The 97,529-nt window shown below is 67.1% G+C and carries 81 protein-coding genes, 4 tRNA genes and 1 pseudogene; 45 read left to right on the forward strand and 41 right to left on the reverse strand.

Annotated elements, in window-relative coordinates:
• A partial coding sequence (locus RA210_RS10105) for a cbb3-type cytochrome c oxidase subunit I (RefSeq protein ID WP_201486356.1) occupies positions 1-691 on the reverse strand: 691 nt, incomplete at its 3' end.
• Between the two features lie 117 nt (positions 692-808).
• On the opposite strand from RA210_RS10105, the gene RA210_RS10110 reads away from it, so the two are divergent.
• On the forward strand, positions 809-1,462 hold the full coding sequence (locus RA210_RS10110) for an alpha/beta family hydrolase (RefSeq protein WP_236574698.1): 654 nt from the start codon (positions 809-811) through the stop codon (positions 1,460-1,462).
• Positions 1,463-1,477: 15 nt separating this feature from the next.
• On the opposite strand, the gene acnA is transcribed toward RA210_RS10110, so the two are convergent.
• Positions 1,478-4,150, reverse strand: a complete 2,673-nt coding sequence (gene acnA, locus RA210_RS10115; protein WP_201486358.1) for an aconitate hydratase AcnA — start codon at positions 4,148-4,150, stop codon at positions 1,478-1,480.
• A gap of 145 nt (positions 4,151-4,295) precedes the next feature.
• Between acnA and tusA the strand changes: the two genes are divergently transcribed.
• A complete protein-coding gene (gene tusA / locus RA210_RS10120; protein WP_136490118.1) occupies positions 4,296-4,535 on the forward strand; it encodes a sulfurtransferase TusA in 240 nt (79 codons plus the stop codon).
• Positions 4,536-4,541: 6 nt separating this feature from the next.
• On the opposite strand, the gene RA210_RS10125 is transcribed toward tusA, so the two are convergent.
• Entirely contained in the window at positions 4,542-5,927 is a 1,386-nt protein-coding gene (locus tag RA210_RS10125) for an MATE family efflux transporter (protein WP_201486359.1), read from the reverse strand.
• Positions 5,928-6,047: 120 nt separating this feature from the next.
• Between RA210_RS10125 and pdxB the strand changes: the two genes are divergently transcribed.
• Positions 6,048-7,190, forward strand: a complete 1,143-nt coding sequence (gene pdxB, locus RA210_RS10130; RefSeq protein ID WP_201486360.1) for a 4-phosphoerythronate dehydrogenase PdxB — start codon at positions 6,048-6,050, stop codon at positions 7,188-7,190.
• Here pdxB and RA210_RS10135 read toward each other — a convergent pair whose 3' ends face one another.
• Together RA210_RS10135 and RA210_RS10140 are read right to left on the reverse strand one after the other, a co-directional pair.
• Positions 7,191-7,370, reverse strand: coding sequence for a PA1571 family protein (locus tag RA210_RS10135; RefSeq protein ID WP_201486361.1), 180 nt, complete (start codon positions 7,368-7,370; stop codon positions 7,191-7,193).
• Between the two features lie 126 nt (positions 7,371-7,496).
• The gene (locus tag RA210_RS10140) at positions 7,497-8,231 is read right to left on the reverse strand and encodes a phosphoadenylyl-sulfate reductase (RefSeq protein WP_201486362.1); all 735 of its coding nucleotides are present in this window, start codon (positions 8,229-8,231) and stop codon (positions 7,497-7,499) included.
• 223 nt (positions 8,232-8,454) lie between these two features.
• Between RA210_RS10140 and thrH the strand changes: the two genes are divergently transcribed.
• A complete protein-coding gene (thrH, locus tag RA210_RS10145; RefSeq protein WP_136490113.1) occupies positions 8,455-9,072 on the forward strand; it encodes a bifunctional phosphoserine phosphatase/homoserine phosphotransferase ThrH in 618 nt (205 codons plus the stop codon).
• Positions 9,073-9,144: 72 nt separating this feature from the next.
• Here thrH and RA210_RS10150 read toward each other — a convergent pair whose 3' ends face one another.
• The 4 genes from RA210_RS10150 to RA210_RS10165 are packed head-to-tail and all read right to left on the reverse strand — an operon-like array spanning position 9,145 to position 15,492.
• Positions 9,145-9,975 (reverse strand): DUF7281 domain-containing protein, encoded by an 831-nt coding sequence (locus RA210_RS10150; protein WP_236574699.1) that lies wholly within the window; start codon positions 9,973-9,975, stop codon positions 9,145-9,147.
• Positions 9,963-11,180, reverse strand: a complete 1,218-nt coding sequence (locus tag RA210_RS10155; RefSeq protein WP_201486363.1) for a phosphoenolpyruvate carboxylase — start codon at positions 11,178-11,180, stop codon at positions 9,963-9,965. Before RA210_RS10155 ends, RA210_RS10150 begins: the two co-directional genes overlap by 13 nt.
• Positions 11,177-11,818, reverse strand: coding sequence for a hypothetical protein (locus RA210_RS10160; RefSeq protein ID WP_136490099.1), 642 nt, complete (start codon positions 11,816-11,818; stop codon positions 11,177-11,179). Before RA210_RS10160 ends, RA210_RS10155 begins: the two co-directional genes overlap by 4 nt.
• Entirely contained in the window at positions 11,818-15,492 is a 3,675-nt protein-coding gene (locus RA210_RS10165; RefSeq protein ID WP_201486364.1) for an ATP-binding protein, read from the reverse strand. The genes RA210_RS10160 and RA210_RS10165 overlap by 1 nt, the downstream gene beginning before the upstream one ends.
• 160 nt (positions 15,493-15,652) lie before the next feature.
• Between RA210_RS10165 and msrP the strand changes: the two genes are divergently transcribed.
• Together msrP and msrQ are read left to right on the forward strand one after the other, a co-directional pair.
• Complete coding sequence (gene msrP, locus RA210_RS10170; protein ID WP_201486365.1) at positions 15,653-16,660, forward strand: protein-methionine-sulfoxide reductase catalytic subunit MsrP; 1,008 nt, start codon at positions 15,653-15,655, stop codon at positions 16,658-16,660.
• A 2-nt stretch (positions 16,661-16,662) separates the two neighbouring features.
• Positions 16,663-17,262 carry a protein-methionine-sulfoxide reductase heme-binding subunit MsrQ gene (msrQ, locus tag RA210_RS10175; protein WP_201486366.1) on the forward strand — a complete coding sequence of 200 codons (600 nt, stop codon included), beginning with the start codon at positions 16,663-16,665 and terminating at the stop codon, positions 17,260-17,262.
• On the opposite strand, the gene pabB is transcribed toward msrQ, so the two are convergent.
• Together pabB and RA210_RS10185 are read right to left on the reverse strand one after the other, a co-directional pair.
• Complete coding sequence (pabB, locus tag RA210_RS10180; RefSeq protein WP_201486367.1) at positions 17,246-18,595, reverse strand: aminodeoxychorismate synthase component I; 1,350 nt, start codon at positions 18,593-18,595, stop codon at positions 17,246-17,248. The two genes, msrQ and pabB, sit on opposite strands and share 17 nt — an antisense overlap.
• A 59-nt stretch (positions 18,596-18,654) precedes the next feature.
• Positions 18,655-19,560: a LysR family transcriptional regulator gene (locus RA210_RS10185; RefSeq protein WP_136490094.1), complete on the reverse strand. Its 906-nt coding sequence runs from the start codon at positions 19,558-19,560 to the stop codon at positions 18,655-18,657.
• Positions 19,561-19,707: 147 nt separating this feature from the next.
• Between RA210_RS10185 and RA210_RS10190 the strand changes: the two genes are divergently transcribed.
• Both RA210_RS10190 and RA210_RS10195 read left to right on the forward strand, forming a co-directional pair.
• Positions 19,708-20,427 carry a pirin family protein gene (locus RA210_RS10190; RefSeq protein ID WP_201486368.1) on the forward strand — a complete coding sequence of 240 codons (720 nt, stop codon included), beginning with the start codon at positions 19,708-19,710 and terminating at the stop codon, positions 20,425-20,427.
• Positions 20,428-20,447: 20 nt separating this feature from the next.
• Complete coding sequence (locus RA210_RS10195) at positions 20,448-21,047, forward strand: FMN-dependent NADH-azoreductase (protein ID WP_136490092.1); 600 nt, start codon at positions 20,448-20,450, stop codon at positions 21,045-21,047.
• A 179-nt stretch (positions 21,048-21,226) separates the two neighbouring features.
• On the opposite strand, the gene RA210_RS10200 is transcribed toward RA210_RS10195, so the two are convergent.
• From RA210_RS10200 to rloA, 3 genes are read right to left on the reverse strand one after another with little or no spacing between them, the layout of a single operon-like run.
• On the reverse strand, positions 21,227-22,213 hold the full coding sequence (locus RA210_RS10200) for an alpha-L-glutamate ligase-like protein (protein ID WP_201486369.1): 987 nt from the start codon (positions 22,211-22,213) through the stop codon (positions 21,227-21,229).
• 4 nt (positions 22,214-22,217) lie between these two features.
• Positions 22,218-23,744, reverse strand: coding sequence for an osmotic stress tolerance membrane protein RloB (gene rloB / locus RA210_RS10205; RefSeq protein ID WP_201486370.1), 1,527 nt, complete (start codon positions 23,742-23,744; stop codon positions 22,218-22,220).
• A 5-nt stretch (positions 23,745-23,749) separates the two neighbouring features.
• Positions 23,750-24,286 (reverse strand): retropepsin-like aspartic peptidase RloA, encoded by a 537-nt coding sequence (gene rloA / locus RA210_RS10210; RefSeq protein ID WP_136490089.1) that lies wholly within the window; start codon positions 24,284-24,286, stop codon positions 23,750-23,752.
• A 290-nt stretch (positions 24,287-24,576) separates the two neighbouring features.
• Between rloA and RA210_RS10215 the strand changes: the two genes are divergently transcribed.
• The 5 genes from RA210_RS10215 (at position 24,577) to prpF (ending at position 31,392) form a co-directional block, all read left to right on the forward strand.
• A complete protein-coding gene (locus RA210_RS10215) occupies positions 24,577-25,299 on the forward strand; it encodes a GntR family transcriptional regulator (protein ID WP_136490088.1) in 723 nt (240 codons plus the stop codon).
• Entirely contained in the window at positions 25,296-26,204 is a 909-nt protein-coding gene (prpB, locus tag RA210_RS10220; RefSeq protein ID WP_136490087.1) for a methylisocitrate lyase, read from the forward strand. The genes RA210_RS10215 and prpB overlap by 4 nt, the downstream gene beginning before the upstream one ends.
• Positions 26,205-26,297: 93 nt before the next feature.
• On the forward strand, positions 26,298-27,425 hold the full coding sequence (gene prpC / locus RA210_RS10225; RefSeq protein ID WP_201486371.1) for a bifunctional 2-methylcitrate synthase/citrate synthase: 1,128 nt from the start codon (positions 26,298-26,300) through the stop codon (positions 27,423-27,425).
• A gap of 78 nt (positions 27,426-27,503) precedes the next feature.
• The gene (gene acnD, locus RA210_RS10230) at positions 27,504-30,107 is read left to right on the forward strand and encodes a Fe/S-dependent 2-methylisocitrate dehydratase AcnD (RefSeq protein ID WP_201486372.1); all 2,604 of its coding nucleotides are present in this window, start codon (positions 27,504-27,506) and stop codon (positions 30,105-30,107) included.
• A 106-nt stretch (positions 30,108-30,213) separates the two neighbouring features.
• Positions 30,214-31,392, forward strand: a complete 1,179-nt coding sequence (prpF, locus tag RA210_RS10235) for a 2-methylaconitate cis-trans isomerase PrpF (protein ID WP_201486373.1) — start codon at positions 30,214-30,216, stop codon at positions 31,390-31,392.
• A 78-nt stretch (positions 31,393-31,470) separates the two neighbouring features.
• Here the strand turns inward: prpF and ppsR are convergent, their stop codons facing one another.
• Positions 31,471-32,289 (reverse strand): posphoenolpyruvate synthetase regulatory kinase/phosphorylase PpsR, encoded by an 819-nt coding sequence (gene ppsR, locus RA210_RS10240; protein WP_136488952.1) that lies wholly within the window; start codon positions 32,287-32,289, stop codon positions 31,471-31,473.
• A 166-nt stretch (positions 32,290-32,455) separates the two neighbouring features.
• Here ppsR and ppsA point away from each other — a divergent pair, with 166 nt between their 5' ends.
• From ppsA to RA210_RS10280, 8 genes are all read left to right on the forward strand, one after another.
• Complete coding sequence (gene ppsA / locus RA210_RS10245; protein WP_136488951.1) at positions 32,456-34,822, forward strand: phosphoenolpyruvate synthase; 2,367 nt, start codon at positions 32,456-32,458, stop codon at positions 34,820-34,822.
• A 71-nt stretch (positions 34,823-34,893) separates the two neighbouring features.
• On the forward strand, positions 34,894-35,877 hold the full coding sequence (locus RA210_RS10250; RefSeq protein ID WP_201486374.1) for an alpha/beta fold hydrolase: 984 nt from the start codon (positions 34,894-34,896) through the stop codon (positions 35,875-35,877).
• Positions 35,878-36,056: 179 nt separating this feature from the next.
• Positions 36,057-36,542, forward strand: coding sequence for a ribonuclease E activity regulator RraA (gene rraA / locus RA210_RS10255; protein WP_136488949.1), 486 nt, complete (start codon positions 36,057-36,059; stop codon positions 36,540-36,542).
• 62 nt (positions 36,543-36,604) lie between these two features.
• Complete coding sequence (locus tag RA210_RS10260; protein WP_136488948.1) at positions 36,605-37,603, forward strand: zinc transporter ZntB; 999 nt, start codon at positions 36,605-36,607, stop codon at positions 37,601-37,603.
• Between the two features lie 54 nt (positions 37,604-37,657).
• The gene (locus RA210_RS10265; RefSeq protein WP_136488947.1) at positions 37,658-37,906 is read left to right on the forward strand and encodes a CrfX protein; all 249 of its coding nucleotides are present in this window, start codon (positions 37,658-37,660) and stop codon (positions 37,904-37,906) included.
• A 3-nt stretch (positions 37,907-37,909) separates the two neighbouring features.
• The gene (locus RA210_RS10270) at positions 37,910-38,734 is read left to right on the forward strand and encodes a mechanosensitive ion channel family protein (protein ID WP_136488946.1); all 825 of its coding nucleotides are present in this window, start codon (positions 37,910-37,912) and stop codon (positions 38,732-38,734) included.
• A 101-nt stretch (positions 38,735-38,835) separates the two neighbouring features.
• Positions 38,836-39,426, forward strand: a complete 591-nt coding sequence (gene sigX / locus RA210_RS10275) for an RNA polymerase sigma factor SigX (protein ID WP_136488945.1) — start codon at positions 38,836-38,838, stop codon at positions 39,424-39,426.
• Between the two features lie 103 nt (positions 39,427-39,529).
• Positions 39,530-40,498 carry an OmpA family protein gene (locus RA210_RS10280; protein ID WP_136488944.1) on the forward strand — a complete coding sequence of 323 codons (969 nt, stop codon included), beginning with the start codon at positions 39,530-39,532 and terminating at the stop codon, positions 40,496-40,498.
• Between the two features lie 106 nt (positions 40,499-40,604).
• Here the strand turns inward: RA210_RS10280 and folD are convergent, their stop codons facing one another.
• Positions 40,605-41,459: a bifunctional methylenetetrahydrofolate dehydrogenase/methenyltetrahydrofolate cyclohydrolase FolD gene (gene folD, locus RA210_RS10285; protein ID WP_201486375.1), complete on the reverse strand. Its 855-nt coding sequence runs from the start codon at positions 41,457-41,459 to the stop codon at positions 40,605-40,607.
• A gap of 285 nt (positions 41,460-41,744) precedes the next feature.
• On the opposite strand from folD, the gene RA210_RS10290 reads away from it, so the two are divergent.
• The 10 genes from RA210_RS10290 (at position 41,745) to RA210_RS10335 (ending at position 50,759) form a co-directional block, all read left to right on the forward strand.
• A tRNA-Arg gene (locus RA210_RS10290) sits at positions 41,745-41,821 on the forward strand.
• Positions 41,822-41,851: 30 nt separating this feature from the next.
• Positions 41,852-41,927, forward strand: a tRNA-His gene (locus tag RA210_RS10295).
• Between the two features lie 51 nt (positions 41,928-41,978).
• Positions 41,979-42,063: transfer RNA gene (locus RA210_RS10300), tRNA-Leu, on the forward strand.
• Positions 42,064-42,271: 208 nt separating this feature from the next.
• Positions 42,272-43,582: a trigger factor gene (gene tig / locus RA210_RS10305; RefSeq protein WP_168772477.1), complete on the forward strand. Its 1,311-nt coding sequence runs from the start codon at positions 42,272-42,274 to the stop codon at positions 43,580-43,582.
• An 88-nt stretch (positions 43,583-43,670) separates the two neighbouring features.
• Positions 43,671-44,309 carry an ATP-dependent Clp endopeptidase proteolytic subunit ClpP gene (gene clpP / locus RA210_RS10310; protein WP_136488941.1) on the forward strand — a complete coding sequence of 213 codons (639 nt, stop codon included), beginning with the start codon at positions 43,671-43,673 and terminating at the stop codon, positions 44,307-44,309.
• A gap of 108 nt (positions 44,310-44,417) precedes the next feature.
• On the forward strand, positions 44,418-45,698 hold the full coding sequence (clpX, locus tag RA210_RS10315) for an ATP-dependent Clp protease ATP-binding subunit ClpX (RefSeq protein WP_201486376.1): 1,281 nt from the start codon (positions 44,418-44,420) through the stop codon (positions 45,696-45,698).
• A gap of 140 nt (positions 45,699-45,838) precedes the next feature.
• A complete protein-coding gene (lon, locus tag RA210_RS10320) occupies positions 45,839-48,235 on the forward strand; it encodes an endopeptidase La (RefSeq protein WP_136488939.1) in 2,397 nt (798 codons plus the stop codon).
• Between the two features lie 144 nt (positions 48,236-48,379).
• On the forward strand, positions 48,380-48,652 hold the full coding sequence (gene hupB, locus RA210_RS10325) for a nucleoid-associated protein HU-beta (RefSeq protein WP_090215941.1): 273 nt from the start codon (positions 48,380-48,382) through the stop codon (positions 48,650-48,652).
• Between the two features lie 50 nt (positions 48,653-48,702).
• Positions 48,703-48,779 (forward strand) — tRNA-Asp (locus tag RA210_RS10330).
• A gap of 105 nt (positions 48,780-48,884) precedes the next feature.
• Positions 48,885-50,759 (forward strand): SurA N-terminal domain-containing protein, encoded by a 1,875-nt coding sequence (locus tag RA210_RS10335; RefSeq protein WP_201486377.1) that lies wholly within the window; start codon positions 48,885-48,887, stop codon positions 50,757-50,759.
• A 221-nt stretch (positions 50,760-50,980) separates the two neighbouring features.
• Here the strand turns inward: RA210_RS10335 and fabI are convergent, their stop codons facing one another.
• The 8 genes from fabI to gloB form a co-directional block, all read right to left on the reverse strand.
• Positions 50,981-51,775, reverse strand: a complete 795-nt coding sequence (gene fabI, locus RA210_RS10340) for an enoyl-ACP reductase FabI (RefSeq protein WP_136488937.1) — start codon at positions 51,773-51,775, stop codon at positions 50,981-50,983.
• Positions 51,776-51,795: 20 nt separating this feature from the next.
• A complete protein-coding gene (locus RA210_RS10345; protein ID WP_201486378.1) occupies positions 51,796-53,400 on the reverse strand; it encodes an ABC transporter ATP-binding protein in 1,605 nt (534 codons plus the stop codon).
• A 4-nt stretch (positions 53,401-53,404) separates the two neighbouring features.
• Entirely contained in the window at positions 53,405-54,424 is a 1,020-nt protein-coding gene (locus RA210_RS10350; protein ID WP_201486379.1) for an ABC transporter permease, read from the reverse strand.
• Between the two features lie 3 nt (positions 54,425-54,427).
• Positions 54,428-55,513 (reverse strand): microcin C ABC transporter permease YejB, encoded by a 1,086-nt coding sequence (locus RA210_RS10355; RefSeq protein WP_136488934.1) that lies wholly within the window; start codon positions 55,511-55,513, stop codon positions 54,428-54,430.
• Positions 55,514-55,519: 6 nt separating this feature from the next.
• Positions 55,520-57,352, reverse strand: coding sequence for an extracellular solute-binding protein (locus tag RA210_RS10360; RefSeq protein ID WP_136488933.1), 1,833 nt, complete (start codon positions 57,350-57,352; stop codon positions 55,520-55,522).
• Positions 57,349-59,178 (reverse strand): extracellular solute-binding protein, encoded by a 1,830-nt coding sequence (locus RA210_RS10365; protein ID WP_201486380.1) that lies wholly within the window; start codon positions 59,176-59,178, stop codon positions 57,349-57,351. Before RA210_RS10365 ends, RA210_RS10360 begins: the two co-directional genes overlap by 4 nt.
• Positions 59,179-59,283: 105 nt before the next feature.
• The gene (locus RA210_RS10370) at positions 59,284-60,870 is read right to left on the reverse strand and encodes a lytic transglycosylase (RefSeq protein ID WP_201486381.1); all 1,587 of its coding nucleotides are present in this window, start codon (positions 60,868-60,870) and stop codon (positions 59,284-59,286) included.
• An 85-nt stretch (positions 60,871-60,955) separates the two neighbouring features.
• A complete protein-coding gene (gene gloB, locus RA210_RS10375) occupies positions 60,956-61,738 on the reverse strand; it encodes a hydroxyacylglutathione hydrolase (RefSeq protein ID WP_201486382.1) in 783 nt (260 codons plus the stop codon).
• A gap of 77 nt (positions 61,739-61,815) precedes the next feature.
• Here gloB and RA210_RS10380 point away from each other — a divergent pair, with 77 nt between their 5' ends.
• The 6 genes from RA210_RS10380 to nudC all read left to right on the forward strand — a co-directional run bounded on the left by RA210_RS10380 (position 61,816) and on the right by nudC (position 68,970).
• Entirely contained in the window at positions 61,816-62,586 is a 771-nt protein-coding gene (locus RA210_RS10380; RefSeq protein ID WP_136488929.1) for a class I SAM-dependent methyltransferase, read from the forward strand.
• Positions 62,579-63,034 carry a ribonuclease HI gene (gene rnhA, locus RA210_RS10385; protein ID WP_201486383.1) on the forward strand — a complete coding sequence of 152 codons (456 nt, stop codon included), beginning with the start codon at positions 62,579-62,581 and terminating at the stop codon, positions 63,032-63,034. The genes RA210_RS10380 and rnhA overlap by 8 nt, the downstream gene beginning before the upstream one ends.
• A 42-nt stretch (positions 63,035-63,076) precedes the next feature.
• A complete protein-coding gene (gene dnaQ / locus RA210_RS10390; protein ID WP_201486384.1) occupies positions 63,077-63,835 on the forward strand; it encodes a DNA polymerase III subunit epsilon in 759 nt (252 codons plus the stop codon).
• 80 nt (positions 63,836-63,915) lie between these two features.
• Positions 63,916-66,174, forward strand: coding sequence for an Orn/Lys/Arg decarboxylase N-terminal domain-containing protein (locus RA210_RS10395; protein ID WP_201486385.1), 2,259 nt, complete (start codon positions 63,916-63,918; stop codon positions 66,172-66,174).
• Between the two features lie 268 nt (positions 66,175-66,442).
• Positions 66,443-68,131, forward strand: a complete 1,689-nt coding sequence (locus RA210_RS10400; RefSeq protein WP_136488925.1) for a ferrous iron transporter B — start codon at positions 66,443-66,445, stop codon at positions 68,129-68,131.
• Positions 68,131-68,970 carry an NAD(+) diphosphatase gene (nudC, locus tag RA210_RS10405; protein WP_201486386.1) on the forward strand — a complete coding sequence of 280 codons (840 nt, stop codon included), beginning with the start codon at positions 68,131-68,133 and terminating at the stop codon, positions 68,968-68,970. The genes RA210_RS10400 and nudC overlap by 1 nt, the downstream gene beginning before the upstream one ends.
• Here the strand turns inward: nudC and RA210_RS10410 are convergent.
• Entirely contained in the window at positions 68,938-69,714 is a 777-nt protein-coding gene (locus RA210_RS10410; RefSeq protein WP_136488923.1) for a TSUP family transporter, read from the reverse strand. The genes nudC and RA210_RS10410 overlap by 33 nt on opposite strands.
• Positions 69,715-69,816: 102 nt before the next feature.
• Between RA210_RS10410 and RA210_RS10415 the strand changes: the two genes are divergently transcribed.
• On the forward strand, positions 69,817-70,467 hold the full coding sequence (locus RA210_RS10415) for a hypothetical protein (protein ID WP_136488922.1): 651 nt from the start codon (positions 69,817-69,819) through the stop codon (positions 70,465-70,467).
• A gap of 86 nt (positions 70,468-70,553) precedes the next feature.
• On the opposite strand, the gene RA210_RS10420 is transcribed toward RA210_RS10415, so the two are convergent.
• From RA210_RS10420 to cspD, 12 genes and pseudogenes are all read right to left on the reverse strand, one after another.
• The gene (locus tag RA210_RS10420; protein WP_201486387.1) at positions 70,554-72,146 is read right to left on the reverse strand and encodes an isocitrate lyase; all 1,593 of its coding nucleotides are present in this window, start codon (positions 72,144-72,146) and stop codon (positions 70,554-70,556) included.
• 427 nt (positions 72,147-72,573) lie between these two features.
• Complete coding sequence (locus tag RA210_RS10425) at positions 72,574-73,386, reverse strand: secretin N-terminal domain-containing protein (protein WP_201486388.1); 813 nt, start codon at positions 73,384-73,386, stop codon at positions 72,574-72,576.
• Complete coding sequence (locus tag RA210_RS10430) at positions 73,383-74,015, reverse strand: DUF7931 domain-containing protein (protein WP_201486389.1); 633 nt, start codon at positions 74,013-74,015, stop codon at positions 73,383-73,385. The genes RA210_RS10425 and RA210_RS10430 overlap by 4 nt, the downstream gene beginning before the upstream one ends.
• A gap of 11 nt (positions 74,016-74,026) precedes the next feature.
• Complete coding sequence (locus tag RA210_RS10435) at positions 74,027-74,452, reverse strand: GNAT family N-acetyltransferase (RefSeq protein ID WP_136488918.1); 426 nt, start codon at positions 74,450-74,452, stop codon at positions 74,027-74,029.
• Positions 74,445-75,614, reverse strand: coding sequence for a ribosomal protein uL16 3-hydroxylase (locus tag RA210_RS10440; RefSeq protein WP_136488917.1), 1,170 nt, complete (start codon positions 75,612-75,614; stop codon positions 74,445-74,447). The genes RA210_RS10435 and RA210_RS10440 overlap by 8 nt, the downstream gene beginning before the upstream one ends.
• A gap of 91 nt (positions 75,615-75,705) precedes the next feature.
• Positions 75,706-77,076, reverse strand: coding sequence for an adenylosuccinate lyase (purB, locus tag RA210_RS10445; RefSeq protein ID WP_201486390.1), 1,371 nt, complete (start codon positions 77,074-77,076; stop codon positions 75,706-75,708).
• 72 nt (positions 77,077-77,148) lie between these two features.
• Positions 77,149-78,027, reverse strand: coding sequence for a DMT family transporter (locus RA210_RS10450; protein WP_236574700.1), 879 nt, complete (start codon positions 78,025-78,027; stop codon positions 77,149-77,151).
• A gap of 3 nt (positions 78,028-78,030) precedes the next feature.
• The gene (gene hflD / locus RA210_RS10455; protein ID WP_136488915.1) at positions 78,031-78,651 is read right to left on the reverse strand and encodes a high frequency lysogenization protein HflD; all 621 of its coding nucleotides are present in this window, start codon (positions 78,649-78,651) and stop codon (positions 78,031-78,033) included.
• Positions 78,648-79,769 carry a tRNA 2-thiouridine(34) synthase MnmA gene (mnmA, locus tag RA210_RS10460; protein WP_201486399.1) on the reverse strand — a complete coding sequence of 374 codons (1,122 nt, stop codon included), beginning with the start codon at positions 79,767-79,769 and terminating at the stop codon, positions 78,648-78,650. Before mnmA ends, hflD begins: the two co-directional genes overlap by 4 nt.
• A gap of 81 nt (positions 79,770-79,850) precedes the next feature.
• Positions 79,851-80,318 (reverse strand): NUDIX hydrolase, encoded by a 468-nt coding sequence (locus RA210_RS10465; protein WP_136488914.1) that lies wholly within the window; start codon positions 80,316-80,318, stop codon positions 79,851-79,853.
• Between the two features lie 116 nt (positions 80,319-80,434).
• Positions 80,435-82,660 (reverse strand): NADP-dependent isocitrate dehydrogenase, encoded by a 2,226-nt coding sequence (locus RA210_RS10470; RefSeq protein WP_201486391.1) that lies wholly within the window; start codon positions 82,658-82,660, stop codon positions 80,435-80,437.
• A 240-nt stretch (positions 82,661-82,900) separates the two neighbouring features.
• Positions 82,901-83,279 (reverse strand): annotated as a pseudogene (gene cspD / locus RA210_RS22200) (cold shock domain-containing protein CspD).
• Between the two features lie 226 nt (positions 83,280-83,505).
• Here cspD and clpS point away from each other — a divergent pair.
• Positions 83,506-83,868 carry an ATP-dependent Clp protease adapter ClpS gene (clpS, locus tag RA210_RS10480; protein ID WP_136488911.1) on the forward strand — a complete coding sequence of 121 codons (363 nt, stop codon included), beginning with the start codon at positions 83,506-83,508 and terminating at the stop codon, positions 83,866-83,868.
• Between the two features lie 42 nt (positions 83,869-83,910).
• Positions 83,911-86,181 (forward strand): ATP-dependent Clp protease ATP-binding subunit ClpA, encoded by a 2,271-nt coding sequence (clpA, locus tag RA210_RS10485; protein WP_136488910.1) that lies wholly within the window; start codon positions 83,911-83,913, stop codon positions 86,179-86,181.
• A 73-nt stretch (positions 86,182-86,254) separates the two neighbouring features.
• Here clpA and infA read toward each other — a convergent pair whose 3' ends face one another.
• From infA to trxB, 4 genes are all read right to left on the reverse strand, one after another.
• Complete coding sequence (infA, locus tag RA210_RS10490) at positions 86,255-86,473, reverse strand: translation initiation factor IF-1 (protein ID WP_016492441.1); 219 nt, start codon at positions 86,471-86,473, stop codon at positions 86,255-86,257.
• A 100-nt stretch (positions 86,474-86,573) separates the two neighbouring features.
• The gene (locus RA210_RS10495) at positions 86,574-87,326 is read right to left on the reverse strand and encodes an arginyltransferase (RefSeq protein ID WP_256658991.1); all 753 of its coding nucleotides are present in this window, start codon (positions 87,324-87,326) and stop codon (positions 86,574-86,576) included.
• Between the two features lie 7 nt (positions 87,327-87,333).
• Positions 87,334-88,026, reverse strand: coding sequence for a leucyl/phenylalanyl-tRNA--protein transferase (gene aat, locus RA210_RS10500; protein ID WP_136488908.1), 693 nt, complete (start codon positions 88,024-88,026; stop codon positions 87,334-87,336).
• A 31-nt stretch (positions 88,027-88,057) separates the two neighbouring features.
• Positions 88,058-89,005 carry a thioredoxin-disulfide reductase gene (gene trxB, locus RA210_RS10505; RefSeq protein WP_201486393.1) on the reverse strand — a complete coding sequence of 316 codons (948 nt, stop codon included), beginning with the start codon at positions 89,003-89,005 and terminating at the stop codon, positions 88,058-88,060.
• Between the two features lie 257 nt (positions 89,006-89,262).
• Here trxB and RA210_RS10510 point away from each other — a divergent pair, with 257 nt between their 5' ends.
• The 5 genes from RA210_RS10510 to cysG all read left to right on the forward strand — a co-directional run bounded on the left by RA210_RS10510 (position 89,263) and on the right by cysG (position 96,946).
• A complete protein-coding gene (locus RA210_RS10510) occupies positions 89,263-91,878 on the forward strand; it encodes a DNA translocase FtsK (protein ID WP_201486394.1) in 2,616 nt (871 codons plus the stop codon).
• Positions 91,879-91,888: 10 nt separating this feature from the next.
• Positions 91,889-92,521, forward strand: a complete 633-nt coding sequence (lolA, locus tag RA210_RS10515) for an outer membrane lipoprotein chaperone LolA (RefSeq protein ID WP_201486395.1) — start codon at positions 91,889-91,891, stop codon at positions 92,519-92,521.
• Positions 92,522-92,530: 9 nt separating this feature from the next.
• Complete coding sequence (locus RA210_RS10520) at positions 92,531-93,856, forward strand: replication-associated recombination protein A (RefSeq protein ID WP_201486396.1); 1,326 nt, start codon at positions 92,531-92,533, stop codon at positions 93,854-93,856.
• Between the two features lie 293 nt (positions 93,857-94,149).
• Positions 94,150-95,430 carry a serine--tRNA ligase gene (gene serS / locus RA210_RS10525; protein WP_136488903.1) on the forward strand — a complete coding sequence of 427 codons (1,281 nt, stop codon included), beginning with the start codon at positions 94,150-94,152 and terminating at the stop codon, positions 95,428-95,430.
• A gap of 124 nt (positions 95,431-95,554) precedes the next feature.
• Positions 95,555-96,946, forward strand: a complete 1,392-nt coding sequence (gene cysG, locus RA210_RS10530; protein ID WP_201486397.1) for a siroheme synthase CysG — start codon at positions 95,555-95,557, stop codon at positions 96,944-96,946.
• The last annotated feature ends 583 nt before the right edge of the window (positions 96,947-97,529 follow it).

A 97,529-nucleotide genomic window follows, 5' to 3' on the forward strand; every position in this document is an offset into this window, starting at 1 on the left:
CCTGCTTGGGCACGAAGTAGTACATCATGCCGAGGAAGCCGGTGGTCAGGAAGAAGCCCACGGCGTTGTGGCCGTACCACCACTGCACCATGGCGTCGGTGGCGCCGCTGTACAGCGAGTAGGACTTCAGCAGGCCGACCGGCAGCTCCAGGTTGTTGACGATGTGCAGCATCGCCGTCACCAGGATGAAGGCGCCGAAGAACCAGTTGCCCACGTAGATGTGCTTGGTCTTGCGCTGCATGACGGTGCCGAAGAACACCACCGCGTAGGCGACCCACACCACGGCGATCAGGATGTCGATCGGCCACTCCAGCTCGGCGTACTCCTTGGAGGAGGTGTAGCCCAGCGGCAGGGTGATGGCTGCGAGCAGAATCACCAGCTGCCAGCCCCAGAACACGAAGCTGGCCAGCGGACCACCGAACAGGCGGGTCTGGCAGGTGCGCTGCACCGAATAGAACGAGGTGGCGAACAGGGCGCAACCGCCGAACGCGAAGATCACCGCGTTGGTGTGCAACGGTCGCAGGCGACCGAAGCTGGTCCACGGCAGGTCGAAGTTCAGACCCGGCCAGACCAGTTGCGCGGCGATGAAGACGCCAGCCGCCATGCCGACGATCCCCCAGATCACCGTCATGACGGCGAACTGGCGGACCACCTTGTAGTTATAAGCAGTCCTTGTGTTTTCTGTGCTCATTTTCGAGGTTCCACGACTAATGGGCTTGATCGGAAAAAGATCAGCATCAGCATGGATAAACTGCCTCGGATAGATGTTGATACAAATCAAGGCCCTAGGGGGCGTGAGGTCTTTTGCATGGAAAATTCCGAACTTTTGTGCTCCGGCCCGGTCACCGGCGCCCTTGGGCACCTGATCCTGGCCCATGGCGCGGGGGCGCCGATGGACAGTCCGTTCATGCACGAGATGGCCGCGCGCCTGGGCGAGCTGGGCGTGCGCGTGGTGCGCTTCGAGTTCCCCTACATGGCCAGCCGCCGCCAGGGCGGCGGCAAGCGCCCGCCCAATCCGCAGGCCCAACTGCTCGACTGCTGGCGCGCGGTCTGGCGTGCGGTGAACGCACGCGAACCGGGCGCCTGGGCGATCGGCGGCAAGTCGATGGGCGGGCGCATGGCCAGCCTGCTGGCCGACGAACTGGGGGCGGCCGGGCTGGTCTGCCTGGGCTACCCCTTCCATGCCGCCGGCAAGCCGGAGCGGCCGCGGGTCGAGCACCTGGCCGGCCTGCGGACGCTGACCCTGATCGTGCAGGGCGAACGCGACGCCCTGGGCAACCGCGAGCGGGTGGCCGGCTATGCGCTGGCGCCGGCCATCCGCCTGCTCTGGCTGGAGGCGGCCGATCACGACCTCAAGCCGCTCAAGGCCTCCGGCTTCAGCCACGCGCAGCACCTGCAGCGCGCCGCGGAGGCGGTCGCCGCTTTCCTGGCCGCGCAGGGCGGAGCGGGCGGCAGCTCGTAGACCCGCCGCCGAGGTTCAGTCCGCCAGCAGGTGCCGTAGCACGTGGTGGAGGATGCCGCCGGCCTTGAAGTAGTCGACCTCCAGGGCGGTGTCGACGCGGCACAGCGCCTCGATGCGCTCCTCGGTGCCGTCGCTGCGGCGGATCTCCACGATCAGCTTCTGCCGCGGCCTGAGGCCGCCGGCCAGACCGCGGATGGCCAGCCGCTCGCTGCCGTTGAGGGCCAGGCTCTGGCGGTTCTGCCCGGGCAGGAACTGCAGCGGCAGCACGCCCATGCCGACCAGGTTGGTGCGGTGGATGCGCTCGAAGCTCTCGGCGATCACCGCGCGGATGCCCAGCAGGCGGGTGCCCTTGGCCGCCCAGTCGCGCGAGGAGCCGGTGCCGTACTCCTTGCCGGCGATCACCACCAGCGGCACGCCTTCGCCCTGGTAGCGCATGGCGGCGTCGTAGATCGACAGCCTGTCGCCGGAGGGCTGGTGCAGGGTGTTGCCGCCCTCCTCGCCGCCGAGCATCTCGTTCCTGATGCGGATGTTGGCGAAGGTGCCGCGCATCATCACCTCGTGGTTGCCGCGTCGCGCGCCGTAGGAGTTGAAGTCGGCCGGCGCCACGCCGAGCCCCTGCAGGTACAGGCCGGCCGGCGAGCTGGGCTTGATGCTGCCGGCCGGCGAGATGTGGTCGGTGGTGATCGAGTCGCCGAACAGGGCGAGGATGCGCGCCTGCTCGATGTCGGCCAGCGCGGCCGGCGGCTGGTCGATGCCGGCGAAGAACGGCGGGTGCTTGATGTAGGTGGAGACCGGGTCCCAGGCATAGGTGGCGCCGCCGCTCACCGCGATCGCCTGCCAGGCGGTGTCGCCGCCGAACACGTCGGCATAGCGGTTGCGGAACATGCCGCCGTCCACCGCGGCGACCGCCGCCGCCACCGCGGCGTCGCTCGGCCAGATGTCCCTGAGGTACACCGGCTGGCCGTCGCTGCCGCTGCCCAGCGGCTCGCGGGTCAGGTCGATGCGCGTGGTGCCGGCCAGGGCGAAGGCCACCACCAGCGGCGGCGAGGCCAGCCAGTTGGCCTTGACCTGCGGATGCACGCGGCCCTCGAAGTTGCGGTTGCCGGACAGCACCGAGCTGACGATCAGGTCGTTGGCGTTGACGCAGTCGGCGATGGCCGGCGGCAGCGGCCCCGAGTTGCCGATGCAGGTGGTGCAGCCGTAGCCGACCAGGTTGAAGCCCAGCTGATCCAGGTAAGGCGTCAGGCCGGCCTTGGCCAGGTAGTCGGTGACCACCTTGGAGCCCGGCGCCAGCGACGACTTGACCCAGGGGCGGCGACTCAGGCCGCGCTCCACCGCGTTCCTGGCCAGCAGCCCGGCGGCCATCAGCACGCTGGGGTTGGAGGTGTTGGTGCAGGAGGTGATGGCGGCGATCACCACGTCGCCGTGGTGCAGGGCGTAGGGTTCGCCGGCGACCGCGAAGTCGCTGTCCAGCTCGGCCTGGCGTCCGCCGAGCTCGAGCAGCAGGTCGAACTGGGCGCGGATGTCCTCCAGGGCGACGCGGTCCTGTGGCCGCTTCGGCCCGGCCAGCGAAGGCTGCACGCTGGCGAGATTCAGCGCCAGGCTGTCGCTGAAGGTCGGTTCGTCACCGGCCTGGCGCCACAGGCCCTGGGCCTTGCAGTAGGCCTCGACCAGGGCGATGCGCGCCGGATCGCGGCCGGACAGGTGCAGGTAGTCGAGGGTGATCGCATCGACGGGGAAGAAGCCGCAGGTGGCGCCGTACTCCGGGGCCATGTTGGCGATGGTGGCGCGGTCGGCCAGTGGCAGGTGGTCGAGGCCGGGGCCGTAGAACTCGACGAACTTGCCCACCACGCCGCGCTTTCTCAGCTGTTCGGTGACGGTCAGCACCAGGTCGGTGGCGGTCACCCCCTCGCGCAGCTTGCCGGACAGGCGCACGCCGACCACCTCGGGGATCAGCATCGACAGCGGCTGGCCGAGCATCACCGCCTCGGCCTCGATGCCGCCGACGCCCCAGCCGAGCACGCCCAGGCCGTTGATCATGGTGGTGTGCGAGTCGGTGCCGACTAGGGTGTCGGGGTAGGCCAGGGTTTCGCCGCCCTCGTCGCTGCTCCACACCACCTGGGCCAGGTACTCGAGGTTGACCTGGTGGCAGATGCCGGTGCCCGGCGGCACCACGCGGAAGTTGGCGAAGGCCTGCTGCCCCCAGCGCAGGAAGGCGTAGCGCTCGTGGTTGCGCTGCATCTCGATGGCCACGTTGTCGGCGAAGGCGCTGGGATCGGCGAAGCGGTCGACCATCACCGAGTGGTCGATCACCAGGTCCACCGGGGCCAGCGGGTTGATCTTCTGCGGATCGCCGCCGGCGCCGGCCATGGCGTCACGCATGGCGGCCAGGTCGACCACGCCCGGCACGCCGGTGAAGTCCTGCATCAGCACCCGCGCCGGGCGGAACTGGATCTCCCGCTCCGAGCTGCGCCTCTTCAGCCACTCCACCACCGCCCGGCAGTCGGCGGCGCTGACGCTGCGGCCGTCTTCGCTGCGCAGCAGGTTCTCCAGCAGTACCTTGAGCGATATGGGCAGCTGGCGCAGGTCGCCGAGCTGACGGGCCGCCTCGGGCAGGCTGTAATAGTGGTAGGTGCGGCCGTCGACCTCGAGCTGACGGCGGCAGGCGAAACTGTCCGGATGGGGCATGGCGGTGTCCTCCAGTCGGGCCGGGCGGCGGGAAGCCGACGCGGGACTCGATCCACAAGCCTAGACCGCCCGCCGCCAGGCTGCTGCGCGGTTGGCCGCGGAGCCGCTTTGCGCGACAATGCCGGCCTGTCCAGCGGAGTCCCCCATGTCCCAGCAACCCGACGCCATCCTCGACGCCACCGGTCTGAGCTGCCCCGAGCCGGTGATGCTGCTGCACAACAAGGTGCGCGACCTGCCCGCCGGCGGCCTGCTCAAGGTGATCGCCACCGATCCCTCGACCTGGCGCGACATCCCCAAGTTCTGCCTGTTCCTCGGCCATGAGCTGCTCGAGCAGCAGCAGGACGCCGGCACCTACCTGTACTGGATCCGCAAGAAGCTCGACTGAGGGAGGCTATGCCCGCACGGCGCGCCGGCCGATGCGCTGCAGGCGTACGCCGAGCAGCACGGCGGCGCAGGTCAGTCCCACCACCAGCCCCTGCCACAGGCCCTGCGGCCCGCTGGGTACACCCAGCCAGTCGCTGAGTCCGAGGCCGTAGCCGATCGGCAGGCCGATGCCCCAGTAGGCCAGCAGGGTGATCAGCATGGTCGCCCGGGTGTCCTGGTAGCCGCGCAGGGCACCGGCGGCGGTGACCTGGATGGCGTCGGAGAACTGGAACAGCGCCGAATACACCAGCAGCGCGCTGGCCACCGCCAGCACCTCGGCATCCGGGGTGTACAGGCGGGCGATGTCCTCGCGCAGCAGCAGCATCAGGCTGGCCGAGACGCAGGCGTAGGCCAGCGCGGTGGCCATCGCCACCCCCGCCGAGAAGCGCGCCGCGCGCGGCGCACCGCGGCCCAGCGCCTGGCCGACCCGCACCGTGGCGGCCATCGCCAGCGAGTAGGGGATCATGAACACCATCGAGGAGAAGTTCAGGGCGATCTGGTGGCCGGCCACCACGCTGGCGCCGAGGCTGCCGATCAGCAGGGCGATCACCGAGAAGATGCTTGCCTCGGCGAAGATGGCGATGCCGATCGGCAGGCCGATGGCCAGCAGGTCGCGAATCGCCGGCCACTGCGGCGCCTCGAGGTGCGCGAACAGCCGGCTCGAGCGGTACACCGGCGCCCAGCGCACCCACCACAGCATCGCGCCGAGCATGAACCACATGACCAGCGCGGTGGCCCAGCCGCAGCCGACGCCGCCCATGGTCGGCAGGCCGAGCTTGCCGTGGATGAAGATGTAGTTGGCCGGAATGTTCAGCAGCAGGCCGAGGATGCCGATCACCATGCTCGGCCGGGTGCTGCCCAGGCCGTCGCTGAAGCCGCGCAGCACCTGATACAGCGCCAGCGCCGGGAAGCCGACCGCCACCGCCTGCAGGTAGCCCATGGCAGTGGCGCGCAGGGAGTCCTCCACCCCCATCCGCGCCAGCACCGGCTCGGCGCCGAACAGCAGCAGGGTGGCGAGCAGGCCGATGCCCAGCGCCAGCCACAGGGCCTGGCGCACCAGCGGGCCGATCAGCGCATGGCTGCCGGCACCGACCTTGCGCGCCACCTTGGCGGTGGTGGCCATCAGGATGCCGTTCATCAGCAGCAGCACCGGAATCCAGATCGAGTTGCCCAGCGCCACCGCGGCCAGGTCGCGCGGGCTGACCCGCCCGGCCATCAGGGTATCGACGAAGCCCATGGCGGTGTTGGCCAGCTGGGCGATGATGATCGGCCCGGCGAGGGCGAGCAGGGCCTTGACTTCGTGGAGGGTACGGCGGGCAGGGGAGAGCGCGGGGGGAGCGGGCAGGGCGGACATGACGGGCCTCGAAAAGCAGGCGGCCAGTCTAGGCCATGCACCGCAATGGGGCCAGCGCGCGGCTGCCGCCGGCCGGGCCATCTGCGCTAAAGTTGGACAAATTTCCTGACGGACACCCCCATGCGCCTGCTGGCCGACGAAAACATCCCCCTGCTCGACCCCTTCTTCGCGTCCTTCGGCGAGATCCGCCGCCTGCCGGGGCGCGGCATCGACCGTGCCGCCGTCATGGACGCCGACGCGCTGCTGGTGCGCTCGGTGACCCGTGTCGACCGCGCACTGCTGGAGGGCAGCCCGGTCAGGTTCGTCGGCACCTGCACCATCGGCACCGACCATCTGGACCTGGCGTACTTCGCCGAGGCGGGCATCGCCTGGTCCAGCGCCCCGGGCTGCAACGCCCGCGGCGTGGTGGAGTACGTGCTCGGCGCGCTGCTGGCGCTGGCCGAGCGCCACGGCGCCGAGCTGGCCGCGCGCACCTATGGCGTGGTCGGCGCCGGCCAGGTCGGCGGCCGGCTGGTCGAGCTGCTGCGCGGCCTGGGCTGGCAGGTGCTGGTCTGCGACCCACCGCGCCAGGCCGCCGAGGGCGGCGACTTCGTCGCGCTGGAGGAGATCATCCGCCGCTGCGACGTGATCAGCCTGCACACCCCGCTGACCCGCGAGGGCGGCGATGCCACCTGGCACCTGCTGGATGGCGCACGCCTCAACAGCCTCAAGCCCGGCTGCTGGCTGATCAACGCCAGCCGCGGCGCGGTGGTCGACAACGCCGCGCTCAAGGCGCACCTCGCCGGCGGCGTCGATCTGGAGGTGGTGCTGGATGTCTGGGAGGGCGAGCCGCTGGTGGATGCCGAGCTGGCGCCGCTGTGCCGGCTGGCCACCCCGCACATCGCCGGCTACAGCCTGGACGGCAAGCTGCGCGGCACCGAGCAGATCTACCAGGCGTTCTGCGCCTGGCGCGGCGAGCCGGCGAGCGTGCGCCTGGCCGAGCTGCTGCCGACGCCCTGGCTGGGCGAGATGGTGCTGCACGAGTCGGCCGATCCGGCCTGGGCGCTGGCCACCCTGTGTCGCGCGGTGTACGACCCGCGCCGCGACGATGCCGATTTCCGCCGCAGCCTCCTCGGCGTTGCCGAGGCGAGGCGCGCCGGCTTCGATGCGCTGCGCAAGCACTACCCGATGCGCCGCGAGCTGCCCGAGCTGCGGGTGCGGGTGGAAGGGGAGGGGCAGGAACTGCGCCGCCAGCTGGCGGCGCTGGGCGTGCAGCTGGTCTGATCAGCCGAACAGGCGGCGACGTGGCTGGCTGTCCTTCTCCAGCTGGCGGCAGGCCTGCAGGATCATCTGCTCGGTGATCGGGATCTCGCGGCCCTGGGCGTCGATGATCGCGCCCAGGTGCAGGTGGCGCAGCTTCCGTGCGGTCTGGATGGGGTTGGCTTGCGGTTGTTCGCGATGCATGGCGGTCTCTCCTGATCTGCCGATGCCCGGCAGTCTAGAGCGCCCAGGTTAACGCCGGGTTACAGCGGCCCGGAAACGCCAAGGCCCGGACGCAGCGCGTCCGGGCCTTGTTGATTGCACCCTGACTCAGTTCCTGGCGATCAGGTTGCCGGCGTGCAGGCCGCATTCCTTGTGGGTGGCTTCCTCCCACCACCAGCGCCCCTCGCGCTCGTGCTGGTTGGGCAGCACCGGGCGGGTGCAGGGCTCGCAGCCGATGCTGATGTAGCCCTGCTCGTGCAGCGGGTTGTAGGGGATCTCCAGCATGCGGATGTAGCCCCACACTTCCTCGCTGCTCATGTTGGCCAGCGGGTTGAACTTGTACAGCGGCTTGTCGGGCGTGGAGAAGGCGCCGTCCAGCTCGAGCACCGCCACCTGGCTGCGGGTGCCGGGACTCTGGTCGCGGCGCTGGCCGGTGGCCCAGGCGCTGACGCCGGCCAGCTTGCGCTTGAGCGGCTCGATCTTGCGGATGCCGCAGCACTCGCCGTGGCCGTCCTTGTAGAAGCTGAACAGGCCCTTCTCGCGTACCAGCGGCTCGAGCAGGCGCGGATCGGGGGAGAGCACCTCGATCTTGATGCCGTAGTGCTCGCGGACCTGCTCGATGAAGCGGTAGGTCTGCGCGTGCAGGCGGCCGGTATCCAGGCTGAACACCCTGACGTTCTTGTTCAGCTTCCAGGCCATGTCCACCAGCACCACGTCCTCGGCGCCACTGAAGGAGATCCACAGGTCGTCGCCGAAGTGCTCGAAGGCGAGCTTGAGCACCTCCTGCGGGGATTTGTCGGCGTAGGCGGCCGCCAGGGCGGCAACATCGAGGGTCTGGCTCATCGGGATGTCCGGTAGATTCGTGGGTAAGGCGTGGCAGCGATGGTACCAGCAAGCTGTTTATGCGATGAAATAACCAAATGCCGCTATTCACCTAACCATGTGGAATATGTGGCGCCGGTTCGGGCGAATTTCTGTCGCGCGCCTCCCTGCGCCGCGTTGCGCCCCGCCGGGCAAGCGGCTAGAGTGCCGCCTCAATTTCTGTCTGTTCATCGAGGAGTCTGCTGTGGAAATCGCCTGCCTTGATCTCGAGGGCGTACTGGTCCCGGAAATCTGGATCGCCTTCGCCGAAAAAACCGGAATCGACGCGCTCAAGGCGACTACCCGCGACATTCCCGACTACGACGTGCTGATGAAGCAGCGCCTGCGCATCCTCGACGAGCACGGCCTCAAGCTGCGCGACATCCAGGAAGTGATCGCCACCCTCAAGCCGCTGGACGGCGCGGTGGAGTTCGTCGACTGGCTGCGCGAGCGCTTCCAGGTGATCATCCTCTCCGACACCTTCTACGAGTTCTCCCAGCCGCTGATGCGCCAGCTCGGCTTCCCGACCCTGCTGTGCCACAAGCTGGTCACCGACGAGACCGACCGCGTGGTGGACTACCAGCTGCGCCAGAAGGATCCCAAGCGCCAGTCGGTGATCGCCCTGAAGAGCCTGTACTACCGCGTGATCGCCGCCGGCGACTCCTACAACGACACCACCATGCTCAGCGAGGCCCACGCCGGCATCCTGTTCCATGCCCCGGACAACGTGATCCGCGAGTTCCCGCAGTTCCCGGCGGTGCACACCTACGAGGACCTCAAGCAGGAGTTCCTCAAGGCGTCCAGCCGCAAGCTCAGCCTGTAAGCGCTGCGTCGAACGTCAAAGCGAGGCCCGCCCAGTGCGGGCCTCGCTGTTTCCGGGGGAGGGAAGCGGCGCTCAGGCCCGCAGCGGCACCAGGCGCAGGTGCGCACCCAGCGCCAGCATGTGCTGCTGCTTGATGCTGACCCGCTGCCCCTTCATTTCCTCCCATACGGCCCGCCAGCCGCCCAGCTCGGCTTCCTCCAGCTGGCGTGCCTGGCGGAACTGGCGGTCGAAGTGGGCTCGGCTGCCGCAAGCCAGCAGTGCCTCGTCCAGCTCAGGCAACAGCAGTGCATCGGCGCGCGGCAGGCTGGCGGCGATGGCCAGGCCGGCCGGGTCGTAGTCGGGGAAGACCACCACCGGCGTGGCCGCCGGCAGCCGTTCCAGCAACTGGCGGGCGCCGCGGGCCAGGCCGCGGTGGCCGCGGTAGACGATCAGGCTGCCGGCCAGTTCGGCCGCTGCCGGGTAGTCCTCCCAGTCGTCGAAGCTGTCGAGGTTCTCGATCAGCACCAGCCGGGCGATGGCCGCGGTGTCCAGTTGCGGCAGCGCCACGCGCAGGCTGAGGCCGCGGGCGAGGGCCGGCAGCGGCGCGGGCAGGGCGCCCTTGACCAGCACGAAGTCGTCGTCGGGGCGGCGGCGGGCGATCTTCTCGTCGACGGCGCGCGCGGCGACCTCGCGGCGGCTGCCGTCCGGTACGCCCTCCAGCGGATCGAAGCCCCACTCGTCCCGCGCCAGGCGCTGCAGCAGCCGGCGCGTCTCGACGTCGAAGTGCAGCCACTTGCCCGAGGGGCGGCCCAGCTCGAAATGGACGTGCAGCTGCTGCCAGGTACGGTTGAACTCCACCCGTTCCAGACGCTCGCGCAGCAGGCGGTGCACGGCGTTGTGGTGGCTGCGGCTCAGGCCAGCCACAGCGAGAGGTCCCGCACGATGAAGTTGCCGGAAAACACCGGGTGCGGCTCGCCGTCGGGGGCGAGCTGGAAGCAGGCGCGCTGCTCGTCGGGCAGCGCCTCGTAGCCGCCGATCACCTGGTACAGCCAGCTCTCGGGATCGCAGGACAGCTCGTGCTCGCGCCACCAGGTCAGCGCCGACACCGGCTGGCCGCTCTCGATCACCGCGCAGAGGTACTCCTGCACGGCGAGCTGGATGGGGCTCGGCTGCACCTCGAAGCTTTCCACCTCGCCCAGGGTCAGCTCGCCGGCCTCGGCCAGCGGCGCGGCCGGGCGTTCCTCGCGCTGGGCGCGGATCTGCGCGGCGAGGGCGAGCAGCTCGGCCTCCTGGCTGCCGTCGTGAAGGTTGGCCGTCGCCGGGGCGATCAGCGCCTCGGCGAGGTTGAGCAGCTGCGGCATCTCCGGGCGCGCGGTGTGGCTGCCCGGGCGGTAGTCGGGCTGCTGTTCGGCGTGCAGCAGCCAGCCGCGCAGCAGGCGGGTGCGGCCCTGGATCTTGCGGAAGCGGCCGAGCAGTTCGAGCAGGCGAGCCTGCACCACGCCCAGCTCCTGGCAGCAGCCGCTGACCTGGCGCTGCAGGCGGGTGACCAGCAGGCGGCGCAGCTCGCGCAGTTCGCCGGCGGTTTCCGCCAGTTCGCTGAAGTCGATCAGCTCCAGGCCGGCCAGCAGCTCGCTGACCTGGGCCTGGGCCAGCTCGTTCTCGCGGATCTTGGCGCCGAGGCTGCCGACGTAGCCGAACTCGTTGTTGATCCGCCCCCACAGCACGCGGACGCTGTGGCCGAGGCCCTCGCAGAAGCTGTAGACGTGCTCGCGCAGGTCGGCCAGGTAGGCGTCGGCGGCGGCGAAGTCGCCCTGGTGGCGCGCCTCCTTGTAGTGGGCGGCGAGGGTCTTGAAGGTGGCCAGGGTGCTGCCGGTGTTGGCGTCGATCTGCCGGTTGCGGTCGTCGCGCAGGGCCTCCTCGAGCAGGGCGCGCACCACCCGGCGCAGGTGCAGGTCGGCGCCCGGCTCCGGGCGGTAGAGCACGCCGTCCTTGACCAGCCGCTCCTGCACGCCGGGCTCGAGGGCGTCGTCGCCGACCGCACCGGCCAGGTAGGCGTCCATGATGGTCTCGGCGTGGCGGCCCAGCTGGCGCAGGAAACGCACCCCGGCCTGGTGCAGGTTGCCGCTCACAGCAGGCTCCCCTGGCTGGCCAGCTCGGCGCGCTCCTCGAGCGCGAGGCCCTCGGCCTCGTCGATGAAGCGGATCACCTCGTACAGGTAGTCCAGCTTGCCGGTGCCGAGGTAGATCTGCTTCTCCGGGTTGGGGCGCAGCAGGTAGCCGAGTTCGCACAGGCGCTTGAACACCTGCTTGATCTGCGCGTCGACGCTGGAACTGGTCGAGCCGAACAGCCGGTAGTGGCTGATGCGCGCCAGCTGCTCGCGGAACGCCGGGGTGTCCTCGACGATGCTCTGCAGCTCGTTGAGGCGGATCGGGCTGCCCTCGGTGAGCGGCGCGTCCTGGGCGCCGGCCTGCTGGACCAGCAGCAGCCACTCGACCAGCGGAGTGAGGGCGTTGCAGACGTCGCGGAACTGCTGGCCGACCACCCGCCGCTCGGCCTCGCCGAGCTGGCGATAGGCGCAGTAGAACACCTCGGCCTCGCTGCCGGCGCCGACTGCGGCCACGCTGCGGTTGAGGGTGGCCAGGTAGTCGTCGACCTGCTCGCGGTTGGCCGGATTCTTCAAAAAGCGCCAGCCTTCCTCGTCGCTGGTGCGGCAGATGAAGGCGCCCTGCAGCAGGCGCTCGATGACCTTGCCCTTGTTCGACAGCATCAGACGGTTTCCTCGCTCAGGCGGGCTTTCAGGCGTTCGCCGATCACGTCCAGGCGCGGCTTGACCACCTGCAGCCGGCGGCTCTGCTTGTCGACGATGTAGCGGTTCTTGAACAGCGCCAGTACCTCGGAATCCGGGTTGGGGAAGGCACCGAGGATGCGGATGGCGTTGCTGGCGCAGGCGTCGAAGATCTTCTTCACGTTGCTGTGGTGCAGGGTGCCCAGCTCGTCGATCGGCCAGTGGATGGTCGCCGGGGCGCGGCCGCGCAGCAGGCGGGTGAAGGCGAGCAGGAACTTGCAGAGGATCAGGTAGGCCATGCCGTGGCTGGACGACTCGTTGAGCTGGCGGTCGGTGCGGATCACCAGGTCGCTGTTGCCCTCGCGCAGGCGCAGCTCGATCTCCAAGAGGCCGGCGATGCCGCTGGTCAGCGCCGAGCGGCCGAGCACCTCGAGGGCGCGGCGCATGCTGCCGGTGTAGTCCTCGCCGGGCAGATCACTGAAGCCGCTGTCCTCCCATTCGCGGTAGGCGGCGACGAAGGCGCGCAGCTCCGGCCAGAACTCCAGTTCGGTGATCTTCGAGCGGATGGTCACCGCCGAGTTGGACACGCCGTCGAGGAACAGCTCCTCGCCGACCTCGCGGGTGATCCGCGCGCTCTGGCTGGCGATGCGCTGGTCGATGTCGGCCAGCACGGCGAAGTAGTCGAACAGGTCCTTGCCGAAGATCCGCCCCTGCTCGCGCAGCGCGGTGATGCTCTGCGGCACCAGCACGTTGAGCAGCTGGGCCAGCGCTGGCACCAGGCGGCGGTAGTCGAGGGTCGGCACGCCGCGCTCGCTGACCAGGCTGCACTCCTCGCGGCTGCGCTCCCAGGTCTCGGTCAGGCTGGAGCCGGCCTTGCCGGCGATCAGGCTGTCGAAGCGCTCGACGTGCTGCCGGATGGCGGCGAGCAGGTTCTCGCGGCCGTGCAGCAGCTCCTGGGCCAGGCGCAGGCGTTCGTCCAGCTCGCCGGCCGGCGTCTGGCCGTCGCGTGGCAGCTTGAGTTCGCCGAGGCGCTTGATCAGCCCCTTGAGGCTGTCGAGCTGCTCGCCGAGCCGGCCCTGGGCCTGCAGGGCCTCGCGGCGCTGCTGCTCCAGTGCGTCGCGGCGGCTCTTGAAGGCCTGGGTGGCGGTGTCCAGGCGCAGTTTGAGGTCGGTCGCTTCGCGCCTGTGCTCGATCAGATCCTCCTGCAGCTGCGGCTTGCGCTTGAGCCAGGTGAGCGCGTACCACTCATCAAAGCGGTGCACCTCGGCACGCCGCGCCTCGGTGTCGCGGATGCGCTGCTCGCGTTCGCGGATGCCGCTCTTCAGCTGGATCAGCTGCGCCTCGTCGACGCCGCGCGACTTCAGTTCGTTGCGGTACCAGCTCTCGCAGGCGGCCAGCTCGGCTTTGCCCTGGGCGCGCTGCTCCTCCAGCTGGCCGCGCAGCTGGGCCAGGCGCTGCTCCAGGTCGCCGATCACCTGCTGCCAGTGCGCGCTGGTGTCCAGGCGCGCCTCGCGGTGCTGGCTGTCCAGCTCCTCCAGCAGGCTGGCGTGCTCCAGCTTGAGCTGGGCGAGGGCGGCATCCAGGCCGGCGAGCTGCTGGCGCGCGCTCTGGCGGCGCTCGGCCAGCGCGGCGTCGAGGCGCTCCTTGAGCGCAGCGCGTTCCTCCCTGAGGCGCTGGCGGTTGTCCTTGGCGGTCTGCACAGCGGTGCGCGCCAGCACCAGGCGGGTGTTCAGCTCTTCCAGCGCGGCGCCGTGTTCGCCCAGCTGGCTCTCCACCTGCTCCTGCTGGTTGCGGGCGTCCTGCAGGTTGTCGCCGGCCAGTTGCACGCGATGGCGCAGTTCGGCCTCGCCGGCGGCGTGCTCCGGGGTGGCCAGCGCGGCGAGATCGAGCTGCACGCCGTACAGGCTGTCGGCCGGCGCCTCGCTGAGGGCCGGCTTGAGGTCGCTGCGCTGCAGCAGGCTCGGCTCGATCACCTTGCCGAGCTGCTGCTCCCAGCCCGGCTGCTCGCGGCGCAGGAACTCCAGCAGGCTGTGCTGGCCGGGGTAGAGCAGGCGCTCGGCGTCGTCCAGCTCGCGCTGGCGTTCGCCGACCCGGCGGCTGGCCTGGGCGAGCTGCCGGGCAGCCTCCTCGCGCTGGCGCAGCAGCAGGCGCTCCTGCTGCTGCAGGGCGTCGAGCTGCTGGGCGGCGGCGTCGCGCTGCTCCTCGGCCTCCTCCTGGCGGCGGTCGAGAATCTCCAGGCTCAGCGCTTCCTCCTCGCTGTAGGCGAAGCTGGCGATCAGCTGTTCCTGGCGGCTCTTCTCCAGTTCGAGGGCGTGGCGTCGCTCGCGGCTGGCGCTTTCCGCCTCCTGACGGCGGTTGGCGAAGGCGCGGTCGAGCTGGGCGAGGGCCTCGTGTTTGTGCTGGGTGCGCTCGGCCAGTTCGTCGCGCACCCGGCTTTCCTGCTCGTGCAGGCGGTCGACGGCTTCCTGCTGGCGCTCCTGGACGATCTGCTTGCGCTCCAGGTAGGCGTTCTGCACGTCGGCGTGCTGTTCGGTGAGCAGGCGCAGGCGTTCCTTGTGGTTGTCCAGCTCCAGGCGCCAGCCGTCGAGCTTCTCCAGGTCGGCCTTGGCCTGGTCGATGTCGGCGTCGAGGTGCTGCTGGTACTGCTCCTCGATGTGCTGCAGCTGGGTTTCCGCGCTGTCGATGCGTGCCTGTACCTGCGACAGCTCGAGGCTGAGGGCATCGCGCTGGTCCTTCCAGTCGTCCTCCAGCAGCTTGAGTTCGAAGCCGCTCTGCTCGAGTGCCAGGCGCAGCTGCTCCTGGCGGGCGAACAGCAGCGGCTGGTCGGTCTGGAAGGCCTGCAGCAGGCCGGCCAGGCGCGTCTCGCCGGCCTGCAGCTCGGCGAAGTCGTGCTCCAGGCGGGCGAACTGCGGGCGCAGCGCGGCGAAGCCCTGGATCAGTTGGCTGTCGCGGATCCAGTCCTCGACCCGCTGCGGGCTGAGCCCGGTGGTCGGCGGCGCCACGCCGTCCTCCTCGAGGATGGCGGCGACCATCGACTTGACCGTCTCCATCTTGCCCTCGCGCGAGTGCACGGCGCGCACCAGCTTCTCGATGTGGCGCAGGCTGTGCTCGCCGGCGCACAGCGAGAACTGCCGGGCCAGCTGGCGCAGCTCGCCGCGCTGGCTGTCGGCGGCCAGCAGGCTGCGGTCGTTCTGGATGATCGCCCGGTACTGGCGGGTGTTCAGCTGGTTGCTGACCGCCACGCCGCTCTGGCGGAAGTGGCGGCCCAGCTCGGCCATGCTGCGGCAGACCACGACATCGCCCTGGCGGCTCCTGATGTAGTCGTCCAGCTCGAAGGCCTTGTGCGCCAGGCGGTAGTCGACGCCGCGGCCGTCGCTGCTGGCGGCGAGGATGGTCTGGCAGGCCTCGCCGTCCATGCGCTGGTATTCGTAGACGATGAAGCTCTGCTCGGTCGGCAGGTACCAGCGCTCGAAGCTGTCGCGGGTGGCCGGCACCACGCGGCTCGGGTATTCGCCGTAGAACACCGGCACCAGGCGCTGCAGGGTGGTCTTGCCGGAGGCGTTGGTACCGCAGATGTTGGTGTGGTCGTCGACCAGCAGCTCGACCACGCCGGCGAGGTGGGTGTTGATCAGGATGATGCGGTTGAGGCTGGGCATGCAGCTCCCTTGCTGGGCGGCAAAAGCACTGATTTTAGGCATCCGCCGGCGCGGGGGGAATGCTGTTCGTCTCATCGCCGTGATTCGCGGCGGCGGATGCGCGGCCGGGTGGGCTTGGCTACCATCGGCCGGTGATTCTTACTGTTCTTCGGAGTGCCGCATGCTGATCAGACGAAGTTCCCGCGCGGACTGCAAATCCTCGGAAATCACCCCGGAAGCCGTCTACCGCGAGCGGCGGCGCTTCATGGCCGCCAGCGGCGTGCTGCTCGCCGGCAGCCTGCTGCCGGACTGGCTGCTGGCCGGCACGGCGCGCTACGGGCAGGTGCCGGAAGCCGCGGCGCCGGACTGGTTCGCCCGCCAGCTGCAGGGCGTGCGCTGGCAGGACGCGCCGCAAGACGAGGCGCTGACGCCCTGGTCGGCGGCCACCGGCTACAACAACTTCTACGAATTCGGCCCGGACAAGGGCGATCCGGCGGCCAATGCCGGACGGATGTCGACGGCCGACTGGACGGTGCAGGTCGACGGCGAGGTGGCCAGGCCGGGGCGCTATGGCCTGGAGGAGCTGTTCTCCGAACAGACGCTGGAGGAGCGCATCTACCGCCTGCGCTGCGTCGAGGCCTGGTCGATGGTGATCCCCTGGCTGGGCTTTCCGCTGGCCGCGTTGCTGAAGAAGGTGGAGCCGACCGCCAATGCGCGTTACGTGCGCTTCGAGTCGCTGGTCGACGAGCGGGTGATGCCCGGGGTGACCTCCAACTTCGCGCGAATCGACTGGCCCTACGTCGAAGGGTTGCGCCTGGATGAGGCGATGCATCCGCTGACCATCCTGGCGGTCGGCATGTACGGGCGCATCCTGCCCAACCAGAACGGCGCGCCGCTGCGCCTGGTGGTGCCCTGGAAGTACGGCTTCAAGAGCATCAAGTCGATCGTGCGGATCAGCCTGGTGGCCGAGCAACCGGTTACCACCTGGCAGAGCATGGCGCCGCAGGAGTACGGCTTTTACGCCAACGTCAATCCGCAGGTCGACCATCCGCGCTGGAGCCAGGCGCGGGAGCGGCGCCTGCCGAACAGTCTGTTCAGCCCTAACCTGCGGCCGACGCTGATGTTCAACGGCTATGCCGAGGAGGTCGCCGACCTCTACGCCGGCATGGACCTGCGCCGGGAGTACTGAGCATGCTGCTGGCCGTGCGTCTTGCGGTGTTCGCCGCCGCCTTGGCGGTGCCGGGGTTCTGGCTGTATCAGGCGCTGGGCGGGCTGCTCGGTCCCGATCCGGGCAAGGTGCTGCTGGAGCGACTGGGGCAGGGCGCCCTGTGCCTGCTGCTGCTGACCCTGGCGCTGTCGCCGCTGCGCCGCTTGAGCGGCTGGCCCGGCTGGCTGCGCCTGCGGCGCCAGCTCGGCCTGTGGTGCTTCGCCTATGCCTGCCTGCACCTGCTCGCCTGGCTGGCGTTCCTGCTCGGTTTCGACCCGGGCGCGCTGGGCACGGAGCTGGCCGAGCGGCCCTACATCCTGGTCGGCTTCGCCGCCTGGGCGCTGCTCCTGCCGCTGGCGCTGACCTCCAACCGCACCAGCATGCGCCGCCTCGGCGCTGGCTGGCAGCGCCTGCACCGGCTGGTCTACCTGGCCCTCGTGCTGGCCCTGCTGCATTTTCTCTGGGTGGTGCGCTCGGACCTCGGCGAGTGGCTGGTCTATGCGGCGGTGGCGGCGCTGCTGCTGACGCTGCGCTGGCCCTGGCTGCTGGCGCGCCTGAGCGGCGTGTTCAGGCGGGCAGGGTAGCCTGCAGGGTTTCCAGCAGCACGCGGACCTTGGTCTGCGACTCCTCGTACTCGGCCTGCCAGTCGGAGTCGAGGACGATGCCGCCGCCGCCCCAGCAGCTGGCGCGGCCGCCGCGGACCAGCAGGGTGCGGATGCAGATCGAGCTGTCCATCTCGCCGCGGCAGTCGACGTACAGCAGCGAGCCGCAGTAGATCGCGCGGCGGGTCGGCTCCAGCTCGTCGATGATCTGCATGGCGCGGATCTTCGGCGCGCCGGTGATCGAGCCGCCGGGGAAGCCGCCGGCCAGCAGGTCGAAGGCGTCGAGGCCCGCGGCCAGCTCGCCGGTCACGCTGCTCACCAGGTGGTGGACGTTGGGGTAGCTCTCCAGGGCGAACAGCTCGGGCACCTTCACCGAGCCGATTCGGCAGCTGCGCCCCAGGTCGTTGCGCAGCAGGTCGACGATCATCAGGTTCTCGGCGCGGTCCTTGGTGCTGGCCTGCAGCTGCGCCGCCAGCAGCCGGTCCTCCGCTTCGTCGCGTCCGCGCGGGCGGGTGCCCTTGATCGGCCGGGTTTCCACCTGTCCCTGGTGCACGCTGAGAAAGCGCTCCGGCGACAGGCTGACCACGGCGCCGTCGTCCAGCGCCAGGTAGCCGGCGAATGGGGTCGGGCAGGCGTCGCGCAGGCGGGTATAGGCGAGCCACGGGTCGCCCTGGCAGGGCGCCTGGAAGCGCTGGGTGAAGTTGACCTGGTAGCAGTCGCCGGCGCGGATGTAGTCCTGCACCTTGCCGATGGCGGCGCGGTACTGCGCGGCATCGATGGCCGCGGCGAACGGAGCCAGCAGGCGGAAGTCGCCGGCCGGGCCGGCCGCATCGGCCTCGAACAGGGCGATCAGCTCCGCGCGCCGTTCGGCGGCGAGGCTCGGGTGGAACACCAGCTGCGAGGTCCGCCGCACGTGGTCGCTGACCAGCGCCCAGGCGTACAGGCCGAGGGCGGCATCGGGCAGGGCGAGGTCGTCCTCGGCCTGTTCGGGCAGGCGCTCCAGGCGCCGGCCGAAGTCGTAGGCCAGATAGCCGAGCAGCCCGCCGGTGAACGGCAGGTCGATGCCCGCCGGTGCCTCGGCGCGGCCCAGCTGCGCCAGCGCCTCCCGGCAGCGGCCGAGGAAGGCACGGCCGTCCTCGTCGCGGGCGGGGCCGAGGGTCCGTTCGGGCCAGGCGCTGAGCAGGTCGAAGCGGCTGCGCTGGCTGGTCGGCCGGCCGCCGTCGAACAGGCAGGCACCGGGTGCGGCGTGCACGCGGGCGAAACGCGGGCGCGGGTCGGCGTGATAGGGCAGGGGATGGATGACGCAGGTGGGCATGGTGTGGCTCGGAAGAACGCAGGCCGGCGCAATTCTACCCCAGGCCGGGCGTCGGCGGCTCAGCCGCCGGCCGCGGCCGGGGCATCCGCCAGCCGGCTGGACAGGAAGTCGATCAGCACCCGCACGCGGTGGGGCAGGTAGCGGTTGCTCGGCAGCACCGCGTAGATGCCCAGCGGCGGCGGGGCGTAGTCGTCCAGCAGGGTGACCAGCCTTCCCGCGGCGAGCGGCTCGGCGACGATGAAGTCCGGCTGCATGCTGATGCCCAGTCCCTCCACGGCGGCCGCGGCCAGGGCATCGCCGTTGTTGGCCTGCAGACGGAAGGGGAGGTAGAAGGACTCCGGGCGGCCTTCCACCTGGAAGGTCCATGGCCGGTTGTTGGCCTGCGGCGAGTACCCCAGGCAGGCATGGCCGGCGAGCTCGCCGGGGTGCTGCGGCCGGCCATGTTCGGCCAGGTACTGCGGGGCGGCAACGGTGAGCAGGCGGCTGCTGCCGAGCCGGCGCACGATCTCCCCCGGGGCGAGCTGGCCGGTGATGCGGATCGACAGGTCGATGCCTTCCTCGATCAGGTTCAGCTGGCGGTCGCTGAAGTCCATCGCCAGGCGGATCGCCGGGTAGCTGCGGGTGAACTCCAGCAGCAGCGGCGCCAGCCGGCGCAGGCCGAAGCTCAGCGGCAGGCTGATGCGCAACTGGCCGCTGGGCGTCAGGCGCTCCTCCATCACGCCGGCTTCGGCTTCCTCCACCAGGGCGAGAATCGTCCGGCATTTCTCCAGGTAGGCGCTGCCCGCCGAGGTCAGCGACAGGCGCCGGGTGCTGCGCACCATCAGCTTGGCGCCCAGGTGCTCTTCCAGCGCGGCGATCTGGCGGGTGACCACCGAGCGCGCCACGCCGAGCTGGCTGGCCGCCGCGGTGAAGCTGCCCAGCTCGGCCACCCGCGCGAACAGGCTCATGGCCTCGAGTCGGTTCATTGTTGATTCCAATGGCAACAGAGTGTTCTTGATTGTCCTCTATTTGGCATCAGTGTGCGCAGGTAGAGTGACTCCATCGCCAATGACGCAGCGCCAGGCCCCGAAGCTCGGCGCGGCGCGTATCGAACCGATACAGAGGAGATCGACATGCTGGACATCAGACCTGCCGCGGAGCGCGGCCTCGCCAACTTCGGCTGGTTGCACTCCCAGCACAGCTTTTCCTTCGGCAGCTACTACGACCCGGAGCACATGGGGTTTTCCGACCTGCTGGTGATCAACGACGACCGCGTGCGGCCGGGACGCGGTTTCGGCAGCCATCCCCATCGCGACATGGAGATCTTCTCCTATGTGCTGGACGGGGCGCTGGAGCACAAGGACTCGATGGGCAACGGCTCGGTGATCCGTCCCGGCGACGTGCAGGTGATGAGCGCCGGCACCGGCGTGCGGCACAGCGAGTTCAACGCCTCGCGGGAGGAGCCGGTGCACTTCCTGCAGATCTGGATCGTGCCCAGCCGGCGCGGCGTCGCCCCGCGCTATCAGCAGCGCCACTTCGCCGCCGCGGAGAAGCGCGGCCGGCTGCGCCTGATCATCTCGCCGGACGGTGCCCAGGGCTCGCTGTCGATCCACCAGGACGCGCGCGTCTACGCCGGGCTGTTCGACGGCGCCGAGGCGCAGCGCTTCGAGCTGCCGGCCGGCCGCCACGCCTACGTGCAGGTCGCCCGCGGCGCGCTGACCGTCAACGGCCGGCGCCTGGCGGCCGGCGATGGCGCCCGCCTGCGCGATGTCCGCGCGATCGATTTCGGCGCCGGCGAGAACGCCGAGGTGCTGCTGTTCGACCTGCGTCCCCACGAATTGCCGATGTACTGAACCCCCGAGGAGAAATGACCATGAAAATCCTGCAGATCAACGCCAGCGCCCGCTCCGCCGGCGCCAACTCCACCCGCCTGGCCGATGCGATTGTCGCGCGCCTGCTGGCGCAGCACCCGGCCGCCGTGGTCGAGTTGCGCGACCTGGCCAGCGAGCCGCACCCCGTCCTCGACGAGGCCGCGCTGGGCGCGCTGTTCACGCCCGCCGAGCAGCGTGACGCCGCGCAGGCCGCCCGCGTGGCCCTCGACGACGCGCTGATCGCCCAGGTGCAGGCCGCCGACGTCGTGGTGCTCGGCGTGCCGATGTACAACTTCGGCGTGCCGGTGCAGCTGAAGGCCTGGTTCGATGCCATCGCCCGCGCCGGGGTGACCTTCCGCTACACCGAGAACGGCCCGGAAGGCCTGCTCAAGGGCAAGCGCGTCTACGTCGCCCTGGCCCGCGGCGGCATCTACCGCGACACCCCGGCCGATTCCCAGGTGCCGTACCTGAAGACGATGCTGGGCTTCCTCGGCATGACCGAAGTCGAGTTCGTCTATGCCGAAGGCCTGTCCATGGGAGCGGTCGGTGTCGACAAGGCCTTCGCCGCGGCGCAGGAGCAGATCGAGGCACTGATCGCCTGACCGCCACCGCAGAAGGAAAGGCGCCCGTGAGGCGCCTTTTGCCGTCGGCAGGCCTGCCGGAGCTCCGGCCGCTGTGGCGTGTGCGGTTTGCACAGGAGGGGTCGCAGGGCGGTGCCGGGGCTGGCGCCCGGCAACGGGGGATGGCAGGCGGGTGGCCCGGAGGCTACCCGCCTGGCAGGTCAGAGTTCGACCGGCTTGACGTGGCCGAACACTTCCTGGGAGAAGCGCACGCGCTGTTCCGGGGTTTCCTTGATGCCCTTGGCCTTGAGCTCCTCCAGACGCGCTTCCACGGCGTGGGCGCGATGGGTCAGGCCGCAGTCGTTGGCGATCTGGATGTTCAGGCCGGGGCGGGCGTTGAGCTCGAGGATCAGCGGGCCCTTGTCGACGTCGAGCACCATGTCCACGCCGATGTAGCCGAGGCCACACAGCTCGTAGCAGCCGGCGGCCAGCTTCATGAAGCCGTCCCAGTTGGGCAGCTGCACGCCGTCCACCGCATTGGCGGTGTCCGGGTGCTTGGTGATCCGGTTGTTCAGCCAGGTGCCGCGCAGGGTGAGGCCGCTGGCCAGGTCGACACCGACGCCGATGGCGCCCTGGTGCAGGTTGGCCTTGCCGTTGGACTGGCGGGTCGGCAGGCGCAGCATGGCCATCACCGGGTAGCCCATCAGCACGATGATGCGGATGTCCGGCACGCCCTCGTAGCTGATGCTCTTGAAGATCGGGTCCGGGGTCACCCGGTACTCGATCAGCGCGCGGTCGCGGCCGCCGCCCAGCGAGTACAGGCCGGAGAGGATGCTGGACAGCTGCTGCTCGATCTCGTCGCGGCTGACGATCTTGCCGGAGACGGTCTTGAAGCGCCCCTCGAAGCGGTCGGCGATCACCAGGATGCCGTCACCGCCGGCGCCCTGCGCCGGCTTGATCACGAAATCGTTGTGCTCGCCGATGATCTTGTCGAGGTTCTCGATCTCCTTCTCCGTGGAGATGATGCCGTACATCTCCGGCACGTGGATGCCGGCGGCGATGGCGCGCTCCTTGGTGAGGATCTTGTCGTCCACCACCGGGTACAGACTGCGCTTGTTGTACTTCAGCACGTAGTCCGCGTTGCGCCGGTTGATGCCCATGATGCCCTTGGCACTCAGGGCCTTCCAGGTTTTGATCAGGCCGAACATGGCATCAGTCCTTGAGGAAGGCTTTGAAGCGGAACAGTTCGGTCAGGCGGTAGCCGCGGTAGCGACCCATCGCCAGCATGAAGCCCACCAGGATCAGCAGCACCGCCGGGAAGGTGAACACGAAGTAGGTCAGCTCCGGGATGCTCATCAGCAGGTGCGCCAGGGTGGCGGCGATCAGGGTGCCGACGGCGACCTTGAAGGCATGGCTGCCGCCGCGCTCTTCCCAGGTGATCGACAGGCGTTCGATGGTCATGGTCAGGATCACCATCGGGAACAGCGCCACCGACAGGCCGCGCTCGAGGCCGAGCTTGTGGCTGAACAGGCTGATCACCGCGATCAGCACCACCACGAAGGTCAGCACCACCGACAGGCGCGGCAGCATCTGCAGCTTGAGGTGCTCGAGGTAGGAGCGCAGCGACAGGCCCAGCGCGGTGATGATGGTGAACAGCACGATGCCGAAGCCCAGCTGGGTCTCGCGGAAGGCCAGGGCGATCAGTACCGGGGTGAAGGTGCCGAGCGTCTGCAGGCCGCCGAGGTTGCGCAGGATCAGGATCACCAGCACGCCGATCGGGATCATGATCATGATCTGGTAGGTCTGCTGGGTCTGCAGCGGCAGGCCGTACAGCGAGTACTCGAGGAAGCCGGCGTCGGCCGACTCGTCGGACTGCTTGGCCAGGCGGATGGCGTTCAGCTCGCTGGTGTTGAGGGTGAAGCTGACCTGCGCCTGCTTGCCGCCGTCGATGCTGAGCAGCGGGGCATCGCCCAGCCACCAGATCAGGCGGTCGCGCGGCAGGCCCTGCTGGCCATTGGCCGGGTTGAAGTACAGCCAGTTCTCGCCGTTGAAGCTGCGCAGCCACAGCTCCGGGGTCTGCGCCTGGTTCTCGATCAGGCGGATGGTGCGGACCTGCTCCAGCGGCACGTGGGCGATGGACAGCAGCAGGTCGATCACGCGGGCGCGCTTCTCGATGGAGGTGTCGCCGGCCAGCAGCAGCTTGACGTTGTCGTCATTCAGGTTGTTGACGCGCTTGATGGTCTCGGTGACGAAGGTCTCGACGTCGGCCGAGTGCTGGCGGATGGGTGCCAGCAGGGCTTCGGCAGCGATCTGCTCGGGGCCGGCGATCGGCAGGCTTTCGCGGTAGATCGGCCCGGTTTCCTTGGGCTTTTCCGTGCTGTAGCGCTGGGTCAGCACCATGCGGTAGTACAGGGTCTGCGGGCCGCTGGCGCGGCGTGCCGACCAGGTCACCCGGCGGTTGCCGTCGACGTTGTTGACGCTGACGCCGTAGTTGTTGGAGATGAAGCTCTCGTTGAGGCTGACGAAGTCCTGGCCCAGCGGCGGCACGAACATCTGCACCTTGACCGGGTTGCGCGGGTTGGCCTGGAATTCCACCTTGGCGTCGATGTTCCAGACATTGTCGGTTTCCGCCTCGGTCACCGGGATGCCGAGAACGAAAATCTGGTAGGCGGTGATCGCCACGCCCAGGCTCACCAATATGGCGATGAGGACTTTCAGGTGCAGTGTGAGAGAGCGCATCGAGTTTACTCGTTCGAGTGTGCAACGTTGGAACAGGCGGGCTTGCCGGCTGCGTACTTGAGGCTGGGGTCTACCAGGGCGCCGAAGCGCTTGAGCGCCTCGGAGCCGATCAGTAGCGGGTATTGGAAGGCGCTGCGGTCGGTCAGGTTCACTTCGATGGTGCGTAGCGTGTTGCCCATGCAGACATCCAGTTCGATCACAGGCCTTGCCGTGTAGGTCTTGCCCTCGTCGGGATCGAAGTCGCCGGCGCGGCGCTTGATCTTGCTGATGCGGGCCAGGGGTTTCTCGAGCGGCGCCGCGCTGTCCTCGTCGGTGCCGAGGTTGAAGCGTACCCAAGCCTCGCCGTTGCGTTTGAAACGCTTGATGTTGCGCGCGCTGAGCGAGGCGGTCTTGGCGCCGGTGTCGAGTTTGGCAGCCAGAACGCTGCCGAGTTCCGGCAGCTGGGCATATTCGTTGAGACCGTAGACGGTCTTTTCGGCAGCCAGGCTAAGGCTGCAGGGCATCAGCAGGCTGAGTAGCAAGACGAGGGGCTTGAGTCTCATAGGTCCTGTGCGATGGCGCGTGATGGGGCCGAAGGGCGGGGCGGCAGCGGGCGGCGATGCTCGGCCGGCTGCCGCGCGGGCGGGCTGCATTCTAGCACGCGGGTCTGGGGTGGGCGACAGCCGGTACCGGCTGGCTGCCCACTCTGGCACGGCCTGTGACAGGGGCACGCAAGAATCGTGACGGGATGGGCGCTCATCACCCAATTGTCGACAATCGTCTAAGTGGGTTTGACATGAAATGGGGTTTGCCCTAGTTTTTGGTCATCCGAATCGTTGATATGTCGACAATCATGAGCGAAGCCCTTGCCGAAAGTCTGCTGGCGGACGAGGAGTCCGGAACTCTCTCCGACCACGTGTTCCGCTGCATCCAGTCGGCCATCGTGCGCGGCGAGATCGCCCCGGGCAGCAAGATTTCCGAGCCGGAGCTGGCGCGCGCCTACGGCATCAGTCGCGGACCGCTGCGCGAAGCGATCCGCCGCCTGGAAGGCCAGCGCCTGCTGGTGCGCGTGCCGCATGCCGGTGCGCGGGTGGTGTCGCTGAGCCCGGCCGAGCTGCTCGAGCTGTATGAGATCCGCGAGTCGCTGGAGGGCATGGCCTGCCGCCTGGCCGCCGAGCGCATGAGCGAGGCGGAGATCGACGAGCTGCGCCGGGTGCTCGACACCCACGAGCGCGACGAGGCGTTCCAGGCGGGCCGCGGCTACTACCAGCAGGAAGGCGATTTCGACTTCCACTACCGGATCATCCAGGGCAGCGGCAACCGCACCCTGGCCAATCTGCTGTGCAACGAGCTGTACCAGCTGGTGCGCATGTACCGCATCCAGTTCTCCACCATGCCGAACCGGCCGCGCCAGGCCTTCGCCGAGCACCATCGCATTCTCGACGCCATCGCCGAGCGTGACGGCGAGCTGGCCGAGCTGCTGATGCGCCGGCACATCGCGGCATCCAAGCGCAACGTCGAGCGTCACTTCCAGGACGCTTCCCCCAAGAACGCCAAGCAACGAGGTAAGTCATGACCAAGAAGACTCCCGGCCAGAAGTTCCGCGACGCCGTCGCCAGCGAGAACCCGCTGCAGATCGTCGGTGCCATCACCGCCTACGCCGGGCGCATGGCCGAGGCCACCGGCTTCAAGGCGCTGTACATCTCCGGGGGCGGTGTGGCCGCCAACTCGCTGGGCATTCCCGATCTCGGCATCAGCACCATGGAAGACGTGCTGACCGACGCCCGCCGCCTGACCGATGCCACCACCCTGCCGGTGCTGGTCGACATCGACACCGGCTGGGGCGGCGCCTTCAACATCGCCCGCACCATCCGCTCGTTCGAGAAGGTCGGCGTGGCCGCCGTGCACATCGAGGACCAGGTCGGCACCAAGCGCTGCGGCCATCGTCCGGGCAAGGAAGTGGTGAGCACCGAGGAGATGGTCGACCGCATCAAGGCCGCCGTCGACGCCCGTCAGGACGACAGCTTCGTGATCATGGCGCGTACCGACGCGCTGGCCGGCGAGGGCCTGCAGGCCGCCATCGACCGCGCCTGCGCCTACGTCGAGGCCGGCGCCGACATGATCTTCCCCGAGGCGATGACCGAGCTGCCGATGTACAAGCAGTTCCGCGCCGCGGTGAACGTGCCGATCCTCGCCAACATCACCGAGTTCGGCCACACCCCGCTGTTCACCTGCGACGAGCTGGCCTCGGTCGACGTGGACATGGTGCTGTACTGCTGCGGCGCCTACCGGGCGATGAACGCCGCGGCGCTGAAGGTCTACCAGGCGATCCGCGAGCAGGGCACCCAGAAGAACGTGGTCGAGATCATGCAGACCCGTGCCGATCTGTACAAATACCTCGGCTACCACGCCTACGAGGACAAGCTCGACGAGCTGTTCGCCCAGAAGAAGCAGGAAAAGATCCAACCGCGGGAATGCTAACTAAAGCAGCATGGAAGGATTCGAGTCTCCCGATTGAGACTCCTGTTGTTGGTTGCTGTATCCGTCTAAAAATTCGAAAAGAGGAACAACGCAATGGCTGAAGCAAAAGTACTGAGTGGCGCTGGTCTGCGTGGTCAGATCGCCGGACAGACTGCCCTGTCCACCGTCGGCAAGGAAGGTGCCGGCCTGACCTACCGCGGCTATGACGTGCGCGAGCTGGCCAAGGACTGCCTGTTCGAGGAAGTCGCCCACCTGCTGTTCTACGGCGAACTGCCCACCCAGGCCCAGCTGGACGCCTACCTGACCCAGTTGCAGACCCAGCGCGATCTGCCCCAGGCCCTCAAGGAAGTGCTCGAGCGCATTCCGGCCAGCGCCCACCCGATGGACGTCATGCGCACCGGCTGCTCGATGCTCGGCAACCTGGAGCCGGAAGAGAGCTTCGCGCAGCAGCTGGAGAAGGCCAACCGCCTGATGGCCGCCTTCCCGGCGATCATGTGCTACTGGTACCGCTTCAGCCACGAAGGCGTGCGCATCGACTGCACCAGCGACGCGCCGGATCTGGGCAGCCACTTCCTGACCCTGCTGCACGGCAAGGCTCCGAGCGAGCTGCACCGCAAGGTGATGAACGTGTCGCTGATCCTCTACGCCGAGCACGAGTTCAACGCCTCGACCTTTACCGCCCGCGTCTGCGCCTCGACCCTGTCCGACCTGTTCTCCTGCATCACCGGCGCCATCGGCTCGCTGCGCGGCCCGCTGCACGGCGGCGCCAACGAGGCGGCGATGGAGATGATCGAGAAGTTCGCCACTCCGGAAGAGGCCACCGAAGGCACCCTGGCCATGCTGGCGCGCAAGGACAAGATCATGGGCTTCGGTCACGCCATCTACAGCGTCTCCGATCCGCGTAACGAGGTGATCAAGGGCTGGTCCAAGCTGCTCGCCGAGGAAGTCGGTGACACCGTGCTGTTCCCGGTTTCCGAAGCCATCGACAAGGTCATGTGGGAGCAGAAGAAGCTGTTCCCCAACGCCGACTTCTACCATGCGTCTGCCTACAACTTCATGGGCATCCCGACCAAGCTGTTCACCCCGATCTTCGTCTGCTCGCGGGTCACCGGCTGGGCGTCCCACGTGTTCGAGCAGCGTTCCAACAACCGCATCATCCGTCCGAGCGCCGAGTACATCGGCGTCGAGCCGCGCGCCGTGCCGCCGCTGGCGCAGCGCTGATCTGGAACGGGGGAGTCCCTACGAGGGGCTCCCCTGCCGGTTCCACAAACGATCGTTAACCGATTGAGTCTCCGCCCAATGAATACTGAATATCGCAAGCAACTGGCCGGCACCAGCCTGGACTATTTCGACACCCGTGCGGCCGTCGAAGCCATCCAGCCGGGTGCCTACGACAAGCTGCCGTACACCTCGCGTGTGCTGGCCGAGCAACTGGTGCGCCGCTGCGAGCCGGCCATGCTGACCGACTCGCTGAAGCAGATCATCGAGCGCAAGCGTGACCTGGACTTCCCGTGGTACCCGGCCCGCGTGGTCTGCCACGACATCCTCGGTCAGACCGCGCTGGTCGACCTGGCCGGTCTGCGCGATGCGATTGCCGAACAGGGCGGCGACCCCTCCAAGGTCAATCCGGTGGTGCCGACCCAACTGATCGTCGACCACTCGCTGGCCGTGGAAGCCCCGGGCTTCGATCCGGACGCCTTCGCCAAGAACCGCGCCATCGAAGACCGCCGCAACGAAGACCGTTTCCACTTCATCGAGTGGACCAAGACCGCATTCAAGAACGTCGACGTGATCCCGGCCGGCAACGGCATCATGCACCAGATCAACCTGGAGAAGATGTCGCCGGTGATCCAGGCCCGCGAAGGCGTGGCCTTCCCGGATACCTGCGTCGGTACCGACTCGCACACCCCGCACGTCGACGCCCTCGGCGTGATCGCCATCGGCGTCGGCGGCCTGGAAGCCGAGACCGTGATGCTCGGCCATCCGTCGATGATGCGCCTGCCCGACATCGTCGGCGTCAAGCTGACCGGCAAGCACCAGCCCGGCATCACCTGCACCGACATCGTCCTGGCGCTGACCGAGTTCCTGCGCAAGGAGCGCGTGGTGGGTGCCTACGTCGAGTTCTTCGGCGAGGGCGCCGACAGCCTGTCGATCGGCGACCGCGCCACCATCTCCAACATGTGCCCGGAGTACGGCGCCACCGCGGCGATGTTCTACATCGACCAGCAGACCATCGACTACCTCAAGCTGACCGGTCGTGAGCCGGAGCAGGTCGCCCTGGTCGAGCAGTACGCCAAGGAGACCGGCCTGTGGGCCTCCGCGCTGACCGGCGCCGAATACGAGCGCGTGCTCGAGTTCGACCTGTCCAGCGTGGTACGCAACATGGCTGGCCCGTCCAACCCGCACCGTCGCCTGCCGACCTCGGCCCTGCACGAGCGCGGCATCGCCGACGAGGCCAAGCTGGCCGCCGCCCGCGCCGAAGAGGCCGAGGGCCTGCTGCCGGACGGCGCGGTGATCATCGCCGCCATCACCAGCTGCACCAACACCTCCAACCCGCGCAACGTGGTCGCCGCCGGCCTGCTGGCCAAGAAGGCCAACGAGCTGGGTCTGGTGCGCAAGCCGTGGGTCAAGACTTCCTTCGCCCCGGGCTCCAAGGTCGCCAGGCTGTACCTGGAAGAGGCCGGCCTGCTGCCGGAGCTGGAGAAGCTCGGCTTCGGCATCGTCGGCTATGCCTGCACCACCTGCAACGGCATGTCCGGCGCCCTGGATCCGCAGATCCAGCAGGAAATCATCGACCGCGACCTGTACGCCACCGCCGTATTGAGCGGCAACCGCAACTTCGACGGCCGTATCCACCCGTACGCCAAGCAGGCCTTCCTGGCCTCGCCGCCGCTGGTGGTCGCCTACGCCCTCGCCGGTACCGTGCGCTTCGACATCGAGAAGGACGCGCTGGGCTTTGATGCGAACGGCAACCCGATCACCCTGAAGGACCTGTGGCCGTCCGACGAGGAGATCGACGCCATCGTCGCCGCCTCGGTGAAGCCGGAGCAGTTCAAGCAGGTCTACATCCCGATGTTCGACCTGGGCAGCATCGAGGAAGCCAAGAGCCCGCTGTACGACTGGCGCCCGATGTCCACCTACATCCGCCGTCCGCCGTACTGGGAAGGTGCGCTGGCCGGCGAGCGTACCCTCAAGGGCATGCGTCCGCTGGCGATCCTGCCGGACAACATCACCACCGACCACCTGTCGCCGTCCAACGCCATTCTGGCCAGCTCGGCGGCCGGCGAGTACCTGGCCAAGATGGGCCTGCCGGAGGAGGACTTCAACTCCTACGCCACCCACCGCGGCGACCACCTGACCGCCCAGCGCGCCACCTTCGCCAACCCGCAGCTGGTCAACGAGATGTGCGTGGTCGACGGCCAGGTGAAGAAGGGCTCGCTGGCCCGCGTCGAGCCGGAAGGCCAGGTCATGCGCATGTGGGAAGCCATCGAAACCTACATGAACCGCAAGCAGAACCTGATCATCGTCGCCGGTGCCGACTACGGTCAGGGTTCCTCGCGCGACTGGGCGGCCAAGGGCGTGCGCCTGGCCGGCGTGGAAGTGATCGTCGCCGAAGGCTTCGAGCGCATCCACCGTACCAACCTGGTCGGCATGGGCGTGTTGCCGGTCGAGTTCAAGCCGGGCACCACCCGCCTGACCCTCGGCCTCGACGGCACCGAGACCTACGACATCGAGGGCGAGCTGTCGCCGCGCTGCGACCTGACCCTGGTCATTCACCACAAGAACGGTGAAGCGACCCGCGTGCCGGTGACCTGCCGCCTCGACACCGCCGCCGAAGTCAGCGTGTACCAGGCCGGCGGCGTGCTGCAGCGTTTCGCCAAGGACTTCCTCGGCCAGGCCTGATCGCTTCTGCCGGTCCGGTCCGCGCACGGCGGCCGGGCCGGCAGTCCGCGCACTTCCATCCCCGCGCCGCCGTCCGGCGGCGCGGTCTCATGAGGACGAGATTCCCATGGCGCATGTACCCCAGATTCGCGTTCCTGCCACCTATATCCGTGGTGGCACCAGCAAGGGTGTGTTCTTCCGTCTGCAGGACCTGCCGCAGGCCTGTCAGGTGCCGGGCGAGGCCCGCGACAAGCTGCTGCTGCGGGTGATCGGCAGCCCCGATCCGTACGGCCAGCAGATCGACGGCATGGGTGGCGCGACCTCCAGCACCTCCAAGACCGTGATCGTCGCCAGGAGCGAGCAGCCGGAGCATGACGTCGACTACCTGTTCGGTCAGGTGGCGATCAACAAGGCGTTCGTCGACTGGTCCGGCAACTGCGGCAACCTGACCGCGGCGGTCGGCGCCTTCGCCATCGCCGGCGGTCTGGTCGATGCTGCGCGTATCCCGCAGAACGGCATCTGCACCGTGCGCATCTGGCAGAAGAACATCGGCAAGACCATCATTGCCCACGTGCCGATCACCGACGGCCAGGTGCAGGAAACCGGCGACTTCGAACTGGACGGCGTGACCTTCCCGGCCGCCGAGGTGGTCATCGAGTTCATGGATCCGGCCGACGGCGAAGGTTCGATGTTCCCCACCGGCAACGTGGTGGACGACCTGGAAGTGCCGGGCGTCGGCACCTTCAAGGCCACCATGATCAACTCCGGCATCCCGACCATCTTCGTCAACGCCGCCGACATCGGCTACACCGGCACCGAGCTGCAGAAGGACATCAACGCCGACGCCGAGGCGCTGGCCCGCTTCGAGACCATGCGTGCCTACGGCGCGCTGAAGATGGGCCTGATCGCCGACATCGCCGAAGCGGCTGCCCGCCAGCACACGCCGAAGATCGCCTTCGTCGCGCCGGCCACCGACTACGTCGCCTCCAGCGGCAAGACCGTGGCCGCCGGCGAGATCGACTGCTGCGTGCGCGCGCTGTCGATGGGCAAGCTGCACCACGCCATGATGGGCACCGCCTCGGTCGCCATCGCCACCGCCGCGGCGGTGCCGGGCACCCTGGTCAACCTGGCGGCCGGTGGCGGCCAGCGCGACGCGGTCACCTTCGGCCATCCGTCCGGCACCCTGCGCGTCGGCGCGGCGGCCGAGATCGTGGGCGGCGAGTGGACCGCCACCAAGGCGGTGATGAGCCGCAGCGCCCGCGTGCTGATGGAAGGCTTCGTCCGCGTGCCGGGCGACGTCTTCTAAGCGACGCACCTGCGCTGCAAAAAAGGAAAAGGCCCGGGTTTCGGGCCTTTTCCTTCGGTGCCGTCGAACCTGCCGGAGTTACTTGAGGCGGCGTTCGACGCCCTTTTCCACCAGGATCTTGGCGGCGATTTCCTCCACCGAGAAGTGCGTGGAATTGATGAACGGGATGTTCTCGCGGCGGAACAGGCTCTCCACCTCGCGGACCTCGAACTCGCACTGGGCGTAGCTGGCGTAGCGGCTGTTGGGCTTGCGCTCGTTGCGGATCGCCGCCAGGCGGTCGGGATCGATGGTCAGGCCGAACAGCTTGCCCTTGTGCTCCTTGAGGGCGGCAGGCAGCTGCAGGCGCTCCATGTCGTCCTCGGTCAGCGGGTAGTTGGCGGCGCGGATGCCGTACTGCAGGGCCATGTACAGGCAGGTGGGGGTCTTGCCGCAGCGCGACACGCCGACCAGGATCAGGTCGGCCTTGCCGTAGTAGTGGGTGCGGGCGCCGTCGTCGTTGTCGAGGGCGAAGTGCACCGAGTCGATGCGCTCCATGTAGTTGGGGTTGTGCGCGATCGAGTGCGACTTGCCCACCGAGTAGGAGGAGTGCGAGGCCAGTTCCTGCTCCAGCGGCGAGAGGAAGGTCGAGAAGATGTCGACCATGAAGCCGTTGCAGTGCGACAGCACCTCGCGGATGTCGCGGTTGACGATGGTGTCGAAGATGATCGGCCGCACGCCGTCCGCCTCGGCAGCGGCGTTGATTTGTTGTACCATCGCACGGGCTTTTTCCACGGTATCGATGTACGGCCGGGTCAGTTTGTGGAAGTTGATGTTCTCGAACTGCGCCAGCAGACTCTGGCCGAGTGTTTCGGCGGTGATGCCGGTGCCGTCGGAGATGAAGAAAGCGGTGCGTTTCATGGGCGCCTGGCCTTGCGATGGGAGTTGTCCCGGCTGGATCCACGGACGCGCAGGAGCGCCCGGTGTGCCGTACGGCGGCATTGTCACTTATTTTCCGGGGCTCGGCCACAAGCAGGGCCCGACCAGAATGCGGTTTGCGCATACACCACATAGGGGAGAGGTCACCTTGGTAGAGTACGTAGTTTCCCTCGATAAGCTCGGCGTCCACGATGTAGAGCACGTAGGGGGCAAGAATGCCTCGCTGGGCGAGATGATCAGCAACCTCGCCGGCGCGGGCGTTTCCGTACCTGGCGGTTTCGCCACCACGGCCCAGGCCTACCGCGACTTCCTCGAGCAGAGCGGCCTCAACGAACGCATCCATGCCGCGCTCGACGCGCTGGACGTGGACGACGTCAACGCCCTGGCCAAGACCGGTGCGCAGATCCGCCAGTGGGTGATGGACGCCGAGTTCCCCGCCCAGCTGGATGCCGACATCCGCAAGGCCTTCGCCGAGATGGCCGCCGGCAACGACAACATGGCCGTGGCCGTGCGCTCCTCCGCCACCGCCGAGGACCTGCCGGACGCCTCCTTCGCCGGCCAGCAGGAAACCTTCCTCAACATCCGCGGCGTCGACAACGTGATCCGCGCCGCCAAGGAAGTGTTCGCCTCCCTGTTCAACGACCGCGCCATCGCCTACCGCGTGCACCAGGGCTTCGACCACAAGCTGGTCGCCCTGTCCGCCGGCGTGCAGCGCATGGTGCGCTCGGAGACCGGCACCGCCGGGGTGATGTTCACCCTCGACACCGAATCCGGCTTCCGCGACGTGGTGTTCATCACCGGCGCCTACGGCCTCGGCGAGACCGTGGTGCAGGGCGCGGTGAACCCCGACGAGTTCTACGTGCACAAGCCGACCCTCGAGGCCGGCCGTCCCGCCATCCTGCGCCGCAACCTGGGCAGCAAGGCGATCAAGATGGTCTACGGCGACGAAGCCAAGGCCGGCCGTTCGGTCAAGGTGGTCGACGTCGACCGCGCCGACCGCGCGCGCTTCGCCCTCACCGACGCCGAGGTCACCGAGCTGGCCAAGCAGGCGCTGATCATCGAGAAGCACTACGGCCGCCCGATGGACATCGAGTGGGCGAAGGACGGCGACGACGGCAAGCTGTACATCGTCCAGGCCCGTCCGGAAACCGTGAAGAGCCGCGCCAACAACGTGATGGAGCGCTACCTGCTCAAGGAGAAGGGCAAGGTGCTGGTCGAAGGCCGCGCCATCGGTCAGCGCATCGGTTCCGGCAAGGTGGTGGTGATCCACGACATCGCCGAGATGGACAAGGTGCAGCCGGGCGACGTGCTGGTTTCCGACATGACCGACCCGGACTGGGAGCCGATCATGAAGCGCGCCAGCGCCATCGTCACCAACCGCGGCGGACGCACCTGCCACGCGGCGATCATCGCCCGCGAGCTGGGCATCCCGGCGGTGGTCGGCTGCGGCAACGCCACCAGCGTGCTGAAGGACGGCCAGGAAGTGACCGTGTCCTGCGCCGAAGGCGACACCGGCCTGATCTACGAGGGCGCGCTGGGCTTCGACATCCGCCAGAACTCGGTGGACGCCATGCCCGAGCTGCCGTTCAAGATCATGATGAACGTCGGCAACCCGGACCGCGCCTTCGACTTCGCCCAGCTGCCCAACGCCGGTGTCGGCCTGGCGCGTCTGGAGTTCATCATCAACCGCATGATCGGCGTGCACCCCAAGGCGCTGCTCAACTTCGCCAGCCTGCCGGCGGAGATCAAGGACAGCGTCGAGAAGCGCATCGCCGGCTACGACGATCCGGTCGGCTTCTACGTCGAGAAGCTGGTCGAGGGCATCAGCACCCTGGCCGCGGCCTTCTGGCCGAAGAAGGTCATCGTGCGCATGTCCGACTTCAAGTCCAACGAGTACGCCAACCTGATCGGCGGCAAGCTCTACGAGCCGGAAGAAGAGAACCCGATGCTCGGCTTCCGCGGCGCCTCGCGCTACATCAGCGAGAGCTTCCGCGACTGCTTCGAGCTCGAGTGCCGGGCGATGAAGAAGGTCCGCAACGAGATGGGCCTGACCAACGTCGAGATCATGATCCCGTTCGTGCGCACCGTCGGCGAGGCTTCGCAGGTCATCGACCTGCTCGCCAGCCACGGTCTCAAGCGTGGCGAAAACGGCCTGCGCGTGATCATGATGTGCGAGCTGCCGTCCAACGCGCTGCTGGCCGAGGAGTTCCTTGAGCACTTCGACGGCTTCTCCATCGGCTCCAACGACCTGACCCAGCTGACCCTGGGCCTGGACCGCGACTCCGGCATCATCGCCCACCTGTTCGACGAGCGGAATCCGGCAGTGAAGAAACTGCTGTCCAGCGCCATCCAGGCCTGCCGCAAGGCCGACAAGTACATCGGCATCTGCGGCCAGGGCCCGTCCGACCACCCGGATCTGGCCAAGTGGCTGATGGAGCAGGGCATCGACAGCGTGTCGCTGAACCCGGACTCGGTGCTCGATACCTGGTTCTTCCTCGCCGAAGGCCAGGCCTGAGCAAGGTCCTGAAGCGGTAGGAAAAGGGCGGGGCAATCCCGCCCTTTTCGTGCGTACAGAAAAAGAATGGCATGCAGAGCAGCAGCAAACTCTTTCCCGTCGCCCTGGTCAGCGCCGAGCTGCGTGGCGACCTCACCGAAGACGTCTATCTCCTCAAGCCCGGCAACAGCCCCGACGGCTCTGTCGCGCTGGCGCTGACCCGTCTCGGTCACGCGGCCGCCGCGCGGCGCGGTGAGCCACTGGTGCTGCTGCATGGCGCCTTCGCCAACCGACGCTGCTGGTACACGGCCCATGGCCATGGCCTGGGCGCCTGGCTGGCGCGGGCCGGCTTCGACGTCTGGCTGGCGGAAATGCGCGGCCACGGTCTGTCGCCGCGCAATCGCCTGTATCGGAGCAACCGCGTGGCGGATTACGCGCGCTTCGATCTGCCGGCCATCGCCGCTTTCGTCGACGAGCAGTGCGCGCAACCGGCGCACTGGCTGGGCCACTCGCTGGGCGGCCTGAGCATCGCCGCCGCCCTGGCCGGTGCGCACCTGGCGGCGATGCGGGTGGCCTCGCTGGTGTTGCTGGGTTGCCAGATCCGTCACCTGCACTGGTCGCTCAAGCTGCCGCCGCTGAGCTGGGGGGCGCGCCTGTGGCTGCGCCGCCGCGAACAGGTGGGCGGTGGCTGGCTTGGCCTCGGTCCCGAGGACGAGCCGGCCGGCATCGCCTGCGACGCCCTGCGCTGGTACGGTCCGTTCGGTCGCTTCGCCGACGGGCGCCAGGACTGGGTGGCAGCGCTGGCTGCAGTGGAGGTACCGGTGCTGGCGCTGGCCGGGGCGGGCGATCACACCGATCCGGCACAGGCCTGCCGGCAGTTGCTCGAGTGCTTCGGCTCCTCGCGGCGCGCCTACCTGCGCCTGGGGCGGGCCGAAGGTTTCGCCGAGGACTATGGGCATGCCGGGCTGCTGGCAGGGCGCCATGCCGCGCGCGAGATCTGGCCGCTGCTCGAGCACTGGCTGCGTCACCGGCAGCTGCCGCAGACGATGGGCGAGGAATCCCATACGTTTGCCTAGTTCCCTGCTGGCGCCGTTGTGGCTAGGATCGTCGGCAGGAATGGTGCTGTGTCCGGGCAGGCGAGGTTGTGCTGGCCAGGGCTTGTGCCATCAATGCTGTCTGTTCGCCGCTGCCGCGGTTGCCGCCGCTCCATGATGGCAGTCGCAGTGGCGTCGATCTCTAACGCAAGGAACCTGACATGCAATACGTGACCCCCGATCTGTGCGATGCCTACCCCTACGTCGACGTGGTCGAACCGATGTTCAGCAACTTCGGCGGCCGTGATTCCTTCGGTGGCCAGATCGTCACCATCAAGTGCTTCGAGGACAACTCGCTGGTCAAGGAGCAGGTCGAGCAGGATGGTCGCGGCAAGGTGCTGGTGGTCGACGGCGGCGGCTCGCTGCGTCGCGCCCTGCTCGGCGACATGCTGGCCGAGAAGGCGGCGAAGAACGGCTGGGAAGGCATCGTGGTGTACGGCTGCATCCGTGATGTCGACGTGATCGCACAGACCGATCTCGGCGTGCAGGCGCTGGCCGCCCACCCGATGAAGACCGAGAAGCGCGGCATCGGCGACCTCAACGTCGAGGTCACCTTCGGTGGCGTCACCTTCACCCCGGGCCACTACATCTACGCCGACAACAACGGCATCATCGTGTCCCACGAAGAGCTGAAGATGCCCGAATAAGCGGGCAGGGCTCCGCCAGCCCGGGCTGACCCGGCCTGGCGGCTGCAGCCGCTGGAGAGACGATGCAGTCCTTCGAGGGTGACGACGAGCGCGGGCTGGTCTACGGCTTCGTGCTGGACGGCGAGGGCGGTGCGCAGCGGATCCGTCGCAACGAGCTGACGGTGCTCGATCTGCGCCCCCAGGAAAGCCTCTGGCTGCACTGGGATCGCAGCGTGCCTGCGGCGCAGCGCTGGCTGCGCGCGTCCGGCGGCCTCGGCGAATTCGCCTGCGACCTGCTGCTGGAAGAGGCGACGCGCCCGCGCCTGGTGCTGCTGGGGGGGGAGCGCCTGCTGCTGTTCCTGCGCGGGGTCAATCTCAATCCCGGTGCTGCGCCGGAAGACATGGTGGCGCTGCGCATCTATGCCGATGCCCGCCAGGTGATCTCCCTGCGCATGCGGCCGGTCAAGGCGGCTGGCGCGTTGTGCGACGCCTTCGAGCGCAGCGACGGGCCGAAGACGGCCTCGGAGGCCATGCTGTTTCTCGCCCATGCGCTGACCGACGGGGTGGATGTGCTGGTCGCGGGCATCGCCGAGCAGCTCGACGAACTCGAGGAAACCCTCGAGCAGAACGAGAAGGGGGTGCCCGACCGTCATCTGCTGCTGGCCCTGCGGCGGCGGGCTGCCAGCCTGCGCCGTTACCTGGCGCCGCAGCGCGAGATCTATGCCCAGCTGGCGCGCAACCCGCTGTCCTGGTTCGCGGACAGCGATACCGCCTACTGGAACGAGCTGCACAACCGCTTGACCCGCCACCTCGAGGAACTCGAGCTGGTGCGCGAACGGGTCAGCCTGCTGCAGGAGGCCGAGCATCGGCGGGTGACCGAGCGGATGAACCGCACCATGTATCTGCTCGGCATCATCACCGGCTTCTTCATGCCGATGACCTTCGTCACTGGCCTGCTCGGCATCAACGTCGGCGGGGTGCCCGGCGCCGAGCATCCCTACGGCTTCCTGCTGGTCTGCCTGCTGATGGCTGGCATCGCCCTGTTCCAGGGCTGGCTGTTTCGCCGCATGCGCTGGCTCTGATGTGACCCGGCTCACGCCTGTGACGTCTTGTGCTGAGACACCGTGGAGGTCGGTATGCACGATCCCTTCGAAGAATCACTGCGCGACCTGCTGCGTGGCGCTCCGGCCGAGTCGGCCGACAGCGCCCGGCTGGATCGCGTGCTCAAGGCCGCCAACCGCCAGGTCGGTGCGGGCGACCTGTTCAAGCTGCTGGGGCACTGGTTCGAGGCACTGATGATCGGCCTCGAGAGTGGCACGGTCCGCAAGGTGCCGGCGACCCGGCGACTGCATCCTGCCGCGCGTGCGGCGCATAAGGCTGAGTGACGCATGGAATTCGATATCTGGACCCAGAGTCTGCTGAGTGCGATGAGCACCCTGTGGAGCAAGCTGGCGGGCTTCATCCCCAATCTGCTCGGCGCGCTGGTGGTGGTGCTGCTCGGCTTCATCGTTGCCAAGCTGCTCGACACCCTGTTCTCCAAGCTGCTGGCCAAGCTCGGTCTCGACCGCCTGATGGCAGGCGCGGGGCTGACCAAGCTGCTGGCCCGCGGCGGCATCCAGGCCGCGGTGTCGACCCTGGTCGGCAAGGTGGTCTACTGGTTCGTGCTGCTGGTGTTCCTCGTCTCGGCCGCCGAGTCGCTGGGGTTGCAGCGGGTCTCGGCGACCCTCGACCTGTTCGCCCTCTACCTGCCCAAGGTGTTCGGCGCCGCCATGGTGCTGCTGGCTGGCGTGCTGCTGGCTCAGCTGGCCGGGCGTCTGGTGCGCGGCGCCGCCGACGGCGTGGGGCTCGAGTACGGCGGCAGCCTGGGGCGTCTGGCCCAGGGGTTGGTGATCATCATCAGCATCTCGGTGGCCATCGGTCAGCTCGAGGTGAAGACCGATCTGCTCAACCTGGTCATCGCCATCGTGCTGTCGGCGGTCGCCCTGGCCCTGGCCCTGGCCCTGGGCTTGGGCAGCCGCGAGGTGGTCGGACAGATCATCGCCGGGATCTACCTGCGCGAACTCTACGAGGTGGGGCAGCGGATCCGCGTCGGCGACGTCGAAGGCGTGATCGAGGAGATCGGCACGGTCAAGACCATCCTGCATACCGGCGATGGCGAGCTGGTCACGCTGTGCAACCGGCTGCTGCTGTCGCGGCGGGTCGTCAGTCGCTGAGGCGCGGCGGTGCCGGCCCTTTTCTGCTAAATTAGGCGACCATCCCGGCAGATCTGTCTCGTGCAGGCTGCCTTTTCCGAATCGCGGCCGGTCTGCCTCGCTTGAACAAGCCCCACTCCCTGTCTCCGCGCTACGACCCGCACCAGCTCACCGACGAGGAGCTGGTGCAGCGGGCGCATGGCGAGCTGTTCCACGTCACCCGTGCCTACGAGGAGCTGATGCGCCGCTACCAGCGCACTCTGTTCAATGTCTGTGCGCGCTACCTGGGCAACGAGCGGGATGCCGACGATGTCTGCCAGGAGGTCATGCTGAAGGTTCTCTACGGCCTGAAGAACTTCGAGGGCAAGTCGAAGTTCAAGACCTGGCTGTACAGCATCACCTACAACGAGTGCATCACCCAGTACCGCAAGGAGCGCCGCAAGCGCCGCCTGCTGGATGCGCTCAGTCTCGATCCTCAGGAGGAGGCCTCCGAGGAGCGTGCGCCGAAGGCCGAGGAGCGGGGTGGGCTGGACCGCTGGCTGGTGCATGTCAATCCGATCGACCGGGAAATCCTGGTGCTGCGCTTCGTCGCCGAGCTGGAGTTCCAGGAAATCGCCGACATCATGCACATGGGGCTGAGTGCCACCAAGATGCGCTACAAGCGGGCGCTGGATCGTCTGCGCGAGAAATTTGCCGATCCTGCCGCAGAGTGATTGTCGCGAGAAATTTCGACTGGATTGATGTCGTGCTAAACTTTTCGCTTGGCTGCCTGTCGAAATCATGCAGCTATAATTTTTCCTGCTGGGGATTTAACGGATGAAACTGAAAAACACCTTGAGCGTAGTCATCGGCTCCCTGATTGCCGCTTCTTCCATTGGCGCAATGGCCCAGGGCCAGGGCGCGGTAGAAGTGGACGCGTTCGCCAAGTACTACGAGCCCGATACTCAGACCGGCCTTGATGAGGGTGCGCTCTACGGTGCCGGTATCGGTTACTTCCTGACCGACGATGTCTCCCTGAACCTGTCGCATGGCGTCTACGATGGTGTGGGCGCGGTTAGCGGCAGCAAGAACATCGAAGGCGAGCTGACTTCTCTCGATGCGGCCTACCACTTCGGTACCCCGGGTGTGGGTCTGCGCCCCTACGTTTCCGCCGGTGCTGCCCACCAGAGCATCGGTCAGCCGGATCGCAGCGGTCGTGACACCAGCACCTTCGCCAACCTCGGCGCTGGTGTGAAGTACTACTTCACCGAGAACCTGTTCGCCAAGGCCGGTGTCGACGGCATGCACAACATCGATCAGGGCAATTCCGAGTGGATGGCCGGCGTCGGCGTCGGCATGAACTTCGGTGGCGGCTCCGCCCCGGCACCGGCTCCGGTCGCTGCCGCTCCGGTGGCTGAAGAGCCGGCCCCGGTCGCCGAACCGGTTCCGGAAGTGGTGCGTGTCGAGCTGGATGTGAAGTTCGACTTCGACAAGGCCAAGGTCAAGCCGGAAAGCTATGCCGACATCCAGAACCTGGCCGACTTCATGAACCAGTACCCGCAGACCTCCACCACCGTGGAAGGTCACACCGACTCCGTGGGTACCGACGCCTACAACCAGAAGCTGTCCGAGCGTCGCGCCGCTGCCGTGCGCGAGGTGCTGGTCAACCAGTATGGCGTGTCCTCCTCTCGCGTGAGCTCCGTGGGTTACGGCGAGTCCCGTCCGGTGGCTGACAACGCCACCGATGCCGGTCGCGCCATCAACCGTCGCGTGGAAGCGGAAGTGGAAGCGCAGGTCCAGCAGTAATCCCTGCGGACCGCTCATGAAAAAACCCGGCCTTGGCCGGGTTTTTTCTTTTCCGGGATGTGTGGCGCGAGGCATGCGTCCCGGCGCCACGCACGCGCGGCGCGGCTCAGTCGTGCAGTTGCTCCGCGGCGTAGAGGGTGTTCTCCAGCAGGCAGGCGCGGGTCATCGGTCCCACGCCGCCCGGCACGGGGGTGATCCAGCTGGCGCGGGCAGCGGCGGCCTCGAAGTCGACGTCGCCGACCAGGCGGCCATCGGCCAGGCGGTTGATGCCGACATCGATGACGATGGCTCCTTCCTTGATCCACTCGCCCTTGACCAGGCCCGGCTTGCCGACAGCGACCACCACGATGTCCGCCTGGCGCACATGGCTGGCGAGGTCGCGAGTGAAACGGTGGGTCACGGTAGTGGTGCAGCCGGCCAGCAGCAGCTCGAGAGCCATCGGACGGCCGACGATGTTGGAGGCGCCGACGACCACTGCGTGCTGGCCGTGCAGGTCGACGCCGGTGCTCTTCAGCAGGGTCATGATGCCTTTCGGCGTGCACGGCTGCAGCACGGGCATGCGCTGGGCCAGGCGGCCGATGTTGAACGGATGGAAGCCGTCGACGTCCTTGTCCGGGTGGATGCGTTCGAGCAGCTGGGACGCATCGAGATGGCGCGGCAGCGGCAGCTGGACCAGGATGCCATCGACCGCCGGGTCTGCGTTCAGCGTGTCGATCAGCTGCAGCAGGTCCTCCTGCGAGGTGCTGGCATCCAGATCATAGGCGCGGGAGATGAAGCCTACTTCCTCGCAGTCCTTGCGCTTGTGGGCGACGTACACCTGGGAGGCCGGGTCGCTGCCGACCAGGATGACGGCCAGTCCCGGGATGCGCAGGTCTTGCTGGCGGCGCTCGGCTACGCGCTGGGCGATCTGTTGGCGGAGGCGGGCGGCGATGGCTTTGCCGTCGATCAGTTGTGCGGTCATGACGCTGGGAGAACCGTGAGAGTCAGTGAAGAAGGTGGAGTATTCTCGCACGCGGCGGCGGTCGGGCAAAGGCAGCTGGTGTGCCAAACCCGTCGGGTGGAGCTATGTGTTTGAAAATTTTCAAAAAAACCGTTGACGACAGGTGGCGGTCTCTATAACATGTGCCTCGCTTAACAAGCACAGCCCCTCAGCAAAACAAAGCTGGTGGCTGGTCCGGTGGTGAGACACCTCGAGGAGAATCGCAGGATTTTCTTCGGATCCGGCTAGAGGGTTGCCGCCACAAACGCGCCCGTAGCTCAGCTGGATAGAGCATCCGCCTTCTAAGCGGATGGTCGCAGGTTCGAGTCCTGCCGGGCGCGCCAGTCGGTGCTTGATGTAAGTGATGCAATATGGTGGGCGTAGCTCAGTTGGTAGAGCACAGGATTGTGGCTCCTGGTGTCGTGGGTTCGATTCCCATCGTCCACCCCATATTCCGAATCGCCAGGCCTAGCCTGGCGTTTTCGTTTCTGCTCCCGTCGCGCGGACGTGGTGAAATTGGTAGACACGCTGGATTTAGGTTCCAGTGCCGCAAGGTGTGCGAGTTCGAGTCTCGCCGTCCGCACCATCTCTCGTCAGGATGTCTGCTCTTTCGATGGTTCCGTTCCGTGGCTGGCAGTCCTTCTGCAGCGCGGTCGGCATTCCTCCACCTGACGCTTTTGCCCTGTGCCTTTTCTGTCGGCCACCGGGTGACTTCTGCGAAATCACCTAATAGAATGCATGCCCTATTTATGGGGCCGGTAGGGCCGGCTTTGTCTGTGCAACGAGGATTATCCATGCAAGTTTCTGTTGAAGCCACCTCCGCTCTCGAGCGTCGCATGACCGTTGGTGTGCCTGCCGAGCGCATCGAGACCGAAGTCAACAAGCGTCTGCAGCAGACCGCCCGTCGCGCCAAGATTCCTGGCTTCCGTCCCGGCAAGGTGCCGATGAGCATCATCCGCCAGCGCTACGAGGACTCCGCCCGCCAGGAAGCGCTGGGCGACCTGATCCAGGCCACCTTCTATGAGGCCGTGGTGCAGGAGAAGCTGAATCCGGCAGGTGCGCCGTCCGTCGAGCCCAAGGTCTTCGAAAAAGGCCAGGCGCTGGAGTACGTCGCCACCTTCGAAGTGTTCCCCGAGTTCCAGGCCGCCGGCTTCGAGTCCATCGCCGTCGAGCGTCTGCAGGCGGAAGTGGGCGATGCCGATGTCGACAACATGCTCGAGATCCTGCGCAAGCAGAACACCCGCTTCGAGGCGGTCGAGCGCGAAGCGCAGAATGGCGACCAGCTGAACATCGATTTCGTCGGCAAGGTCGACGGCGAAGTGTTCGCCGGCGGCAGCGCCAAGGGCACCCTGCTGGTGCTGGGCTCCGGTCGCATGATTCCGGGCTTCGAGGATGGCCTGGTCGGCGCCAAGGCCGGTGAAGAGCGCGTGCTGAACGTGACCTTCCCCGAGGACTACCAGAACCTCGACCTGGCTGGCAAGGCCGCCGAGTTCTCCGTGACCGTCAACGCGGTCGCCGAGCCGAAGCTGCCTGAGCTGAACGAGGAGTTCTTCGCCCTGTTCGGCGTCAAGGAAGGTGGCGTCGACGGCTTCCGTGCCGAGGTGCGCAAGAACATGGAGCGCGAACTGCGTCAGGCCATCAAGTCCAAGGTCAAGAACCAGGTGATGGAGGGGCTGCTGGCCGTCAATCCGGTCGAGGTGCCGAAGGCGCTGATCGGCAACGAAGTGAACCGTCTGCGTGTGCAGGCCGTCCAGCAGTTCGGTGGCAGCATCGATCCGCAGCAGCTGCCGGCAGAGCTCTTCGAGGAGCAGGCCAAGCGTCGTGTCGCTCTGGGGCTGATCGTCGCCGAGGTGGTCAAGCAGTTCGAGATCAAGCCGGACGAGGCTCGTGTCCGTGAGCTGATCGAGGAAATGGCGTCCGCCTATCAGGAGCCGGAGCAGGTGGTGGCCTGGTACTACAAGAACGCCCAGCAGCTGGACGAGGTCCGCTCGGTTGTTCTGGAAGAACAAGTCGTGGATACTGTCCTGCAAAAGGCCAATGTCACTGACAAGCAGGTCTCCTACGAGGAAGCGGTCAAGCCGGCGGAAGCTCCGAAGGCCGAATAAAGACCTCTGCAATTGTTAGAGTCCTACATAAGCCAGCCTCGCGCTGGCTTATGTGTCTATGGACATATCTGATAGGGAGTGACCGGGAATGTTCCGCAATTCATTTGATACGCAGCTCGACGTGCAGGCCGCTGGCGGCCTGGTGCCCATGGTGATCGAGCAGTCGGCCCGTGGCGAGCGCGCCTACGACATCTACTCGCGCCTCCTGAAGGAGCGAGTGATCTTCCTGGTCGGTCCGGTCGAGGACTACATGGCCAACCTGGTGGTGGCCCAACTGCTGTTCCTCGAGGCGGAGAACCCGGACAAGGACATCCACCTGTACATCAACTCGCCGGGCGGCTCGGTGACCGCCGGCATGTCGATCTACGACACCATGCAGTTCATCAAGCCGGACGTGTCGACCATCTGCATCGGTCAGGCCTGCAGCATGGGCGCACTGCTGCTGGCCGGCGGTGCCGCCGGCAAGCGCTACTGCCTGCCGCATTCGCGGATGATGATCCACCAGCCGCTGGGCGGCTTCCAGGGCCAGGCCTCGGACATCGAGATCCATGCCCGCGAGATTCTCACCATCCGCGAGCGTCTCAACCGCATCCTGGCGGCGCATACCGGCCAGCCGATCGACGTGATCGCCCGCGATACCGATCGCGACAACTTCATGAGCGGCGAGGAAGCGGTCAACTACCGCCTGATCGACCAGGTGCTGAGCAAGCGCCAGCTGCCCGTCTGATTCCCGCCACCTGTCTCCGGCCGGGGTGTTACCGGCCATGTCGCGGGCTTGAAAAAGCCCGCGATTGTCTTCATCTTGTGTTCATGCCTACCGGATTGGATTGATCGAATGACTGACACCCGCAACGGCGAGGACACCGGCAAACTGCTTTACTGTTCCTTCTGCGGCAAGAGCCAGCACGAAGTACGCAAGCTCATTGCCGGTCCCTCGGTCTTCATCTGCGACGAGTGCGTCGACCTGTGCAACGACATCATCCGCGAGGAGGTGCAGGAAGCCCAGGCCGATAGCAACGCCAACAAGTTGCCGGCGCCCAAGGAAATCAGCACCATCCTCGACCAGTACGTGATCGGTCAGGAGCGCGCCAAGAAGGTGCTGGCGGTTGCGGTGTACAACCACTACAAGCGTCTCAGCCAGCGCGAGAAGAAGGACGACGTCGAGCTGGGCAAGAGCAACATCCTGCTGATCGGTCCCACCGGCTCGGGCAAGACCCTGCTCGCCGAGACCCTGGCCCGGCTGCTCAACGTGCCCTTCACCATCGCCGACGCCACCACCCTGACCGAGGCTGGCTACGTCGGCGAGGACGTGGAAAACATCATCCAGAAGCTGCTGCAGAAGTGCGACTACGATGTGGAGAAGGCCCAGATGGGCATCGTCTACATCGACGAGATCGACAAGATCTCGCGCAAGTCGGACAACCCGTCGATCACCCGCGACGTGTCGGGCGAGGGCGTGCAGCAGGCGCTGCTCAAGCTGATCGAGGGCACCGTGGCCTCGGTGCCGCCGCAGGGCGGCCGCAAGCACCCGCAGCAGGAGTTCCTGCAGGTCGACACCCGCAACATCCTGTTCATCTGCGGTGGCGCCTTCGCCGGCCTGGAGAAGGTCATCCAGAATCGCTCGACCAAGGGCGGCATCGGCTTCAATGCCGAGGTGCGCAGCAAGGAGGCCGGCAAGAAGGTCGGCGAGTCCCTGCGCGAGGTGGAGCCTGACGATCTGGTCAAGTTCGGCCTGATCCCCGAGTTCGTCGGTCGCCTGCCGGTGATCGCCACCCTCGAGGAGCTCGACGAGGCGGCGCTGATGCAGATCCTCACCGAGCCGAAGAATGCGCTGACCAAGCAGTACGCGCGGCTGTTCGAGATGGAAGGCGTCGAACTGGAGTTCCGCAGCGACGCCCTGCATGCGGTGGCGCGCAAGGCACTGGAGCGCAAGACCGGCGCCCGTGGCTTGCGTTCGATCCTCGAGGGTATCCTGCTCGACACCATGTACGAGATTCCCTCGGCCAAGGACGTCAGCAAGGTGGTCATCGACGAGAGCGTCATCGAGGGCAGCTCCAAGCCGTTGCTGATCTATCAGAGCAGCGAGCAACCCGCCAAGGCTGCGCCCGAGGCGTAAGCTACTCCAGAGGGGCCTGCGGGCCCCTTTGTTGTTTCTGTGCGCCGCCAAAGCTTGTTTTTTCCCGCCTGCCCCCCCATCTTGAAGCCATGTCCAACGCCCGTGAGTCTCTGCAGTCGGGCCTAGCAAGAGTTGAAAGCATGAACACGATCATCGAGTTGCCCCTTTTGCCGTTGCGCGATGTGGTGGTCTATCCGCACATGGTCATCCCGCTTTTCGTCGGTCGCGAAAAGTCCATCGAGGCGCTCGAGGCGGCCATGAGCGCCGACAAGCAGATCCTGCTGCTGGCGCAGAAGAATCCGGCGGACGACGATCCGGCCCCGGAAGCCCTGTATCGCATGGGCACCCTGGCCAGCGTGCTGCAACTGCTCAAGTTGCCCGACGGCACGGTCAAGGTGCTGGTCGAAGGTGGCCAGCGCGGAGCGGTCGAGCGCTTCATCGATGCCGGCAGCCACGCCCGCGCCGAGGTCAGCCTGGTCGAGGAGGGCAGCGTGCCGGCACGCGAGGCGGAAGTGTTCTGCCGCAGCCTGCTGAGCCAGTTCGAGCAGTACGTGCAGCTGGGCAAGAAGGTGCCGGCCGAAGTGCTCGGCTCGCTGACCGGCATCGACGATCCGGCGCGTCTGGTCGACACCATGGCCGCGCACATGGCGCTGCGCATCGAGCAGAAGCAGGAGATCCTCGAGCTCACCGACCTGACGGCCCGCATCGAGCACGTGCTCGGTCTGCTGGATGCCGAGATCGACCTGCTGCAGGTGGAGAAGCGCATCCGCGGCCGGGTCAAGAAGCAGATGGAGCGCAGCCAGCGCGAGTACTACCTCAACGAGCAGATGAAGGCGATCCAGAAGGAACTCGGCGAGGGCGAGGAGGGCCACAGCGAGGTCGACGAGCTGAAGAAGCGCATCGACAACGCCGGCATGACCAAGGAAGCGCTGCAGAAGGCCAATGCCGAGCTGAACAAGCTCAAGCAGATGTCGCCGATGTCGGCCGAGGCCACCGTGGTGCGCTCCTACATCGAGTGGCTGACCAACGTGCCGTGGCAGGCCGAGAGCAAGGTGCGCCTCGATCTCAAGCGCGCCGAGGAGATCCTCGATGCCGACCACTACGGCCTGGAGGAGGTCAAGGAGCGCATCCTCGAGTTCCTCGCCGTGCAGAAGCGGGTGAAGAAACTGAAGGGGCCGGTGCTCTGCCTGGTCGGCCCGCCGGGGGTGGGCAAGACTTCGCTGGCCGAGTCGATCGCCCGCGCGACCAACCGCAAGTACGTGCGCATGGCCCTCGGCGGCGTGCGTGACGAGGCCGAGATCCGCGGCCACCGCCGCACCTACATCGGCTCGATGCCGGGCCGGCTGATCCAGAAGATGACCAAGGTCGGCGTGCGCAATCCGCTGTTCCTGCTCGACGAGATCGACAAGCTGGGCAGCGACATGCGCGGCGATCCGGCCTCGGCGCTGCTCGAGGTGCTCGATCCTGAGCAGAACCACAACTTCAACGACCATTACCTGGAGGTCGACTACGACCTTTCCAACGTGATGTTCCTGTGCACCGCCAACTCGATGAACATCCCGGCGCCGCTGCTCGACCGCATGGAGGTGATCCGCCTGCCGGGCTACACCGAGGCGGAGAAGATCAACATCGCCACCAAGTACCTGGTACCCAAGCAGGCCGCCGCCAACGGCCTGAAGAAGAGCGAGCTGAGCGTCGAGGAGGACGCCCTGCGCGACATCATCCGCTTCTATACCCGCGAGGCCGGGGTGCGCAACCTGGAGCGCGAGATCGCCAAGGTCTGCCGCAAGGTGGTCAAGGAGCATGCCCGCGAGAAGAGCGTCCGCGTCACCGTGACTCCCGATGACCTGGAGCACTACCTGGGTGTCAAGAAGTTCCGTTTCGGCAAGGCCGAGCTGCAGGATCAGGTCGGCCAGGTGACCGGTCTGGCCTGGACCCAGGTGGGCGGCGAACTGCTGACCATCGAGGCGGCCGTGGTCCCCGGCAAGGGTCAGCTGATCAAGACCGGCTCGCTGGGCGACGTGATGGGTGAGTCGATCACTGCCGCGCTGACCGTGGTGCGCAGCCGCGCCAAGAGCCTGGGTATCGCCCCGGACTTCCACGAGAAGCGCGACATCCACATCCACGTGCCGGAAGGCGCCACGCCCAAGGACGGTCCGAGTGCCGGCATCGGCATGTGTACCGCGCTGGTGTCCGCCGTGACCGGCATCCCGGTGCGCGCCGACGTGGCCATGACCGGGGAGATCACCCTGCGCGGCCAGGTGCTGGCCATCGGCGGTCTCAAGGAGAAACTGCTGGCGGCTCATCGCGGTGGCATTACTACCGTGATCATTCCTGAAGAGAACGTGCGCGATCTGAAGGAGATTCCGGAGAACATCAAGGCTGACCTGCAGATCAAGCCGGTCAAATGGATTGACGAAGTCCTGCAGATTGCGCTGCAATACAAGCCTGAGCCCTTGTCTGACGCGGCTCCCGAGCGGGTAGGGGCGGATGACAAGCGTGAAGCTGAAGCCAAGGAGCGAATCAGCACCCACTAGTCATTGGGCTTCCTTGACACTCTTTTCGGGCGCTTGATATAAAGCGCCTCCTCGCATGTCGGCAAGCTTAACGGCACACCTGATAATTGCTGCAACCAGTCAAGATACGAACTACGAACTCAACAGGAATCAAGGGGACTTAGAGTGAACAAGTCGGAACTGATCGATGCCATTGCCGCATCTGCTGATATCCCGAAAGCTGTTGCCGGTCGCGCGCTGGATGCCGTGATCGACTCCATCACCGGTGCCCTGAAGGAAGGTGACTCCGTCGTGCTGGTAGGCTTCGGCACCTTCGCCGTCAAGGAGCGCGCCGCGCGTACCGGCCGCAACCCGCAGACCGGCAAGCCGATCGAGATCGAAGCGGCCAAGATCCCCGGCTTCAAGGCTGGCAAGGCCCTCAAGGATGCGGTGAACTGAGCGTCTTCCGGGTTTGAGTTTTTCCGGACCGCATTGGCTGGTCCGGCTGCGGAGCGGTAGTTCAGTCGGTTAGAATACCGGCCTGTCACGCCGGGGGTCGCGGGTTCGAGTCCCGTCCGCTCCGCCATCTATCGAGAAGGCGCATCCTCGGATGCGCCTTTCTTTTATTTCTCCGCCATAGACCCACGCCGGAGCCTGCCAGGGCGGGGGCCGGCCGCGTTTGGGGGGCTGCATGCTTCAGAATATCAGGGACAATTCGCAGGGCTGGATCGCCAAGACCATCATCGGCGTGATCATCGTGCTCATGGCGCTGACCGGCTTCGACGCGATCATGAACGCCACCAGCAACAAGCAGGATGCCGCCGAGGTCAACGGCGAGAGCGTCAGCCTCAACGAGCTGAATCGGGCGATGGACATGCAGCGCCGGCAGCTGGCCCAGCAGCTGGGCGAGCAGTTCGATGCCTCCCTGCTCGACGAGAAGCTCCTGCGCGAGGGCGCGCTGAAGGCGCTGATCGACCGAACCCTGCTGCTGCAGGGTGTCCGCGATGCCGGCTTCGGCTTCTCCCAGCAGGCGCTCGATCAGTTGATCCTGCTCACTCCCGAGTTCCAGGTGGACGGCAAGTTCAGTCCCGATCGCTTCGATCAGGTGATTCGCCAGATGGGCTACGACCGCCTGCAGTTCCGTCAGCTGCTGGAGGAGGAGATGCTCATCGGCCAGCTGCGCGCCGGCCTCGCCGGCAGCGGCTTCGTCACCGACCAGGAGGTGCGCGCCTTCGCCGCCCTCGAGCGGCAGACTCGCGACTTCGCCACGCTGGCGATCAAGGCGCACCCTGAGCAGGTCGAGGTATCCGCCGACGAGGTCAAGGCCTACTACGACGAGCATGCCAGCGAGTTCATGACTCCCGAGCAGGTGCAGGTCGAGTATGTCGAGCTGAAGAAGGACGCCTTCTTCGATCAGGTCGAGGTGGCCGATGCCGATGTCCAGGCCGCCTACGAGAAGGAAATCGCCAATCTCGGCGAGCAGCGCAAGGCCTCGCACATCCTGCTGGAAGCCGGCGGCCAGATGAGCGACGAGCAGGCCAAGGCCAAGCTCGAGGAGCTCAAGGCCCGCATCGACAAGGGCGAGGACTTCGCTGCCCTGGCCAGGGAGTTCTCTCAGGATCCGGGCTCGGCCGGCAACGGCGGCGATCTGGGCTTTGCCGGCAAGGGGGTCTACGACAAGGCCTTCGAGGATGCCCTGTTCTCCCTCCAGAAGGGCCAGGTATCGGCGCCGGTGAAGAGCGAGTTCGGCTGGCACCTGATCCGTCTGGATGACGTGCAGGCCGCCGAGGTGCCGAGCCTGGACAGCCTGCGTCCGCAACTGGTGCGCGAACTCAAGGCGCAGCAGGTCGAGCAGCGTTTCGTCGAGGCCAGCAAGCAGCTGGAGGACGCCGCGTTCGAGGCGGCCGACCTGGTCCAGCCGGCCCAGGAGCTGGGCCTCGAGGTCAAGCAGGCCGCTCCGTTCGGCCGCGAGGGTGGCGAGGGTATCGCTGCCAATCGCCAGGTGGTGCAGGCCGCCTTCAGCCCCGAGGTGCTCACCGAGGGCGCCAACAGCAGCGCTCTCGAGCTGGATCCGGATACCGTGGTGGTCCTGCGCGTCAAGGAGCACCGCAAGTCCGAGCAGCAGCCGCTGGAGCAACTGGCCGACAAGCTGGGTGAGAGGATCCGCAGCGAGCGGGCGGCCGCCGCGGCGCAGGCTCGCGGCGAAGCGCTGCTGGCCGAGCTGCGCGCCGGCAAGACGCCGGTGGTGCAGGCCGAGTCCGGCGAGGCCTGGCAAGTGAGCGAGGCGGCCACCCGCAGCCAGGAGGGCGTCGATCCGCAGGTGCTGCAGGCGCTGTTCCGCCTGCCGCGCCCGCAGGCGGCCGACAAGCCGAGCTTCGCCGGTCTGTCGCTGGCCAACGGCGACTATCTGGTGCTGCGCCTCAACGGGGTGAGCGCCGCCGAGGCCGAGCTGTCGGCCGAGGAGCTGGCCATGTATCGCCGCTTCCTCGCCTCGCGCAGTGGCCAGCAGGACTTCCTGGCCTTCCAGCGCCAGCTGCAGACCGAGGCGAAGATCGAGCGTTTCTGATCGGTCACGCGTCCAGGTGATACCCGCAACGCCTCCGCAAGGGGGCGTTGTGCATTCCGGGATGGAGAAAGCGCACGTGCCAGGCGCTCGCTGCGCTCGGTGGCATGCTGCTGGGAGCTGGGAGCTGGGAGCTGGGAGCTGGGAGCTGGGAGCTGGGAGCTGGCCGGACGGCCGAACCGCGGGGAAACCGGCCCGCGCGGTGGCGGGCCGGAGCGGGGCGCTTACTCTTCCAGCGCACCCATGGCGGTGGTGTTGAAGCCACCGTCGACGTACATGATCTCGCCGCTGATGCCCGAGGCCAGGTCGGAGCACAGGAAGGCCGCGGCGTTGCCGACCTCCTCGATGGTCACGTTGCGGCGCAGCGGGGTCTGGCGCTCGTTGGCGGCCAGCATCTTGCGGAAGCTGGCGATGCCGCTGGCGGCCAGGGTGCGGATGGGACCTGCGGAGATGCAGTTGACGCGGGTGCCTTCCGGGCCGAGGCTGCCGGCCAGGTAGCGCACGCCGGCCTCCAGCGAGGCCTTGGCCATGCCCATCACGTTGTAGTTGGGCATGGTGCGTTCGGCGCCCAGGTAGGACAGGGTCAGCAGGCTGCCGTTGCGGCCCTTCATCAGCTCGCGGCCGGCCTTGGCCAGGGCGACGAAGCTGTAGGCGCTGATGTCGTGGGCGATCTTGAAGCCTTCGCGGGTGGTGACTTCGGTGAAGTCGCCGTTGAGCTGGTCGCCCGGGGCGAAGCCGACCGAGTGGACGATGCAGTCCAGGCCGTCCCACTTCTTGCCCAGCTCCTCGAACACACGGGCGATGTCGTCGTCGTTGGCGACGTCACAGGGGAAGCACATCTCGGCGCTGGAGCCCCAGCCGGCGGCGAATTCCTCGACGCGGCCCTTGAGCTTGTCGTTCTGGTAGGTGAAGGCCAGTTCAGCGCCTTCGCGGTGCATCGCGGCGGCGATGCCGGAGGCGATGGACAGCTTGCTGGCGACGCCGACGATCAGCACGCGCTTGCCGGTCATGAAACCCATTGTGTACTTCCTCTTGCTGGTTAATCGGCAGCGCCCGGCGCCATGAAGGCGGCTTCGAGCAGCTGCTGTGTGTAGGGGTGCTGCGGCGCATGGAAGATCGCGCCGGCTTCACCCTGTTCGACCACCTTGCCGTGCCGCACCACCATCAGCTGGTGGCTGAGGGCCCGGACCACCGCCAGGTCATGGCTGATGAACAGGTAGGTCAGATTGTACTTGTGCTGCAGGCTGCGCAGCAGCTCCACCACCTGGCGCTGCACCGTGCGGTCGAGCGCCGAGGTCGGCTCGTCGAGCAGGATCAGCTGCGGCTTGAGCACCAGCGCCCGGGCGATGGCGATGCGCTGGCGCTGTCCGCCGGAAAACTCGTGAGGGTAGCGGTGCCGGCTGGCCGGATCCAGGCCGACTTCGCTGAGTGCGTCGATGATAGCCTGCTCGCGCTCGGCCGGCGTGCCGATGCCATGGATCTCCAGGCCCTCGCCGATGATCTGGCCCACCGACATGCGCGGGCTCAGGCTGCCGAACGGGTCCTGGAACACCACCTGCATCTGCCGGCGCAGCGGACGCACCTGCTGCTGGTCGAGCCCGTCGAGGTTCTGCCCGGCGAAGCGGATCGCCCCCCGGCTGCCGATCAGGCGCAGGATCGCCAGGCCGAGGGTCGACTTGCCCGAGCCGCTCTCGCCGACGATGCCGAGGGTCTGTCCCTGCGGCAGGCTGAAGTTGACCCCGTCGACCGCCTTGACGTGGTCGACCGTGCGGCGCAGCAGGCCCTTCCTGATCGGGAACCACACGCGCAGGTCGTCGACCACCAGCAGCGGTTTGCCGGGCGGGTTGTCCGCCGGGCCGCCGCTGGGATCGGCACTGAGCAGCTCCCGGGTGTAGGGGTGCTGCGGCGCGGCGAACAGCTGCGCGCACTCGGCCTGTTCGACGATGCGCCCGCGCTGCATCACGCAGACGCGCTGGGCGATGCGCCGCACCAGGTTGAGGTCGTGGGTGATCAGCAGCAGGGCCATGCCCAGGCGCGCCTGCAGCTCCTTGAGCAGCTCGAGGATCTTCAGCTGCACGGTGACGTCCAGCGCGGTGGTCGGCTCGTCGGCGATGAGGATTTCCGGCTCGTTGGCCAGGGCCATGGCGATCATCACCCGCTGGCGCTGGCCGCCGGACAGTTCGTGCGGATAGGCCTTGAGGCGCTTGGCCGGTTCGGGGATGCCGACCAGTTCCAGCAGCTCCAGCACCCGCGCGCGCGCGGCGGCGCCGGTCAGCCCCTTGTGCAGGGCGAGCACCTCGGCGATCTGCTTCTCCACCGTATGCAGCGGATTGAGCGAGGTCATCGGCTCCTGGAACACCATGGCGATGCGGTTGCCGCGAATGCCGCGCAGGCGCCGCTCCGGCAGCGTGAGCAGGTCCTCGCCGCCGTAGCGGATGCTGCCGCCCGGGTGGCTGCTGCTGCGCGGCAGCAGGCGCAGGATGGAGTGGGCGGTCACCGACTTGCCGGAGCCGCTTTCGCCGACCAGCGCCAGGGTCTCGCCGCGGCGGATCTCGAAGCTGACGCCGTGCACCACGGTCTGCGGCGCGCCGCCGTGACTGAAGGCGACCTGCAGGTCGCGGATCTCGAGCAAAGGTTCGCTCATCGGCTCATTTCCTCGGGTCGAAGGCATCGCGCGCGGCCTCGCCGATGAACACCAGCAGGGTCAGCATCAGCGCCAGCACGGCGAAGGCGCTGATGCCCAGCCACGGCGCCTGCAGGTTGGACTTGCCCTGGGCGACCAGCTCGCCCAGCGACGGCGCGCCGGGCGGCAGGCCGAAGCCGAGGAAGTCCAGCGCGGTCAGGGTGCCGATGGCGCCGGTGAGGATGAACGGCATGAAGGTCATGGTCGAGACCATGGCGTTGGGCAGGATGTGGCGGTACATGATGGCGCCGTTGCCCATGCCCAGGGCGCGGGCGGCGCGCACGTACTCGAGGTTGCGCCCGCGCAGGAACTCGGCGCGCACCACGTCGACCAGGCTCATCCAGGAGAACAGCAGCATGATGCCCAGCAGCCACCAGAAGTTCGGTTCGACGAAGCTGGCGAGGATGATCAGCAGATAGAGCACCGGCAGGCCCGACCAGATCTCCAGGAAGCGCTGGCCGATCAGGTCGACCCAGCCGCCGTAGAAGCCCTGCAGCGCGCCGGCGGCGACGCCGATCACCGAACTGGCCAGGGTCAGGATCAGGGCGAACAGCACCGAGATGCGGAAGCCGTAGATCACCCGCGCCAGCACGTCGCGGCCTTGGTCGTCGGTGCCCAGCCAGTTGTCCGCCGAGGGCGGCGCCGGCGCCGGTACCTTGAGCTCGAAGTTGATGCTGTCGTAGCTGTAGGGGATCGGCGGCCAGAGCATCCAGCCGTCCTTCGACTCGATCAGCTCGCGCATGTACGGGCTCTTGTAGTCGGCCTCCAGCGGGAACTCGCCGCCGAAGGCGGTTTCCGGGTAGCGCTTGAGCACCGGCGCGTACCACTGGCCGTCGTAGCTGACCAGCAGCGGCTTGTCGTTGGCGATCAGCTCGGCGCCGAGGCTGAGGATGAACAGGCCGAGGAACAGCCACAGGCTGTACCAGCCGCGCCGGTGCGCCTTGAACAGCGCGAAGCGGCGCTGGTTGATGGGCGAGAGGGCCATGGCTCAGCCCTCCCGGCTTTCGAAGTCGATGCGCGGATCGACCAGGGTGTAGGTCAGGTCGCCGATCAGTTTCACGATCAGTCCCAGCAGGGTGAAGATGAACAGGGTGCCGAACACCACCGGATAGTCGCGGTTGATCGCCGACTCGAAGCTCAGCAGGCCGAGGCCGTCGAGGGAGAAGATCACCTCGATCAGCAGGGAGCCGGTGAAGAAGATGCCGATGAACGCCGAGGGGAAGCCGGCGATGATGATCAGCATGGCGTTGCGGAACACGTGGCCGTAGAGCACACGGCGCTCGGAGAGGCCCTTGGCGCGCGCGGTGATCACGTACTGCTTGCCGATCTCGTCGAGGAAGCTGTTCTTGGTCAGCAGGGTCAGAGTGGCGAAGTTGCCGATCACCAGCGCGGTCACTGGCAGCGCCAGGTGCCAGAAGTAGTCGGCGATCTTGCCCCACAGGCTCAGCTCGTCGAAGTTGTTCGAGGTCAGGCCGCGCAGCGGGAACCAGTCGAAGTAGCTGCCGCCGGCGAACAGCACGATCAGCAGGATGGCGAACAGGAAGGCGGGGATGGCATAGCCGACGATGATCGCCGTGCTGGTCCACACGTCGAAGTGGCTGCCGTGGCGCATGGCCTTGGCGATCCCCAGCGGGATCGACACCAGGTACATGATCAGCGTGCTCCACAGCCCCAGCGAGATCGACACCGGCATCTTCTCGGCGATCAGCTCGATCACCGTGGCGTCGCGGAAGAAGCTCTGGCCGAAGTCGAAGTGCAGGTAGTTCTGGATCATGATCCAGAAACGCTCGCTGGCCGGCTTGTCGAAGCCGTACATGCGCTCGATTTCCGCGATCAGTTCGGGGTCCAGGCCCTGGGCGCCGCGGTAGGTATTGCCGGCCGCCGCCACCTCGGCGCCGCCGCCGGCGATGCGCCCGGTGGCGCCGCCGGCGGCGGCGTCGAAGCCTTCCAGCTTGGCGATCATCTGCTCCACCGGGCCGCCGGGGGCGGCCTGGATGATGATGAAGTTGATCAGCAGGATGCCGAACAGGGTCGGCACGATCAGCAGCAGGCGGCGCAGGATATAGGCCAGCATCCGGCGTTACTCCTTCTGGCCGCTGGCGGCGAGCGGCGCCTGGCCGTCGGGTCTGGCCCACCAGGTGTACAGGCCGATGTCGTACAGCGGCGCCACCGCAGGGTGCCCGAGGCGGTTCCAGCGCGCCACCCGCCAGGTCTTGATGTGCCAGTTGGGGATCACGTAGTGGCCCCACAGCAGCACGCGGTCCAGTGCCCGGGTGTGGTCGATCAGCGCCTGGCGGCTGTCGGCCTTGATCAGGCCCTCGACCAGGGCGTCGATGGCCGGATCCTTGAGGCCGATCAGGTTGCGGCTGCCGGGGTTGTCGGCGCTGCTGGAATGCCAGTATTCGCGCTGCTCGTTGCCCGGCGAACTGGACTGGCTGAAGCCGCCGACGATCAGGTCGAAGTCGCGCGAGCGCAGACGGTTGATGTACTGGGAGACGTCGGCGCGGCGGATCTGCAGCTCGATGCCGAGGCTGGCCAGGTTGCGCTTGAACGGCAGCAGCACGCGCTCGAACTCGACCTGGGCGAGGAGGAACTCGATGGTCACCGGCTTGCCCGTGGCATCGAGCATGCGGTCGTTCTCCAGCCGCCAGCCGGCCTGTTGCAGCAGCTCGAAGGCGCGCCGGCGCTGTTCGCGGATCACTCCGCTGCCGTCGCTCTGCGGCGGCTGGTACTCGGCTTCGAACACCTGCGCCGGCAGGCGTTCGCGCCACGGCTCGAGCAGTCTCAGCTCGGCCGGCGAGGGCGTGCCGCGGGAGGCCAGCTCGGAGTTCTCGAAGTAGCTGCGTGTGCGGGTGTAGGCGCCGTAGAACAGCTGGCGGTTGGTCCACTCGAAGTCGAACAGCAGGCCGAGGGCCTCGCGCACGCGCACGTCCTGGAACAGCGGGCGGCGCAGATTGAAGATGAAGCCCTGCATGCCGGCCGGGTTGTGGTTGGCGATCTCCTCCTTGATCAGTCGGCCGTCGTGGATCGCCGGCGAGTCGTAGGCGGTGGCCCAGTTCTTCGCGCTGGTCTCCACCCAGAAGTCGAACTGGCCGGCCTTGAGCGCCTCCAGCGCCACGGTGTTGTCGCGGTAGTAGTCGATCACCAGGCTGTCGAAGTTGTACTGGCCGCGGTTGACCGGCAGGTCCTTGCCCCACCAGTCCCTGACCCGCTCGTAGCGGATGCTGCGCCCGGCCTGCACCTCGGCGACCTTGTAGGGGCCGCTGCCCAGCGGCGGCTCGAGGCTGGTGCGATTGAATTCACGGCCCTCCCAGGCGTGCCTGGGCAGCACCGGCAGCTGGCCGACGATCAGCGGCAGTTCGCGGTTGCCGCCGTGGCGGAAGTCGAAGCGCACCGTGCGTCCATCCTCGGCGACCGCCTTCTCCACGTCGGCGTAGTAGGCCTTGTACTGCGGCGAGCCATCCTTCATCAGGGTGTCGAAGGTGAACACCACGTCGGCGGCGGTCACCGGCGTGCCGTCGTGGAAGCGCGCTTCGCGGCGCAGGGTGAAGCGCACCCAGCGGTTGTCCGGCGCCTTCTCGATGCTCTCGGCGAGCAGGCCGTACTCGGTGAACGGCTCGTCCAGGCTGCGCTTGGTCAGGGTGTCGTAGACCAGGCCGATCTCGTCGGCGGCCACGCCCTTGTTGATGAACGGGTTGAGGCTGTCGAAGCCGCCGAAGCCGGCCTGGCGCAGGGTGCCGCCCTTGGGTGCCTCCGGATTGACGTAGGCGAAGTGGTGGAAGTCGGCCGGGTACTTGGGAGCTTCGTCGTAGAGGGTGGCGGCATGCCGGGCGGCGGCCCCCGCGTGGCCGGCGAGGCCGAGCAGCAGGAGGCCAGCAGCGAGCAGGCGGGTGCAGCGCGGGAGGGCGGTCATCTGCGGTTCTCCGGGGTCTTGAGCCACCAGGCGCGCAGCCCCAGGGTATAGGGGGGCGTGGTGACATGGTCGAAGCGGTTGCGCCAGGCCAGGCGGTGATGGTCGCTGTACCAGTTGGGAATGCTGTAGTGCTGCGACAGCAGTACCCGGTCGATGGCGCGGGTGGCGGCCACCTGCTGGTTGCGCGTCTGCGCGGCGAGCAACTTGTCGAGCAGGGCATCGATCACCGGATGATTGACTCCGGCATAGTTGCGGCCACCGCGCACGCCGACCTGACTGGAATGGAAATACTGCCACTGCTCCAGGCCGGGGCTCAGGGTCTGCGGCAGGGTCATCAGGATCATGTCGTAGTCGTAGCCGTCGATGCGCTGCTTGTACTGGGCACGGTCGACGGTGCGCAGGCTGGCCTGCACGCCGATGCGCGCGAGGTTGTCGCGATACGGCTGGAGGATGCGCTCCAGCCCCGGGTTGACCAGCAGGATCTCGAAACGCAGCGGCTGGCCACGGCCATTGACCAGGCCGCCGGCGGAGAGTTTCCAGCCGGCCCGGGCGAGCAGGTCGAGGGCGTGGCGCAGGGTCTCGCGCGGGATGCCGTGGCCGTCGGTCTGCGGCATCCGTGGCGGCGCGGTGAACAGCTCCGCGGGCAGCTGCTTGCGGTACGGGGACAGCAGCAGCCACTCCTCGCCCTGGGGCAGGCCGTCGGCGGCGAACTCGCTGTTGGGGTAGTAGCTGGTGGCGCGGCTGTAGGCGTTGTTGAACAGCGTGCGGTTGCTCCATTCGAAGTCGAACAGCAGGGCCATGGCCTCGCGCACCCGCACGTCGGCGAAATGGGCTCGGCGGCTGTTCATGAACAGCGCCTGGGTCTGGGTCGGGATACGGTGGGGAATCTCCGCCTTGACGATCTCGCCGCGTGCCATCGCCGGTATGTCGTAGCCGTTGGCCCAGTTCTTCGCCTGGTTCTCGATGTAGAAGTCGAACTCGCCGGCCTTGAATGCCTCGAAGGCGACGTGGTTGTCGCGGTAGAACTCCACCTCGACGCGGTCGAAGTTGTACTTGCCGCGGTTGACCGGCAGGTCCTTGCCCCACCAGTCCTTGACCCGCTCGAACACCAGGCGCCGCCCCGGCACCACCTGGGCGATGCGGTAGGGGCCGCTGCCCAGCGGCGGCTCGTAGGTGGTGGCCTTGAAGTCGCGGCCGCGCCAGTAGTGTTCGGGCAGCACCGGCAGCTCGCCCAGGCGCAGGATCAGCAGCGGATTGCCGCTGCGCTTGAGCACGAAGCGGATGCGCTGGTTGCCGAGGATGTCGACGCGGCGCACTTCCTGCAGCGCGGTGCGGTACTGCGGGTGGCCGTCGCGGACCAGCAGGCGGTAGGAAAAGGCCACGTCGGCGGCAGTGATCGGATGGCCGTCGTGGAAGCGCGCCTCGGGGCGCAGGTTAAACACCACCCAGCTGCGGTCCTTGCTGTATTCGACCGAGGCGGCGATCAGCCCGTAGCTGGAGGTCGGCTCGTCGCCCGAGGGGTCGTAGATGCCGGTGCCGACCATCAGCGGCGCGTTCAGCTCGTTGATGCCGTATTGCAGGAAGTTGGCCGTGCCGACCGGGCTGCTGCCCTTGAGGGTATAGGGGTTGAGGGTGTCGAAGGTGCCGGCGGCCATCAGCCGTACGCTGCCACCCTTGGGCGCCTGCGGGTTGACCCAGTCGAAATGGCTGAAGTTGGCCGGGTACTTGAGGGAGCCGAACTGGGCATAGCCGTGCCGTTCGATGACGGCAGCGCCAGCGGGCAGGCAGGCGGCCAGACCGAGCAGCAGGGCGAGGAGACGACTCATCGGGCGAGGGTCCGGTCCGTGGCAATCTTGGAGGTTGGGAAAGCTACAGTAACAGCTTGTATCGGCTGGAAAAAGGGTGGCTCCGGGAGGCCTCGCTGCGGATTTTCAGCGTCGCGGCAGGTAGAGGGTGAGGGTCTGTCCCGGTTTCAGCGTGCGGCCCAGGGAGGGGTTCCACTCCTTGAGATGCCGGGTGTGCACCGAGAAGCGCTCGGCGATGGCGGCGAGGGAGTCGCCGCGGCGGACCTTGTAGTAGGTGACCGAGTGGCGCGTGTTGCCGCTGGAGGTCTGGCCGGTGGTGTCGGCCAGGTGCAGGGTGAGGACCTGGCCGGCCTTGAGGTTGCGACCCTTGAGCCGGTTCCAGCGCTGCAGGTCGGCGGCGGTCACCTTGTGCTGCCGGGCGATGCTCCACAGGCTATCGCCGCGGCGCACTCGGTAGCTGCGGGGCGCCGCGGTCTTGGTCGGCGCCTCGGCGACCGGCTGCGGGCTGCGCTCGAACAGGGGGGCCGTCGGCGGGCTGTCGGCGGTCTGCGGGATCAGCAGGGTCTGGCCGACGCGCACGCGATTGGCGGACAGGCGGTTGATGTCGCGCAGGGTGGTGACCGTGACGTGGTGGCGGTTGGCGATGTCGTGCAGGCTGTCGCCGCTGCGCACCTGGTAGCGCTGCCATTGCACCAGGCTCTCCGGCCGCAGGCGGGCGAGGCTCTCGCTGAGACCCTCGGCCTTGTCCACCGGCACCAGCAGGTGGCGCGGGCCGTCGAGGGTGATGCCGTGCTTGAATGCCGGATTGAGCTGGTACAGCTCGTCCTTGTCGACATCGGCCATCGCGGCCACCTTCGACAGGTCGAGCTGGTGGCGGATGGCGACCTTCTCGAAGTAGGGCTCGTTGGCGATCGGCGCGAGGCTGACGCCGTAGGCGGCCGGGCTCTGGATGATCTGCGACACGGCCAGCAGCTTGGGCACGTAGTCCTGGGTTTCCCTGGGCAGTGGCAGGTTCCAGTAGTCGGTCGGCAGGCCCTGGCGCTGGTTGCGCTCGATGGCGCGGCTGACCGTGCCCTCGCCGGCGTTGTAGGACGCCAGGGCGAGCAGCCAGTCGCCGTTGAACATGTCGTGCAGGCGCTTGAGGTAGCTGATCGCCGCATTGGTGGAGGCGAGGATGTCGCGGCGGCCGTCGTACCAGTTGGTCTGGCGCAGGTTGAAGTGGCGGCCGGTGGAGGGGATGAACTGCCAGAGGCCGGCGGCGTGGGCCGGCGAGTAGGCCTGCGGATTGTAGGAACTCTCGATCATCGGCAGCAGTGCCAGCTCCAGCGGCATGCCGTTCTCTTCGAGGCGCTCGACGATGTAGTGGATGTAGGGGCCGCTGCGTTCGGCGATCTGCTGGATCGAGCCTGGCCGGCTGGCGAGACCGAAGCGCTGGCGCTCGACGCGCGGGTTGGTGCCGATCTGGTCCTGCAGCTTGTAGCCGGCGCGAATGCGTTCCCAGATGTCCTCGTGACGGGGCTTCTCGGGCTGCTGCAGCGCCTTGCTCCATTCGATCGACTTGCCGACCTGGACGGCACGCTCGGTGTCGCTGCCGGCATCGCTGCCACCACGGCTCTGGCAGCCGGCGATGACCAGCAGCAGGGCGACCAGCAGGAGGCGGATGGCGCGGTGCTGCAGGTAGGCGGCGAGGCCCGGAGGCGTTGGTGGCGGCATCGGCTGGTGACTTTCCCGGGTAAAAAGTCGGGCGATTCTAGGAACCGCCCTTTGCGGTGGTCAAGTTTGCACCAGCGCCCGAATGTTACCGGAAGTTGTCCTTCCAGGCGCGCAATGCCGCAAACGCCGTCTCCGCCGTCGTCGGCGCGCTGCCGGCGTGTTCCGCGCAGCTTTTGCGCACGGCCGGCTCGTTCGCCCGCAGGAAGGGGTTGGTGGCCAGCTCCAGGCTCAGGGTGGACGGCAGGGTCGGCAGGTTCCGCTCGCGCAGGGCGGCGGCCTCGCGCTGGCGCTGCTGCAGGGCCAGGTTGTCCGGCTCGACGGCCAGGGCGAAGCGCAGGTTGGCCAGAGTGTACTCGTGGGTGCAATAGACGCGGGTCGGGCCCGGCAGGCTGGCCAGACGTTGCAGCGAGGCGTGCATCTGCGCGGCGGTACCCTCGAACAGGCGGCCACAGCCGGCGGCGAACAGGGTGTCGCCGCAGAGCAGCACGGGCTGGCCGGCGCCCTCGGTGAACAAGGCGACATGGCCGGCGGTATGCCCCGGGACATGCAGCACCTGCCACTCCAGACCGAGGACGTCGATCCTCTGGTCGTCCTCGAGGGCGACATCGCGGCCGGGAATGGCCTCGAGAGCCGGGCCGAGCACCCGCGCGCCGGTGCGTGCCTTGAGCTCGAGGACGCCGCCGGTATGGTCCTGATGGTGGTGGGTGACCAGGATGTCGGTGAGCAGCCAGTCCGGATGGGCGGCCAGCCAGGCCAGCACCGGTGCGCTGTCGCCGGGGTCGACCGCGGCGCAGCGCTGCCGGGCCGGGTCCTGTAACAGCCAGATATAGTTGTCGCTGAAGGCGGGCAGGGCGGTGATCTGTATCATGGGCAGGCGAGCCGTTATGCTGAGTCGATCCGGCATCTTAGGTCGCCAGTCGTCTCTGGCGCCAGACGGGAGGATTCATGAACGAGCAGCTCCCCCGCCCGGGCCACACCGCCTGGCTGGCCCTGCAGCGCGATGCCCATGCCTGGTTCTCCGGTCCGCTGGGCGGCCTGCTGCTGTCCCGCCAGCAGCGGTTGCTGGCCGAGCAGCTCGATGCGCTGTTCGGCAGCTTCCTGCTGCACTACGGCTTCGCCGGCGCCGGTCTGCCGCCGCTGCAGCAGCTCAGCCACAGCGTCCGCCTCGGGGCGCCGTTGCCCGGCGTGGAGATCGCCTGCGAGGAGGATGCCTGGCCGGTGCTCGAGCATGCCGCCGACGTGGTGCTGCTGCAGCATGCCCTGGATTTCGCCGTGTCGCCGCACCAGCTGCTGCGCGAGGCGGCGCGCTGCGTGCGCCCCGGCGGCCATCTGCTGGTGGTCGGCATCCATCCCCGGAGCCTGTGGGGCCTGCGCCATTTTCTGGCCGGCGACGTGCTGGCGCAGGCGCGTTGCATCTCGCCGGCGCGCCTGGCCGACTGGCTGCGCCTGCTCGGCTTCGCGCTGGAGAAACGCCGCTTCGGATGCTATTGTCCGCCGCTTTCCTCGCAGCGCTGGCAGGCGCGTCTGCTCGGCATCGAGCCTTGGGCGCAGGACCTGCAACTGCCCGGTGGCGGCTTCTATCTGCTCACGGCGCGCAAGCTGGTCGCCGGCCTGCGGCCGCTGCCGCAGCCGCGCCGGGCCACGGTCAGCCCGCTGCGACCGGTTCCCGTGGCCAAGGTCGGCCGTCATCCAGGCAGCAAGCACAACCATGAGTGACAGTGTCGAGATCTATACCGATGGCGCCTGCAAGGGCAACCCCGGCCCCGGCGGCTGGGGGGCCCTGCTGGTCTACAAGGGCGCCGAGCGCGAGCTGTGGGGCGGCGAGGCGCAGACCACCAACAACCGCATGGAGCTGACCGCGGCCATCCGCGCCCTGGCCACGCTCAACCGGTCGTGCCGGGTGGAGCTGACCACCGACTCCGAGTACGTGATGAAGGGCATCAGGGAGTGGCTGCCCAACTGGAAGAAGCGCGGCTGGAAGACCGCGGCACGTCAGCCGGTGAAGAACGCCGACCTCTGGCAGGCGCTGGACGAGCAGGTCGGCCGCCATGAGGTGCATTGGCACTGGGTGCGCGGCCACAACGGCCATCCCGGCAACGAGCGGGCCGACCAGTTGGCCAATCGCGGCGTCGCCGAGGTCAACGGCTCGCGCCAGGCCGTGTGACGGCGTCTTGTCCCTCGATTCACCTGCAGGCAGATATTTCCCATGCGCTACGTAGTCCTCGATACCGAAACCACCGGCCTCGAGCCCCGCGAAGGGCACCGCATCATCGAGATCGGCTGCGTCGAGCTGATCGGCCGGCGCCTGACCGGGCGTCATTTCCACGTCTACATCAACCCCGAGCGCGAGGTCGACGAGGGCGCCATCGCGGTGCACGGCATCACCAACGAGTTCCTCGCCGACAAGCCGCGCTTTCGCGAGGTGGTCGACGAGTTCTTCGAGTTCATCAAGGGCGCCGAGCTGATCATCCACAACGCGGCGTTCGACATCGGCTTCATCAATCACGAGTTTGCCCGCCTGAGCGACCGCCCCGGGCTGGGCGAGGTGCTCGACCACTGCACGGTGCTCGACACCCTGCTGATGGCCCGCGAGCGGCATCCGGGGCAGCGCAACAATCTCGATGCCCTGTGCAAGCGCTATGGCGTCGACAACTCCGGGCGCGATCTGCACGGCGCGCTGCTCGATGCCGAGATCCTCGCCGACGTCTACCTGGCGATGACCGGCGGCCAGACCAGCCTGTCGCTGGCCGGGCAGAACAGCGAGGGCGAGGGCGGCAACGGACCGCAGGTGTCGGAGATCCGTCGCCTGCCGGCCGACCGGCCGCGCGTCCGGGTGATCCGCGCCAGCGCCGCGGAACTCGAGCAGCACGCCGCCCGCCTGGCGGCGGTGGCCAAGTCCAGCGGCGGTCCGGCGCTGTGGCAGCAGCTCGAGCCGGCCGAAGGCGAGGCGCCGGCCCTGCACTGACGAGGGTTTCGCCGCGGCGCCGGGGCGGCTAACCTCAAGGCATCGGCAGGCGGAGCCTGCGCGTCCGGGGAAGCTGGCGCATGTACAAGGACCTGAAGTTTCCGGTACTCATCGTCCATCGCGACATCAAGGCCGACAGCGTGGCCGGCGAGCGGGTGCGCGGCATCGCCGGCGAGCTGGAGCAGGACGGTTTCAGTGTCCTCGCCACCGCCAGCGCCCGCGAGGGACGCATAGTCGCCTCCTCGCAGCACGGCCTGGCCTGCATCCTGGTCGCCGCCGAGGGGGCTGGCGACAACCCGCGACTGCTGCAGGACGTGGTCGAGCTGGTCCGTGCCGCGCGTCTGCGCGCCCCGCAGTTGCCGATCTTCGCCCTCGGCGAGCAGGTCACCATCGAGAACGCGCCGCCCGAGGCGATGGCCGAGCTCAACCAGTTGCGCGGCATCCTCTACCTGTTCGAGGACACCGTGTCCTTCCACGCCCGCCAGGTGGCGCGGGCAGCGCGCAGCTACCTCGACGGCCTGCTGCCGCCGTTCTTCCGCGCCCTGGTGCAGCACACCGCCGAGTCCCACTATTCCTGGCACACCCCAGGGCACGGCGGTGGCGTGGCCTATCGCAAGAGTCCGGTGGGCCAGGCGTTCCACCAGTTCTTCGGCGAGAACACCCTGCGCTCCGACCTGTCGGTGTCGGTGCCCGAGCTGGGTTCGCTGCTCGACCATACCGGCCCGCTGGCCGAGGCCGAACGCCGCGCGGCGCGCAACTTCGGCGCCGACCACACCTTCTTCGTGATCAACGGCACCTCGACGGCGAACAAGATCGTCTGGCAGGCGATGGTCGGCCGCGACGACCTGGTGCTGGTCGATCGCAACTGCCACAAGTCGGTGGTCCACGCGCTGATCATGACCGGCGCCATCCCCCTGTACCTCAATCCGGCACGCAACGAGCTGGGAATCATCGGGCCGATCCCGCTGGCCGAGTTCAGCCGCGAGGCGATCGCCGCCAAGATCGCCGCCTGTCCGCTGGCCCGGGGCCGCGAGGCGAAGGTCCGCCTCGCCGTGGTGACCAACTCGACCTACGACGGCCTGTGCTACAACGCCGAGCTGATCAAGCGCACGCTGGCCGGCAGCGTCGAGGTGCTGCACTTCGACGAGGCGTGGTACGCCTACGCCGCGTTCCACGAGTTCTATGCCGGGCGCTACGCCATGGGTACCTCGCGCGGGGCTGGTGACGAGCCGCTGCTGTTCGGCACTCACTCCACGCACAAGCTGCTGGCAGCCTTCAGCCAGGCCTCGATGATCCATGTGCAGGACGGCGGCCAGCGCCGTCTGGATGTGGCGCGCTTCAACGAGGCGTTCATGATGCACACCTCGACTTCGCCGCAGTACGGCATCCTCGCCTCGCTGGACGTGGCCTCGGCGATGATGGAGGGGCCTGCCGGGCGCTCGCTGATCCAGGAGACCTTCGACGAGGCGCTGGCCTTCCGTCACGCCATGGCCAACCTGCGCGGCAGCCTGCCGTCCGGCGACTGGTGGTTCGACATCTGGCAGCCGGAGGGGGTGGATGCCGCGGCGCAGGTGCAGACCGGCGACTGGCTGCTGGCGCCGCAGGCGCCCTGGCACGGGTTCGGCGACCTGGCCGAGGACTACGTGCTGCTCGATCCGGTCAAGGTCACCCTGGTGATGCCCGGCCTGCGCGCCGACGGCAGCCTGCAGGGGCGGGGCATCCCGGCGGCGGTGGTCGGCAAGTTCCTCTGGGAGCGCGGTGTGGTGGTGGAGAAGACCGGTCTCTACTCGCTGCTGGTGCTGTTCTCGCTGAGCATCACCAAGGGCAAGTGGAGCACGCTGGTCACCGAGCTGCTCGAGTTCAAGCGCCTGTACGACGCCAATGCGCCGCTGGTCGAGGCGCTGCCCTCGATTGCCCGCGTCGATCCGCTGCGCTACCAGGGGCTCGGCCTGCGCGATCTGTGCGAGCAGTTGCATGCCTGCTATCGAGACAACCGCGTGCCGCGGGCGCTCAGCTGCATGTACACGCATCTGCCGGAGCTGGCCCTGAAGCCGGCCGCAGCCTGGGATCACCTGGTGCGCGGCGAGGTCGAGGCGGTGCCGCTGGAGGCGCTGGAGGGGCGCATCGCCGCGGTGATGCTGGTGCCCTATCCGCCGGGGATCCCGCTGATCATGCCGGGGGAGCGCTTCACCGCCGCCTGCCGGCCGATCATCGACTACCTGCAGTTCTCCCGCCGCTTCGAGCAGGCCTTTCCGGGCTTCGAGTCCGAGGTCCACGGGCTGCAGCACGCGCAGGTCGACGGTCAGCGCCGCCATACTGTGGACTGCATCCGCGTCTGAGCGAGGGCAACCCGAGGCTGCCGTGATCTGGATCACTATGGTCGGATTCGCCTTTGTCGCCAGGCTTGTTATAGTGCCAGCATCTAAAAAGTGGGTGGCCAGGGGGTCGCCCCGACGTCGAGTTTCTGCCCGGAGGCGCGCCCATGTCGCGATGGCTTGAGGCGAAAGCACTCACCAGCAGTCAGGATGATCACCGCTTGCACGTTGCCAGATCACAGGAAGTGGCCAGGCAGCCCGATTCGTACCGCGTGGGAGGCGGAAGCAGCGCATGGTAACCGGAGCCACGTCCCTTGGTCTGGTGCGCAACGAACTGTTCGCCACCATCGAGCAGGCCGAGCAGAGCCTCGAGCAGTTCATCGCCGATCGACTCAACGTCAGCCTGCTGCAGCAGGCGGTCGAGTACCTGCAGCAGATCCGCGGCATCCTCAAGCTGATCGAGCTGGCCGGCGCCGAGCTGCTGGCCCAGGAAGCCCTGCTGCTGGCCACCGACATCCCGGTCGGTGCCGGCCAGGAGCGCGACGGTCAGTTGGCCGCGCTGGGCAAGGCGCTGTTCGTGCTGCGCCGCTACCTGGAGGGCATCGACAACCACCGCCAGGAAATCCCCGAGCTGCTGCTGCCGATCATCAACGAGGTGCGGCTGTCCACCGGCCAGCCGGCCTTGCCGGAATGCTACTTCTTCAGCGTCCGTCTCGATCAGCCGCGGCCGCCACGGCGCAACATCGAGATCCAGCCGGGGGTGGCCAACCGCGACGGCGGCCGCCTGCGCCAGATGTATCAGCTGGGCCTGATGAACGTGCTGCGCGAGCAGAACCTGGCCGCCGCGCTCAAACTGATGTCGCGCGCCCTCGGGCGCCTCGACGACCTGCTCGGCGGGCGCGAGCGCTCGCGCCTGTGCTGGATCGGTGCCGCGGCACTGGAAGCCATGGCCGATGGGCGGATGCGCCCGACACGCTCGCGCAAGCAGCTGCTGTCGCGCCTCGACCGCGACCTGCGCCAGTTGCTGGGCAACCAGCAGTTCGAGGCGCCGCGCAGCCTGCTCAAGGAGCTGCTGTACATGGTGGCGCTGGCCGGTACCCAGGGCGAGCGCGCCAGCGAGATGCGCCGGGTGTTCGGCCTGGCGCCGTTGCCGTTCACCGACCACCTGCTGGAAGAGGAATCAAGGCGCCTGTCCGGGCCCGGTGAAGAGGTCATGCGCTCGCTGTCGCTGGCTATCCGCGAGGAGCTGGCCGGGGTCAAGGACGCACTCGATCTGATCGAGCGCGGTGCCGCGCAGCAGGAAGCCAGGGTCGGTCTGCATGCGCAGGTCGGCAAGCTGGCCAAGACCCTCGGCATGGTCGGTCTGAGTTCGGCGGCCAATGCCCTGCAGGCGCAGGTGGAGATGGTCGGCAGCTGGTGCTCGCGCAGCGACACGCCGCCGGCGGCCGAACTGTTGCGCCTGGCCGATGCCCTGCTGTACATGGAAAGCATGGTAGCCACCCTCGAGCAGAGCGAGCAGCGCAAGCGTCAGGCCAGCACGGTGCAGATCGCCGGTGCGACGCAGGGCGACTCCTACGCTTCGCACCAGCTGGTCGAGGCGCGCATCGTGGTCATCGACGAGGCTCAGGCGGGCCTGGCGCTGGCCAAGCGCGCCATCACCGCCTACCTCGAATCCAGCGGCGACAAGCTCAACCTGGCCAACGTACCGACCAGCCTGCAGGCGGTGCGCGGCGGCCTGTGGTTCCTCGGTCTGGAGCGGGCCGCCGAACTGGTCGGCGCCTGTGCCGACTACATCCAGCGGCACATGATCGAGAACGCCCAGATCCCCTCCGAGCAGATGCTGGAGACCCTGGCCGACGCCCTGACCAGTCTCGAGTTCTTCCTCGAAGGTGGCGCCAACCTGCGGCCGGAAGGCCAGCAGGACGTGCTCGACCTCGCCGCCGACAGTGTACGCGCGCTGGGCATGCAGGTCGCTGCCTGATGTCCCGGCACTCCTGGCAGCCGGCGGTCATCGACCCCGCGCAGCCGGGAGGCTGGGCGCTGGCGCACTGCCGCCAGCAGTTTCTCTGCGACGCCAGGGGCGTCCTCTTCCCTCGCGATTGGCTGAAGGCGCAAGGCTTCGGCATCCTCGCCGAGCACGGTATCGGCCGCCTCGACGGCGAGGCGGTGTTCGTCCTCGAGCTGGACGATCAGGCGCTTCAGTCGCCCTCCGGCGGTTTCTGGAAGGGGCTGCGCCAGTTCATGCTCGAGGGCGACTTCGCCACCTTCCGCATGCTCGGCTATGCCGCCCAGGTCGGTACCTGGGCCCGCCAGCACCGCTTCTGCGGCAGTTGCGGTGCGCCGCTGCAGGCGCTGGCCGGCGAACGGGCGATGGCCTGTCCGCACTGCCAGCTGCAGCAGTATCCACGCCTGTCACCGAGCATCATCGTGCTGGTCAGTCGCGGCGACGAGCTGCTGCTGGCCCGCTCGCCGCGTTTCGTCAGCGGCGTCTACAGCACCCTGGCGGGCTTCGTCGAGCCGGGCGAGTCGATCGAGGCCTGCGTGCACCGCGAGGTGCGCGAGGAGGTGGCGGTGGAGGTCGGCAACCTGCGCTACATCGCCAGCCAGAACTGGCCGTTTCCCCATTCGCTGATGCTCGGTTTCCATGCCGACTACGCCGGCGGCGAGATCGTGCCGCAGCCGGAGGAGATCGAGGATGCACGCTGGTTCCGCGTCGATGCCCTGCCGCCGCTGCCGGCCCGTGGCTCCATCGCCCGTTACCTGATCGACCTGCACCTGGCGCGCCGCTCAGGCGACGCCGAACCAGTGCTGCCAGGCTAGGCGCGCGGTCAGCGCCAGTACCACCGAGATGAACACCGGACGGATCAGTTTCGAGCCGCCGCGGATGGCCGTGCGCGCGCCGAGGAAGGCGCCCAGCATCAGCGCCAGGCCCATGCCGATGCCCAGAGCCCACGCGACCTGGCCGGCGGCGATGAATACCGCCAGGGCCATGGCGTTGCTGACGAAGTTCATGCTGCGCGCCACGCCGCTGGCGCGCAGCAGGTCAAGCGGGTAGAGCAGCAGACTGCTCACCGTCCAGAAGGCGCCGGTGCCGGGCCCGGCGATGCCATCGTAGAAGCCCAGGGTCAGGCCCTGCGGCCACTGTCGGCGCTGTGGCGGTGGGGCGCTGCTGGTGTCCGGTCGTGGCGTCGGATTGAACAGCAGATACAGGCCGCAGGCGAATACCACGACCGGCAGCATCCGATTCAGCCAGTCGGCCGGCAGCAGATGGGCACCCCAGGCGCCGAGCAGCGCGCCGATGGCGGTGGCGAGCAGGCCCCGCCACCATTGGCGTGGGCTGAACAGCCGGCGGCGGTGGAAAGTCCAGGCGGCCGTGGCCGAGCCGAAGGTGGCGCACAGCTTGTTGGTACCCAGCACCAGGTGAGGGGGCAGGCCGGTGGTGAGCAGGGCCGGAATGGTCAGCAGACCGCCGCCGCCGGCGATGGCATCGATGAAGCCCGCGGTGAAGGCCACGCCGATCAGCAGTAGCAGGGACAGGGGTTCCAGGGCGAGTTCGAAGGCCATGCAAAGCTTGATCTGTTGACGATTGTGCGGAGCTCGCGCTGGCCGCTGGAAAGGTGGCGTACGCATAATGCCGCAATTGTCTGGCGAGAGGGAGTGACGAGCATGCAATACAACGGACTGGCCTGGGCTGTGGCTCTGGCGGCGCTGCTGGTACTGGTGCTGGGGGGGCGCATGCTGCTGCGGCGTGGCTGGTTCCTTGGCTGGCTGCGAGGCACCTGCGGATTGGGGCTGCTGGCGCTGGCTGGCGTGGCCGGGGTGGTGGCCTGGGACCTGCGCAGCTATGCGGCGCTGCCGCCGGCGGGCGAGCCGCTGGCGACGATCAGCATCGAGGCTCGGGGCAGCCAGCGCTACCTGGTGTCCCTGCAGGAGGGAGGTACCCGGCGGGATCTGCTCGTCAATGGCGAACTCTGGCAGCTGGACGCACGACTGTTCGACTGGAAGGGCCTGGCGACCCTTATCGGGCTGCGCTCGGGGTATCGCCTCGAACTGCTGGCGGCCCGTTATCGGCAGGCCGATCCGCAGGGGGGCGCCGAGCCCAGCCGCATCATGCTGGCGCGGAGTCCGTATGGCGTCGATCTGTGGCGCTGGCTGCGCGAGAGTGGCTGGGATCTGCCGCTGCTCGATGCGCGTGGCGCGCGGGTGACTTTCCTGCCGCTGGCCGATGGCGCGATCTACAGCATTCGCCTGGGCAGTACGGGGATGCTGGCCGAGCCGCAGAACCAGGCAGGGCGCGAAGCGCTGACGCACCGATGAGCCGGTGCCTCTCGCGAAATGAAAAACCCCGGTCTTGCGACCGGGGTTTTCGAGGGCTCGACCCGAGGGTCGAATGAGCCGGTTCCTTAGAACTGGTTCATGGTGTTGTCTTTACCACCGGCCTTCAGGGCAGCTTCACCAGCGAAGTATTCCTTGTGGTTGTCACCGATGTCGGAGCCAGCCATGTTCTGGTGCTTGACGCAGGCGATGCCCTGACGGATTTCCTGACGCTGCACGCCCTTCACGTAGGCCAGCATGCCTTCTTCAGCGAAGTAGCCCTTGGCCAGGTTGTCGGTGGACAGGGCCGCGGTGTGGTAGGTCGGCAGGGTGATCAGGTGGTGGAAGATGCCGGCCTGAGCGGAACCGTCGCGCTGGAAGGTGCGGATCATCTCGTCGGCAACCTGGGCCAGTTCGGTCTCGTCGTACTCGGCGCTCATCAGCTGGGCGCGGTCGTAGGCGGAGACGTCCTTGCCTGCGGCAACCATGGCGTCGAACGCCTGCTGACGGAAGTTCAGGGTCCAGTTGAACGACGGGCTGTTGTTGTACACCAGCTTGGCGTTCGGGATGACTTCGCGGATGCGGTCAACCATGCCCTTGATCTGGCCAACGTGCGGCTTCTCGGTCTCGATCCACAGCAGGTCGGCACCGTTCTGCAGCGAGGTGATGCAGTCCAGGACGCAGCGATCTTCGCCGGTGCCCTTACGGAACTGGAACAGGTTGGACGGCAGGCGCTTCGGACGCAGCAGCTTGCCTTCGCGCTTGATCACGACGTCGCCGTTGCCCAGCTCGGCTTCGGAGATCTCTTCGCAATCCAGGAAGGAGTTGTACAGGTCGCCCAGGTCGCCCGGCTCTTTGGTCACGGCGATCTGCTTGGTCAGGCCGGCACCCAGGGAGTCGGTACGGGCAACGATCACGCCGTCGTCAACGCCCAGCTCGAGGAAGGCGTAGCGAACAGCAGCGATCTTGGCGAGGAAGTCGACGTGCGGAACGGTAACCTTGCCGTCCTGGTGGCCGCACTGCTTCTCGTCGGAAACCTGGTTCTCGATCTGGATGCAGCAGGCACCCGCCTCGATCATCTTTTTGGCCAGCAGGTAGGTGGCTTCCGGGTTGCCGAAGCCGGCATCGATGTCGGCGATGATCGGGACAACGTGGGTTTCGTAGTTGTCGATCTGGTTCTGGATCTCGGCAGCCTTGGCGTTGTCGCCGGCTTCGCGGGCAGCGTCCAGGGCGGTGAACAGCAGGTCCAGCTCACGGGAGTCGGCCTGGCGCAGGAAGGTGTACAGCTCTTCGATCAGCGAGGAAACGGCAGTCTTCTCGTGCATCGACTGGTCCGGCAGCGGGCCGAAGTCGGAGCGCAGGGCGGCAACCATCCAGCCGGACAGGTACAGGTAGCGCTTGTTGGTGGTCTTCAGGTGCTTCTTGATGGAGATCAGCTTCTGCTGACCGATGAAGCCGTGCCAGCAACCCAGCGACTGGGTGTAGACGGAAGCGTCGGCGTCGTACTCGGCCATGTCCTTGCGCATGATGGCGGCGGTGTACTTGGCGATATCCAGACCGGTCTTGAAGCGGTTCTGGGCGCGCATGCGAGCGACGGACTCAGGGTCGATGGCGCTCCAGCTGCTGCCGAACTTCTCTTTCAGGGCGGCTACGGCCTTGATGTCGTTTTGATAAGCGGACATGGTCAATCCTTCAAGTTTGTGTGTTTCGTTGAGCACCGACATTCCCATTCAACACCGGGGGTGTTGACGGTAGTGTTGCAAGAGCTCACCGCAGAGCGTCGAGGGAGAGACCGGTTCGGCAGGAGGCCGGAGGAGGGGATGTAGTGACGACCGGTGGGGTGACTACAACAGCCGGATGGGCCGTGTCCGTCATGCCGGTTGAAACCTTGCTTCCCCGTCCCTCAGGACAACTTCGTTCCAGTCGCAACCTTGTCGCACCGCCGGGTGGGGGGTACTGACACGAACCGACTCCAGGGGTGGTCTGGAGTGCGATCCGGGGGCCGTTTCGGGCCTCTGGTCAGCGGGAGCGAGGCCATCATGCTAGGAGAGAGACGGGGCGTCAATGGATTTTGTAGTTTTTTTTTGGAGCTACTACAAAAGTTCTAGATCACTCGAGAAGGTCGACCTTGAGCCGTAGCACCCGGTTATCCCGGACGCTGCCGGCCTGCCGGGAGAGCAGGCCGGAGCGCTGCTCGCCGGCGCTTTCGCGGATGCCGCCCAGCTCGATCCACTCGCCCAGGCGGCCGCTGACGCGGGTGGCGGTGGTCTGGGTGTCGAGGGTGCCGTCAGGGCCGGCCAGGCGATCCTGGCGGCTGTGGATGTCGAGCTGGACCCGGTCGCCCTGCACGTGGGCGACCACCTCGAAACCGCGGTTGATGTCGCGATACTCGGTGTATTCGCTCGGGTAGCCATGGGCGTCGCGTCCGTAGCTGGTCAGCGGCACGCTCTCGCCGATCTGGATCAGTGCGGGATAGCCTGCGGTCGCCTGCACCTGCTGCACTGAGCCGCTGCCGCCGGCACTGCTGCGCCGGATGATGCGCACCTCGTCGCGGCCGTGGTGTTCGCCGCGGCCGCCGATGATCTCGACATTGCCGGCGCTGATGCTGCCGTCGACCCGGTAGCCATCCTGGCGGGCGCTGCTGTCCTGCTGGCTGTCGACGGTGATCAGCAGGCGCTGCGGCGGCGTGTCGAGCTGCTGCAGCAGCTCCTGCAGTTCGGCGATCTTGTCCGGCTCGGCATTGACCACCAGCTGGTTGCCGTAGGCGCTGACACGGCCTGCACCATCCAGCAGCGACTGCGCGATCGGCAGCAGTTCCTCGGCCGAGCGGTAGTGCAGCGGCAGGATTTCGGTGCGCGGGGTCGCCCCGGCGCTCAGGCTGCAGGCCAGGGCTAGCAGCGTCAGCCAGGTGCGGGGTGTCACAGCAGGAAGCTCCTCAGGTTCGGATCGCCGCCGGCGCTCTCCCAGGCCAGGTCGAACTGGCGCTGCAGCTGGCGCACCCGGCCGCGGGCCTGGTAGTGGACCTGTGCGGCGGGCAGCAGCGGTGCACTGCGCAGCAGCAGGCCGCAGTCGTCGACCAGCAGGTAGGCGGGGTCGTCGGCAGGCTGGTCGGGGCCGAGCCTGCGGATCTGGCAGTTGCTCGGCAACTGGCGGGCCAGGCGCAGCAGGGCATGGCCTTGGCGTACCGCCAGGGCGCTGTCGCGCAGCAGGATGCGCAGGCAGTTGCGCGGATGGGCGCGCAGCAGGCGGCTGCAGGCCTCGGCGATGGCGCGCTGGTCGTACAGCCAGGGCTCCAGGTCCGGCGTGTACAGGCACAACGAGCGGCGGGCCTGCTGGATCAGCGCCAGGGCGTGGCTGCGCAGCTGTGCCGGGCTGTCGGTGCGTTCGACGGCCTCATGCTGGCCGAGGGCGAAGGGGGCGGGCTCCAGCCGGCTGGCCGGCGCGCCGCCCTCGGCGGGCGGGTTGTGGATGGCAAAACGCCCCGGAGAGCGGAAATCGAGGGCGGGCAGTGGAGTGCCGTGGTCGTTGTCGCGTTCCGGGGCGTTGCTCATCGGGTGGCCTCTCAGGCGCTGTCGCGCACCATGTCGACGTGGGGGATGCCGGCCTCGAGGAATTCCTCGCTGGCTACCCGGAAGCCTAGCCGTTCGTAGAAGCGCACGGCATGGGCCTGGGCGGTGAGCATCTGGCGGCGCAGGCCGCGGCGTTCGGCCTCGGCGATGGCCGCCTGCATCAGCATCTCGCCGATGTGCAGGCCGCGCCAGTCCTTGATCACCGAGACGCGGCCGATCTGGCCGTCCGGCAGCAGGCGCGCGGTGCCGACGGCGAAGTCGCCCTCGAAGGCGAGGAAATGCACGGCGTCGACGTCCTCGGCGTCCCATTCCAGCTCCGGCGGCACTTCCTGTTCGACCACGAACACCGCCTCGCGGATGCGGCGCAGGTCGGCGTTGTCGGCATGCCAGTCGGCGATCCGTACGGTGAGCTTATTCATCGGCGGCAAACTCCAGACTTCCCTGTTTGACCAGTTCGTAGATCAGCGTCAGCGCCTCGTCGCTCTCCAGCCAGGGCTCGAGATTCTCCAGGTGCAGGGCGTCGGCGCTGCATACCAGCTTGAGCAGTTCGCGCAGCGAGGCGTCGAGGCGGCGGCTGTTGCCGCTGGCGAACAGCACCAGATAGTCGTCGATCTCGCTCCAGGCCAGGCGCGCGCTGGGGTTGCGCACCAGCACGGCGCCGTCGCCGAGGGCGGCGAAGAACTCGTCCTCGGGGAGCTCCTCGCCGGCCACCAGCTCCGGGTAGCGCGGCTCGGTCATGAACTGGCCGAACCAGGTCAGCAGCAGCTTCTCGTCGCTCATGTGGCGGTCGATCAGTCCGCGCAGGCGCTCGAGGGCGTCGCGCTGGATCTGGTTGGGGTCGCCTGCAGGCTGGCAGCCGGCGTCGCTGTAGCGCTCCTCGTCGGGCAGGAACTGGCCGAGGAAGTCGGTGAAGTGGGTCAGCACCTCGCTGGCGCTGGGCGCGCGGAAGCCCACCGAGTAGGTCATGCACTCGTCCTCGGCGATGCCGTAGTGGGCCAGGCGCGGCGGCAGGTAGAGCATGTCGCCGGGCTCCAGTACCCATTCGTCGCTCTGCTCGAAGCCGGCCAGGATGCGCAGGTCCGGATGCTCGAGCAGCGGACTGTCGCTGTCGCACAGCTGGCCGAGCTTCCAGCGGCGGTGGCCGTGGGCCTGCAGGAGGAACACGTCGTAGTTGTCGAAATGCGGGCCGACGCCGCCGCCGGGGGCGGCGTAGCTGATCATCAGGTCGTCGATGCGCCAGCTGGGCAGGAACAGGAACTGCTCCATCAGCTCGCGCATCTCCGGCACGAACTGGTCGACCGCCTGCACCAGCAGGGTCCAGTCGCGCTCCGGAAGATTCTGGTAGGTCTCTTCGCTGAACGGGCCGCGACGCAGCTCCCAGGGGCTGGCGCCGTGCTCGAGGACGATGCGCGACTCGACTTCCTCCTCCAGCGACAGGCCGGCCAGCTCGTCGGGGCTGATCGGACTCTGGTAGCCGGGGATGGCCTGGCGCACCAGCAGCGGCTTCTGCTGCCAGTAGTCGCGGAGGAATTCGCGGGGCGTCAGGCCGCCCAGCAGTTGCAGCGGGGTATCGGGTGCCATATCCAACTCTTCAAATATGAAAACGCCCGACCGCAAGACTGGAAGTGGCTGCCAGTCTGGACGGTCGGGCGAGAGGCCGTTCAGGCTGGGATCAGATGCGTTTGGCCTGGGCCACCGCGTTGCCGATGTAGCTGGCCGGGGTCATGGCGCGCAGCTCGGCCTTGGCCTGCTCGGGGATCGCCAGGGTGTCGATGAACTCGCGCAGCGCCTCGGGGCTGATGCCCTTGCCGCGGGTCAGTTCCTTGAGCTTCTCGTAGGCGTTCTCGACGGCGTAGCGGCGCATCACGGTCTGCACCGGCTCGGCCAGCACTTCCCAGCAGTTGTCCAGGTCTTCGGCCAGGCGGGCGGCGTTCAGTTCCAGCTTGCCGATGCCCTTGAGGCTGGCCTCGTAGGCGATCAGGCTGTGCGCCAGGCCGACGCCCAGGTTGCGCAGCACGGTGGAGTCGGTCAGGTCGCGCTGCCAGCGGGAGATCGGCAGCTTGCTGGCCAGGTGCTGCAGCAGGGCGTTGGCGATGCCGAGGTTGCCCTCGGAGTTCTCGAAGTCGATCGGGTTGACCTTGTGCGGCATGGTCGAGGAGCCGATCTCGCCGGCCACGGTCTTCTGCTTGAAGTAGCCGAGGGAGATGTAGCCCCAGATGTCGCGATCGAAGTCGATCAGGATGGTGTTGAAGCGGGCGATGGCGTCGAACAGCTCGGCGATGTAGTCGTGCGGCTCGATCTGGGTGGTGTAGGGGTTCCAGCTCAGGCCGAGGTCGTCCTCGATGAACTCGCGGGCGTTGGCTTCCCAGTCGACGTCCGGGTAGGCGGACAGGTGGGCGTTGTAGTTGCCCACGGCGCCGTTGATCTTGCCGAGCAGCGGCACGGCGGCGACCTGGGCGATCTGGCGCTCCAGGCGGTAGACCACGTTGGCCAGCTCCTTGCCCATGGTGGTCGGCGAGGCCGGCTGGCCGTGGGTGCGCGACAGCATCGGCACGTCGGCGAACTGCACGGCCAGGGCGCGGATGGCGTCGGCCAGCTGGCGCATCAGCGGCAGCAGCACGCTGTCGCGGCCTTCGCGCAGCATCAGGGCGTGGGACAGGTTGTTGATGTCCTCGCTGGTGCAGGCGAAGTGGATGAACTCGCTCACCGCGGCCAGCTCCGGCAGCCTGGCGGCCTGTTCCTTGAGCAGGTATTCCACGGCCTTGACGTCGTGGTTGGTGGTGCGCTCGATTTCCTTGATGCGCTGGGCGTGCTCGAGCTGGAAGTTTTCCGCCAGCTCGTCGAGCAGGGCGTTGGCTTCGGCGGAGAACGGCGCGACCTCCGGGATGCCGGCGTGGGCGGCCAGGCGCTGCAGCCAGCGCACTTCCACCTGCACGCGGCAGCGGATCAGGCCGAATTCGCTGAAGATCGGACGCAGGGCGGCGGTTTTGCCGGCGTAGCGGCCATCAACGGGGGACACCGCAGTGAGCGAGGAGAGCTGCATGGGGACGTTCTCGACAGTCTGGCAACAGAAAGGGGCAGGATTATACACGGAAAGACGCCGCTCGGCCCGCGCTCAGCGCGAACGGCGCAGCAGCGGGATCAGGCTGGCGGCGAAGATCAGCCCGGCGCCGAGCAGCGAGGCGCCGGCGGGCACCTCGTCCCAGCGCAGCCAGGCGATGATCCCGGCGAAGACGATGGCCAGGTAGGCGACCGGGCCGATCAGGCCGGGCGGGGCGTAGCTGTAGGCCTGCGACATGGTCAGCTGGCCAAAGCTGGCCACCACGCCGGCGGCCAGCAGCAGGAGCAGCTGGTGGCGGTCGAGCGGTTGCCAGGCCCACAGCAGCGGCACGGCGGAAACCAGCGCGCTGAACAGGGCGAAGTAGAAGACGATGCGGAACGCCGGCTCGGTGTTGCTCATCTCGCGGATCGAGACGAAGGCGCAGGCGGCCATCACGCTGGCGAGGATGCCGATCAGCGCGATGCCGGAGACCACAGCACCGCTGGGCTTGGCCACCAGTAGCACGCCGGCGAAGCCGATCGCGGTGGCCAGCAGCATGCGCCTGGTCAGCGGCTCCTTCAGCCACCACCAGGCGATCAGCGGGGTGAACACCGGCGCGGCGTAGCTGAACAGCATGGCGTCGGTCAGCGGCAGGTGGGCGAGAGCGTAGAAGTAGCAGTACATCGCCGCCAGGCCGCACAGGGTGCGCTTGAGGTGCGCCCACGGGCGGGCGGTGCGCAGCGGGCCGAGGCCGCGGGTCAGCGCCAGCGGCAGGAAGAACAGCACGCCGACGGCGTTGCGGAAGAACACCACCATCGCGTTGTTGACGCCCTCGACGGTGGCCTCGCGGATGAACACGCCCATCAGGGTGAAGAACAGCGCCGACAGCGCCAGCAGGGCGGCACCCCGGGCCGGCCGGTGCAGGCGGGCCGGGGTGGCGGAGGGCTGGCCCACGGTTCAGCCGCGCAGCAGCGGGTAGAGCTCGTTCAGCAGCTTGCGCCGGCTGAACAGCAGCTGCCAGCGGTGGCCGCCGAGCTGGCGCCAGAGCATGGCGCTGCGGATGCCGGCGAGCAGCAGGGCGCGGATCTTCTCGGCGTTGCGGCTGTTCTGCAGGTGCTGCATCTCGCCATGCACCTGGATGCGCTGGCGGAAGGTGCTCAGCGTGTCCTGGTACAGCGCGGCGCAGGCGGCCACCACGTTGTCATGGGCGATGCCGAACAGCTGCGCCTGGCTGTCGATCTGCTGCAGGCGGCTGCCGATCACCTGCAGCATGTCGCTGCGCTTGTCCAGCTGGCGCTGCAGGGCCAGCAGGGCCAGGGCATAGCGCAGGCAGTCGCGCGGCAGGTTCTGCGGGTTGCGCTCGAGAGCGCCGGCCAGGGCGCGCAGGCCCTCGCGCAGGTTGAAGTGGTCGCCACCGTACACCTCGAGGGTGTCCTTGGGGTTGCGCACCAGCAGGCTGCCGAGCATGCAGGTCAGCGGCCCCTCCTGGACCTGGCCGGTCTTGGCCAGGCGCTCGACCAGTGCGGCGGCGGTGAACACCCCGGCGAGGGCGATCAGGCGTTCCTGTTCGCGGGTCATGGGCGCTGGATCTCCGCATCCCAGGGCGTGGCGGTCTCGATCACGCCGCCGCCGAGGCAGACCTCGCCGGCGTAGAACACCACCGACTGGCCAGGAGTGACCGCCCGCTGCGGCTCGTCGAAGGTGGCGACATAGCCGCCTTGCGCGGTGCGCGCCAGGGTGCACGCCTGGTCCTGCTGGCGGTAGCGCACCTTGGCGGTGAGGCGCAGCGGCTGGCTCAGGTCGACCGGGTTGACCCAGTAGATCTGCGAGGCATTGAGGCTGCGCGACATCAGCCACGGGTGGTGGTGACCCTGGCCAACGATCAGCACGTTGCGCGCCAGGTCCTTGGCCAGCACGTACCAGGCGTCGTCGCCGGCATCCTTCATGCCGCCGATGCCCAGGCCCTGGCGCTGGCCGATGGTGTGGTACATCAGGCCGTGGTGGCGGCCGATCACCTTGCCGTCGACGGTCTGGATGTCGCCCGGCTGGGCCGGCAGGTACTGCTTGAGGAAGTCGCGGAAGCGCCGCTCGCCGATGAAGCAGATGCCGGTGGAGTCCTTCTTCTTGGCGGTGGCCAGGCCGTACTGCTCGGCGATGGCGCGTACCGCCGGCTTCTCCAGTTCGCCCACCGGGAACAGGGTCTTGCCGATCTGCTCGCCGCCGACGGCGTGCAGGAAGTAGCTCTGGTCCTTGTTGGGGTCGAGGCCCTTGAGCAGCTCGCTGCGTCCGTCGATGTCGCGGCGGCGCACGTAGTGGCCGGTGGCGATCAGGTCGGCGCCGAGCATCAGGGCGTAGTCGAGGAACGCCTTGAACTTGATTTCCCGGTTGCACAGGATGTCCGGGTTGGGCGTGCGGCCGGCCTTGTATTCGGCAAGGAAGTGCTCGAACACGTTGTCCCAGTACTCGGCGGCGAAGTTGGCGGTGTGCAGCTTGATGCCGAGCCGGTCGCACACGGCCTGGGCGTCGGCCAGGTCCTCCCTGGCGGTGCAGTACTCGGTGCCGTCGTCCTCCTCCCAGTTCTTCATGAACAGGCCTTCGACCTGATAGCCCTGCTGCTGCAGGAGCAGGGCCGAGACGGAGGAGTCCACGCCGCCGGACATGCCGACGATCACGCGGGTATGGGCTGGGTCACGCATAGTCATCCGGGAAACCGTTGCTGGAGTGCAAAGGGGCGATTCTAGCAGGTCTGTCGGCGCGCGCGGACCGACCGCGCGGAGCTACTTCCCGGCGGTGAGGAAGGCCGGCTCGCGGATCAGTTCCAGCGGGTAGCAGCCGCCGGTCAGATAGTCGTCGATGCAGCGCGGCACCAGGGCGCTGCGCCATTGCTCGCTGCGCTCTTCCAGCTCCTCGCGGGTCAGCCAGCGCGGGCCGATGATGCCGTGATCCAGTGGCAGCTCCGGGCGATGGCGCAGCGGGCGGGCGGCGAAGCACACGCGCTGGTAGGTCACGCCGTTGGCCGGGGCGGTGTACAGGTAGATGCCGGTGACGCCGGTCAGTTCGACCTCCCAGCCGGTTTCCTCGAGGGTCTCGCGCAGCGCGGCCTCGAGCAGGGTCTCGTCGGCTTCCAGGTGGCCGGCGGGCTGGTTGAGCACCACGCGACCCTCGGCGCGCTCCTCGACCAGCAGGAAGCGGCCCTGGTCCTCGACCACGGTGGCCACGGTGACGTGGGGGATGAAGCGTTTCATGCGGGGCTCCGTTCCTCGATGGCGGCCGCACGGGCCGCGGAAACAGGAACCCCGGCGCGCGGCCGGGGTTCCTGTCAGGCTGCGGGCGACCGGAGTCGCCCGTCACGCTGCTGCGCTCAGACCAGCGCGGCGATGGCCGCGTTGAGGGTCGCGCTCGGGCGCATGGCCTGGCTGGTCAGCTGCGGGTCGGCGTGGTAGTAGCCGCCGATGTCGACCGACTTGCCCTGCACCTCGTTCAGTTCGGCAACGATCTTTTCCTCGTTGTCGCTCAGCACCTTGGCCAGGTTGGCAAACTGGGCCTGCAGCTCCAGGTCCTCGCTCTGCGCGGCCAGGGCCTGGGCCCAGTACAGCGCCAGGTAGAAGTGGCTGCCGCGGTTGTCGAGCTGGCCGACCTTGCGCGACGGCGACTTGTTGCTGTCGAGGAACTGGCCGTTGGCCTGGTCCAGGGTCTTGGCCAGCACGGCGGCCTTGGCGTTGCCGTAGGCGTTGCCCAGGTGCTCCAGCGAGGCGGCCAGGGCGAGGAACTCGCCCAGCGAGTCCCAGCGCAGGTGGTTCTCTTCCATGAACTGCTGGACGTGCTTGGGTGCCGAACCGCCGGCGCCGGTCTCGAACAGGCCGCCACCGGCCATCAGCGGAACGATGGACAGCATCTTGGCGGAGGTGCCCAGTTCCATGATCGGGAACAGGTCGGTCAGGTAGTCGCGCAGCACGTTGCCGGTGACGGAAATGGTGTCCTTGCCGGCGCGGATGCGCTCCAGCGACAGCTTCATCGCCTCGACCGGGGCCATGATGTGGATTTCCAGGCCGCTGGTGTCGTGGTCCTTCAGGTACTTCTGCACCTTCTCGATGACCAGGGCGTCGTGGGCGCGGTTGGCGTCGAGCCAGAACACCGCCGGGGTGTTGCTCAGGCGGGCGCGGTTGACGGCCAGCTTGACCCAGTCCTGGATCGGGGCGTCCTTGACCTGGCACATGCGCCAGATGTCGCCGGCCTCGACGGCCTGCTCCATCAGCACGTTGCCGGCCTCGTCGGTCACGCGCACCACGCCGTCGGCGGTGATTTCGAAGGTCTTGTCGTGGGAGCCGTATTCCTCGGCCTGCTGGGCCATCAGGCCGACGTTCGGCACGCTGCCCATGGTGACCGGATCGAAGGCGCCGTTCTTCTTGCAGTCCTCGATGACCACCTGGTACATGGTGGCGTAGCAGCGGTCCGGGATCAGCGCCTTGGTGTCGTGCAGCTGGCCATCCGGGCCCCACATCTTGCCGGAGTCGCGGATCATCGCCGGCATGGAGGCGTCGACGATGATGTCGCTCGGCACGTGCAGGTTGGTGATGCCCTTGTCGGAGTTGACCATGGCCATGGCCGGGCGCTGGGCGTATTCGGCCTCGATGTCGGCCTTGATTTCCGCCTGCTTGGCTTCCGGCAGCGACTGGATGCGTGCATACAGGTCGCCGATGCCGTTGTTCGGGTTGAAGCCGGCTTCGGCCAGCACGTCGGCGTGCTTGGTCAGGGTGCTCTTGTAGAACTCGGCGACGATGTGGCCGAACATGATCGGGTCGGAGACCTTCATCATGGTGGCCTTCAGGTGGGCGGAGAACAGCACGCCCTGGGCCTTGGCGTCCTCGATCTGCTCGGCGATGAAGGCGCGCAGGGCCTTCTTGCTCATCACGGAGCTGTCGATGATCTCGCCGGCCAGCACCTTGGTGGAGGCCTTCAGCACGCTGACGCTGCCGTCGGCGGCGACATGCTCTATCTTCACCGAGCCGGCATTGTCGATCAGGGCGCCCTTCTCGCTGCCGTAGAAGTCACCTTGGCCCATGAAGGCCACGTGCGACTTGGAGTCGGCGCTCCAGGCACCCATCTTGTGCGGGTGCTTGCGGGCGTAGTTCTTGACCGACAGCGGGGCGCGGCGGTCGGAGTTGCCTTCGCGCAGGACCGGGTTCACGGCGCTGCCCTTGATCTTGTCGTAGCGGACCTTGACGTCCTTCTCGGTGTCGTTGGCCGGCTCGTCCGGGTATTCCGGCAGCTTGAAGCCCTGCTGCTGCAGTTCCTTGATGGCGGCCTTCAGCTGCGGGATGGAGGCGCTGATGTTCGGCAGCTTGATGATGTTGGCTTCGGGGGTCTTGGCCAGCTCGCCCAGTTCGGCGAGGTGGTCACCGATACGCTGCTCGTCGCTCAGGTATTCGGGGAAGGTGGCGAGGATGCGACCTGCGAGGGAGATGTCCCGCGTTTCGACCGCGATGCCGGCGGATGCGGTGTAGGCCTGGATGATCGGAAGCAGGGAGTAGGTAGCCAGCGCCGGTGCTTCGTCGGTAAAGGTGTAGATGATCTTCGGAGTGGACATCTTTTTAATCTAACCCTCAGTTTTGCTGTGGTTGCATAAAGTCTTGATGCGCTCAAGAAGATGTTTCTTGAGGCAATTTTGAGCGCATCGGCTTTTGGCCTTGGGCGGCTGTTCTTGACTATTATTATGCGATGAGGATCGACGCAAGCTGGACTAAAGGCAAAGAGCCCGCTCCAGCCCGGCGCGGTTCCCTGTGCCATCGCAGTCGCGCGCGCAGCATAGCACGATATGCCTACCTCTTCATGGTCTTGATGCGCTCCACCCCAGGGGCTCCGGGGGCGGGCTGTCCTGCAGCGGCGTCGCCGGAGATGCCGGAGCGGGAAAGGTCGATCCCGGCGGGGCGGCCTTTCCAGGGGCAGTCTCGGGATGTGCGGGCGACGTGTCAGTCGCTGCCGCGTGAGGGGCGAGGCGGGGTGCCGAGGGGGTGGATGTTGACGGCATGCAGCCCCTTGGGGCCCTGCAGTATCTCGAAGCTGACCGGCTGGCCGGCCTTGAGGGTCTTGTATCCATCACCCTGGATGGCGGAGTAGTGCGCAAACAGGTCCTCGTCCCGCCCGTCGGCCAGGATGAAGCCGTAGCCCTTGGCGTTGTTGAACCACTTGACCTTGCCGCTCAGCATGCTGACTTCCCTCTGCAAAGGACTCCATTGCTGGAGTATCATCCATTGAGGCCCGCGCTGCGGAACTCCGGTTCCTGATCGCGATGCCCATGTACCCGTCATGGGTATGCCTTTGTGTTTGTAACACCGATTTACCGATAGTCAAGGCAGGGCACCTTTCGGTTGCAAAGCGCTTCATGCTTGCCCCTGCGATCCCATCCATACCATCAGCGTTGTCCATCCGAGCATGCATGCAAGCCGCCAGATTCGACTAACATTCAATCATGACTCGCCCGGGCCGTCGGCGGACGATGAGGCGGGGATCGCGGTCCAGGAGGCCAAGCCGGCGCTCAAGCCGCCGGCAATGTACAAGGTGATCCTGCTCAACGACGATTACACGCCGATGGACTTCGTGGTCGAGGTGCTGGAGAGTTTCTTCGGCATGGATCGCGAGAAGGCGACCCGGATCATGCTGGCGGTGCACACCGAAGGCCGGGCGGTGTGCGGGATCTACACCCGAGACATCGCCGAAACCAAGGCGATGCAGGTCAACCAGTACGCGCGGGAGGCTCAGCACCCGCTGCTCTGCGAGATCGAGAAAGACGACTGATTGATTGTAGGCCCTTGGGCACGAGGTGAAGTGAGGTGAAGTATGTTGAACCGCGAACTTGAAGTCACCCTCAATCTCGCCTTCAAGGATGCTCGGGCCAAGCGTCATGAGTTCATGACAGTCGAGCACCTCTTGCTGGCCCTACTCGACAATGGTGCCGCGGCCACCGTCCTGCGTGCCTGCGGTGCCAACCTGGACCGGCTGCGCCACGATCTGCGCGAATTCATCGATTCGACCACGCCGCTGATCCCCGCCCACGAGGAGGAGCGCGAAACCCAGCCCACCCTAGGCTTCCAGCGCGTCCTGCAGCGGGCGGTGTTCCATGTGCAGAGCTCCGGCAAGCGCGAGGTGACCGGGGCCAACGTGCTGGTGGCGATCTTCAGCGAGCAGGAGAGTCAGGCGGTATTCCTGCTCAAGCAGCAGAATGTCGCCCGCATCGACGTGGTCAACTACATCGCCCACGGCATCTCCAAGGTGCCGGGCGAGAGCGAAAGCCACGAACAGGAGCAGGAGTCGCAGGAGGAGGAGGGTGGGGAAAGTCCGGTGTCCGGCAACCCGCTGGATGCCTACGCCAGCAACCTCAACGAGCTGGCGCGCCAGGGGCGCATCGATCCGCTGGTCGGACGCGAGCTCGAGGTGGAGCGGGTGGCCCAGATCCTCGCCCGGCGGCGCAAGAACAATCCGTTGCTGGTCGGCGAGGCCGGCGTAGGCAAGACGGCGATCGCCGAGGGCCTGGCCAAGCGCATCGTCGACGGCCTGGTGCCCGACCTGCTGGCCAACAGCGTGGTCTACTCGCTGGACCTCGGTGCCCTGCTGGCCGGCACCAAGTACCGCGGCGACTTCGAGAAGCGCTTCAAGGCCCTGCTCAACGAGCTGCGGCGGCGCCCGCATGCCATCCTGTTCATCGACGAGATCCATACCATCATCGGCGCCGGTGCGGCCTCCGGCGGCGTGATGGATGCCTCCAACCTGCTCAAGCCGCTGCTGTCGTCGGGCGAGATGCGCTGCATCGGCTCCACCACCTTCCAGGAGTTCCGCGGCATCTTCGAGAAGGATCGCGCGCTGGCGCGGCGCTTCCAGAAGGTGGATGTGCTCGAGCCTTCGGTGGAGGATACCGTCGGCATCCTCAAGGGGTTGAAGAGCCGTTTCGAGCAGCACCACAAGATCAGCTATACCGACGAGGCGCTGCGTGCCGCCGCCGAGCTCGCGGCGCGCTACATCAACGACCGGCACATGCCGGACAAGGCCATCGACGTGATCGACGAGGCAGGGGCCTACCAGCGCCTGCAGCCGGAAGCGCGGCGTGCCGCCTGCATCGATGTGGCGCAGGTCGAGGACGTGGTGGCGAAGATCGCGCGGATTCCGCCCAAGCACGTCACTACCTCGGACAAGGAGCTGCTGCGCAACCTCGAGCGCGACCTAAAGCTGACGGTGTTCGGCCAGGACGCGGCGATCGAGGCGCTGTCCACTGCCATCAAGCTGTCGCGGGCGGGTCTCAAGGCGCCGGACAAGCCGGTCGGCTCCTTCCTTTTCGCCGGTCCGACCGGTGTGGGCAAGACCGAGGTGGCGCGTCAGCTGGCCAAGGCGATGGGGGTCGAGCTGGTGCGTTTCGACATGTCCGAGTACATGGAGCGGCACACCGTGTCGCGCCTGATCGGTGCGCCGCCCGGCTATGTCGGCTTTGATCAGGGCGGTCTGCTCACCGAGGCGATCACCAAGACGCCGCACTGCGTTCTGCTGCTCGACGAGATCGAGAAGGCGCATCCGGAGGTGTTCAACCTGCTGTTGCAGGTGATGGATCACGGTACCCTGACCGACAACAACGGGCGCAAGGCCGACTTCCGCAACGTGATCCTGATCATGACCACCAACGCCGGGGCGGAAACCGCGGCGCGGGCATCGATCGGTTTCACCCAGCAGGACCACTCCAGCGATGCGCTGGAGGTGATCAGGAAGAGCTTCACGCCGGAGTTCCGCAACCGCCTGGACGCCATCATCCAGTTCGGTCGGCTGGATCATTCGATCATCAAGAGCGTGGTCGACAAGTTCCTCACCGAGCTGCAGGCGCAGCTGGAGGACAAGCGCGTGCTGCTGGACGTCAGCGAGGCCGCGCGCGGTTGGCTGGCCGAGCGTGGCTACGATGCGCAGATGGGCGCGCGGCCTATGGCGCGTCTGATCCAGGAAAAGGTCAAGCGTCCGCTGGCGGAGCAGATCCTGTTCGGTGAGCTGGCCGATCACGGGGGCACCGTGCACATCGATGTGCGTGACGGCGAGCTGGTATTCGAGTACGAGAACCTGGCGTTACCGGCCTGACGGAGGCCAGCGCCTGCCCGAAAACGACAACGCCCGGCTATGCCGGGCGTTGTCGTTCGCGAGCCTGTGTCGATCAGCGGGCGCGGTAGGTGATGCGGCCCTTGCTCAGGTCGTAGGGCGTCAGTTCGACGCGCACCTTGTCGCCGGTCAGGATACGGATGTAGTTCTTGCGCATCTTGCCGGAGATGTGCGCGGTGACGACGTGCCCGTTTTCCAACTCCACGCGGAACATGGTGTTGGGCAGGGTGTCGATGACAGTGCCTTCCATTTCGAAGCTGTCTTCTTTCGACATGCAGTAAAGCCCTCAAGTACTTTAGGATGGCCCGGTTGACGTGGTCGGGCAAAAACGGCGGGCATTGTGCCCGAAAACCCCCTCTTGCGCCAAGAGGCACTCAGGTGAGCACCACCCAGCGCTGGTTTACGTACAGCTCCAGGGGGCGGTATTCGCTCTTGTAGCTCATCTTGCGGCAGTTGCGGATCCAGTAGCCCAGATAGACGGCCGGAAGGCCGCGCCTGCCGGCTTCGGCGATCTGCCAGAGGATCGCCAGGCGTCCCAGGCTGCGTCTTTCCTCATCGGGGTCGAAGAAGGTATAGACCGCCGACAGTCCGTTGGGTAGCACGTCGGTGACTGCGACCGCCAGAAGGCGCTCGCCCTGGCGGAACTCGAAGAACACGCAGAATGGCAGATCGCGCGCCAGGAAGCTGGTGAATTGCTCGCGGCTGGGTGGATACATGTCGCCGTCGGCGTGGCGCTGCTCGATGTAGCGAGCATACAGGGCATAGTGCTCCTCGCTGAGCCGTGGGCGCACGGCGCGGACCTGCAGGTCGAGGTTGCGCCTGAGGATGCGCTTCTGCTGGCGGTTGGGGCGGAAGTCGGCGGTCGGGATGCGCGCCGGAATGCAGGCCTGGCAGTGCTGGCAGTGGGGGCGATACAGGTGTTCACCGCTGCGCCGGAATCCCATCTCGGACAGTTGGGCGTACATCTGGGCATCGACGGCCTGGCGCGGATCGAGAAACAGGGTGGTCGCTTTCTGGTCCGGCAGGTAGCTGCAGTCATGCGCCTGGGTGGCGTAGAACTTCAGCTCGGCAAATTCGGTCATGGCACGATCCTCGCTGGGGCGAGCGGTGCGAGAAGTCCATAGCAAGTGTATGTCAAGCCGAGCGCTCCGCCCAGGGTGTCGGCCCTGCCTGGTCCAGGTGGCGCTTCAGGCAGGTGGCGAACTCGTGGCGCGGAATGGGGCGGGCACCGAAGCTGGCCAGGTGGCGGGTGTACATCTGGCAGTCGATCAGGGCGAAGCCGCAGTCTCGCAGGCGTTCGACCAGGGTGACGAAGCCGATCTTCGAGGCGTCGGTCGTCCGGCTGAACATGGACTCGCCGAAGAACAGTCGGCCGATGCTCAGGCCGTAGAGACCGCCGACCAGTCGGTCGTCCTGCCAGACTTCCACCGAGTGGGCGAGGCCGCGACGATGCAGCTCCAGGTAGGCGGCCTGCATGGCCGGGGTGATCCAGGTGCCGTCGGCATAGGTGCGCGGTTCGGCGCAGGCGCGGATCACGGCGGGGAAGTCGCGGTCGAAGCTGACGGCAAAGCGCCCCTGCCGCAGGGTCTTGCGCAGGCTGCGCGAGACGTGCAGTTCTGCGGGGAGCAGCACCATGCGCGGATCGGGCGACCACCAGAGGATCGGTTGCCCGTCCTGGAACCAGGGGAAGCAGCCGTGCCGGTAGGCGCTGATCAGTCGCTCGGGACTGAGGTCGCCGCCAAGCGCGAGCAGGCCGTCGGGCTCGCGCAGGGCGTGCTCGAGTGGCGGAAAGTCTAGGCTCTGGCGTGACAGGGAGGCGAGAGGCATGGGGGAGGCGGGCCCGCAGGCCCGCTGCGCCTTACTGGTCGAGATAGCGTTCGGCGTCGAGGGCTGCCATGCAGCCGGCGCCGGCCGAGGTGATGGCCTGGCGGTAGATGTGGTCGGCAACGTCGCCGGCGGCGAACACACCCTCGATGCTGGTGGCGGTGGCGTTGCCTTCGCTGCCGCCCTTGACCTTGAGGTAACCGTCGCGCATCTCCAGCTGATCGGCGAACAGCTCGGTGTTGGGCTTGTGGCCGATGGCGATGAACACGCCGGTGAGCGGCAGTTCGCTGCTGGCGCCGCTGTTCACGTCGCTGATGCGTACCCCGGTCACGCCGCTGGCATCGCCGAGGACCTCGTCGAGGGTGTGGTTCCAATGCAGGCGAATGTTGCCGTTGGCGGCCTTCTCGAGCAGCTTGTCCTGCAGGATCTTCTCGGCGCGCAGCTTGTCGCGGCGGTGGATCAGGTGGACTTCGCGGGCGATGTTGGAGAGGTAGAGGGCCTCCTCGACCGCGGTGTTGCCGCCGCCGATCACGCAGACCACCTGGTTGCGATAGAAGAAGCCGTCGCAGGTGGCGCAGGCGGATACGCCGCGGCCCATGAAGGCTTCCTCGGAGGGCAGGCCGAGGTATTGCGCCGAGGCGCCGGTGGCGATGATCAGGGCGTCACAGGTATAGGTTCCACTGTCGCCCTTGAGGACGAAGGGGCGCTGCTGCAACTCGGCGGTGTGGATGTGGTCGTAGACGATGTCGGTAGCGAAGCGCTCGGCGTGCTCGCGCATGCGCTCCATCAGCGCCGGGCCGGTCAGCCCCTCGACATCGCCGGGCCAGTTGTCGACTTCGGTGGTGGTGGTCAGCTGGCCGCCGGCCTGCAGGCCAGTGATCAGCGTCGGCTTGAGGTTGGCGCGGGCAGCGTACACCGCAGCGGTGTAGCCGGCCGGGCCGGAGCCGAGGATGACCAGCCGCGAATGTTTCGATTCACTCATAAAACACCCTATAAGTCTTTGTCACGAAAGAGAATGCGTGCTCCAATTGAGCTTAAGTGCCGCTACTGTCCAGCATGCTACACCGGGTGGGCTGGGGCGGCAAAATCTGCTGTTCCCGGCGATGAGCCGGCAGGTCGGCCCTGGCGCCAGGGCGGCTTGGCTGCCTGCATGGCATCCGCCGGGTAAAGTCTTACAATAGGCAGTGTGCTGGCTGTCTACCGTTTCGAGCGCCGGGCGCGTGCAGGAATCCCTACGTTTTGAAGAGCTCCGCGAATACCGTCAAAGCCAACCCATGGCGTCAACAGTTGCACTACCGCCTCAAGGAGGGTGCGCTGATCGCGCTGGGCGCCCTGTGCATCTATTTCTGGATGGCACTGCTGACCTATTCCCCAATGGATCCCGGGGTCGATGTCTCCACCAGCGTTGGTCAGGTGCAGAACGCCGCTGGGCGGGTGGGCGCCTGGCTCGCCAGCTTCTTCCTGTTCGTCCTCGGCTACGCGGCCTACCTGCTGCCCCTGTTGATGGTGATCAAGGTCATCGACCTGTTCCGTAGCCGCCACCAACCCTTTCACTGGAACGGCTGGCTGTTCTCCTGGCGGATCATCGGTCTGTTCTTCCTGCTGCTGTCCACTTCTGCGCTGGCGACGATCCAGTTCCAGTCGCTGGGGGTGAATCCGCAGGCGCCGGCCGGGGGCATCCTGGGGCAGAGCCTGGGCGAGTGGGGTGAGGATGCACTCAACGTCCAGGGCAGTACCCTGCTGTTCATCGCCTTGTTTCTCTTTGGACTGACCGTGTTCACCGATCTTTCCTGGTTCCGGGTCATGGACCTGACCGGCAAGATCACCCTCGACCTGCTCGAGCTGATCCAGGGGGCGGCGGGACGCTGGTGGAGTGCCCGCCAGAGCCATCGTGAGCTGCGGCTGAAGCTGCGCGAAGCCGAGCAGGCGCCGCCGGCTCCGCCGACCTCCCGGCGTGCCCGGGTCGCGGTCGCCGCCCCGCTTGCCAAGGCAGCGGCCTCCGCCGCCGAGCCCGTGGCACCGCTGGAGCGCCCGCTGGCAGCGAGCGAGCGCATCGAGCCGGTCGTCGGCCTCTCGGCGCTCGATCTCGATGATGAGCCCGAGCTGGAGCTTGCCCCTCTGGCCCTGGACGACAATGAGGGGCGGGGTCTGCCCAAGCTCCCTGCCGTTCCGGCAGAGTCCGAGATGCTGGACGAGGCGGACTCGCTGCAACTGCCGGAGGATGTCTTCGACGTGCCCGCCCCGGTTGCGGTGCAGCAGCCGGTGTCGCCTCGCCTCGCCGAGGCCCCGAGCGCGGCTCCCCGTCGCCCGGTCGAGCCGCCCAGGCCGGTAGCCCATTATGTCGACGAGGCGGTAGCCGGTACCCTGCCGCCGCTGAGCCTGCTCGACCCTGCGCAGGCCAAGCCCAACAGTTTCTCGCCCGAGGCGCTGGAGTCGATGTCGCGCCTGCTGGAGATGAAGCTCAAGGAGTTCGGCGTCGAGGTCCAGGTCGTCGCCGCCTATCCGGGGCCCGTGATCACCCGCTTCGAGATCCAGCCGGCACCGGGCATCAAGGTCAGCCGCATCACCAACCTGGCCAAGGACCTGGCGCGTTCGCTGGCGGTGATCAGCGTGCGGGTGGTCGAGGTGATCCCTGGCAAGACCACCGTGGGCGTCGAGATTCCCAACGAGAACCGGCAGATCGTGCGCTTCTCCGAGGTGCTGTCCACGCCGGAGTACGAGGGTGCCAGCTCGCCGGTGACCATCGCGCTCGGCCATGACATCGGCGGCCGGCCGGTGACCGCGGACCTGGCGAAGATGCCGCACCTGCTGGTGGCCGGCACCACCGGCTCGGGCAAGTCGGTGGGGGTCAACGCCATGCTGCTGTCGATCCTCTACAAGTCGACACCCGAGCAGGTGCGCCTGATCATGATCGACCCGAAGATGCTCGAATTGTCGATCTACGAGGGCATCCCGCACTTGCTCTGCCCGGTAGTCACCGACATGAAGGAGGCGGCCAACGCCCTGCGCTGGAGCGTGGCGGAGATGGATCGGCGCTACCGGCTGATGGCCGCCATGGGCGTGCGCAACCTGGCCGGCTTCAACCGCAAGATCAAGGATGCCGAGGAGGCGGGCACGCCGCTGACCGATCCGCTGTTCCGCCGTGAAAGCCCCGACGACCAGCCGCCGCTGCTGCAGGCGCTGCCGACCATCGTGGTGGTGGTCGACGAGTTCGCCGACATGATGATGATCGTCGGCAAGAAGGTCGAGGAACTGATCGCACGCATCGCCCAGAAGGCGCGGGCGGCCGGTATCCACCTGATCCTCGCCACCCAGCGTCCGTCGGTGGATGTGATCACCGGCCTGATCAAGGCCAACATTCCGACGCGCATCGCCTTCCAGGTGTCGAGCAAGATCGACTCGCGCACCATCCTCGACCAGGGGGGGGCCGAGCAACTGCTTGGCCATGGTGACATGCTCTACCTGCCGCCCGGCACGGGCCTGCCGGTGCGCGTGCACGGGGCCTTCGTTTCCGACGACGAGGTGCACCGCACCGTGGATGCATGGAAGCAGCGCGGGGCGCCGGATTACATCGAGGACATCCTTGCGGGCGCCGAAGAGGGCGCCGGCGGCTCCTACGACTCGACCGGCGGCGAAGGCGGCGAGGGCAGCGAGGAGGATCCGCTGTACGACGAGGCGGTGCGCTTCGTCACCGAGAGTCGCCGCGCCTCGATTTCCGCCGTGCAGCGCAAGCTGAAGATCGGCTATAACCGCGCCGCCCGCATGATCGAGGCGATGGAAATGGCCGGCGTGGTTACTCCCATGAATACCAACGGCTCCCGCGACGTGATCGCGCCGGCGCCGATCCGAGACTGAGCGAGGCTCTATGCGTCTGATTCGAGTGTTGTTACTGGCTGTCCTGACTCTGGGTGGTGCCACCGTCCATGCCCAGGACGATGCCAGGTCGGTACAGCGGCTGACCGAGCTGCTCGGCCAGGCGCAGACCCTGACCGGTCGCTTCTCTCAGCTGACTCTGGACGGCTCCGGCACCCAGCTGCAGGAGGCCAGTGGCGAGATGAGTCTCAAGCGTCCTGGCCTGCTGCGGTGGCATACCGATGCCCCCATGGAGCAGTTGCTGGTGTCCAATGGGGAGAAAGTCTGGCTGTACGATCCGGACCTGCAGCAGGTGACCATCCAGGCTCTCGACCAGCGCATGACCCATACCCCGGCGCTGCTGCTGTCCGGTGATGTGTCGAAGATTCGCGAGAACTTCACCATCAGCCACAAGGAGGGTGGCAGCGTGGTCGACTTCATCCTCAAGCCCAAGGCCAAGGACACCCTGTTCGATACCCTGCGCCTGTCGTTCCGCAATGGCGTGATCAACGACATGCAACTGATCGACAGCATCGGTCAGCGCACCAACATCCTGTTCCTCGGCGTGAAATTGAACCAGCCTCTGGCGGACAGCCAGTTCACCTTTAAGGTGCCCGAGGGCGCCGACGTGATCGAGGAGCAGTAGGGTTCCGTCATGGACCTGTTCGATCGTCCCCCGGTTGCCCAGCCGTTGGCCGCGCGCATGCGTCCGACCAGTCTGGACGAGTATGTCGGCCAGGAGCATGTGCTGGGGCGCGGCAAGCCGCTGCGCGAGGCGCTGGAGCAGGGCGCGCTGCACTCGATGATCTTCTGGGGGCCACCCGGGGTGGGCAAGACCACTCTGGCGCGCCTGCTGGCGCAGGTCGGCGATGCCCATTTCGAGACCATTTCCGCCGTGCTGGCCGGAGTCAGGGAAATCCGCCAGGCAGTGGAGGTGGCGAAGCAGCAGGCTGCTCAGTATGGGCGGCGCAGCATCCTGTTCGTCGATGAGGTGCACCGCTTCAACAAGGCGCAGCAGGATGCCTTCCTGCCCTTCGTAGAGGATGGCACGCTGATCTTCATCGGCGCGACCACCGAGAACCCATCGTTCGAGCTGAATAACGCGCTGCTGTCGCGGGCTCGTGTCTATGTGCTGAAGAGTCTCGACGAGGCGGCTCTGCGCCAGATGCTCGCTCGGGCACTGAGCGAGGAAAGAGGGCTCGGAGCTCGCCACCTGCGCGTCAGCGAGGAAGCCGTCGGCCTGCTGCTGGCGGCTGCCGACGGCGATGGCCGGCGCCTGCTCAACCTGCTGGAGAATGCTGCTGATCTGGTCGAGGATGGCGAGGAGATCGGTGCCGGGCTGCTGGAGAGCCTGCTCGGTGACAGCCGTCGCCGCTTCGACAAGGGTGGCGAAGCTTTCTACGACCAGATCAGTGCCCTGCACAAGTCGGTGCGCGGATCGAGCCCGGATGCAGCGCTCTACTGGTTTGCGCGCATGCTCGACGGTGGCTGCGATCCCCTGTATCTGGCGCGCCGGGTGGTGCGCATGGCCAGCGAGGACATCGGCAACGCCGATCCGCGTGCGCTGAGCCTGTGCCTGGCCGCCTGGGACGTGCAGGAGCGCCTGGGCAGCCCCGAGGGCGAGCTTGCCGTTGCCCAGGCCATCGTCTATCTCGCCTGCGCGCCGAAGAGCAATGCGGTGTACATGGGACTCAAGGCGGCCAAGCGGGATGTCGCTGCGCATGGCTCGCTGGAGGTGCCGCTGCACCTGCGCAATGCACCGACCAAGCTGATGAAGAACTTCGGCTACGGCGACGAGTACCGCTACGCCCATGACGAGCCGGAGGCGTACGCTGCTGGCGAAGACTATTTCCCCGAGGCGCTGGAGCCTGAGCCCTACTATCAGCCGGTGCCGCGCGGGCTCGAGCTGAAGATCCGCGAGAAGCTGGCGCATCTGGCCGAGCTGGATCGACGCAGCCCGCGACGGCGGAGGAAGCCATGATCCTCGCGGTGCTCGCTGGCGTCGTCACCGGCAGCCTGCTGACTCAAGTCGTCTCCAGGAGTGGCGGCCCCCAGCGTTGCCACACCCTTGCTGGGCCGCTCGGGCGTTGAGTGGTGCTGGGAGCGGCTGCCGACAAAAGTGTGGCAGGCTGCCCGCTGGTGCCCGTCAGCGGGTAAACTCTCGTTCCGATCATCCGCACCAGGCTGCGATAGGCAGCGCAGCAGGGGCGATAGCAGCAGACCGCTGCACGACTACCTTCATCATTTGACTGCTTCGACTGAAGAGAATTCTCCATGCTCGACTCCAAACTGGTTCGTGGCCAGCCGCAGGAAGTGGCCCAGCGTCTGGCGACCCGCGGCTTCCAACTGGACGTGGCGCGCCTTGAGGCGCTGGAAAGCCGCCGCAAGGAAACCCAGACCCGCACCGAACAGCTGCAGGCCGAGCGCAATGCCCGCTCCAAGAGCATCGGTCAGGCCAAGCAGCGCGGAGAGGACATCGCTCCGCTGATGGCCGACGTCGAGCGCATGGGGGCTGAGCTGGGCGCAGGCAAGCAGGAGTTGGACGCGATCCAGGCCGAGCTGGATGCATTGCTGCTGACCATTCCCAACCTGCCGCACGAATCGGTGCCGGTTGGCGCTGGCGAGGATGAGAACGTCGAGGTGAGTCGCTGGGGCGTCCCGCGTGAGTTCGATTTCGAGGTCAAGGACCACGTGGCTCTCGGTGAGCAGCACGGCTGGCTCGACTTCGAAACTGCAGCCAAGCTTTCCGGCGCCCGCTTCGCGCTGATGCGTGGCCCGATCGCCCGTTTGCACCGTGCTCTGGCCCAGTTCATGCTCAACCTGCACACTGGCGAGCATGGCTACGAGGAGGCTTACACGCCCTACTTGGTGCAGGCGCCGGCGCTGCAGGGGACCGGTCAGCTTCCGAAGTTCGAGGAAGACCTGTTCAAGATCAGTCGCCCGGGGGAGGCCGACTTCTACCTGATTCCCACCGCCGAAGTGTCGCTGACCAACATCGTCTCCGGCGAGATCCTCGATGCCAAGCAGTTGCCGCTGAAGCTGGTCGCCCATACCCCCTGTTTCCGCAGCGAGGCCGGAGCTTCCGGTCGCGACACGCGTGGCATGATTCGCCAGCACCAGTTCGACAAGGTCGAGCTGGTGCATGTGGTCGAGCCGGAAAAGTCCTTCGAGGCCCTGGAAGAGTTGACCAGCCATGCCGAGAAGGTCCTGCAACTGCTCGGGCTGCCTTATCGCAAGCTGGCGCTGTGCACCGGAGACATGGGCTTCGGTGCGACCAAGACCTACGATCTGGAGGTTTGGGTGCCGAGTCAGGGCAAGTATCGCGAAATCTCCTCCTGCTCCAATTGCGGCGACTTCCAGGCCCGCCGCATGCAGGCGCGCTGGCGCAATCCGGCTACCGGCAAGCCCGAGCTGGTACACACCCTCAATGGCTCCGGCCTGGCTGTCGGTCGCACCCTGGTGGCCGTGTTGGAGAACTACCAGCAGGCCGATGGCAGCATCCGGGTGCCGGAAGTGCTCAGGTCGTACATGGGCGGGCTCGAGATGATCGGCTGAACGCCGTCGTGCTGCCGGTGGCCTCTCGAGGCTCCCGGTAGCTCTTCCCTGTGGGGCGCAATACGGGCCGGCACTCTCGATTGTCGGCCTTTCCATTTGTTCTGCACCTGTCGTGAGGCTGCCCATGGACTTCCTTCCCTTGTTTCACAATCTGCGTGGTCGCCTGGTGCTGGTGGTCGGTGGCGGAGAGGTCGCTCTACGCAAGGCGCGCCTGCTGACTGAGGCCGGCGCCCGCTTGCGGGTGGTCGCGCCTCAGGTCGAGGAGCAGCTGTGCAGCCTGGTCGAAAAGGGGGCGGGTGAGTTGCTGCTGCGTGGATATGCAAGCGCCGATCTCTCGGGCTGTGTGCTGGTTGTCGCGGCCACCGATGACGACCAGCTCAATGCGCGAGTCTCGCGCGAGGCCGGGGAGCGGGGGGTGCCGGTCAATGTGGTGGACGCTCCGGCGCTGTGCAGCGTGATCTTCCCGGCCATCGTCGATCGATCGCCGCTGATGGTGGCGGTGTCCAGCGGTGGCGATGCGCCAGTGCTGACGCGACTGGTGCGCGCTCGGCTGGAAACCCTGATTCCGGCAGCCTATGGCCGTCTTGCAGGGCTGGCTCGCAAGTTTCGCGGAGCTGTGAAGCAGCGTTTTGCCGATGTGCGGCAACGTCGGGTGTTCTGGGAAGAGGTGTTCCAGGGAGTCATTGCCGAGCAGGTATTGGCCGGGCGTGATGCGGATGCCGAGCGCCTGCTGGTCGACAAGCTGGCCGGCAGTAGCGATCGCGAACTGGGTGAGGTCTATCTGGTGGGGGCCGGCCCGGGAGATCCTGACCTGCTGACCTTTCGGGCATTGCGGCTGATGCAGCAGGCTGATGTCGTGCTCTACGATCGCTTGGTCGCTCCTGCGATCATCGATATGTGTCGCCGCGATGCCGAACGGATCTATGTTGGCAAGAAGCGTAGCGAACATGCGCTTCCACAGGAGCAGATCAATCGTCGACTGGTCGATCTGGCTAAACAGGGCAAGCGCGTGCTGCGGCTCAAGGGAGGGGATCCGTTCATCTTCGGCAGGGGTGGTGAGGAGATCGAGGAACTGGCGGCTGAGGGGATTCCCTTCCAGGTCGTTCCGGGAGTCACCGCCGCTGCTGGTTGCGCTGCCTATGCCGGAATTCCCCTGACTCATCGCGACTGCGCCCAATCGGTGCGCTTTGTTACCGGGCACCTGAAAGACGGCAGTTGCAACCTGCCGTGGCGCGATCTGGTGGCTCCGGGGCAGACCTTGGTCTTCTATATGGGTCTGGTGGGGCTGCCGGTTATCTGCAGGGAGCTGATCAACCACGGTCGAGCTGCCGACACCCCGGCTGCGCTGGTGCAGCAGGGCACAACCCCTCAGCAGCGAGTGTTTACGGGCACCTTGGCCGATTTGCCTCAGCTGGTTGCCGAGCACGAGGTGCATGCACCGACCTTGGTGATCGTCGGTGAGGTAGTTCTCTTGCGTGAAAAACTGGCGTGGTTCGAAGGGGTAGCTCAGCGGTAACCCGGAAAGTTGCAAAACAAGCATTGACGTCGCCGCCGATGTCTCTATAATGCGCCCCACTTCCAGCGGCAAGCTGATCGAAAAGCCTTGTAAATCAAGTGCTTGGATAGGGTGGTGGTGGAAGTGCAGGGCGGTTTCCCTGTGGCGTCTTCGGCCTCCGGGTTGAAGGCGGGTTGTTCGGAGGTGTTGACAGTGGCTCTGGTTGCTGTATGATTCATCTCCCTCGCTTCGGTGGTCGAGTTCTTCGCTGAAGCGCAAGCGGTTGATTCGGAAAGAAAATTTTCGAAAAACGCTTGACAGATTGAAAGGCTGCTGTAGAATGCGCGGCCTCGATTGAGGCGAAGCGGAAACGCTGAGTGAATCGATCGAAACGCTCTTTAACAAGTTGAATCAAGCAATTCGTGTGGGTGCTTGTGAGGCAAGACTGACAGTCGCAAGATTATCAGCATCACAAGTAACACTCGTGAATTCGAGAGTTTTTTGCGATTGCTGAGCCAAGTTTAGGGTTTTCTCAAAACCCGAATTGATTTGAACTGAAGAGTTTGATCATGGCTCAGATTGAACGCTGGCGGCAGGCCTAACA

This window comes from Pseudomonas sp. OF001, from assembly GCF_904426495.1.
In the GTDB taxonomy this organism is placed as follows: Bacteria; Pseudomonadota; Gammaproteobacteria; order Pseudomonadales; family Pseudomonadaceae; genus Geopseudomonas.

Bases quoted from the DNA above. Each gene is read 5' to 3' on its own strand.
- RA210_RS10110 (WP_236574698.1), top strand. From the start codon at position 809: ATGGAAAATTCCGAACTTTTGTGCTCCGGCCCGGTCACCGGCGCCCTT.
- acnA (WP_201486358.1), bottom strand. From the start codon at position 4,150: ATGCCCCATCCGGACAGTTTCGCCTGCCGCCGTCAGCTCGAGGTCGAC.
- tusA (WP_136490118.1), top strand. From the start codon at position 4,296: ATGTCCCAGCAACCCGACGCCATCCTCGACGCCACCGGTCTGAGCTGC.
- RA210_RS10125 (WP_201486359.1), bottom strand. From the start codon at position 5,927: ATGTCCGCCCTGCCCGCTCCCCCCGCGCTCTCCCCTGCCCGCCGTACC.
- pdxB (WP_201486360.1), top strand. From the start codon at position 6,048: ATGCGCCTGCTGGCCGACGAAAACATCCCCCTGCTCGACCCCTTCTTC.
- RA210_RS10135 (WP_201486361.1), bottom strand. From the start codon at position 7,370: ATGCATCGCGAACAACCGCAAGCCAACCCCATCCAGACCGCACGGAAG.
- RA210_RS10140 (WP_201486362.1), bottom strand. From the start codon at position 8,231: ATGAGCCAGACCCTCGATGTTGCCGCCCTGGCGGCCGCCTACGCCGAC.
- RA210_RS10160 (WP_136490099.1), bottom strand. From the start codon at position 11,818: ATGCTGTCGAACAAGGGCAAGGTCATCGAGCGCCTGCTGCAGGGCGCC.
- RA210_RS10165 (WP_201486364.1), bottom strand. From the start codon at position 15,492: ATGCCCAGCCTCAACCGCATCATCCTGATCAACACCCACCTCGCCGGC.
- msrP (WP_201486365.1), top strand. From the start codon at position 15,653: ATGCTGATCAGACGAAGTTCCCGCGCGGACTGCAAATCCTCGGAAATC.
- msrQ (WP_201486366.1), top strand. From the start codon at position 16,663: ATGCTGCTGGCCGTGCGTCTTGCGGTGTTCGCCGCCGCCTTGGCGGTG.
- pabB (WP_201486367.1), bottom strand. From the start codon at position 18,595: ATGCCCACCTGCGTCATCCATCCCCTGCCCTATCACGCCGACCCGCGC.
- RA210_RS10185 (WP_136490094.1), bottom strand. From the start codon at position 19,560: ATGAACCGACTCGAGGCCATGAGCCTGTTCGCGCGGGTGGCCGAGCTG.
- RA210_RS10190 (WP_201486368.1), top strand. From the start codon at position 19,708: ATGCTGGACATCAGACCTGCCGCGGAGCGCGGCCTCGCCAACTTCGGC.
- RA210_RS10195 (WP_136490092.1), top strand. From the start codon at position 20,448: ATGAAAATCCTGCAGATCAACGCCAGCGCCCGCTCCGCCGGCGCCAAC.
- RA210_RS10200 (WP_201486369.1), bottom strand. From the start codon at position 22,213: ATGTTCGGCCTGATCAAAACCTGGAAGGCCCTGAGTGCCAAGGGCATC.
- rloB (WP_201486370.1), bottom strand. From the start codon at position 23,744: ATGCGCTCTCTCACACTGCACCTGAAAGTCCTCATCGCCATATTGGTG.
- rloA (WP_136490089.1), bottom strand. From the start codon at position 24,286: ATGAGACTCAAGCCCCTCGTCTTGCTACTCAGCCTGCTGATGCCCTGC.
- RA210_RS10215 (WP_136490088.1), top strand. From the start codon at position 24,577: ATGAGCGAAGCCCTTGCCGAAAGTCTGCTGGCGGACGAGGAGTCCGGA.
- prpB (WP_136490087.1), top strand. From the start codon at position 25,296: ATGACCAAGAAGACTCCCGGCCAGAAGTTCCGCGACGCCGTCGCCAGC.
- prpC (WP_201486371.1), top strand. From the start codon at position 26,298: ATGGCTGAAGCAAAAGTACTGAGTGGCGCTGGTCTGCGTGGTCAGATC.
- acnD (WP_201486372.1), top strand. From the start codon at position 27,504: ATGAATACTGAATATCGCAAGCAACTGGCCGGCACCAGCCTGGACTAT.
- prpF (WP_201486373.1), top strand. From the start codon at position 30,214: ATGGCGCATGTACCCCAGATTCGCGTTCCTGCCACCTATATCCGTGGT.
- ppsR (WP_136488952.1), bottom strand. From the start codon at position 32,289: ATGAAACGCACCGCTTTCTTCATCTCCGACGGCACCGGCATCACCGCC.
- RA210_RS10250 (WP_201486374.1), top strand. From the start codon at position 34,894: ATGCAGAGCAGCAGCAAACTCTTTCCCGTCGCCCTGGTCAGCGCCGAG.
- rraA (WP_136488949.1), top strand. From the start codon at position 36,057: ATGCAATACGTGACCCCCGATCTGTGCGATGCCTACCCCTACGTCGAC.
- RA210_RS10260 (WP_136488948.1), top strand. From the start codon at position 36,605: ATGCAGTCCTTCGAGGGTGACGACGAGCGCGGGCTGGTCTACGGCTTC.
- RA210_RS10265 (WP_136488947.1), top strand. From the start codon at position 37,658: ATGCACGATCCCTTCGAAGAATCACTGCGCGACCTGCTGCGTGGCGCT.
- RA210_RS10270 (WP_136488946.1), top strand. From the start codon at position 37,910: ATGGAATTCGATATCTGGACCCAGAGTCTGCTGAGTGCGATGAGCACC.
- RA210_RS10280 (WP_136488944.1), top strand. From the start codon at position 39,530: ATGAAACTGAAAAACACCTTGAGCGTAGTCATCGGCTCCCTGATTGCC.
- folD (WP_201486375.1), bottom strand. From the start codon at position 41,459: ATGACCGCACAACTGATCGACGGCAAAGCCATCGCCGCCCGCCTCCGC.
- tig (WP_168772477.1), top strand. From the start codon at position 42,272: ATGCAAGTTTCTGTTGAAGCCACCTCCGCTCTCGAGCGTCGCATGACC.
- clpP (WP_136488941.1), top strand. From the start codon at position 43,671: ATGTTCCGCAATTCATTTGATACGCAGCTCGACGTGCAGGCCGCTGGC.
- clpX (WP_201486376.1), top strand. From the start codon at position 44,418: ATGACTGACACCCGCAACGGCGAGGACACCGGCAAACTGCTTTACTGT.
- lon (WP_136488939.1), top strand. From the start codon at position 45,839: ATGAACACGATCATCGAGTTGCCCCTTTTGCCGTTGCGCGATGTGGTG.
- RA210_RS10335 (WP_201486377.1), top strand. From the start codon at position 48,885: ATGCTTCAGAATATCAGGGACAATTCGCAGGGCTGGATCGCCAAGACC.
- fabI (WP_136488937.1), bottom strand. From the start codon at position 51,775: ATGGGTTTCATGACCGGCAAGCGCGTGCTGATCGTCGGCGTCGCCAGC.
- RA210_RS10345 (WP_201486378.1), bottom strand. From the start codon at position 53,400: ATGAGCGAACCTTTGCTCGAGATCCGCGACCTGCAGGTCGCCTTCAGT.
- RA210_RS10350 (WP_201486379.1), bottom strand. From the start codon at position 54,424: ATGGCCCTCTCGCCCATCAACCAGCGCCGCTTCGCGCTGTTCAAGGCG.
- RA210_RS10355 (WP_136488934.1), bottom strand. From the start codon at position 55,513: ATGCTGGCCTATATCCTGCGCCGCCTGCTGCTGATCGTGCCGACCCTG.
- RA210_RS10360 (WP_136488933.1), bottom strand. From the start codon at position 57,352: ATGACCGCCCTCCCGCGCTGCACCCGCCTGCTCGCTGCTGGCCTCCTG.
- RA210_RS10365 (WP_201486380.1), bottom strand. From the start codon at position 59,178: ATGAGTCGTCTCCTCGCCCTGCTGCTCGGTCTGGCCGCCTGCCTGCCC.
- RA210_RS10370 (WP_201486381.1), bottom strand. From the start codon at position 60,870: ATGCCGCCACCAACGCCTCCGGGCCTCGCCGCCTACCTGCAGCACCGC.
- gloB (WP_201486382.1), bottom strand. From the start codon at position 61,738: ATGATACAGATCACCGCCCTGCCCGCCTTCAGCGACAACTATATCTGG.
- RA210_RS10380 (WP_136488929.1), top strand. From the start codon at position 61,816: ATGAACGAGCAGCTCCCCCGCCCGGGCCACACCGCCTGGCTGGCCCTG.
- rnhA (WP_201486383.1), top strand. From the start codon at position 62,579: ATGAGTGACAGTGTCGAGATCTATACCGATGGCGCCTGCAAGGGCAAC.
- dnaQ (WP_201486384.1), top strand. From the start codon at position 63,077: ATGCGCTACGTAGTCCTCGATACCGAAACCACCGGCCTCGAGCCCCGC.
- RA210_RS10395 (WP_201486385.1), top strand. From the start codon at position 63,916: ATGTACAAGGACCTGAAGTTTCCGGTACTCATCGTCCATCGCGACATC.
- RA210_RS10400 (WP_136488925.1), top strand. From the start codon at position 66,443: ATGGTAACCGGAGCCACGTCCCTTGGTCTGGTGCGCAACGAACTGTTC.
- nudC (WP_201486386.1), top strand. From the start codon at position 68,131: ATGTCCCGGCACTCCTGGCAGCCGGCGGTCATCGACCCCGCGCAGCCG.
- RA210_RS10410 (WP_136488923.1), bottom strand. From the start codon at position 69,714: ATGGCCTTCGAACTCGCCCTGGAACCCCTGTCCCTGCTACTGCTGATC.
- RA210_RS10415 (WP_136488922.1), top strand. From the start codon at position 69,817: ATGCAATACAACGGACTGGCCTGGGCTGTGGCTCTGGCGGCGCTGCTG.
- RA210_RS10420 (WP_201486387.1), bottom strand. From the start codon at position 72,146: ATGTCCGCTTATCAAAACGACATCAAGGCCGTAGCCGCCCTGAAAGAG.
- RA210_RS10430 (WP_201486389.1), bottom strand. From the start codon at position 74,015: ATGAGCAACGCCCCGGAACGCGACAACGACCACGGCACTCCACTGCCC.
- RA210_RS10435 (WP_136488918.1), bottom strand. From the start codon at position 74,452: ATGAATAAGCTCACCGTACGGATCGCCGACTGGCATGCCGACAACGCC.
- RA210_RS10440 (WP_136488917.1), bottom strand. From the start codon at position 75,614: ATGGCACCCGATACCCCGCTGCAACTGCTGGGCGGCCTGACGCCCCGC.
- purB (WP_201486390.1), bottom strand. From the start codon at position 77,076: ATGCAGCTCTCCTCGCTCACTGCGGTGTCCCCCGTTGATGGCCGCTAC.
- hflD (WP_136488915.1), bottom strand. From the start codon at position 78,651: ATGACCCGCGAACAGGAACGCCTGATCGCCCTCGCCGGGGTGTTCACC.
- mnmA (WP_201486399.1), bottom strand. From the start codon at position 79,769: ATGCGTGACCCAGCCCATACCCGCGTGATCGTCGGCATGTCCGGCGGC.
- RA210_RS10465 (WP_136488914.1), bottom strand. From the start codon at position 80,318: ATGAAACGCTTCATCCCCCACGTCACCGTGGCCACCGTGGTCGAGGAC.
- RA210_RS10470 (WP_201486391.1), bottom strand. From the start codon at position 82,660: ATGTCCACTCCGAAGATCATCTACACCTTTACCGACGAAGCACCGGCG.
- clpS (WP_136488911.1), top strand. From the start codon at position 83,506: ATGCATGCAAGCCGCCAGATTCGACTAACATTCAATCATGACTCGCCC.
- clpA (WP_136488910.1), top strand. From the start codon at position 83,911: ATGTTGAACCGCGAACTTGAAGTCACCCTCAATCTCGCCTTCAAGGAT.
- infA (WP_016492441.1), bottom strand. From the start codon at position 86,473: ATGTCGAAAGAAGACAGCTTCGAAATGGAAGGCACTGTCATCGACACC.
- aat (WP_136488908.1), bottom strand. From the start codon at position 88,026: ATGCCTCTCGCCTCCCTGTCACGCCAGAGCCTAGACTTTCCGCCACTC.
- trxB (WP_201486393.1), bottom strand. From the start codon at position 89,005: ATGAGTGAATCGAAACATTCGCGGCTGGTCATCCTCGGCTCCGGCCCG.
- lolA (WP_201486395.1), top strand. From the start codon at position 91,889: ATGCGTCTGATTCGAGTGTTGTTACTGGCTGTCCTGACTCTGGGTGGT.
- RA210_RS10520 (WP_201486396.1), top strand. From the start codon at position 92,531: ATGGACCTGTTCGATCGTCCCCCGGTTGCCCAGCCGTTGGCCGCGCGC.
- serS (WP_136488903.1), top strand. From the start codon at position 94,150: ATGCTCGACTCCAAACTGGTTCGTGGCCAGCCGCAGGAAGTGGCCCAG.
- cysG (WP_201486397.1), top strand. From the start codon at position 95,555: ATGGACTTCCTTCCCTTGTTTCACAATCTGCGTGGTCGCCTGGTGCTG.